This is a genomic window from Streptomyces tyrfis, from assembly GCF_037034285.1.
In the GTDB taxonomy this organism is placed as follows: Bacteria; Actinomycetota; Actinomycetes; order Streptomycetales; family Streptomycetaceae; genus Streptomyces.
Window position 1 is genome coordinate 1 of record NZ_JBAGJZ010000015.1, and the last position, 115,343, is coordinate 115,343.

Below are 115,343 nucleotides of genomic sequence, written 5' to 3' on the forward strand. Positions count from 1 at the left end.
CGACCCCGCTCCTTCTCCCGCACGCATTTATCAGACACCCCCTGGCTTCCCGGCCGACCCGTTGCCGCAGGTCCCTGGGGCGAGCGTCGCTGCCGGTCCAGGTGTGGCGCGTTTTCGCCGGTCCTGGTGTCGGGGCGTCGAGAGGGGGTCGCTAGGGTGACCGGCCATGACCAGACTTGATCAGGCTCCGGCCTCGTTTGTCGTACACATTCCGGACGCCGAACTCGAACCCGAGCCGCTCGACCCCGCGCAGATCGTCTCGGGCGACCCCGTCGTGACGGGCAAGGTGCTGTGGGAGTCGCCCGACGGCAAGCAGCTGCGTGGCATCTGGCAGATCACGCCCGGCGTGGTCACCGACACGGAGGCCAATGAACTCTTCGTGGTCGTCAGCGGCCGGGCCACCGTGACGGTCGAGGGCGGGGAGACGCTGGAGATCGGTCCGGGCGACGCCTGCGTGCTGCGTGAGGGCGACCGTACGACGTGGACCGTGCACGAGACGCTGCGCAAGGCGTACCACATCAGCCTCTGAGATCAGCCCCTGAGAACGGGGCGTCCGGCCCTCCGGAGCATCGGGCTCTCCGGGGCGTCGGGCCCTCCGGGGCATCGGGCCCTCCGGGGCGTCGGGCCTTCCGGGGCGTCGGGCCTTCCGGGGCGTCGGGCCTTCCGGAGCGTCGGCTCGCCGGGGCCGTCGGGAGCCCCGCGAGGTCACCGAGGCATCGATCGGCGTCTCCAGGGCCCGCATGTCTCCCCGGGGCCCAGGGCCCGGCTCTCCTCGCCGAGGCCCGAATGCCCGGGGCCGGCAACAGGGCCAGGGCCGGGGGCCGGGGCCAGAACCGGGGCCAGGAACAGGACCGGGGCCGGGGCCGGGGCCCGGGCCTTCCGCGCGGAGGCGATCAGCGGTCCGACGCGGGCGCGGCGGACCGGGCGAGGGACCGGCGCAGCGCCAGCGCCGCCAGCGGGAGCAGCAGGCAGGCCCCCGCCGCGTTCAGCCAGCCGTAACCGGCCCGGGCGACGATCAGCCCGGCGACGGCGCCGCCGACACCCGCCGCCGTGTTCATGGTCAGGTCCGAGAGGCCCTGCACGGCGGCGCGAGCGGCCTGCGGCACGGAATCGGTGAGCAGCGCCGAGCCGGCGACCAGCCCGGCCGACCAGCCCAGGCCCAGCAGGAAGAGGCCCGCCGCCGTCTGGCCGTGGCCGGCGCCCGAGGTGCCGGCCAGCAGGGCGGCGCAGGAGAGCAGCCCGATCGCCAGACCGATCACGGTCAGCCGGCCGAACCGGTCGGACAGCCAGCCCATCACCGGCGAGAGCGCGTACATCCCCGCGATGTGACCGCTGATCACCAGGCCGATCAGTTGGAGTCCGGCGCCGTGCTGCCCCAGATGGACCGGCGTCATCACCATGATCGACACCATCGCGGTGTGCGAGACCGCCACCGTCACCAGCGCCAGCCGCGCCCGCGCCGACGCCCGGACCGCCGCGAACCCCGCGCGCAGCGAACGGCCCGCGGCGGCCGCGCCGTCCTGCGGCGCCAGGGCCCGCGCGGTCAGCAGCGGGTCCGGGCGCAGCAGCAGGCCGACCACCAGAGCGGCGAGCAGGAAGATCACGGCCGCGAAGAAGAACGGGCCCGCCTGCTCGGATATCGCCGTGCCGCGGAAGACCCGTCCCACCGGCGCCGCGATGTTCGGTCCGAGAACCGAGCCGATCGTCGTGGCCCAGACGACGGTGGAGATCGCCCGCCCCCGGCGGTCCGGCTCGACCAGATCCGCGGCGGCGAACCGGGCCTGGAGATTGGCCGAGGAACCCGCGCCGAACGCCGCCATACCGAGCAGCAGCAGCGGAAAGCTCCCCACGACGGTGGCCAGCACCACGAGCCCCGCGCCCAGCGCGCCGATCAGATAGGCCAGCACGAGGCCGGGGCGTCGGCCGCGCGCGGTCATCAGCGCCGCCAGCGGCAGCGAGAGCAGCGCGGTCCCCGCCACCGACGCCGTCGGCGCCAGCCCCGACAGCGCCTCCGAGCCGCTCACCTCTGTGGCCAGGACCGGAGCCAGGGCGATGCCGATGGGCACGCCGAGGCCGCCGAGTATCTGGCTGGCTATGAGCACGGCGGACGTCCTGCGCCGCAGCGCGGGAAGACCGGCCGCCGTGATCCGCTCGGCCGGCCGTCGACCGGTCCCGGTGGTGGTGTCAGGAGCGTCGAGGGGTTTGGTCACTGACGCAGTGTGCCAGCTCGTACGCAGGTGCGAAATGCCGGTGTGAGGGGGTGGCGCGAAAGCCGACGGCGTGGGACGCGGCGGGGGAGTGCGCACGGCCGGCGACGTCCCGGCCCGGTCCGGTGCGACGGAGGCCGGGGGGGCGGGGAGCACCGGCGTCAGAACAGCGGCTCCGGCAGCACGCCCTCCAGGGCCAGCAGCTTCCGCTTGGTGTCGAGCCCGCCGCCGAACCCGCCCAGCCCGCCGTCCCTCTCCACCACCCGGTGGCACGGCACCACCACCGGCAGCGGATTGGACCCCATGGCCGCCCCCACCGCCTGCGCCGCCCCCGGCTGCCCCACGCGCGCGGCGAGGTCCCCGTAGCCGACGACCGTCCCGTACGGCACGCCCGTCGCCAGCTCGCGCAGTACCTGACGGTTGAAACCGGAGGTCAGCGACCAGTCGAGGGCCAGCGAGAACTCCCGGGAGGAGCCCGCGAAATACTCCGCGAGCCGGCGTGTCGGCTCGGCGAGCCGCGCGGAACCGGGATTCTCCACCGGCTCCGCGCCGAGTCGCGTCCGCAACTCCCCGAGCGCCCTCTCCCGCACCGCGGGCCCGGCGTGGAACACCACGTTCACCAGTCCCGTGCCGGTCGCGGCGAGCAGCAGCGGGCCGATGTCGCTCCCGACGACGGCCCACTCGACGACCCCGTTGCTGTTCATGGTCACCACCGTACGGCCGACCACCGACAGCGGCCCCGGGGCGGTGACGAACGGCGGGAGCGGACAAAGGACGGCCCCGGGGAACGCCGCTGCCGGGACCGGGTCACAGGCCGGTCTCCATGTCGATAAAATGCAGCTCTTCTGTTTGTTTGCCGGGCCTCGCGGCTTAGGGTCACCCCCGGACCCGGGCTTCCGCGAAGGGCGTACGAGCATGCAGGGCACGATCGACGGTTTCAGCCACGGAGCGGTGACGCCCGTCGTGGCCTTCCTGATGGCCTGCCTGGGCGCGGCCCTCGGACTGCGCTGCACGGTCCGCTCGATGCGCACCGAGCGCTCCTTCAAGGCCGGCTGGCTGGCCCTCGGCGCGACCTCCATCGGTTCCGGCATATGGACGATGCACTTCGTCGCGATGATGGGCTTCACCATCGAAGGGGTGACCATCGGCTACGACAAACCGACCACCTTCGCCGGACTCGCCGTCGCCATCGGCATGGTCGCCGTCGGCATCTTCGTCATCGGATACCGGGGCGCGACGCGCATGGCGCTGGTCACCGGCGGCACCATCACCGGCCTCGGCATGGCCACCATGCACTACCTGGGCATGGCCGGAATACGGCTGGAGGGGCAGTTCGACTACGACACGCTCCTCGTGGCCCTCTCCGTCGTCATCGCCGTGGTGGCCGCGACGACGGCGCTCTGGGCGGCCGTCTCCCTCCGCGGCTTCCTGGCCAGCCTCGGCGCCAGCGTCCTGATGGGCGTCGCCGTGAGCGGCATGCACTACACCGGCATGGCCGCGCTCAGCGTCCGCCTCCGCCCCGCGGCCCTCGCCGGCGAGGCCGCGGCGGACGCGTCGTCCACCGTTCCCCTCCTGTCGCTGCTGGTCGGCCCCGGCTGCTTCCTGGTGCTCGCCGCGGTGGTCGTGCTGTTCGACCCCCTGACGGTGATGGACGCGCCCGGCCGGACCGGCCCCACCGCCGTGAACGGAAGCGGCCGGCTCCCCGGCATACCGGCCTCGCGCCAGACCTCGGGCATCGGGACGCGCCCCGACCTCGCGCCGTTCCGCACCGGCGGGCACGCCTCCGCACCGCCCGGGGAGAGGTGACCCGGTCCCGTCGCGAGGACCGGCCCCCCGGCCCGAGGACGCCGGTGCGAGGGCCGGGCGCGGGGCCCGACCGGCCCCGGTTGTCAGTGGCGGGTCGTACGGTGGATTCATGCGGCCCGTTTCGAAGATCGAACGTTCGGTGGCGCCTTTCGAGGTCGTCAGCCCCTACCAGCCCAGCGGCGACCAGCCCGCGGCCATCGCGGAGCTGGAGCGACGCATTCGCGCGGGCGAGAAGGACGTCGTCCTGCTCGGCGCGACCGGCACCGGCAAGTCGGCGACCACCGCGTGGATGATCGAGAAACTCCAGCGCCCCACCCTCGTGATGGCGCCCAACAAGACGCTCGCGGCCCAGCTGGCGAACGAGTTCCGCGAGCTCCTGCCCAACAACGCCGTCGAGTACTTCGTCTCGTACTACGACTACTACCAGCCCGAGGCGTACGTCCCCCAGTCGGACACCTACATCGAGAAGGACTCCTCGATCAACGAGGAGGTCGAACGGCTGCGCCACTCCGCGACGAACTCGCTGCTCACCCGGCGTGACGTCGTGGTCGTCGCCTCCGTCTCCTGCATCTACGGCCTGGGCACGCCCCAGGAGTACGTGGACCGGATGGTCCCGCTCAAGGTCGGGGACGAGATCGACCGCGACGAGCTGCTGCGCCGCTTCGTCGAGATCCAGTACAACCGCAACGACCTCGCGTTCACCCGCGGCACGTTCCGGGTCCGCGGCGACACCATCGAGATCTTCCCGGTCTACGAGGAGCTCGCGGTCCGCATCGAGATGTTCGGCGACGAGATCGAGGCCCTCTCCACCCTCCACCCGCTCACCGGCGAGGTGATCAGCGAGGACCAGTCCCTCTACGTCTTCCCCGCCAGCCACTACGTCGCCGGTCCCGAGCGCATGGAGAAGGCGGTCGACGGCATCGAGCGGGAGCTGGAGGAGCGCCTCGCCGAGCTGGAGAAGCAGGGCAAGATGCTGGAGGCCCAGCGGCTGCGGATGCGCACCACCTACGACATCGAGATGCTCCGGCAGATCGGCACCTGCTCGGGCGTCGAGAACTACTCGATGCACTTCGACGGCCGCTCGCCCGGAACCGCCCCCAACACCCTCCTCGACTACTTCCCCGAGGACTTCCTCCTCGTCCTCGACGAGTCGCACGTCACCGTGCCGCAGATCGGCGCCATGTACGAGGGCGACGCCTCCCGGAAGCGCACCCTCGTCGATCACGGCTTCCGGCTGCCCTCCGCGCTCGACAACCGCCCGCTGAAGTGGGAGGAGTTCCTGGGCCGGATCGACCAGACCGTCTACCTCTCCGCCACCCCCGGACAGTACGAGCTGTCCCGCGGCGACGGCTTCGTGGAGCAGATCATCCGCCCCACCGGCCTCGTCGACCCCGAGGTCGTCGTCAAGCCCACGGAGGGACAGATCGACGACCTGGTGCACGAGATCCGCAAGCGCACCGAGAAGGACGAACGCGTCCTGGTCACCACTCTCACCAAGAAGATGGCCGAGGACCTCACCGACTACTTCCTGGAGCTCGGCGTCCAGGTCCGCTACCTGCACAGCGACGTCGACACCCTGCGCCGCATCGAGCTGCTGCGCGAGCTGCGCTCCGGCGAGTTCGACGTCCTGGTCGGCATCAACCTCCTGCGCGAGGGCCTCGACCTCCCCGAGGTGTCGCTGGTCGCCATCCTCGACGCGGACAAGCAGGGCTTCCTGCGCTCCGGCACGTCCCTCATCCAGACCATCGGACGCGCCGCGCGCAACGTGTCCGGACAGGTCCACATGTACGCGGACACGATCACGCCCGCGATGGCGCAGGCCATCGACGAGACCAACCGCCGCCGCGAGAAGCAGATCGCCTACAACACCGAGCGCGGCATCGACCCCCAGCCGCTGCGCAAGAAGATCAACGACATCGTCGCGACGATCGCCCGCGAGGAGGTCGACACCGAGCGGCTGCTCGGCACCGGCTACCGGCAGGAGAAGGGCGCCAAGGCGCCCGTCCCGGCGCTGGGAGGCAAGGCGGCCGGGTCCGGGAAGAAGGGCGGCCGCGCCGCGGTCACCGACCGGCCCGCCGCCGAACTCGCCGGAATCATCGAGGAGATGACGGAACGCATGCGTGCCGCCGCCGCGGACCTCCAGTTCGAGGTGGCCGCCCGGTTGCGCGACGAGGTCGGCGAGCTGAAGAAGGAGCTGCGCCAGATGAGGGAGGCGGGCCTCGCCTGACCTTTCGGGGAGCCCGGTGTGTTGCAGGACCGACACAAAAACACTCCGGGCGGCCCTCACACCCCTCGCGACTGCGTAGGGTGCTGGGAAAACACCGCGCACGGATGGTTGCGGGGAAAGCGGAGAGGGGACAACGCGTGACGGTCAATATGACCAAGGGCCAGGCCATCAGCCTGCAGAAGAGCGATGGGGGGACCCTGACCGCGGTACGGATGGGGCTCGGCTGGCAGGCGGCGCCGCGCCGCGGTCTGTTCGGGTCGCGCACGCGGGAGATCGACCTCGACGCGTCGGCGGTGCTGTTCGCCGACAAGCAGCCGGTGGACGTGGTCTTCTTCCGTCACCTCGTCAGTGACGACGGCTCGGTTCAGCACACCGGCGACAACCTGGTCGGCGGCGCCGGCTCGGGCGGCGACGACGAGGCGATCCTCGTCGACCTCCAGCGGGTGCCGGTCCACATCGACCAGATCGTCTTCACGGTGAACTCCTTCACCGGCCAGACGTTCCAGGAGGTGCAGAACGCCTTCTGTCGTCTCGTCGACGAGACCAACGGCCAGGAGCTCGCCCGCTACACGCTGGACGGCGGCGGGCAGTACACCGCTCAGATCATGGCGAAGGTGCACCGTTCGGGGAACGGGTGGCAGATGACCGCCCTCGGCAACCCGGCCAACGGCCGTACCTTCCAGGACCTGATGCCGGCGATCCTGCCGCATCTGTAACGACCCGGGGCGAGGGGGCGCTCTGCTCCCCGCCGCCCCAAGTCGTGAGCACGGCCGGACCAGTCGGCCGGCGGAGGTACGCGGCTCCCGGCGGCAACGGCCGCCGGGAGCCGCACCGCATGGTGCCGCCCGGCGCCGATCACGGCGGCGACGGCGTCCCATCGCACCTCGCGTCTCGTGCCTCGCACCTCGCGCCTCATGGACGCCGTCGAGGCCCGGCGCCGGTCACGACGGCACCGCACGGCACGCACGCACCGCACAACGGCACGACACCGCATCGCACAGCAGCAACTCGTCGAGGGGACAGGGCAATGACGGCCGAGCTGGTCCGGGGGCAGAACCACACCTTGCCCCAGACCCGACTGGAGATCCGCGTGTCGGCCGGCACCCCCGTCGTGGCCGGTGCCACGCTCGGTGACGAGAACGGCACCGTGCTCGGCGCCGAATGGGTCGCCCACCCGGGCGCGACCAGACTGCCCGGGCTCGAGGTCTCGGGCCAGGCCGCCGCCGACCACCGGCTCGCCGCCGACCTCGACGCCGTCCCCGCCCGGGTGCACCGGATCACCGTGCTCCTGGCCCTGCCCACGGGCATCGGCGGCCCGGTCCGCTTCGGGGCGGTCGCCGCACCCCACGTCGCCGTCACCGGACTCGACGGGACCGCGATCGCCGGCTTCACCCTCACCGGACTGGACGCCGAATCGGCCGTCGCGGCCCTGGAGCTCTACCGCCGCCAGGGAGCCTGGAAGGTCCGCGCCGTCGGCCAGGGCTACGCGGGCGGCCTCGCCGCCATGTTCACCGACCAGGGCCTGGCCGGGGCCGCCGAACTGGCCGCGTCGATCCAGGACGCGGTCACCCGGGCGACGGCCCGCTCCGTCGCACCGCCCCCGCCCCGCACCCCGGACGGCGACCGGGTCGGCCGCGGCCCGCGCCCCGTCCCGGCCCCGGACGACGCCGTGCCCCCGGCCTCCGCCCGGCCCAACGACCCCCTCGCCCGGCCCACCGCCCCGCAGACCCCGGGCGGCGCCATCGACTACACGCACCCGCGCCGTCAGACCTCCGCGCCCCCGCCGCCGCCTCCCACCGCGCCGCCCGCCGAGCCCGGCCGGCCGGCCCGGCCCGTCGCCGGGGACGCCACCGGCTGGTCCATGGAGGAGCGCCTCTACAACCAGATCTGGGGCATGTTCGAAGACCTGGCCCGCACCACCGCCGCGTACCGCAGTGCCGTCGAGTTCGCCGAGTCCCGCATGGAGCAGGAGCTCGACCGGACCCTCTCCGATCCGCGCAACCGGATCGGCGGCGCCGGGGACCGGGCCCGCGAGCAGGCCCGCGCCAAGCACGACGAACTCACCTCCCGGGCACGCGAGGCCCTCGACCGCGACCTCGCCCAGCTCACCGCCGAGTCCGCCGTCGTGGAACCCGCGCTCCCCGCCGCGTACGCGGGGTGGGACAACCCCGTCTGGCACGGCTACCGCGTCCCGATGGAGAACCCCATGGCGCTGCGGATCGGAGACCTCCATCTGCCCGAGGCCACCGGTCTGCGCATCCCGCTGCTGGTCAGACTCCCGCTGGAGCGCGGCATCTGGATCGACAGCGGCCGTACGGCGTCCGGAGCGGCGGCCCTGGGCGACGCCGGGCAGCTGCACCGGCTGGCCATGGAGAGCGCGGTCGCGCACGCGGCCCGGCTGCTGGCCGTGTACCCGGCCGACGAGTTCTCCGTGCACGTGATCGACCCCGCGGGCTCGGCGTCCGGAGCGCTCGCCCCCCTGGTCCGCTCCGGGGCGCTCGCCCAGCCGCCCGCCGCGGGCGCCGAAGGGGTCGCCTCCGTCCTCGCCCGGCTCACCCGGCGCGTCGACCTGGTGCAGATGGCGATCCGGGCGGGCGCCGCCGACTCCCTGCCGCCGGACGTGGACACCGGCCAGCACCTCCTGATCGTCAACGACTTCCCGCACGGCTTCGACGACCGGGCCGTCACCCAGCTGCGCTACCTGGCCGACGAGGGCCCCTCGGTCGGCGTCCACCTGCTGATGGTCGCCGACCGCGAGGACGCCGCCGCCTACGGGCCGGTGCTCGACCCGCTGTGGCGCTCGCTGCTCCGGATCACCCCGGTCCCCGACGACCACCTGGCCGACCCCTGGGTGGGACACGCCTGGACGTACGAGCCGCTCAGGGTGCCGCCCGGCAGCCGGGTCCTCGACGACGTGCTCGCCAAGGTGGCCACGGCCCGTCGCACCTGGCGTCGGTGAACGGGGCGCGCAGGCCTCCACCGCCGCACGGCGCGCCCTCTCCACAGCCCTCCGCGCACGGCGACGGCGGGCCTTCTCCAGGCCGTTCACGCCGTGACCGCGGGCCTTTCCAGGCTCTTCGCACCGTGACCGACAGCGCACGTCCCCCAGGCCGCATGGCGCGTCCGTTCTCCCCGGCGCCGTGCGGCCTGCCTCCTTCCACCGCCTCCGAACCGGTGCCTTGGTGATTCTTTACCCAGCGCTTTACCTTCTCTTGGTATTTCCTGTACTGTTTCTTGGGCGGAGGGGAGTACTCCCACCTCGCGGCGTTCCCGTCAGTACGGACCATGACCGGTCCCGGGGCGTCGGCCCGTGCGCGCGGTGCGCGTGCGCGGGTGGAGGAGACCTCCGGCAGCGACGACGCATCACCAGCCGTAGCGAACTGCCGGAGGCGCAGTGGACGTTTCATGGACCCTTTGGGCGCTGACCATTCTCGGTCTGTCGGCCCTCATCGCCGTCGACTTCTTCATCGGGCGCAGGCCCCATGACGTGTCGACCAAGGAAGCCGGGATCTGGACGGCCGTCTGGATCGCGCTGGCCGTGCTCTTCGGGCTCGGACTGCTGGTCTTCGGCGACAGCCGGGCCTCGGGCGAGTTCTTCGCGGGCTTCATCACGGAGAAGTCGCTCAGCGTCGACAACCTCTTCGTCTTCATCCTGATCATGGCGAAGTTCGCGGTGCCCTCCCACCTCCAGCAGCGGGTGCTGCTCGTCGGCGTGCTGATCGCGCTGGTGCTGCGGGCGGTCTTCATCGCGGCGGGCGCCGCCGTCATCGCCAACTTCTCGTGGGTCTTCTACCTCTTCGGCGCGTTCCTGATCTACACCGCCTGGAAGCTCGTCCAGGAGGCGCGGTCCGGCGGCGAGGAGGAGGAGTTCGAGGAGAACCGCCTGCTCAAGTCCATCGAGCGCCGCTTCGGCGTCGCGGACCGCTACCACGGCACCAGGCTCTTCATCCGCGCGCACGGCAAGCGTGTCCTGACGCCCCTGATGGTGGTCATGCTCGCCATCGGCACCACCGATGTGCTGTTCGCCCTGGACTCCATCCCCGCGATCTTCGGTCTGACCCAGGACCCGTACATCGTGTTCACCGCCAACGCCTTCGCCCTGATGGGGCTGCGGCAGCTGTACTTCCTGATCGGCGGCCTGCTGAAGAAGCTGGTCCACCTCAGCTACGGGCTCTCGGTCATCCTCGGCTTCATCGGTGTGAAGCTGGTGCTGCACGCGCTGCACGAGTCCGGGGCGCACGTCCCCGAGATCTCCATACCGGTCTCGCTCGGCGTGATCTGCGGAGTCCTGGTGATCACCACGATCACCAGCCTGATCGCCGACCGGAAGCGGAAGCGGGCCGAGGCGGCCGCGGAGACGGACCGGGGCGCGGACGTGGGCGCGGGCCTCGACGCGTGACCGACGGCGGACCGCCCGCCTCCCTGGCCGGACGCGGCGGAACCGTCGCGTCCGGGCCGTCGTTCACCAGCCGCGGGCGCGCCACTCCGGCAGCTGCGGGCGCTCGGCGCCGAGCGTGGTGTCGTGACCGTGGCCCGGGTAGACCCAGGTCTCGTCGGGCAGCCGGTCGAAGAGCTTGGTCTCCACGTCGTGCAGCAGGCTCGCGAACGCCTCCGGGTCCTTGCGGGTGTTGCCGACCCCGCCGGGGAACGCGCCATCGCCTGGCTCGTCCACCACGGCGATAGCAAACTCCGCTACCGCAGCACCATCGCCAACGACACCTCGCTCCACACCCGAGCCGCCGCCCTTAACCTCCGCCGACTGATCAATCTCGGACTCAGCCACACCGGCAGCACCTGGACGATCACCCCGGCCACCGCATAGACCGACGGGCCACCCGATCTGCGGCCGGACAGCCCCTCAACAAGATCTTCATGCGTCTTCTAGTCGTCGTTACGTCCAGAGCATCGGCGTGTGACCCGTGCATGGGGTCCTCTCGCCGTCGCAGGCGCGAAGCTGCAGCGTTTCAGGGGGCGACGCATCCCAGGCACTCCTGGAGCGGCTCAGAGCATGACGACGTTGCGCGCACCCTCCCCGCCCCGCATCCGCTCGAAGGCGGCGTTGACCTCGTCGAGCTTGATCCGCTCGGTGATCAGCCGGTCCACCGGCAGCTGTCCGGACAGGTACAGGGCCGCGTACCGGGGGAAGTCGCGGGCCGGAACGCAGCCGCCGTAGTTGGAGGCGATCAAGGTCTGGCCGCCGTAGCACAGGTTCAGGACGTCGAAGCCGACCTGGACACCCTCCGGCGGCATGCCGACGAAGACGCCGGTTCCGGCCGTGCCAAGGTAGGAGGGAACCTGCGCGATGGTACGGGGATTGCCGATGGCCTCGAAGCAGTAGTCGGCACCGCCGCCGGTCAGTTCGGTGACGCGTTGGACGCTGTCGTCACCGGCCAGGACGGTGTGCGTCGCGCCGAGCTTACGGGCCAGGTCGAGCTTCTCCTCGGAGACGTCGACGGCGATGATCTTTTCCGCGCCGGCCAGACGCAGCCCCATCACGACCGAGAGTCCGACTCCGCCGCAGCCGATCACCACGGCCGAGTCGCCCGGGGCGACCCGGGCGTTGTTCAGGACGGCGCCCACGCCGGTGCTGACCGAGCAGCCGATGAGAGCACCGACCTCGAAAGGCAGTTCCTCGGGCACCTTGATCGCGGCCGAGGCCGGCACGACTGCGTATTCGCTGAGTGATCCGACCGCGATGTAGGCGAACAGCTCAGTGCCGTCCTGGTGCAGCCGGGTGGTGCCGTCGGGCATCAGGCAGTCGTTGGAGCGCAGGTGACGACACGCCCACGGCCGGCCGGACAGGCAGTCGGAGCAGAGCTCACAGCCTTGGTTCCAGACCAGGACGACGTGATCGCCGGGGGCCAGATGGGTGACACCCGGGCCGACCGCTTCGACGACTCCGGCACCCTCGTGACCCATCACCGTGGGGGACGGGACATGCCATTCGCCGTCCAGGACGTGGCGGTCCGAGCCACAGATGCCGGATGCGTGCACCCGGACACGGACCTCTCCGGCACGCGGGTCGCCGACCTCGATGGTCTCGACAGTGACAGTGGTGCCTTCGCGGTACACCGCGGCGCTGGCCTGCAGCGACATGGGTCCTCCAGCAGGTTTGGGGGTGGCGGAGCGGCGAGTCTAGCCACCCGATGCGATTCCGGCGATCGGATGATGTGCGGTCGGCGACTGTGAGTCGCTGTTTCGTTCAGAAAGTCGTCGCCACTCACCCGAAAGTGCTCTACTTCGGGATCTCGCTACCGATCTGTTCGCCGCTCGTTCTGAAAGTCATCCTTGCGCGACGGGCCATTCGTAGCGTTCCTTGCGGACGTCGAGGTGGATCCAGGACTCGATCGAGCGGATCCCGGTGGCGCTCCGGAGTTCGTCGAGACGCGTCTGCAGCAGACGCGCCGAGTCGCCGCGGATGGTGCCGACCACGTCGAACCTGCCGAGCGTGGCCACCGCGAAATGGGTGCCGGGCAGGCCGGCGAGCCGGTCGACCACCTCCTCCGGGTCGGCATCGCTGAGTCGCAGTCCGACGCCGGCCACCCGGCCGGAACTGTCCGCAGTCCCGGCGATCGCCTCGATACGGATGGCCCCACAATCGAGGAGGGCCCGGACACGGGAGCGGACGGCCCCCGCGGACCGCCCCACCTCCTCCGCGAGTTCGCGGTACGAGCGACGGCCGCTGCGGCGCAGCAGTTCGATGAGGGCCAGGTCGAGCTCGTCGACGGCGGGAGGCGGCCCTACCAGGCTCCTGTGGCGGTAACCGCGTGAGACGCCGAGATACAGGAGCGCCTCCACGGCGCGCACTCCCGGCTTCGCCCGGATGCGGCGAACCGTCTCGGCGAGGTGCTGTGGCGATGGCACCCGGACCTCGACGACGGCGTCGAAGCGGCCGGCGACCGCTGAAGCCAGTACCACCTCGGGGGCCGGGCTCAGCGTGTCGAGAAACGGAACTACCGCCACGTCGAGGGCGAGGGAGAGGTGGGCGATGGTGCGCACCCCGAGGATCGCCGGGTCGACTGAGGTGACGATCTGCAGGTCCCCGGTGGCGAGCAGTGTGCGTACCCGGTCGGCAACGCGCGCCCTCGGTACCCCGATGAGTTCTGCCAGGTAGGTGTACCCGGCCCTGCCGTCTTCGCGGAGCAGGCCGAAGAGGCGGGTGTCCAGCTCGGCGTCCGACAGCATCGGCGCGTCCTTCCGTCGGGGGCCCAGCAGATTTTTCGCTTCAGTCATTGTACGGAAAGTTCCTCAAAGTCCGCTCGTATCGCCGATACGTTCCGCTTTTGCGGATGAGGCGTACAAGAACATGGAATCCGGCATTGAGGGCGAACATATCGCTATTGTCGCGTGCTGTGGTCGGGGCTACCTTGAGGCGAATCTCCCGGACCAGAAAAGTTTGATGCCATGCTGCGAGAGCCAACCGAGCGGACGACTGCGTCCGTCTCTCCCGAGCCTGCCACCCCCGTCACGCTGGCCGTTGAGTCGCACGGCATCGACACCATCCCCGACGACGAGCGCTGGTCGAAGCCGAAGGACATCTTCTGGGTTGTCTTCGGAGGCGCGAACAGCATCTCGACCGCCCTGCTCGGCGCCTTTCCCATCATGTTCGGCCTGAGCTTCACGGACGGGCTTCTGGCCGTGTGTATCGGGGTGGTGCTCGGCTCCCTCGTACTCGCGCCGATGGCGCTGTTCGGCCGCCAGACCGGTACGAACAACGCTGTCACGTCGTCGGCGCACTTCGGTGTCCACGGCCGGATCATCGGATCGTTCCTGGCGCTGCTGACCGCCTTCACCTTCCTGGCGCTCAGCGTGTGGACCGCGGGCGACGCCCTGGCCGGCACCATCTCCCGGCTGACCGGTGAGAAGCCGCCGACCTGGCTGACCGTGGTCGCGTATGCGGTCCTGACGCTGGTGATTGTCGCGATCTGCATCTTCGGCTACCGCCTGCTGGTGGTGCTGAACCGGATCGTCCCCCCGATCGTCGGGGTGCTGTTCGTCCTGGGTGTCCTGGCCTACGCTCCCCAGTTCGACGGCGGCGTCGCGGGCTCCTTCGGAGCGAGCGCGGATCGCTGGTCGGACCCCGTGTTCCTGAGCGCCTTCATCGGTTCTGCGCTGATCGCGATGTCCTGTCCGGTCTCCTTCGGCGCGTTCCTCGGCGACTACTCCCGCTACGTCTCGCAGGACGTGCCCTCGCGCAGGCTGATGGGCGCCGCGTTCGGCGCGGGTGTGGCTCCCCTCGTGACCTTCGGGTTCGGCCTGTTCACGGCGAGTGTGATCGCCACGCACCAGCCGGACATGATCGCTTCGGGTGACTACGTGGGCGGTCTGATCTCCCTGGCCCCGACCTGGTTCTTCCTGCCGTTGGGGATGATCGCCATCGCAGGTGGTTTGTCCACCGGCACCAGCCTGCTGTACGGCACCGGTCTGGACTTCTCCAGCATCGTTCCCCGGCTCAGCCGGGTCGCGTCGACCCTGGTGATCGCCGCCCTGGCCGCCGTGCTGATCTTTGTCGGCAAGTTCGGCTTCGCCATCGTCGGTACCGTCTCCACGCTGTCCACCCTGGTCGTCATCTGCACCGTGCCCTGGATGGGCTTCATGATCGTCGGCTATGTCGCGCGGGGCGGCTGGTACGCCGTCGACGACCTGCATGTCTTCAACCGCCGCCAGCGGGGCGGTCGCTACTGGTACTGGCACGGCTGGAACCTGCCGACGACGGTCTCCTACCTGATCTCCGCGGTGCTGTCGCTGATGTTCGTCAGCCTCCCCGGTCAGTTCGTCGGACCGTTCGCCTCCCTCGTCGGCGGCACCGACATCAGCATCGCGGTGGCACTCGGCTCGTCCTTCCTGCTCGCGGCGATCGTCGCGCGGTTCTTCCCGGAACCGTCCTACGTCGTCAACGGCAGCCAGCCGGGTTGGGTTCCGATCCGCCAGGGCAGCCCGATCCCCATCACCGAACCACTCGACTGACATCCTCCCTTCCCCCACACACATGCACACCCAGGACTGAACCCATGCGCAAGCTGAGCACGTTCCACCCCGACGTCCGCTCGTACGAGCCCGTCATTGTCACCGCCGACCGCATCCACACGATGGAGCCGGTACATCCCGTCGTCGAGGCGCTCGCGGTCGCCGGGCCCGACATCATCGCGGCCGGCACCGTCGAGGAGTGCCGGGCCGCCCTCGCCGAGCTCGGATTCGGCGGTGCACCGCGCACACAGGAGCTGTCCGGAGTCGTCGTCCCCGGCTTCGTCGACGCGCACGCCCATCCGCTGATGCACGGCCAGCTGATGACCTGGGTCGACTGCGGCCCCGACAAGGCCGCCGACATACCCGAGATGGTGAAGCTGCTCCGTGAGGCGGCGGCCCGTACACCGGCCGGCCTGCCGGTGCGCGGCTTCGGCTACGAGCACCGCAATCTGCGCGAGCGGCGGCACCCGACCCGTTTCGAGCTGGACCAGGTCGCCACCGACCGTGAGGTGTACGTCATGAACGCCTCCGGTCACGGCGGGGTGGTGAACAGCTTCACCTTCGCCGCCAACGGCGTGACCCGGGACACCCCGAACCCCGAAGGCGGGGAGTTCTTCCGGGACGCGGACGGCGAGCTGACCGGCGAGCTCTCGGACGCCGCGTGCAACGTGCTCACCGGGGTGGGCGGGGTGAAGATCGGCCATCACGGACCGAACTTCCACCTCGCTGACGCGCCCGCCGAGCACATCCGGCAGCTGATGGCCGCACAGGACGACTTCCTGCGCGGAGGCGTCACCGCGATCGGCGACGCCCAGGTGTCGAGCCGTGAGTTCGACACGTATCTGAGGGCGGCCGAGGCCGGGTCGCTCAAGCTGCGGGTCAACATGTACCTGCTCTCCCACCTCCTCGGGAGCAGCCTGGACCTCGGCCTGCACGGGGCGTTCGGCAACGACCGCCTCGCCACGACCGGCATCAAGCTGTACGCGGACGGCACCCTGGGCGGCTGGACCGCGTACTTCCCCGAGGGCTACGTCGACGACCCGTGCCGCAAGGGGCAGCTCTACCACTCGCCGGAGGAGTACCGCGAACTGCTGCGTACGGCGCACGCAGCCGGCCTGCAGACGGCGACCCACGCGCAGTCCCCGACCGCGATCGGCATGGTGCTCGACGCGGTCGAGGCCGCGCTGGCCGAACGCCCCGACTCCGACGCCCGCCACCGGATCGAGCACTGCGGCCTCCCCGACAACGAGCAGATCGCCCGGATGGCCGAACTCGGCGTCCTTCCTGTCAACCAGCCGCAGCACCACTACAACTGGGGTGAGGGCGTCACGGCGGCGATCGGCACACCTGGCGAACGGTTCAACCCGCTCGGGGAGTTCGTCGCGGCCGGGGTCCCGGTCACCATCAGCTCCGACGCCCCCGTGGCCGAGCCGCGCCCGCTGGAGGCGATCCAGGCTGCCGTCACCCGCGTCACCCGTCGCGGGGTACGGCTCGGACCGGACAAGCTCCTGATCGATGTCCACACCGCACTGCACGCCCACACCGTCAACGCGGCGAGGGCGATTGGCCGCGAGGACGACCTCGGCTCCCTGCGAGCCGGCAAGCGTGCGGACTTCACGCTGCTCGCGGCCGACCCGTACGCAACGCCGCCGGAGGAGATCGCCGCGATCGAGGTTCGTGAAACCTGGATCGGCGGGCAGCGCGAGTACCGGGCCGGTTGAGTCCAGCACGTAATCCCCTGGGAGCAAGGCGTGTGCGGGCTGTTGGCCGCTCCATGGCAGTTCTGCCTGGCCTCGACATCGATGTGCTCGACCCCGCACACGCTTCCGGCACCGGTACCCCCGCGGCCGACGGCCTCCCGCGGATCCTCACCCTCATCGGAGTCCCGAGCCCCAACGGTTAGCTGGTGGCGCCCCTTGCGCACCCTCAGCGGCCGTCGGCGCGACGGGCTCGTTCAACCTCTTCGACCTCTTTGCCCAGGGCAAGCGCATCCTCGGATGCAACTACGGCTCCAGCGCCGGCGCGATCGACATCCCGAAGCCGGCCCGCCTCCATCCGGTCGGACGGCCGCCGCTGGACGAAGTGATCGGCAAGGTCCGCCCGCTCGATGAGGCGTCCGCCGCCTTCGAGGACCTCAAGTCCGCCGTCGGGGCCCGCACCATCCTCGAACCGTAGGACTCCGCGACGCCAACCTCGCGGCACACTGGACGCGAGGCCGGCACGGCCCACTGCCCTTACTTCCCCCGCACTTCCTGGAGACTTGATGTACGCCGTCACCGACCCCGCCACCGGCACGATCGCCCAGACCTACCCGACCGCCACCGACGCCGAGGTGACCGCGGCCGTCGACGCCGCCCACGCGGCCACCGCCTGGGGACGGAGCACCTCTGTGGCCGAGCGCGCCGCGCTCCTGCGCCGCCTGGGGGATCTGCACGCCGAGCACCGTGCCGAACTGGCGGCGAGCATCGTGCGTGAGATGGGCAAGCCGCTCGACGAAGCGGAGGGCGAGATCGACTTCTGCATCGACATCTACCACTACTACGCCGACCACGCCGAGGAGTTCCTCGCCGACGAGGAGCTTCCCGTCACCTCCGGCCCCGGCCGCGCCGTCATCCGGCGCAGCCCGGTGGGTGTTCTGCTCGGCATCATGCCGTGGAACTTCCCCGCCTACCAGGTCGCCCGGTTCGCCGCCCCGAACCTCGCCCTGGGCAACACCATCGTCCTCAAGCACGCCCCGCAGTGCCCGGCCACCGCCGCGTTGCTGGAGCGGCTGGTGGCCGAGGCAGGCTTCCCCGTCGGCGCGTACGTCAACGTGTACGCCACCAATGAGCAGATCGCCGAGGTGATCGCCGACCCGCGGGTCCACGGCGTGTCCCTGACCGGCTCGGAACGGGCCGGTGCCGCCGTCGCCGAGATCGCCGGGCGGCACCTGAAGAAGGTCGTCCTTGAACTCGGCGGCTCCGACCCGTTCATCGTGCTGTCCACCGACGACCTCGACTCCGTCGTGGACGCCGCCGTCTCCGCCCGCCTCGACAACACCGGCCAGGCCTGCAACGCCGCCAAGCGGTTCGTCGTCACCTCCGGTCTCTACGACACGTTCGTGGAGAAGTTCACCGCCCAGCTCCTTGCCCGCCAGTCGGGGGCTCCCCTGTCCTCGGCCGCCGCAGCCGACACCCTCGAGCGCCAGGTGGCCGCCGCCGTCGCGGAAGGCGCGACGCTGCACACCGAGGGCGAACGCAGCGGCGCCCACTTCCCGGCTGGCGTCCTCACCGGGCTCACCACTGAGCACGCCGCGGCGCGCCAAGAGCTCTTCGGCCCGGTCGCCATGGTCTTCCGGGCGGCCGACGAACAGGACGCGCTGCGGATCGCCAACGACACCCCGTACGGCCTCGGCTCGTACGTCTTCACCACGGACCCCGCACAGGCCGCCCGCGTCGCCGACGGCATCGAGGCCGGCATGGTGTTCATCAACGGCGTCGGCGCCGAGGGCGCCGAGCTGCCCTTCGGCGGCATCAAGCGCTCCGGCTTCGGCCGCGAGCTGGGCCGTCCGGGCATCGAGGAGTTCGTCAACAAGAAGCTCATCCGCACCATCGCGTAGGTTCCGACCCGGAGCTCGGCCACTCGCCAGCCAGAAGAGAAGGGGGCCCGCCGACCACCAGGTCGTGCGGGCCCCTCCTGCTGCACCACACATGTGTCAAGTCCGGGGAAACCCGGGAACCCGCACTTCCACGTGCGGATCCAGCCGACGCGGACGTCGCCGTGCCAGTGCTGATCACTCAGACCGAATGGCAGGGGAGCGGCCGGATCATGGCGCCGTGTGCGCGGTGCGGGAACACCGAAGCGGGGCCGGCCCCCTTCAGGGCGGCCCCGTTTGTGCGAGTTCCGGTTTACCAGCCTCGGGCTCTCCACTCCGTTAGGTGCGGGCGTTCCGCACCGAGCGTGGTGTCATGGCCGTGGCCCGGGTAGACCCACGTCTCGTCCGGCAGCGGATCGAAGATCTTGGCCTCGACGTCGTCCATCAAGCTCGTGAAGTCTTCCGGGTTTGTTGTCCGTCCAGGACCGCCCGGGAAGAGGCAGTCCCCGGTGAAGAGATGGGGCGCGCCGTGCGGGTCGTCGTAGACCAGCGCGATGGACCCCGGGGTGTGGCCGACGAGATGACGGGCGGTCAGCTCGATCCGGCCCACCCGGATCGTGTCCCCGTCGTCCACCAGGACGTCGGTGGGGACGGGGATGCCCTCGGCGTCGTGGCGTCCGGCGAAGGTGCGGGCGCCGGTGGCCGCGACCACCTCGCCCAGCGCCTGCCAGTGGTCGGGGTGCCGGTGGGTGGTGACGACGGAGGCGATGCCGTCGTCGCCGATCAGCCGCAGCAGCGTCCCCGCCTCGTCGGCCGCGTCGATCAGCAGCTGCTCGCCGGTGGCCCGGCAGCGCAGCAGATAGGCGTTGTTGTTTCCCGGGCCGACGGCGACCTTGGAGATCATCAGATCCGTCAACTCGTGTACGTCCGCACGACCGCCGACCTTGACCGCTCCGCTGTACGTCATGCGTCTCAGCCTATAGCGGGGGCAGCGCCGGGAGGAGCCCTCCCTCGACGGCCAGCGCCGACCCGTCGCGGCGTCCGCAGAGCCAGCCGAGCAGCTCGGGCGCGGCCCCGCGGACCACGACGGGGGAGCCCTCGGCGCCGCCGCCCGTGGTCCAGGTCCGGCCGTCGTCGGCGGCCACCTTCGTGGACACGACGTCGGGATGTCCGGCGAACCTTTCGGCGAGGAACTCGATCTCCCGGGCGGTGAACTCGTCCGGGAGGTCCTCCAGCTCGTAGCCGAGGTCCAGGTCGACGTGGTGCAGCTCCACCTCGACGCGGCGGCGGAAGGGGACCCGGGAGGCCGAGTCCGTCACGCCGTTGCGCAGCGTGACCGTGCGGGACCAGTCGGCCGGGGCCGAGGCCGCCTCCGCGAAACGGGCCGCGCTGCCGGCGAGGTCGGCCAGCTGCTCGGCCCCGGACCGGGGCGCGTCCCGCTCGATGTCGCGGTCCCTCGTTTCGCTGTCTGCGTACATGGGACGGCCCTGGAGAACATTTACGAGCGCGTCGGCGTTACGAGAGAGATGCGCGAGGACGTGACCGCGGCTCCAGCCCGGCAGGCGCGAGGGCCGGACCAGCTCGGCGTCGTCCAGATTCCCGGTGGCGCTGAGCAGTCGATCGGTCGCCTCACGTACGGCGTGCAGGTCGTGCGCATGATCAATCATGAGGCCGAGCGTAGTCCGGCCACTCATTCGGGTGAAGGAGTTCACGGTCGTCCATAAATCGAATGTGCGTGCTATACGCTCGGAGTCCAAAGCTTCGTACACCGCTGTGGCGCCCCCCATACCCTGGGACAGGGGCTCAGTTCCCCCACTTCTCTCTAGAAAGGTGCGGACCGGCGTGGCCGACCGTCTCATCGTCCGTGGCGCTCGCGAGCACAACCTCAAGAACGTCTCGCTCGACCTTCCCCGCGACTCCCTCATCGTCTTCACCGGGCTCTCCGGGTCGGGCAAGTCGTCGCTCGCGTTCGACACGATCTTCGCCGAGGGCCAGCGACGCTATGTGGAGTCCCTCTCCTCGTACGCCCGGCAGTTCCTCGGCCAGATGGACAAGCCGGACGTCGACTTCATCGAGGGCCTCTCGCCCGCCGTCTCCATCGACCAGAAGTCGACCTCGCGCAACCCGCGCTCGACGGTCGGCACCATCACCGAGGTCTACGACTACCTCCGGCTCCTGTTCGCCCGGATCGGCAAGCCGCACTGCCCGGAGTGCGCCCGTCCCATCTCGCGCCAGTCGCCGCAGGCCATCGTGGACAAGGTGCTGGGGCTGCCCGAGGGCAGCCGCTTCCAGGTGCTCTCGCCGCTGGTGCGCGAGCGCAAGGGCGAGTTCGTCGACCTCTTCGCCGATCTGCAGACCAAGGGGTACAGCAGGGCCCGGGTCGACGGCGAGACCATTCACCTCTCCGAGCCGCCCAAGCTGAAGAAGCAGGAGAAGCACACCATCGAGGTGGTCGTCGACCGCCTCACGGTGAAGAGCGGCGCCAAGCGCCGGCTGACCGACTCGGTCGAGACCGCCCTCGGGCTCTCCGGCGGCATGGTCGTGCTCGACTTCGTCGACCTCCCCGAGGACGACCCCGAGCGCGAGCGGATGTACTCCGAGCACCTCTACTGCCCGTACGACGACCTCTCCTTCGAGGAGCTGGAGCCGCGCTCCTTCTCCTTCAACTCGCCCTTCGGCGCCTGTCCCGAGTGCACGGGCATCGGCACCCGCATGGAGGTCGACCCGGAGCTGGTCGTCCCCGACGAGGAGAGGTCGCTCGACGAGGGCGCGATCCACCCCTGGTCGCACGGCCACACCAAGGAGTACTTCGGCCGCCTGATCGGCGCCCTCGCCAAGGCCCTCGGCTTCCGCACGGACATCCCGTGGGCGGGACTGCCGCAGCGCGCCAAGAAGGCCCTGCTCTACGGCCACAAGATCCAGACCGAGGTCCGCTACCGCAACCGCTACGGACGCGAGCGCGCGTACACCACGCCCGCCTTCGAGGGGGCGGTGCAGTTCGTCAAGCGGCGGCACGCCGACGCCGAGAGCGACTCCAGCCGGGAGCGCTTCGAGGGGTACATGCGCGAGGTGCCCTGCCCGACCTGCGAGGGCACCCGGCTCAAGCCGATCGTCCTCGCGGTGACGGTGATGGAGAAGTCCATCGCCGAGGTCTCCGCGATGTCGATCAGCGAGTGCGCGGACTTCCTCGGCCGGCTGACGCTCGACGCCCGCGACAAGAAGATCGCCGAGCGGGTCCTGAAGGAGGTCAACGAGCGGCTGCGGTTCCTGGTCGACGTCGGCCTGGACTACCTCTCGCTGAACCGTGCGGCGGGCACCCTGTCCGGCGGCGAGGCCCAGCGCATCCGGCTCGCCACCCAGATCGGCTCCGGCCTGGTCGGCGTGCTCTACGTGCTGGACGAGCCGTCCATCGGCCTGCACCAGCGGGACAACCACCGGCTGATCGAGACCCTGGTCCGGCTCCGCGACATGGGCAACACGCTCATCGTCGTCGAGCACGACGAGGACACCATCAAGATCGCGGACTGGGTCGTCGACATCGGCCCCGGCGCCGGCGAGCACGGCGGCAAGGTGGTCCACTCCGGATCGCTGAAGGAGCTGCTGGGCAACGACGAGTCGATCACCGGCCAGTACCTGAACGGCACCAAGGCGATCGCCACCCCCGACGTGCGGCGCCCCGTCGACCCGGCCCGCGCCCTCACGGTGCACGGCGCCCGGGAGAACAACCTCCAGGACATCGATGTCTCCTTCCCGCTCGGCGTGCTCACGGCCGTCACGGGGGTCTCGGGCTCGGGGAAGTCGACGCTGGTCAACGACATCCTCTACACCCACCTGGCGCGCGAGCTGAACGGCGCCAAGTCGGTCCCCGGCCGGCACACCCGGGTCGACGGCGACGACCAGGTGGACAAGGTGGTGCACGTCGACCAGTCGCCCATCGGCCGCACCCCCCGGTCCAACCCGGCCACGTACACCGGCGTCTTCGACCACGTCCGCAAGCTGTTCGCGGAGACGATGGAGGCGAAGGTGCGCGGCTATCTGCCGGGCCGCTTCTCCTTCAACGTCAAGGGCGGCCGCTGCGAGAACTGCTCCGGCGACGGCACGATCAAGATCGAGATGAACTTCCTGCCGGACGTGTACGTCCCGTGCGAGGTCTGCCACGGAGCGCGGTACAACCGGGAGACGCTGGAGGTCCACTACAAGGGCAAGTCCATCGCCGAGGTGCTGGACATGCCGATCGAGGAGGGCCTGGAGTTCTTCGAGGCCGTCCCGACCATCGCCCGGCACCTGCGCACGCTCAACGAGGTCGGCCTGGGGTACGTCCGGCTCGGCCAGTCCGCGCCGACGCTCTCCGGCGGCGAGGCCCAGCGGGTGAAGCTGGCGAGCGAGCTCCAGAAGCGCTCCACCGGCCGCACGGTCTACGTCCTGGACGAGCCGACCACGGGCCTGCACTTCGAGGACATCAGCAAGCTCATCAAGGTGCTGTCCGGACTGGTCGACAAGGGCAACTCGGTGATCGTGATCGAGCACAACCTCGATGTGATCAAGACCGCGGACTGGGTCATCGACATGGGACCCGAGGGCGGCAACGGCGGCGGTCTGGTGGTCGCCGAGGGGACGCCGGAGCAGGTCGCCGGGGTCCCGGCCAGCCACACCGGCAAGTTCCTCCAGGACGTCCTGGACCCGGACCGGGTGAGCGAGGCGTCGGTGCCCGCGGCCCGCAAGCCGGTGCGGAAGGTCGCGGCCAAGAAGGCGGTCGCCGCGAAGGCGGCCCCGGCCAGGAAGACCGCCACGGCCAGGACGGGCACCGGCCAGGCCGCCAAGTCGGCCGCCGCCGGCACGGGCAGAACCGCCGCGGCGAAGAAGCCCGCGGCGAAGAAGACGACCCGCGCGCGCAAGAGCTGAACGCGGCGCACGGACGACGACGGCGGCCCCGGACGACGGACGGGGCCGCCGTCGCCGTCGCGGGGCCCGGCCGCCGTCCGTGGCGCGGTCGTCCGCCGCCGACCGGGGGGAACCGGTCTCCGGCGGCCCGCCCGTCGGCCGTTCGGTCTCCGCCGGTATCGTCGGTTCCGTCACCGATGGCTCCGATGCCCGCGTACTCGCTGGTGCGCCCGCTGTCCCAGCCCTGCGGCGACCCCGTGACCCTGCCTCTCGGACCAGTGGAGACCCGTATGCCCGGCCAGCCCGCCGCCCGCCGTACCGTGCTGAAGGGCGCCGCCCTCGTCGGCGTCGCCGGGCTGGGGGCGGCCGCCTGCTCGACCGACTCGAAGCTCGGCCACGCCGGCACGCCGACGCCCACCGCCCCCGTCCAGCTCGGCGCGCCGGAGGAGATCCCGGTCGGCGGCTCCAAGCTCTACCGCGAGCAGCGGGTCGTCGTCAGCTGCCCGGCCAAGGGCCAGTACAAGGCGTTCAGCGCCCAGTGCACCCACGCGGGCTGTGTGCTGGACAAGGTCGAGGACAACGTGGGGAACTGCCCCTGCCACGGCAGCCACTTCGACGTGACGACCGGCGAGGCGACGCGCGGCCCGGCGACCGCCCCGCTGCCCGCGGTGCCCGTCAGGGTCGAGGGCGGCAGGCTCGTCGCCGGCCCCGAGGCGTAGCCCGCCGCGGGCCGGGCCCGGACGCCTCAAGCCCCCGGCCCCCCGGGGGCGCCCGGCCCCGGTCGGCGGGCAGGCCCGTAGGGGACCGCCCGCCACCGGGCCCGTCCCCGCCGGCCGGGCACGCCACGCCCCCGGCCGTGCGGCCCGGGCGACGGGGACCCGGCCGGAGAGAGGCCGCGCTGTCACTGCCCGCAAGTAGGGTGGGACACATGGCAGACCCCTCCAGCTACCGACCCAAGCCGGGACAGATCCCCGACTCCCCGGGGGTCTACAGATTCCGCGACGAACACCGCCGGGTGATCTACGTCGGCAAGGCGAAGAACCTGCGCCAGCGCCTGGCCAACTACTTCCAGGACCTGGCCGCCCTCCACCCGCGCACGCGCACGATGGTCACCACGGCCGCGTCGGTGGAGTGGACGGTCGTCTCCACGGAGGTCGAGGCGCTCCAGCTGGAGTACTCCTGGATCAAGGAGTTCGACCCCCGGTTCAATGTCAAGTACCGCGACGACAAGAGCTACCCCTACCTCGCGGTCACGCTGAACGAGGAGTTCCCGCGCGTCCAGGTCATGCGCGGGGCCAAGAAGAAGGGCGTGCGCTACTTCGGCCCCTACGGGCACGCCTGGGCGATCCGCGAGACGGTCGACCTGATGCTCCGGGTCTTCCCGGTCCGCACCTGCTCCGCCGGGGTGTTCAGGAACGCGGCCAGGACCGGCCGCCCCTGCCTCCTCGGCTACATCGGCAAGTGCTCGGCCCCCTGCGTCGGCCGGGTCACCCCCGAGGAGCACCGCGAACTGGCGGATGGCTTCTGCGACTTCATGGCCGGCCGCACCGGCGCGTACATCCGCCGCCTGGAGAAGGACATGATGGCGGCGGCCGAGGAGATGGAGTACGAGCGGGCGGCCCGGCTCCGCGACGACGTGGAGGCCCTCAAGCGGGCCATGGAGAAGAGCGCCGTCGTCCTCGCCGACGCCACCGACGCCGACCTGATCGCCGTCGCCGAGGACGAGCTCGAAGCCGCCGTCCAGATCTTCCATGTGCGCGGCGGCCGGGTGCGCGGACAGCGCGGCTGGGTCACCGACAAGGTTGAGAACGTCGACACCCCGGGCCTGGTCGAGCACGCCCTGCAGCAGCTGTACGGCGAGGAGACGGGCGACGCCGTCCCCAAGGAGGTCCTCGTCCCGGCCCTGCCCGAGGACCCGGACGCGGTCTCCCAGTGGCTCGCCGGCCGCCGGGGCTCCCAGGTCAGCCTGCGCATCCCGCAGCGCGGCGACAAGAAGGACCTGATGGCGACGGTCCAGCGGAACGCCCAGCAGGCCCTGGCGCTGCACAAGACCAAGCGCGCCTCCGACCTCACGACCCGCTCCCGCGCCCTGGAGGAGATCGCCGAGGCGCTCGGCCTCGACACGGCCCCGCTCCGTATCGAGTGCTACGACATCTCGCACCTCCAGGGCGACGACGTGGTCGCCTCCATGGTCGTCTTCGAGGACGGACTGGCCCGCAAGAGCGAGTACCGCCGCTTCCAGATCAAGGGCTTCGAGGGCCAGGACGACGTCCGGTCGATGCACGAGGTGATCGGCCGCCGCTTCCGCCGCTACCTCCAGGAGAAGGAACGCACGGGGGAGTGGGAGGAGGCCCCCGCCGCCGCGGGCCCCGCCCCGTCCGCCGACGCCGCCCCCGTGCCCCTCGGCCCGGCCTCCGTGCCCGCCGCCGGGCCGCTCGACCCGCCCCTCGCGCCGGCCCCCGCCGGGCCCCTCCCGGCCGGCGCGGCGGCGGCGGACCCGGTTGCCGACGCCGTGCCCGGGCCGGGGAGCGAGCCCCGGGAGGACGACGGCAGGCCCAGGCGGTTCGCCTATCCGCCCCAGCTCGTCGTGGTCGACGGCGGACAGCCCCAGGTCGCGGCGGCCCGACGGGCCCTCGACGAGCTGGGCATCGACGACATCGCGGTCTGCGGCCTCGCCAAGCGGCTCGAGGAGGTCTGGCTGCCGGACGAGGACGACCCCGTCGTCCTGCCCCGGTCGAGCGAGGGCCTCTACCTCCTCCAGCGGGTGCGCGACGAGGCCCACCGGTTCGCGATCACGTACCAGCGCGCCAAGCGGGCCAAGCGCATGCGCTCCGGCCCCCTGGACGCCGTCGCCGGCCTCGGCGAGACCAGGAAGCAGGCGCTGATCAAGCACTTCGGCTCGGTGAAGAAGCTGAGGCGCGCGACCATCGAAGAGATCTGCGAGGTCCCGGGGATAGGCCGCCGGACGGCGGAGTCGGTGGCCGTCGCCCTCGCCTCGGCGGCCCCGGCCACGCCCGCCGTGAACACGGCGACAGGAGAGATCATGGAAGAGGACGACGGGGGCACCACATGACTGAGCACGAGCACAGGACACAGCACGAGCGCGAAGCCGGCCACCGGCGGGGGACCGGTCACGAGCACACGGCCGGCCGCGACACCACCGACCGAACAGACGGAGCAGGACACGTGAGTACGGGCACCACGACCGACCTCGGCGACGGGAACGCGGCCATTCCCGAGCTGGTGATCATCTCCGGGATGTCGGGCGCGGGCCGCAGCACCGCGGCCAAGTGTCTGGAGGACCTCGGCTGGTTCGTCGTCGACAACCTGCCGCCGGCCCTCATCCCCACCATGGTCGAGCTCGGCGCCCGCTCCCAGGGCAACGTGGCCCGCATCGCCGTCGTCGTCGACGTGCGGGGCCGCCGCTTCTTCGACAACCTCCGCGAGTCCCTCGCCGACCTGGAGGCCAGGCACGTCACCCGGCGGATCGTCTTCCTGGAGTCCTCCGACGACGCCCTGGTCCGCCGCTTCGAATCGGTCCGCAGGCCGCACCCCCTCCAGGGCGACGGCCGGATCGTCGACGGCATCGCCGCCGAACGCGACCTGCTGCGCGAACTGCGCGGCGACGCCGACCTGGTGATCGACACCTCCAGCCTCAACGTGCACGAGCTGCGCGCCAAGATGGACGCCCAGTTCGCCGGCGAGGAGGAGCCGGAGCTGCGCGCCACGGTGATGTCGTTCGGCTTCAAGTACGGCCTGCCGGTCGACGCCGACCTGGTGGTCGACTGCCGCTTCCTGCCCAACCCGCACTGGGTCCCCGAGCTGCGCCCGTTCACCGGGCTCAACGAGGAGGTCTCCGCGTACGTCTTCGACCAGCCCGGCGCCAAGGAGTTCCTCAACCAGTACACGGAGCTGCTCCAGCTCGTCGCCGCGGGCTACCGCCGCGAGGGCAAGCGCTATGTGACCATCGCGGTCGGCTGCACCGGCGGCAAGCACCGCTCGGTCGCCATGTCCGAGAAGCTCGCGGCCAGACTCGCGGCCGAGGGGATCGAGACCGTCCTCGTGCACCGGGACATGGGGCGCGAGTGACCAGCCGCAACCAGCGCCTGCGCCGACTGCGCAGGGCCGCCTCGGCGCTGTCCGGCCGCAGTCGCGGCACCCAGCCCAAGGTCGTCGCCCTGGGCGGCGGCCATGGGCTGTCCGCCTCGCTGGCGGCGCTCCGCCGTATCACCGGCGACCTCACCGCCGTCGTCACCGTCGCCGACGACGGCGGCTCCAGCGGCCGGCTCCGCGAGGAACTCGGCGTGCTGCCCCCCGGCGACCTGCGCAAGGCGCTCGCCGCCCTGTGCGGCGACGACGACTGGGGCCAGACCTGGGCCCAGGTCATCCAGCACCGCTTCCAGTCCAAGGGCGACCTGCACGAGCACGCGGTCGGCAACCTGCTGATCGTGGCCCTGTGGGAGCAGCTCGGCGACCACGTCCAGGCCCTGGACCTGGTCGGCAAGCTCCTCGGGGCGCACGGCCGGGTGCTGCCCATGTCCGCCGTGCCCCTGGAGCTCCAGGCGCTCGTACGCGGACACGACCCGGCCCGCCCGGACGACGTGGACACGGTGCGCGGCCAGGCGACGGTGGCGCTCACCCCGGGCGAGGTGCAGTCCGTGCACGTCGTCCCGCACGACCCGCCGGCCGTCCCGGAGGCGGTCGCCGCCGTCCTGGACGCCGACTGGGTGGTGCTGGGCCCGGGCTCCTGGTTCTCCTCCGTGATCCCGCACCTGCTCGTACCGGAACTGCTCGAAGCGCTGGTCGAGACCAAGGCCCGCAAGGTCCTCTCGCTCAATCTCGCGCCGCAGCCCGGTGAAACTGATGGCTTCTCCCCGCAGCGTCATTTGGAGGTTTTGGGACGACACGCCCCTAAACTCGCCATGGACGTGGTGCTGGCCGACGAAGCCGCCGTGCCCGATCGTGGGTCCCTCGCCGACGCCGCCAAGCGGCTCGGCGCCGCGGTGGAGCTGGCGCCGGTGGCCTCACCCGACGGCGTTCCGATCCATGATCCGGAGCTGTTGGCCGCCGCGTACGACCGTATTTTTCGGATGCATGGAAGGATCGGCCCATGGCGATGACGCCGGCGGTGAAGGACGAAGTCTCCCGGCTTCCCGTGACCCGGACCTGCTGCAGGAAGGCGGAGGTCTCGGCGATTCTTCGGTTCGCGGGCGGGCTGCACCTGGTGAGCGGCCGGATTGTGATCGAGGCGGAGCTGGACACCGCGATGGCGGCGCGCCGCCTGAAGCGGGACATCCTGGAGATCTTCGGCCACGGCTCCGAGCTGATCGTGATGGCCCCGGGCGGGCTGCGGCGCGGCTCCCGCTATGTCGTGCGGGTCGTGGCGGGCGGCGACCAGCTGGCCCGGCAGACCGGACTGGTGGACGGCCGCGGCCGCCCCATCCGGGGTCTGCCCCCGCAGGTCGTCTCGGGGGCCACCTGCGACGCCGAGGCCGCCTGGCGCGGGGCCTTCCTGGCGCACGGCTCGCTCACCGAGCCCGGCCGCTCCTCCTCGCTGGAGGTGACCTGCCCGGGACCGGAGGCGGCCCTCGCCCTGGTCGGCGCGGCCCGCAGGCTGTCCATCGCGGCGAAGGCCCGCGAGGTCCGGGGAGTGGACCGGGTCGTCGTCCGCGACGGCGACGCGATCGGCGCCCTGCTCACCCGGCTCGGCGCCCATGAGTCGGTGCTGGCCTGGGAGGAGCGGCGGATGCGCCGCGAGGTCCGCGCCACCGCCAACCGGCTCGCCAACTTCGACGACGCCAACCTGCGCCGTTCCGCCCGGGCGGCGGTCGCCGCGGGCGCCCGGGTGGGGCGCGCGCTGGAGATCCTGGGCGAGGACGTGCCCGAGCACCTCGCCGCCGCCGGCCGGCTGCGCATGGAGCACAAGCAGGCGTCCCTGGAGGAGCTGGGCGCGCTCGCCGACCCGCCGCTGACCAAGGACGCCGTCGCGGGCCGGATCCGCCGGCTGCTGGCGATGGCCGACAAGCGGGCCCAGGACCTGGGGATTCCCGGCACCGAGTCAACTCTCAGTGACGAGTTGGCCGACGGTCTCGTCGGATGACCTGACCACCGTTTCGTCCGGTCGGACGAAAGGCGGGAAATCGGCCGAACGCGGAACGCGCGGCACTCTTCCGAGTGTTGACGTTCCGTAGTCGTCGCCGGATGGAGGGCCGTCACCTCGGAGGTCCGTACTCCTACCGAGGAGTACGGACCTCCACCGTTTCGTCAGGACCCGTTCGATGTCACCACCCGCCCCTCGGAGAGGTAGGGTCGGAGGCGGTCGGGGACATCCGTATACAACTCGCCGGTTCCTAGGAATCGGCGTACCTGACGAGGAGATCGGTTTCGTGACGATCCGCGTAGGCATCAACGGCTTTGGCCGCATCGGTCGTAACTACTTCCGCGCGCTGCTGGAGCAGGGTGCGGACATCGAGATCGTGGCTGTCAACGACCTGGGTGACACCGCGACCACGGCCCACCTGCTGAAGTACGACACCATCCTGGGACGTCTGGACGCCGAGGTCAGCCACACCGCCGACAGCATCACCGTCGGCGGTCACACCATCAAGGTCCTCTCCGAGCGCAACCCGGCCGACATCCCGTGGGGCGAGCTGGGCGTCGACATCGTCGTCGAATCGACCGGCATCTTCACCAAGAAGGCGGACGCCGAGAAGCACATCGCCGCCGGCGCCAAGAAGGTCCTCATCTCGGCTCCGGCCAAGGGCGAGGACATCACCATCGTGATGGGCGTCAACGAAGACGACTACGACGCGGCCAACCACCACGTCATCTCCAACGCCTCCTGCACCACCAACTGCGTGGCGCCGATGGCGAAGGTCCTGGACGAGAACTTCGGCATCGTCAAGGGCCTGATGACGACGGTCCACGCGTACACGAACGACCAGCGCATCCTGGACTTCCCGCACTCCGACCTGCGCCGCGCCCGCGCCGCCGCGCAGAACATCATCCCGACGACGACCGGCGCCGCCAAGGCGACCGCCCTGGTGCTCCCTCAGCTCAAGGGCAAGCTCGACGGCCTCGCGATGCGAGTCCCCGTCCCGGACGGCTCGGTCACCGACCTCGTGGTCACGCTGGAGCGCGAGGTCACCCGCGACGAGGTCAACGCCGCCTTCCAGAAGGCGTCCGAGGAGGGCTCGCTCAAGGGCAAGCTGTTCTACACCGAGGACCCGATCGTGTCCTCGGACATCGTCTCGACGCCGGCGTCCTGCACCTTCGACTCCCTGCTGACCATGGCGGAGGGCACGCAGGTCAAGGTCATCGGCTGGTACGACAACGAGTGGGGCTACTCCAACCGCCTCGTCGACCTGACCGTCTTCGTCGGCGGCCGGCTCTGACCGTCGAACCGGCAGGCGGCACTCCGATGTGAGCACGGGGCTCGAACAGCGCGACGACGCGCCGTTCGGGCCCCGTGGCATGCTCTCTCGCCCTCCCAAGGAGACCAGCAACATGAAGACGATCGACGAACTCCTCGCCGAAGGGGTCGCCGGCCGGCGCGTGTTCGTGCGCGCCGATCTCAACGTGCCGCTGAGCGGCACCACCATTACCGACGACGGCCGCATCCGCGCCGTCAGGCCGACCGTCGAGAAGCTCGTCGCGGCGGGTGCGCGGGTCGTCGTCGCCTCGCACCTGGGCCGGCCCAAGGGCGCCCCGGACCCCGCGTTCTCCCTGGCGCCGGCCGCCGCCCGGCTCGGTGAGCTCATCGGCGCCGAGGTGGCCTTCGCGACCGACACGGTCGGCGAGTCCGCGCACGCCACGGTCGACGCGCTCGCCGACGGGCAGGTCGCCGTCCTGGAGAACCTCCGCTTCAACCCCGGCGAGACCTCGAAGGACGACGCCGAGCGCGGCGCGTTCGCGGACCGGCTGGCCGAGCTCGCGGACCTGTACGTGGGCGACGGCTTCGGCGCCGTGCACCGCAAGCACGCCTCGGTCTTCGACCTCCCGGCCAGGCTGCCGCACGCCGCCGGCGACCTGATCGCCACCGAGGTCGGCGTCCTGAAGAAGCTCACCGAGGACGTCCGTCGCCCGTACGCCGTCGTGCTCGGCGGCTCCAAGGTCTCCGACAAGCTCGGCGTCATCGACCACCTGCTGGAGCGCGCCGACCGCATCCTCATCGGCGGCGGCATGGCGTACACCTTCCTCAAGGCCAAGGGGCACGAGGTCGGCGGCTCCCTCCTCCAGGAGGAGCAGATCCCGGCGGTGCTGGAGTACCTGAAGCGCGCGGAGGAGCGGGGCGTGGAGTTCGTGCTCCCCGTCGACGTCGTCGTCTCCGAGCGGTTCCCGGACCTCGCGACGAAGGCCCCGACCGAGCACCGCACCGTGGCCGCGGACGCGATCCCGGCCGGGTTCATGGGCCTGGACAACGGTCCGGAGACCAACGCGCTGTACGCGGCGAAGCTCGCCGACGCGGCCACCGTCTTCTGGAACGGTCCCATGGGTGTCTTCGAGCACCCCGACTACGCCGAGGGCACCCGGGCCGTGGCCCAGGCCCTCGTCGACTCCCCGGGCTTCAGCGTGGTGGGCGGCGGCGACTCCGCCGCGGCCGTCCGCACCCTGGGCTTCGACGAAAACGCATTCGGACACATCTCGACCGGTGGCGGCGCCAGCCTCGAATACCTCGAGGGCAAGACGCTTCCCGGCCTCGCCGCACTGGAGGACTGAGCTCTCATGACCGCACCCGCTTCCCCCGGCCGCACCCCGCTGATGGCGGGCAACTGGAAGATGAACCTCAACCACCTGGAGGCCATCGCCCACGTCCAGAAGCTCGCCTTCGCGCTGGCCGACAAGGACTACGACGCCGTCGAGGTCGCCGTGCTGGCGCCCTTCACCGACCTGCGCTCCGTGCAGACCCTGGTCGACGGCGACAAGCTGCGGATCAAGTACGGCGCCCAGGACATCTCGGCGCACGACTCCGGCGCGTACACCGGGGAGATCTCCGGCCCGATGCTCGCCAAGCTGAAGTGCACCTATGTCGCCGTCGGGCACAGCGAGCGCCGCCAGTACCACGGCGAGACCGACGAGCTCTGCAACAGCAAGGTGAAGGCCGCCTACAAGCACGGCCTGACCCCGATCCTCTGCGTCGGCGAGGAGCTGGAGGTCCGCGAGGCGGGCAACCACGTCGCGCACACCCTCGCCCAGGTCGACGGCGGTCTCAAGGACCTGCCCGCCGAGCAGGCCGAGTCGGTCGTGATCGCCTACGAGCCGGTCTGGGCGATCGGCACCGGCAAGGTCTGCGGCGCCGACGACGCCCAGGAGGTGTGCGCGGCGATCCGCGGACGCCTCGCCGAGCTCTACTCCCGGGAGCTGGCCGACAAGGTCCGCATCCAGTACGGCGGCTCCGTGAAGTCCGGGAACGTCGCGGAGATCATGTCGAAGCCCGACGTGGACGGGGCACTGGTCGGCGGCGCCTCGCTCGACGCCGACGAGTTCGTCAAGATCGTCCGCTTCCGCGACCAGTGAGTATGCGGTAGCACGGATCCGTCGTACCCTTGCGGGGGCCGGGAGGGCGCAGCCTTCCGGCCCCCGTTCCTCGCAATACAGTCCAGAGAATTCCGGAAAGTAGGGACCAGCCGTGATTTTGGGGTTCGAGATCGCCCTGATCGTCTTCAGCCTGCTGCTGATGCTGCTGGTGCTGATGCACAAGGGAAAGGGCGGCGGCCTCTCCGACATGTTCGGCGGCGGCATGCAGTCGTCCGTGGGCGGGTCCTCGGTCGCCGAGCGCAACCTCGACCGCATCACGGTGGTCGTGGGGCTGCTCTGGTTCGCGTGCATCGTCGTGCTCGGTCTGCTGATCAAGCTGGACTGACGCGTCGTGAGCGAATCCCGGTGAGGGTGTAACTCCTTTCACTGGACGCGCGTTGGGCCTTACGTAGACTGGGGCATCTTCGAGCACCATCACGCAGGGGAGTTACGACCGTGGCAAGTGGCAACGCGATCCGGGGGAGCCGGGTCGGGGCGGGGCCGATGGGCGAGGCCGAGCGGGGCGAGTCCGCACCGCGTCTCCGCATCTCCTTCTGGTGCTCGAACGGGCACGAGACGCGGCCGAGCTTCGCCAGTGACGCACAGGTACCGGAGACGTGGGACTGCCCCCGCTGCGGTTTCCCGGCCGGCCAGGACCGGGACTGCCCGCCCGACCCGCCGCGCACCGAGCCGTACAAGACGCACCTGGCATACGTCCGCGAACGGCGCAGCGACGCGGACGGCGAGGCCATCCTCGCCGAGGCCCTGGCGAAGCTCCGGGGCGAGATCTAGCCGTTTTCCCCACCCGGCCGAGCGCCGTGGACCGGCCGGGCACCCAGACGGGCCCGGCCGGAGTGCATTCACCGGTGCCGCACCTCTTCGCAGCCTCGCCGTCCCCTCCGATCAATTAGGTTGGAGAGCCGGCGGGGCATCTGCAAGCACGAGAAGAAGTGGGCTGATATCCGGGATGAACACACCACACCGAACCAGGCTCGACCAGACCCCCGAGTGGTCGGCTCTGGGCCGGCACCGCGAGCAGCTCGGGGCGACGCATCTGCGGCAGCTCTTCGCGGACGACCCGCGGCGCGGTACCGGGTACACGCTCCGGGTCGGTGATCTGTACATCGACTACTCCAAGCACCTGGTCACCGACGAGACGCTGCGGCTGCTGCGCGGCCTCGCGGACGCCACCGGGGTGGCGGAGCTGCGGGACGCGATGTTCCGCGGCGAGAAGATCAACACCACCGAGGACCGCGCCGTGCTGCACACGGCCCTGCGCGCCCCGCGCGACGCGGTGATCGAGGTCGACGGCGAGAACGTGGTGCCGGGCGTGCACGCCGTGCTCGACAAGATGGCGGCGTTCTCCGAACGCGTCAGGTCGGGGGAGTGGACCGGCCACACCGGCAGGCGCATCAGGAACGTGGTCAACGTCGGCATCGGCGGCTCCGACCTCGGCCCCGCCATGGCCTACGAGGTGCTGCGCTCCTTCACCGACCGCTCGCTCACCGTCCGCTTCGTGTCCAACGTCGACGGCTCCGACCTCCACGAGGCGGTGCGCGATCTCGACCCCGCCGAGACGCTCTTCGTCATCGCGTCGAAGACCTTCACCACGATCGAGACCGTCACCAACGCCACCTCCGCCCGCGACTGGCTGCTGACGGGCCTGGACGCCGGTCAGGAGGCGGTCGCCAAGCACTTCGTGGCGCTGTCGACCAACGCCGGGAAGGTCGCGGAGTTCGGCATCGACACCGCCAACATGTTCGAGTTCTGGGACTGGGTCGGCGGCCGCTACTCGTACGACTCCGCCATCGGGCTCTCCCTGATGATCGCGATCGGCCCGGACCGGTTCCGCGAGATGCTCGACGGCTTCCACCTCGTCGACGAGCACTTCCGCACCGCCCCCGCCGAGGCCAACGCCCCGCTGCTGCTGGGCCTGCTGGGCGTCTGGTACGGCGCGTTCTTCGACGCACAGTCCCACGCGGTGCTGCCGTACAGCCACTATCTGTCCAAGTTCACCGCGTATCTCCAGCAGCTGGACATGGAGTCCAACGGCAAGTCCGTCGACCGGGACGGCCGCCCCGTCGACTGGCAGACCGGACCGGTCGTCTGGGGCACCCCGGGCACCAACGGGCAGCACGCCTACTACCAGCTGATCCACCAGGGCACCAAGATCATCCCGGCGGACTTCATCGGCTTCGCCGAGCCGGTCGCCGAACTCCCGCCCCGCCTGGCCGCCCAGCACGACCTGCTGATGGCCAACTTCTTCGCCCAGACCCAGGCCCTGGCCTTCGGCAGGACGCCGGACGAGGTCCGCGCCGAGGGCGTCGCGGAGGAGCTGGTGCCGCACAAGACCTTCCGGGGCAACCACCCGACGACGACGATCCTCGCCGACCGGCTGACCCCGTCCGTCCTGGGCCAGCTCATCGCGCTGTACGAGCACAAGGTCTTCGTCCAGGGGGCCGTCTGGAACATCGACTCCTTCGACCAGTGGGGCGTCGAGCTCGGCAAGGTCCTCGCCAGGAGGATCGAGCCGGTGCTCACCGGCGGCGAGGGCGGCGAGCGGCTGGACGGCTCCACCGCGGCGCTCGTCGAGGCGTACCGCGCCCGCAGGGGGCGTTGAGCCGGATGGACAGGGGGGAACGGACGGTGCGGCTGAGACCGCCGAACAACACTCTGGACCCGCGGGCGGTCGGCTGGTGGCGGGCCCAATGGCTGCTGCTGACCGGGGCGCCGGTGGTGGTCCTGGCCGTGCTGGGGGCGCTCATCGAGCCGGCCAGATTCTGGCTGCTGCTGCCCGCGGCGGTCCTCGCGGTCCTCGGCGCAGGCTGCGCCGTCCTCGTCCCCCTCTGGTGGTACCGCACCCACCGCTGGGAGGTCACCGACGAGGCGGTGTACGTCAGGACCGGCCTGCTGCGGCAGGAGTGGCGGATCGCCCCGATGTCCCGCATCCAGACCGTGGACACGGTGCGCGGGCCGCTGGAGCAGCTCTACCGGCTCGCGACCGTCACGGTGACCACCGCCTCGTCCCGGGGCGCGGTACGGATCAGCGGCCTGGGCCACGAGCTCGCGGCCGAGCTGGCGGAACGGCTCACCCGGATCACCCAGGACACCCCCGGGGACGCCACATGACCTCGGAGGCGGGCGTTCCGCCGGTCGCGGCGGGTCACGCGGACGGCCCGGCCGCGGTCGACGGAGCGGTCACGGCGGCCACCGGATGGCGACGGCTCGACCGGCGCACGGTCCTGGTCAGCGCGCTGCTCACGGCCGGTGTGGCGGCCGGCGCGGCCGTGCCCGCCGGGCTCGGCCTGGCCGGGCGGATCGGTCTCCCGGCCGCCGCGGTCTGCGTGCTGGCCGGTGCGCTCGTGCTGATCGGCTGCGCCGCGGCCGGCGACTACGTGCGGTGGCGCCGCACCCGCTACCGGATCGGCGCCGAGCGGGTCGAACTCCACTCGGGGCTGCTCCTGCTCAAGCGGCGCTCGCTGCCCCTGGAGCGGGTCCGCAGCGTCGACCTCACCGCCCATCTGCTGCAACGCGTCCTCGGCCTGGTCACCGTCCGCATCGGCACCGGCGAGCACTCCGGCGAGTCCACCCTGGAGCTGGACCCGGTCTCCAGACAGGAGGGCGAACGGCTCCGCCGCGAGCTGCTGGAACGCGGCGTCGCCGCGGTCCCCGGCCCGCACCGCGAGGGCGAGCTCGCCGTGCTCGACCCGCGCTGGATCCGCTACGCGCCGGTGTCGTTCGTCGCCCCGGCGCTCGGCGGCGCGGCGGGCGGTGCGGTGATGCAGGTCAGCGACTGGTTCGGGGCGCAGGGAAAGGTCATCGACTGGGTCGGCGACCGGTTCCGGGACACCGCGCTGCCCGCCGTGATCGGGATCCTCGCGCTGGCGGTGCTGGCCGCCGGTGTCGTCGGCGCGCTCGGTCTGTGGGTCGAGATGTGGTGGAACTACCGGCTGGAGCGCGAGCCGGGCGGCACCCTGCGGGTCCGGCGCGGCCTGCTGACCTCCCGCTCCGTCTCCATCGAGGAGCGCCGGCTGCGCGGCGTCGACCTCGTCGAGCCCCTCGGCGTGCGGCTGTTCGGCGCCGCCCGGGTCGACGCGATCACCACCGGGCTCGCCAAGGGCGACGACGAGCAGCACGGCGACCACAACACTCTGCTGCCCGTCGCGCCCCGGCCGGTGGCCGACGCGGTGGCCGCCGGCGTCCTGCGCGAGGCCGTCTCCCCGACCGGCGCGCCGTTGACCGGGCATCCCCCGGCGGCCCGGGGACGGCGGCTGCGCCGGGCGCTGTGGGCGGTCGCCGTCCCGGTGCTCGTCCTGGTCGTCCTGGGCGTCCTCCTGACGCCCGTGCTGCTGTGGTGCGCGCTCGCCTGCGCGGTCGTGGGGCTGCCGGTCGGCCTGCTCCTCGCCCGGGGCTCCTACCGGGCCCTGGGGCACGCCCTCAGCGGCGACTACCTGGTGGTCCGCTCCGGCCCGGTCAGACGCTCCACGGCGGCGCTGGAGCGGGCCGGCGTCATCGGCTGGACGGTTCGGCAGACGTACTTCCAGCGGCGGTCCGGGGTGCTCAGCGTCACCGCGACGACGGCCGCCGGGGCGGGCGCGTACACGGCGCACGACACGGACGCGAGCGAGGGCCTCGACTTCGCCGCCCGGGCCGTCCCCGGCCTGCTGGAGCCCTTCCTGGAGCGCACCGGTCAGACCGACTGAGGCGCGGGGAAGCCTCGCGGGGACGCCCCGCGGCGAGGGCCGTGACGGGGGCCCGTGAGGCGTGCGGCGCCGGGCGGAGAGCGACGCGGAGGACCGGACGGGAAACGGGCCGAGGCCCGTGCCCCGGGCGGCCCGTCGGCACGAGCCCGGGCCCGCCATGCCGCCGGCGCCGGCCCGTGACGGCTGCGGGCCCGGCCGCTCCGAGGAGCGAACCGGGCCCGCGGCCGTCGGACCGGCCCGCTCAGGACGAGGCGGGCGGATACAGGGCGCGCGGCAGCCGCGAGGCCGCCGCCGCGTCCAGCAGCCACAGCGTCCGGGCGCGGCCGTACGCGCCGGCCGCCGGGGCCTGGATCTCCCCGGCGCCCGAGAGCGCGATCTCCGCCGCCTCCGCCTTGTCCTCGCCCGCGGCGAGCAGCCACACCTCGCGCGCCGCCCGGATCGCGGGCAGGGTCAGCGAGATCCGGGTGGGCGGCGGCTTGGGCGCGCCGTGCACACCGACGACGGTGCGCTCGGTCTCCCGTACCGCGGGCAGCTCCGGGAAGAGCGACGCGACATGCGTGTCCGGGCCGACGCCCAGCATCAGCACGTCGAACACCGGCACCGGGCCGTGGTCCTCCGGACCGGCGGCCGCGGCCAGCTCGGCCGCGTAGGCGGCCGCCGCCGCGTCGGCGTCATGGCCCCACGGGCCGTCCGACGCGGGCATGGCGTGCACCCGCGCCGGGTCCAGCGGCACCGAGTCCAGCAGCGCCTCGCGGGCCTGCGTGACGTTGCGCTCCGGGTCGCCCTCCGGCAGGAACCGCTCGTCCCCCCACCACAGGTCGAGCCGCGACCAGTCGACCGCGTCCCGGGCGGGCGCCTCGGCGAGGGCGGCCAGCAGGCCGTTGCCGTTGCGCCCGCCGGTGAGCACCACCGAGGCATGACCCCGCGCGGACTGGGCGTCCACCACCTTGGTGATCAGCCGCGCCGCGGCCGCCCGTGCCATCAGCTCCTTGTCGCGGTGCACGACGAGTTGAGGGGCACTCACTTCGACGCCGCCTTCTTGGCCGGCGACTTGACCGCGGCCTTCTTCGCGGGGGCCGGGGCCTCCTGCTTCGGATCGTCCTGCTTCGGGGCCGCCTGCTCCGGGGCGTCCCGCTCGGGCGCCGGCCGCGAGCCGAGCTTCTCGACGCCGAACTTCACCGTCGCCTCGTAGGTGTTGTCCGGGTCCAGCCGCCGCAGCTCCTCGGCGAGCAGCTCGGCGGTGTCCCGGCGCTTGAGCGCCACCGCGCGGTCCGGCTGGCTCTGCATCGAGAGCGTGGCCAGCGAACCGTCCGGCCGGTCCAGGACGATGACGCCGCCCTTGGTCTCCATCCGCACGGCCGTCAGCCCCGGCCCGTCGGACAGGGTGCGCTCGACCGGGACCTTCAGCCGGTCCGCCAGCCACATGGCCAGCAGTTCGCAGCTCGGGTTCTCCGACTCGCCCTCGACCGTCGCCGAGACGACCTCGACGTGCTGCTGGTCGAGCGCGGCCGCCAGCATCGAACGCCAGGGCGTCACGCGGGTCCAGGACAGGTCGGTGTCGCCGGGGGCGTACGACCGGGCGCGCAGCGAGAGCTCGTCGCAGGGATGCTCGGCCGCGTAGGCGTCCGTGATCCGGCGCTGCGCCAGCGCGCCCAGCGGGTCCTTCGACGGCTCGGCGGGCGCGTCCTGCGGCCACCAGACCACGACCGGGGCGTCCGGCAGCAGCAGCGGCAGGACCACCGACTGGGCGTGGTTGGCCAGTTCGCCGTGGAGGCGCAGCACGACCGTCTCGCCGGTGCCCGCGTCGGAGCCGACCCGCACCTCGGCGTCGAGCCGGGCGTCCCGGCGGCTGCGCGGCGAACGGCTGAGCCGCTTGATCACCGCGATGATCCGCGAGGGGTGCTCGCGCGAGGCGTCCCCGGCCGACTTGAGGGCGTCGTACGCGTTCTCCTCGTCGGTGACGATGACCATGGTGAGCACCATGCCGATCGCCGGGGTGCCGATGGCGCGCCGCGCCGAGACCAGCGCCTGGTTGATCTGGCTGGAAGTGGTTTCGGTGAGGTCGATCTTCATGGCCGGCGCCAGCTCCGTCCGTCTCGTGCGAGCATCTCGTCCGCCTCGGCCGGGCCCCAGGTGCCCGCCTGGTACTGCGCGGGCCTGCCGTGCTCGTCCCAGTACCGCTCGATCGGGTCGAGGATGGTCCAGGAGAGTTCGACCTCCTGGTGCCGGGGGAAGAGGTTGGCGTCGCCCAGCAGCACATCGAGGATGAGCCGCTCGTACGCCTCCGGGCTGGACTCGGTGAAGGACTCGCCGTACGCGAAGTCCATCGTCACGTCCCGGACCTCCATCGAGGTGCCGGGCACCTTGGAGCCGAACCGGACCGTCACGCCCTCGTCCGGCTGGACCCGGATCACCAGGGCGTTGCCGCCCAGCTCCTCGGTCGCCCCGGACTCGAAGGGCAGATAGGGGGCGCGCTTGAAGACCACCGCGATCTCCGTGACCCGGCGGCCCAGCCGCTTCCCGGTGCGGAGGTAGAACGGCACGCCCGCCCAGCGGCGGTTGTTGATGGTCAGCTTGATCGCGGCGAAGGTGTCGGTCGTCGACCCGGGGTCGATGCCGTCCTCCTCCAGATAGCCGCGGACCTCCTCGCCGCCCTGCCAGGCGTGCGCGTACTGGCCGCGCACCGTGTGCTTGCCCAGGTCCTCCGGCAGCTCCACCGCCGCGAGCACCTTGAGCTTCTCGGCGACCAGGGCCTTCGGGTGGAAGGAGCCGGGCTCCTCCATCGCGGTCAGCGCCAGCAGCTGGAGCAGGTGGTTCTGGATGACGTCACGGGCGGCGCCGATGCCGTCGTAGTACCCGGCCCGGCCGCCGATGCCGATGTCCTCGGCCATCGTGATCTGGACGTGGTCGACGTACGACCTGTTCCAGACCGGCTCGAACATGGTGTTGGCGAACCGCAGCGCCAGGATGTTCTGGACCGTCTCCTTGCCCAGGTAGTGGTCGATCCGGAAGACCTCGTTGGGCGGGAAGACCTCGTGGACGATCCGGTTGAGCTCCTGGGCGCTCGTGAGGTCGTGTCCGAAGGGCTTCTCGATGACGGCGCGCCGCCAGGAGCCCTCCTTCTGGTCGGCCAGGCCGTGCTTCTTCAGCTGCTGCACGACCTTGGGGAAGAACCTCGGCGGCACGGACAGGTAGAAGGCGAAGTTGCCCCCCGTGCCCTGTGCCTTGTCGAGGTCCTGGATCGTGGCCTTCAGCGTCTCGAACGCCTCGTCGTCGTCGAAGTCGCCCGGGACGAAGCGCATGCCCTGGTTGAGCTGCTGCCAGACCTCTTCGCGGAACGGCGTGCGGGCATGCTGTTTGACGGCGTCGTGCACCTCCTGCGCGAAGTCCTCGTCCTGCCATTCGCGGCGGGCGAAACCGATGAGGGAGAAGCCCGGCGGCAGCAGGCCGCGATTGGCCAGGTCATAGACGGCGGGCATCAGCTTTTTACGGGACAAATCGCCCGTGACGCCGAAGATCACCAGGCCCGACGGCCCCGCGATGCGCGGGAGCCGGCGGTCCTGGGGGTCACGAAGCGGGTTGGCTCCGGGAACACCAGACAAGGTGGTCAGTCCTCCGAAGGGGCGAGGCGCTTGAGCTCCGCCTCGGTCGAGTTGAGCAGGTCGATCCAGGACGTCTCGAACTTCTCGACGCCCTCGTCCTCCAGCAGCTGGACGACGTCGTCGTAGGAGATCCCCAGCTTCGCCACGGCGTCGAGCTCGGCACGGGCCTGCTCGTAGGCGCCGGTGATGGTGTCGCCGGTGATCCGCCCGTGGTCGGCGGTGGCGTCCAGGGTGGCCTCGGGCATGGTGTTCACCGTGCCGGGGGCGACCAGGTCGTCGACGTACAGGGTGTCCTTGTACGCGGGGTTCTTGACGCCGGTCGACGCCCACAGCGGACGCTGCTTGTTGGCGTGCGCCTTGTCCAGCGCGGCCCAGCGCTCCGAGCCGAAGACCTCCTCGTACGCCTGGTAGGCGAGCCGGGCGTTGGCGAGCGCCGCCTTGCCCTTGAGGGCCTCGGCCTCGTCGGTGCCGATCTCGTCGAGGCGCCGGTCGATCTCGGTGTCCACCCGGGACACGAAGAACGAGGCCACCGAGTGGATCCTGGACAGGTCCAGGCCCGCGGCCTTCGCCTTCTCCAGCCCCGCCAGGTAGGCGTCCATGACCTCGCGGTAGCGCTCCAGCGAGAAGATCAGCGTGACGTTGACGCTGATGCCCTTCCCGATGACCTCGGTGATCGCCGGAAGACCGGCCCTGGTCGCAGGGATCTTGATGAGTGTGTTGGGCCGGTCCACCAGCCAGGCCAGCTGCTTGGCCTCGGCGACGGTGGCGGCGGTGCGGTGGGCCAGACGCGGGTCGACCTCGATGGAGACCCGGCCGTCCTGACCGTCCGTGGCGTCGAAGACCGGGCGCAGGATGTCCGCGGCGTCCCGCACGTCGGCCGTCGTGATCATCCGGATGGCCTCGTCGACGGTGACCTTGCGGGAGGCGAGGTCGGCCAGCTGCTGCTCGTAGCCGTCGCCCTGCGAGATCGCCTTCTGGAAGATCGACGGGTTGGTCGTGACGCCCACCACGTGCTGCTCGTCGATCAGCTCGGCCAGGTTGCCCGAGGTGATCCGCTTGCGTGAGAGGTCGTCGAGCCAGATCGCCACGCCCTCGTCGGAGAGGCGCTTGAGTGCGTCTGTCATGAGAATTGCATCTCCTACTTGTCGTATAACGGCGTCAGCGCGTGGCGGCGGCGAGAGATTCCCGCGCGGCGGCGGCGACGTGCCCGCCGGTGAAGCCGAACTCCCGGAAGAGGACCTTGGCGTCGGCCGAGGCCCCGAAGTGCTCCAGCGAGACGATCCGGCCGGCGTCCCCGACGTACCGGTGCCAGGTCAGGCCGATGCCGGCCTCGACCGCGACCCGGGCCTTCACGGACGGCGGCAGGACACTGTCCCGGTACGCCTGATCCTGCTCCTCGAACCACTCGACGGACGGCATCGACACCACCCGGGTGGGGACGCCGGCCGCCTGGAGCTCCTCGCGCGCCTCGACGGCGAGCTGCACCTCGGAGCCCGTGCCGATCAGCAGCACCTGGGGCGACGTGCTCCGCCCCTCGGGCCCTTCGGCGTCGAACAGCACGTAGCCGCCCCGGGCCGCGTCCTCGTTCGGCTCGTACGTCGGCACGCCCTGCCGGGTCAGCGCCAGGCCGTGCGGGGCCCCCTTGCCGAACTCCTTGGTGTGGCGGCGCAGGATCTCCCGCCAGGCGACGGCCGTCTCGTTGGCGTCGGCCGGGCGCACGACGTTCAGGCCCGGGATGGCGCGCAGCGAGGCCAGGTGCTCGACCGGCTGGTGGGTCGGGCCGTCCTCGCCCAGGCCGATCGAGTCGTGGGTCCACACGTACGTCACCGGCAGGTGCATCAGCGCGGACAGCCGCACGGCGTTGCGCATGTAGTCGGAGAAGACCAGGAACGTGCCGCCGTAGATCCGGGTGTTGCCGTGCAGCGCGATGCCGTTCATGGCCGCGGCCATGGCGTGCTCGCGGATGCCGAAGTGGATCGTGCGGCCGTACGGGTCGGCGCCGGGCAGCGGGTTGCCCGCCGGGAGGAACGACGAGGTCTTGTCGATCGTGGTGTTGTTCGAGCCCGCCAGGTCGGCGGAGCCGCCCCACAGCTCCGGGACGATCTCGCCCAGCGACTGGAGGACCTTGCCGGAGGCGGCGCGGGTGGCCACGCTCTTGCCCGGCTCGAAGACCGGGAGCCGGTCCTCCCAGCCCGCGGGCAGCTCGCCGGCGGAGATCCGGTCGAACTCGGCGGCGCGCTCCGGGTTGGCGGTGCGCCACGCGGCGAGCGACTTCTCCCACTCGGCCCGGGCCTCGCGGCCCCGGTCCAGCGCCTCGCGGGTGTGCGCGATGACCTCGTCGGAGACCTCGAAGGTCTTCTCCGGGTCGAAGCCGAGGACCTTCTTCGTGGCGGCGACCTCCTCCTCGCCCAGCGCCGAGCCGTGCGACGCCTCGGTGTTCTGGGCGTGCGGGGCGGGCCAGGCGATGATCGAGCGGGCGGCGATGAAGGACGGGCGCCCGGTCTCGGCCCTGGCGGCCTGGAGCGCCCGGTACAGGCCCGCCGGGTCCAGGTCGCCGTTGGGCAGCTGCTCGACGCGCTGCACATGCCAGCCGTACGCCTCGTACCGCTTGACGGTGTCCTCGGAGACCGCGGTCTCGGTGTCGCCCTCGATGGAGATGTGGTTGTCGTCCCACAGCACGACCAGGTTGCCGAGCTTCTGGTGCCCGGCCAGCGAGGACGCCTCGGCGGCGATGCCCTCCTGCAGGCAGCCGTCGCCCGCCACGACCCAGACCATGTGGTCGAACGGGGAGGCCCCGGGGGCCGCCTCCGGGTCGAACAGACCGCGCTCGTAGCGGGCGGCCATCGCCATGCCCACGGCGTTGGCGACGCCCTGGCCCAGCGGGCCGGTGGTCGTCTCCACGCCGGCGGTGTGGCCGTACTCCGGGTGGCCCGGGGTCCTGGAGCCCCAGGTGCGGAAGGACTTGAGGTCGTCGAGCTCCAGGCCGTAGCCGGCCAGGTAGAGCTGGATGTAGAGGGTCAGGCTGCTGTGGCCGGCCGAGAGCACGAACCGGTCGCGGCCGGTCCACTCCGGGTCGGCGGGGTCGTGCCGCATCACCTTCTGGAAGAGGGTGTACGCGGCGGGAGCCAGGCTCATCGCCGTGCCCGGGTGGCCGTTTCCGACCTTCTGCACGGCGTCGGCGGCGAGGACGCGGGCGGTGTCCACGGCCCGCTGGTCCACTTCGGTCCACTGGAGATCTGCGGTGGTCGGCTTGGTGCTCACCCTGAGTCAGGGCTCCTCTCCACTGTCGTAAACCGGTGACTGAGAGCGCACCGGGCGTTGTCGAGCCTACCCTTGCCGGAACGCGTGTTTTCCGCTGCTTTCCAGGGTGCGGGCGGTCCGTGGACTTCGCCTCCCGGATGAGCGCGGGGGCTCACTTCTGCGCTGCTCCGGTGAGCGCAGACCCGCGCTCACGTGCGCTCCGCCGAGCGGGATCCGGCACGTTCGCGCGGATGCCGGAGGGCGGTGTTCCGCGGGTGCGGCGCCGGGCCGGGCGAACGCCCCGGCCGACGTCGCCCGAGGACCCCCGGCGGGTGTGTCACCGGGCCCCGGGCGCCGCCGCGATGGTCGCGCTCCGTCACCGCGAAGGGCGCCGCCCGCCCTCTCGTGCCGCCGTCGCCGGCCGTGATTCGCCGCCGGGGCGTCACCTCAACACGAGCCCACCCCCGCGAAGGGCGGCCTGTGCCCAACGTCTACAGTGGTCTGGTTCGCGCAAGTCTTTACCGGGTTCTCACGCCGGGAGCTTGCTGGGATTTCTCTGTCAGGGGTGTGCGTGACGGCCGTCGAGTCCCGACCCGCAGGGGTCGCCTTGACTCCCAGCCCAGGGGGCCATCGCCCGTTCGGGGCCCGTGTCAAGGCATTCGTGGCGCTGACCAAGCCTCGGATCATCGAGCTGCTGCTGATCACCACCGTGCCGGTGATGTTCCTGGCGGCCCAGGGCGTACCCGATCTGTGGCTGGTGCTCACCACCACCATCGGCGGATACCTCTCCGCGGGCGGCGCCAACGCGCTGAACATGTACATCGACCGCGACATCGACGCCCTGATGGACCGTACGTCGCAGCGCCCGCTGGTCACCGGCATGGTGAGCCCGCGCGAGTGCCTGGCCTTCGGCTTCGCCCTCGCGATCGTCTCCACGGTCTGGTTCGGCCTGCTGGTCAACTGGCTGTCGGCGGCGCTGGCCCTGGGCGCGCTGCTGTTCTACGTCGTGGGCTACACGCTGATACTGAAGCGCCGCACCGCGCAGAACATCGTCTGGGGCGGCATCGCGGGCTGCATGCCGGTCCTCATCGGCTGGTCCTCGGTGACCAACTCCATGTCGTGGGCCGCCGTCATCCTCTTCGCGGTGATGTTCTTCTGGACCCCGCCGCACTACTGGCCGCTCTCGATGAAGGTCAAGGACGACTACGCCCGCGTCGGCGTCCCGATGCTGCCGGTCGTCGCCTCGAACCGGGTGGTGGCCCGCCAGATCGTCGTCTACAGCTGGGTGATGGTGGTCGTTTCGCTGCTGCTGACCCCGCTCGGCTACACCGGCTGGTTCTACACCGCGGTGGCGCTGCTGACCGGCGGCTTCTGGCTCTGGGAGGCGCACGCGCTGCTCAACCGGGCCAAGGCCGGGGTGACCGGCGCGAAGCTCAAGGAGATGCGGCTGTTCCACTGGTCGATCACCTACGTCTCGCTGCTCTTCGTCGCCGTCGCGGTGGACCCCTTCGTGAGGTAGTCCGGGACGATCCGGCCCGCCGACGGGCGGGGTGCGTGGCCCAGGCCACGTGCCCCGCCCGTCGCGCGTGGGACTACCCGTCGGTAGCATCCTGACCATGGCAGAGACGGCTGAGACCCAGGTGGAGAGCGGCAAGCGGGCGGCCCGCGCGGAGCGCACGGCGGCGAGGCTCGCCAAGCAGATCGGCGCCTTCTCCAAGGCGCACGGCGGCGCGGAGGGACAGGTCGCCCACCTCGGGCAGATGGGCGCCCGGATCGTCCTGGTGGGCGAGGACGGCCGCTGGGGCGACCTGGTCGCCCCCTCGTACGCGGTCGCCGAGAGCGCCGTCCGGAAGGCGGGCATCACCCTGCACGAGTCCTTCGACGGCGACCTCGCGGCGAAGGTCCGCACCGGGCCGTACGAGTGGACGCGGATGGCCGGCATCCAGGTCGGCGGCCCGTCCGGCCGGGCCTGAGCGGACGGCCGCGGCCGCTTCCGGCCGCCGATACGCCAGTGCCGGACGATCCTCCACAGGACCGTCCGGCACCGGCGTTCTCGATGCGCGCGAGGCCCCGCACGGGCCTCTTCCGGGCCACCCGGTCTTCCGGGCCTTCCGGCCTCCGGCTCAGCCGGCGGCGGCCGGCTCCGGCCGCCCGGCGGCGGGGCGGGGCGCCGCGGGCGCGTCCGCCGGGCGCTCGCGCAGCGACAGCAGCACCCGCACCACCGCGATCCACACCAGGCACGAGCCGAACATGTGCAGGCCGACCAGGATCTCCGGGGTGTCCGTGAAGTACTGGACGTAACCGATCACGCCCTGCGCCAGCAGCACCAGGAAGAGGTCGCGGGCCCGCCGCCGCGGGCCGGCCGGCGCGTCCACCGCCTTCAGCGCGAACCAGAGGGCGACGGTCAGGGCCACCACCACCCAGGCCAGGTCGGCGTGGAGCTGCGTGATCATCTTCCAGTCGATCGGGATGCGGTGCACGTCGCTGGAGTCGCCCGCGTGCCGCCCGGCGCCCGTGACGACCGTGCCGACCGCGATCAGCAGCCCGGCCGCCGCCGTGAGCAGCCAGGTCAGCTGGGACACCGCCCTGCCCACCAGCGGCCGGGGCTCCCCGTCGCCCTCGCCGACCCGCTGCCAGGTCAGCATCGCGACCGTGAGCAGTGCCGTGGAGAGCAGGAAGTGGGCCGCGACCGTGTACGGGTTGAGGCCGACCAGCACCACGATGCCGCCCAGCACCGCGTTGCCCATGACCACCCAGAACTGGGCCCAGCCGAGCCGGGTGAGGCTGCGCCGCCAGGGCTTCGCGGAGCGCGCCGCGATGATCGCCCAGCCGACGGCCGCGCACAGGACGTAGGTCAGCATCCGGTTGCCGAACTCGACGACGCCGTGGAAGCCCATCTCGCTCGTGGCGGTGAGGCTGTCCTCGGTGCACTTGGGCCAGGTCGGGCAGCCGAGGCCGGAGCCGGTCAGCCGGACCGCGCCACCGGTCACGACGATGACCACGGACATGATGACGGCCGACAGGGCGGCACGGCGCACCGTGCGCTCCGTCGGCGTCCACCGGTCGGCGATGTAGAGGAGCGGGTTCCGCGCGGCTTGAGCGACTTCGGCTCGGGTCAGCTTGGGCACGCGCACCATCGTAGGCGGCGGCTTGTGCAAGCTTTCACGAGGGGGACGAGTAGGGCGGAACGGTGACCGGACGGCGCCGGGAGGTCACCTCGGGCACCCGCTCCGGCCGCGCTCCGGGGCACGCGGCAGCCGGCGCCCGGCTCCGCTCCCGGCGGCCGTCCCGGCTCGCTCCCGGCCCCCGGGCCGGCTCACTCCCAGCGGAAGAACCTCGCCGCCGCGCCGAGCCCGAGCACCGCCCACACCGCCAGCACGCCGAGGTCGCCCCAGGGCATCGAGGCGCCGTGCTGGAGGACCTCGCGCAGCCCGTCGGACAGGGCCGCGATCGGCAGCAGCCCCAGCGCCGACTGCACCGCGTCCGGGAACTTCTCCAGCGGCACGATCACCCCGCCGCCGACCAGCAGCAGCAGGAAGACCAGGTTGGCCGCGGCCAGCGTGGCCTCCGCCTTCAGCGTCCCCGCCATCAGCAGCCCCAGCCCGGAGAACGCGGCGGTGCCGAGCACCAGCAGCAGCGCCACGGAGAGCGGACCGCCGTGCGGCGACCAGCCCAGGGCGAACGCGATCGCCGTCAGGAGCACCACCTGGAGCACCTCGGTGACCAGCACCGAGAGGGTCTTGGCGGTCATCAGCGCCCAGCGGGGCAGCGGGGAGGCGCCGAGCCGCTTGAGCACCCCGTAACGCCGCTCGAAACCGGTGGCGATGGCCTGGCCGGTGAAGGCCGTGGACATCACGGCGAGCGCCAGGACGCCGGGCGCCAGGAAGTCCACGGACCTGCCCGCGCCGGTGTCCACCACGTCGACCGCGCTGAACAGCACCAGCAGCAGCGCCGGGATGATCACGGTCAGCAGCAGCTGCTCGCCGTTGCGCAGCAGCATCCGCGTCTCCAGCGCGGTCTGCGCGGCGATCATGCGGAGGAGCGGGGCGGCACCCGGCCGCGGGGCGTACGTACCGGCGCTCATGCGCGCAGCTCCTTGCCGGTCAGTTCCAGGAAGACGTCCTCCAGGGTGTGCCGCCGCACGGAGATGCCGTCCGGCATCACCCCGTGCCGCGCGCACCAGGAGGTGACGGCGGCCAGCAGCTGCGGGTCGACGTCGGCGGTGATGCGGTACGTGCCGGGGGAGGGCTCGGCCGCCTCCGCGCCGTCGGGCAGCTCCTTCAGCAGCGAGTCCAGATCGAGTCCGGGGCGGCCGGTGAACCGCAGGGTGTTCTCGGCGCCGCCGCGGCAGAGCGTCTCGGGGCTGCCCTGGGCGATGACCTTCCCGGCGTCGATGACGGCGACGTCGTCGGCGAGCTCCTCCGCCTCGTCCATGAAGTGCGTGGTGAGGACCACCGACACCCCGTCGGCGCGCAGCTCGCGCACCAGCTCCCAGGTCGCGCGGCGGGCCTGCGGGTCCAGCCCGGCGGTCGGCTCGTCCAGGAAGACCAGCTCGGGGCGGCCCACGACGGCCATCGCCAGAGAGAGGCGCTGTTGCTGGCCGCCGGAGAGCCGGCGGTAGGCGGTGCGGCCGCAGCCGCCGAGCCCCAGCCGTTCGATCAGGGCGTCGACGTCCAGCGGTTCCGCGTGGAGCTTCGCCATGTGGCGGAGCATCTCCTCGGCGCGCGCCCCGGAGTAGACGCCGCCGGACTGGAGCATCACGCCGATCCGGGGGCGCAGCCGCGCCGCGTCCGCCACCGGGTCCAGGCCGAGGACCCGCACCGTCCCCTCGTCCGGGCGGCGGTATCCCTCGCAGGTCTCCACGGTGGTGGTCTTGCCGGCGCCGTTGGGGCCGAGGACGGCGGTGACCGTGCCGGCGCGGACGCTCAGGTCGAGACCGTCCACCGCGGTCCTGCGGCCGTACCGCTTCACCAGCCCTTGGATCCGGACGACCGGCTCGCTCTTCATGGCCGGTAAGTCTACGGCCCGCCCCGCCGCCGCCCGCCGGTGCGGGGGCCCTGGCCGGGGGCCCGGCCGGGCGGGCGCGGAGAGCCGGATCCGGGCGGTTCCGAAAGGGCCGGACCGCTCGAATTTAGGTGACCCTAAGTGATGAAGCGCACCGTAGATCGTTCCGGACCGTGGTTGTCAGGGCCGGATGAATTACGCAACAATGGCGTTGTGAAAAACGGCGAGACCAAGCGGGGCACCCCCCAGGAGGAACTGGCGACCGGTGAGCGTTCGACGCGCAACCGGGTCGCGCGGTCCATCCTGGACCACGGCCCGTCCACGGTCGCCGAGCTGGCCGGACGCCTCGGCCTCACCCAGGCCGCGGTCCGCCGCCATCTCGACGCGCTCGCGGCGGACGGCGTCGTGGAGGCCCGTGAGCAGCGGGTCTACGGGGCGCGGACGCGCGGCCGCCCGGCCAAGGCGTTCGCCCTGACCGACTGCGGCCGGGACGCGTTCGACCAGTCCTACGACAAGCTCGCCGCGGACGCCCTGGGCTGGATCGCCGAGACCTCGGGCGAGGAGGCGGTCGCCGCCTTCGCCCGGGCCAGGATCGCGGCCCAGGCCGAGGCGTACCGCGCGGCGATCGACGCGGCGGAGCCCGGCGCGCGCACCAAGGCGTTGGCGAAGGCTCTGACCGCCGACGGGTACGCTGCTACGGCGCGTAGCGCGCCCGGCCCGCGGCGGGGCGAGCAGTTGTGCCAGCACCACTGCCCGGTCGCCCATGTCGCCGAGCAGTATCCGCAGCTGTGCGAGGCGGAGACGGAGTTCTTCTCCAGCCTCCTCGGCACGCATGTGCAGCGTCTGGCCACCATCGCCCACGGCGACGAGGTGTGCACGACGTACATCCCGCGCAGCGGCCGCACGGCGCCGCGGACCACCCCATCAGCATCCGCAAGCAAGGCCGGGAGGAACCCCGCATGACGCTCCCCACGGAGACCGCCCACCCTGAGCTCGAAGGTCTGGGCACGTACGAATTCGGCTGGGCCGACTCCGACGAGGCAGGCGCCGCGGCCAAGCGCGGGCTCTCCGAGGCCGTCGTCCGCGACATCTCGGCGAAGAAGCACGAGCCCGAGTGGATGCTGAAGCTGCGCCTGAAGGGCCTCAGGCTCTTCGACAAGAAGCCCATGCCCACCTGGGGCTCCGACCTGTCGGGCATCGACTTCGACAACATCAAGTACTTCGTGCGGTCCACGGAGAAGCAGGCGGAGTCCTGGGAGGACCTGCCCGAGGACATCAAGAACACCTACGACAAGCTCGGCATCCCGGAGGCGGAGAAGCAGCGCCTGGTCGCCGGCGTCGCCGCGCAGTACGAGTCCGAGGTCGTCTACCACCAGATCCGCGAGGACCTGGAGCAGCAGGGCGTCATCTTCCTCGACACCGACACCGCGCTGAAGGAGCACCCGGAGCTCTTCAAGGAGCACTTCGGCACCGTCATCCCGGTCGGCGACAACAAGTTCGCCTCGCTGAACACGGCCGTGTGGTCCGGCGGCTCGTTCATCTACGTGCCCAAGGGCGTCCACGTCGACATCCCGCTCCAGGCCTACTTCCGCATCAACACGGAGAACATGGGCCAGTTCGAGCGGACGCTGATCATCGTCGACGAGGACGCGTACGTCCACTACGTCGAGGGCTGCACCGCCCCGATCTACTCCTCCGACTCGCTGCACTCCGCGGTCGTCGAGATCATCGTGAAGAAGGGCGGCCGCTGCCGCTACACGACGATCCAGAACTGGTCGAACAACGTCTACAACCTGGTCACCAAGCGCGCCGTGGCCTACGAGGGCGCGACCATGGAGTGGGTCGACGGCAACATCGGCTCCAAGGTCACCATGAAGTACCCGGCGGTCTACCTGATGGGCGAGCACGCCAAGGGCGAGACCCTGTCCATCGCCTTCGCGGGCACCGGCCAGCACCAGGACGCCGGCGCGAAGATGGTGCACATGGCGCCGAACACCTCCTCCAACATCGTCTCCAAGTCGGTGGCCCGGGGCGGCGGCCGCACCTCCTACCGCGGTCTGATCGAGATCGGCGAGGGCGCGCCGGGCGCGAAGTCCAACGTGCTGTGCGACGCGCTGCTGGTCGACACGGTCTCGCGCTCCGACACCTACCCGTACGTCGACGTCCGCGAGGACGACGTGTCGATGGGGCACGAGGCGACGGTCTCCAAGGTCTCCGAGGACCAGCTCTTCTACCTGATGAGCCGCGGCATGACGGAGTTCGAGGCGATGGCGATGATCGTGCGCGGCTTCGTCGAGCCGATCGCCAAGGAACTGCCGATGGAGTACGCGCTCGAACTCAACCGGCTGATCGAGCTGCAGATGGAGGGTTCGGTCGGCTGACCCGGCCCGACGACCGAATCCCCGGACACTTCGGAACTGAGAAAGCGAGCACCACGACAGCCATGGCTGAGGCTCAGAACGCCCCCAAGGACCTCCGACGGGCTCCGGTCCAGGGGGGACCCGCCCCGGCGGGATCCACCACGACCGGCGCCATCGCGGTGGCCGCCGAGTCGACCGTCGCCACGCGCATGAGCGCGCCCCCGTCCTTCGACGTCGCGGACTTCCCGGTCCCGCACGGCCGCGAGGAGGAGTGGCGGTTCACGCCGCTGGACCGGCTGCGCGGACTGCACGACGGCACGGCCGTCGCCACCGGCGGCGGTGTGAAGGTGGCCGTCGAGGCGCCCGAGGGCGTCACCGTCGAGACCGTCGGCCGCGACGACGCCCGGCTCGGCCGGGCCGGCGTCCCGGTGGACCGCGTCGCCGCCCAGGCGTACTCCTCCTTCGAGCAGGCGTCCGTGGTCACGGTCCCCGAAGAGGCAGTGCTCACCGAGCCGATCCGCATCGCCGTGCACGGCGAGGGCGGCGTCGCCTTCGGCCACCAGGTCGTGGAGCTGGGCGCCTTCGCCGAGGCGGTCGTCGTCATCGACCACACCGGTGACGCGGTGCTCGCCGCCAACGTGGACTACGTCCTCGGCGACGGCGCGAAGCTGACCGTCGTCTCCGTGCAGGACTGGGACGAGACCGCGGTCCACGCCGGCCAGCACAACGCCCTGGTCGGCCGGGACGCCTCGTTCAAGTCGATCGTCGTCACCTTCGGCGGCGACCTGGTCCGCCTCCACCCGCGCGTCAGTTACGCGGGCACCGGCGGCGAGGCCGAGCTGTTCGGCCTGTACTTCACCGACGAGGGCCAGCACCAGGAGCACCGCCTGCTGGTCGACCACAACACCCCGCACTGCAAGTCCAACGCCGCCTACAAGGGCGCGCTCCAGGGCGACGACGCGCACGCGGTGTGGATCGGGGACGTCCTGATCCGGGCCGCCGCCGAGGGCACCGACACCTACGAGATGAACCGCAACCTCGTCCTCACGGACGGCGCGCGCGTCGACTCCGTGCCGAACCTGGAGATCGAGACCGGCGAGATCGTCGGCGCCGGCCACGCCTCCGCGACCGGCCGCTTCGACGACGAGCAGCTCTTCTACCTGATGGCGCGCGGCATCCCCGCCGACGAGGCCCGCCGGCTGGTCGTGCGCGGCTTCTTCGCGGAGCTCGTCCAGCAGATCGGCCTGCCGGACGTCGAGGCCCGGCTGATCGACCGGATCGAGACCGAGCTGAAGGCGTCCGTCTGATGGCCTTCGTCAGAGTGTGCGCGCTGAGCGAGCTGGAGGAGGACACCCCGAAGCGGGTGGAGCTCGACGGCGTCCCGGTGTCCGTCGTCCGTACCGAGGGCGAGGTGTTCGCGATCAACGACATCTGCTCGCACGCGAACGTCTCGCTGTCCGAGGGAGAGGTGGAGGACTGCATGATCGAGTGCTGGCTGCACGGCTCCAGCTTCGACCTCCGCACCGGCAAGCCGTCCGGCCTTCCCGCGACGCGCCCCGTCCCCGTATACCCCGTCAAGATCGAAGGGGACGATGTGCTCGTCTCCGTCACCCAGGAGTCCTGAGTCACCCATGGCAACGCTTGAAATCCGCGACCTGCACGTCACCGTCGAGGCCGACAACGCCACGAAGGAGATCCTCAAGGGCGTCGACCTGACCGTGAAGCAGGGCGAGACCCACGCCATCATGGGCCCCAACGGGTCCGGCAAGTCCACCCTCGCGTACTCGCTCGCGGGTCACCCCAAGTACACCGTCACCGGCGGTTCGGTGACCCTGGACGGCGAGGACGTCCTGGCGATGACCGTCGACGAGCGCGCCCGCGCCGGCGTGTTCCTCGCGATGCAGTACCCCGTCGAGGTCCCCGGCGTCTCCGTCTCCAACTTCCTGCGTACCTCCGCCACCGCCGTCCGCGGCGAGGCGCCCAAGTTGCGCACCTGGGTGAAGGAGGTCAAGGGGGCCATGGAGCGGCTCCAGATGGACCCGGCGTTCGCCGAGCGCAACGTCAACGAGGGCTTCTCCGGCGGTGAGAAGAAGCGCCACGAGATCCTTCAGCTGGAGCTGCTCAAGCCGAAGGTCGCGATCCTCGACGAGACCGACTCCGGTCTCGACGTCGACGCCCTGCGGATCGTCTCCGAGGGCGTCAACCGGGTCCGTGAGAGCGGCGAGGTCGGCACCCTGCTGATCACGCACTACACGCGGATCCTCCGTTACATCAAGCCCGACTTCGTGCACGTCTTCGCCAACGGCCGCATTGCCGAGTCCGGCGGCGCCGAGCTCGCCGACAAGCTGGAGAACGAGGGCTACGAGGCATACGTGAAGGGTGGCGCTTCCGCGTGACACAGCTGCCGGGCCTCCTCGACACCGAGGCGATCCGCAAGGACTTCCCCCTGCTGGATCGCACGGTCCACGACGGGAAGAAGGTCGTCTACCTGGACAGCGCGGCGACCTCGCAGAAGCCGCGCCAGGTCCTCGACGCCCTCAACGAGTACTACGAGCGTCACAACGCCAATGTGCACCGCGGCGTGTACACGATCGCGGAAGAGGCCACGGCGCTGTACGAGGGCGCCCGCGACAAGGTCGCCGCGTTCATCAACGCGCCCAGCCGCGACGAGGTGATCTTCACCAAGAACGCCTCCGAGTCGCTGAACCTCGTGGCCAACATGCTCGGCTGGGCCGACGAGCCCTACCGGGTGGACCGCGAGACCGAGATCGTCACCACGGAGATGGAGCACCACTCCAACATCGTGCCCTGGCAGCTGCTCGCGCAGCGCACCGGCGCGAAGCTGAAGTGGTTCGGCATCACCGACGACGGCCGTCTCGACCTGTCGAACATCGACGAGATCATCACCGAGAAGACGAAGATCGTCACCTTCACGCTGGTCTCGAACATCCTGGGCACGGTCAACCCGGTCGAGAAGATCGTCCGCCGGGCCCAGCAGGTCGGCGCGCTGGTCTGCATCGACGCCTCGCAGGCCGCCCCGCACATGGTGCTGGACGTGCAGGCGCTCCAGGCCGACTTCGTGGCCTTCACCGGGCACAAGATGGTCGGTCCGACCGGCATCGGCGTGCTCTGGGGACGCCAGGAGCTCCTGGAGGACCTGCCGCCGTTCCTCGGCGGCGGCGAGATGATCGAGACCGTCTCGATGCACTCGTCGACGTACGCCCCCGCGCCGCACAAGTTCGAGGCCGGTACGCCCCCGATCGCCCAGGCCGTCGGCCTCGGCGCGGCCGTGGACTACCTCTCGGCGATCGGCATGGAGAAGATCCACCGCCATGAGCAGGCGATCACCGAGTACGCGGTGAAGCGGCTGCTGGAGGTCCCCGATCTCCGGATCATCGGCCCGGCGACGGCCGAGGACCGCGGCGCCACGATCTCCTTCACGCTCGGCGACATCCACCCGCACGACGTGGGCCAGGTGCTCGACGAACAGGGCATCGCGGTCCGGGTCGGCCACCACTGCGCGCGGCCGGTCTGCCTGAGGTACGGAATTCCCGCGACGACGCGAGCGTCGTTCTATCTGTACTCCACGCCCGCCGAGGTCGACGCCCTGGTGGACGGACTGGAGCACGTACGGAACTTTTTCGGATAATGGGCGAGCGGCTGAGGGTTGACTGGTGAAGCTTGATTCCATGTACCAGGAAGTGATCCTGGACCACTACAAGCACCCCCACGGGCGTGGCCTGCGGGACGGCGACGCCGAGGTGCACCACGTCAACCCGACGTGCGGCGACGAGATCACTCTCCGGGTGAAGTACGACGGCGAGACCATCGCCGACGTGTCGTACGAGGGTCAGGGCTGCTCCATCAGCCAGGCCAGCGCCTCCGTGCTGAACGACCTGCTGGTCGGCAAGGAGCTGGGCCAGGCGCAGAAGATCCAGGAGGCCTTCCTGGAGCTGATGCAGTCGAAGGGCCAGCTGGAGCCGGACGACGCGATGGAGGAGGTGCTGGAGGACGCGGTCGCGTTCGCCGGCGTCTCCAAGTACCCCGCCCGGGTGAAATGCGCGCTGCTGAGCTGGATGGCGTGGAAGGACGCGACGGCGAAGGCGCTGTCCGAAGGGAAGACGGCATGAGCGAGAACACGGTGACATCCGAAGAGACCGCGACGGTCAAGCCGGCCTCCGAGGAGGAGGTCCGCGAGGCGCTGTACGACGTCGTCGACCCCGAGCTGGGCATCGACGTCGTCAACCTCGGGCTGATCTACGGCATCCACATCGACGACTCCAACATCGCCACCCTCGACATGACGCTGACGTCCGCGGCCTGTCCGCTGACCGACGTCATCGAGGACCAGGCGAAGTCGGCGACCGACGGCATCGTCAACGAACTGCGGATCAACTGGGTCTGGATGCCGCCGTGGGGTCCGGACAAGATCACGGACGACGGGCGCGAGCAGCTGCGCGCGCTGGGCTTCAACGTCTGATCCCACCGCGTCGTCCGGTCCCACCGCGTCACGACACCCGCACGGCACGGCCGACGGGGTGCGGCACCGCGCCCCGTCGGCCGTCGTGCGGGTGATGAACGGCCCCCGGTTCCCGCCGGGGGCCGTTCGCCGTTCGCGGCCCTCTCTTCACCCGCTCGCCGTTCGCGGCCCTCTCTTCACCCGCCGTACGTGCGGCGTGCGCCCGGTGTGCGCCCGGCGTTGTCACGGGTATCGGAACCTTCCCGCGACATCACACCGACGAGAGGCATGCCGTGCTGCACACGTCTTCGTTACGGAACCGCCGGACGGCCGCCGCCGCGGGCGCCGTTCTCGCGCTGACCGCCGTCGGGCTGAACGCCCCAGCCGAGGCCGCGAGTTACGGAACGCCGACGATCCGGCTCTCGGCCTCCTACCTCTCCGGGGCCGTCGGCGCGAGCGGCGACCCCGCGGTGACCGTCACCGTCGCGCAGAGCGGCGCCGACGCCGGGGCGCTCACGGTGGCGGCGTCCGCCAGCTCCACGTCGTCCGTCGCCCGCACCGGCGACGTCACCGTGACCGGCGCCGGCGCCACCCGGGAACTGACCGTCGCCGCCCGCGGCCGCGGCCGCACCGACCTCACCGTCAAGGTCACCGGGCTCGGCGGCAGGACCGCCACCGCCACACTGCACTACGCCGCGTCGGCCGCCGTGCGCGACGCCACCGTCACCCGCTACCTCACCGGTTCCGCGGACGCCTCGGCCGCCGTGGACGTCGGCGGGGGGTACGCGGTCGTCGCCGACGACGAGACCAACTCCCTGCGTCTGTACGACCGTCACGCCTCCGGTGGGCCGGTCAGGAGCTGGGACGTCGGCCCGGCGCTCGGGGTGTCCAAGGAGATCGACATCGAGGCCGCGGCCCGGGTCGGGAACACCGTCTACTGGACCGGTTCGCTCGGCAACAACAAGGACGGCCGGTACAAGGCCGACCGCAACACGGTGTTCACCACGACGGTGACCGGTTCCGGCGCCGATACCCGGCTGACGGTGGGCGGCTCGTACAAGAGGCTCCGGGACGACCTCGTGGCCTGGGACAAGGCGCACGGCAACCGGTTCGGCTTCGCGGCGGGGACGGCGGAGGGCCAGGTCCCCAAGCAGATCGACGGCTTCAACATCGAGGGCCTGGAGTTCGCGCCCGGCTCGACGAGCACCGCGTACCTCGGCTTCCGGGCCCCGCTGGCGCCGCCGAAGGCGGGCGGCAGGGCCCTGATCGTGCCCGTCACCAACTTCGACGAGGTGGCCGGCAGCGGGGCGAAGGCGGTCATCGGCACGCCGATCGAGCTGGACCTCGGCGGGCTCAGCATCCGTGACATCCGGAAGAACGCCGCCGACCAGTACCTCATCGTGGCCGGCTCCTGGGCGGCCGACGACAACTCCGCCCCGTACGCCCTCTACAGCTGGGACGGCGTCGCCGCGCACGCGCCGGTGAAGCGGCTCGACCTGCCCACCGGCGACCCGGGCGGCTGGGAGGCGGTCGTCGACGTCCCGGACCTCGGCGCGCCGGGCGCCCGCGCCCAGCTGATCACCGACTGCGGATCGGCCGATCTGTACGGGGACGGGACGGAGGCGAAGGACCTCGACCACGACGAGTGGAAGAAGTCCCGGGCCGTCTGGTTCACCGTCGGCGGCTGACGGAACGGCGGGTACGGAAGGGACGGCGGGGCCTTCGGACCGGGGCCTTGCCGCCCCTGTCCGTACCCGCCGCCGTCGCTTTCCTTCCCGCCGTCCCCGTCCGTTCCGGCCCGGGCGCGGTCCAGGGGGTGTCTGATAAATGCGTGCCGGACCCCGCGACGCCGCAGGTATTTGGCCGCAGGTATTTGTCAGACACCTAGTGACCCTGCGGGCCGTACGGCGGCGACACGGCCGCCGCCTCGGCCAGGGCCGGCCCCAGGTTCTCCGCGCGCATGCGCCGGTCGACGTAGAGGAGGCCGAGCACCAGCTGCGGGAACGTCGCGGAGACGAGCTGGCCGACCAGCTGCCCCAGGCTCAGCGCCAGCACATAGCCGCTCATGGCGAGGACGACCGCCGCGGGGCTCGGGTCGTCGGAGAGGGTGCTGCCGCCGATGGCGCCGGAGAAGACGCCGAGGAAGGAGAACGGCATCTGGACCATGTAGCTCACCACCGCGGCCATCGCGAAGCCCAGCAGGCCGATGCCGAAGACCCGCCACCAGTCGCCGCGCACCAGCCGCGACGAACGGCGCAGCGCCGCCACCGGGCGCTGCCCCTCGAAGACCACGGCCGAGGGGGCCAGGCTGAACTTCACCATGAGCCAGGCGGCCAGGGGAGCGGTGGCCAGAGCGCCCAGCAGACCGAGCGCGGCCCACAGCGGGGCGCTGGACCCGTCCGTCACGGCGAGGCCGATCATGAGGGCGAAGAAGCCGACCACCGCGAGCGCGAGCGGGACCGTCGCGATCAGGCAGGTGAGGAGCACCGTCCCGATCAGCGCCGGCACCCGGGACCAGGCCCGGCGCCAGACGGCGGAGAAGGTCGTCGGCCTGCCCAGCACCGCCTCCTGGAGGACCACCGGCACCGCCGCGTATACCAGGGTCGTGGTGACCACGAACGCGGCCATTCCGACCAGCCAGACGACGCCCAGTCCGGACAGCACCGGCACCAGGTCGCCCGTCGCCGGGTCCTCGTCGGCGCCGAGGGCGAGCAGCCGGCGCAGATGGTCGCCGACCGCCGAGTAGGCGACCATGGCCGCCAGCGCCACCGCGACCAGCGTGCCGCCGTACGCGCTCGCGCCGACCCCGAGCAGCTGCTTCCAGTAGCGTCCCAGCGTGCTGAAGGCGCCCCCGAGTATGTCTCCCAGCCTCAGAGGCGCCAGGGGTATCACTCCGGGCTTCGGCGGCGGCATCCAGCCACCCCAGCCCGGCGGCCCCCCGTACGGCGTCCCGTACGCGGCTCCGCCGCCCCACCCCGCATCCTGTGTCACCGCAGCTCCGTGATGTCTCGTATCCGTCATCGGCGTCCACGCCGGTCGGGACACCGTAGCGTCCCCTTTGGCGCGAAGTCGTCGTGCCGTCGGAGGAACGGCGATGCGTACACTCGTACACATGGGTTACGGACTGCTTGCCGCGGCGATCGCGGCGGAGGTCGCCGGCACGACGGCCATGAAGTACAGCGAGGGCTTCACCCGCCTCTGGCCCTCACTGATCACCGTCGTGGGTTATCTCGTCGCCTTCACGCTGCTCGCCCAGACGCTGAAGAGCCTCTCGGTGGGGACCGCCTACGCGATCTGGGCCGGCATCGGCACCGCCGCGGTCGCCGCCATCGGCATCCTCTTCATGGGCGAGTCCGGCAGTCCGGTCAAGCTCGCGGGCATAGCGCTGGTCATCGCCGGAGTGGTGGTGCTGAATCTGGGCGGGGCCCACTGATGACGCGCCGGTACGACCCCGAGCGGCGCGACCGCATCATCGACGCCGCGATCCGGGTCGTCGGCGCCAGGGGCATCGCGGGCCTCAGTCACCGTTCCGTGGCGGCCGAGGCCGACGTGCCGCTGGGCTCGACGACCTATCACTTCGCCTCGCTGGACGAGCTGCTGATCGCCGCGCTGCGCCGGTCGAACGAGAGCTTCGCCCAGCTCATCCGGGAGAGCCGGGTGCTCGCGGACCCCGAAGCCGACCTCGCCGGGGAACTCGCCCGGCTGCTGGGGGAGTACTTCTCCGGGGGGCGGGGGCGGGCCGAGCTGGAGTACGAGCTGTACCTCGCCGCGCTCCGCAGGCCCGCGCTGCGGCCCGTCGCCGCCGAATGGACCGACGCCGCGGCCGAGCTGCTCTCCCGGCGCACCGACCCGGCGACGGCGCGGGCGTTGGTCGCGCTCATGGACGGGATCTGCCTCCAGGCGCTGCTCACCGGCGGCGCGTACGACGAGGCGTACGCACGGGAGATGCTGGGGCGGGTCGTCGGCTGAGCGGGCGCGCCGGGCGAACGGGGGCGTCGCCCGGGAGCGGCGCCTACGGAGCGCGCCGGGAGCCGCCGGCGCGCCGAAGGGCCGCCGGGGGCCGTCGGCGCGCCGCCCCGAAGCCCCGGCGTCCGCCGCCAGGCACCCGGCGCCAGGCGTCCGTCGTCGGGCGCCCGGCCTCAGGCATCCGTGCCGTCCGCATGGCGGACCGCGGCCAGCGCCGCCCGCACGCTCGCCTCGACGTCCGGGATCGGATACAGCGCCGCACGGATCGTCCGCTCCCGGTCCACCACCAGGGTCAGCCGCTTCAGCCGGCTGGTCCCCGCCGCCCGGAAGGTCGGCAGCCGCAGGGCCGCCGCCAGCTCCAGTCCGGCGTCGGACAGCAGCGGGAAGCGCAGCCGTTCCGCCTCCGCGAACGCCCGCTGTTCGTCGGGCCGTTGGGTGGACACCCCGTGCACGGTCGCGCCCGCCGCCGTGAACTCGGCCAACTGGTCGCGGTAGGCGCAGGACTCCAGGGTGCAGCCGGTCGCGCCCGGGATCCCGGCCCAGCCCGGCGGATAGGCGTCCCGGCGGGCGTAGGCGCCGGGGAAGCAGTACAGGACGGTGTACGGGGTCCCGGCGACCGGGTCGCGCGGCTCGCCGTCCCGGTCCACCAGGCGCAGCTCGGGCACGCGCGTTCCCACCAGCGCGTGCACCCGGGCGGCCTCCTTCGAGTTCTCCTCGGCCGTCGCCGTCACGTCGCCCTCTCCCATCACCCAGGTGTCGCCCCAGTCCTGGAGCGCGATCAGCACGGGCAGCAGCGCGTGTCCGCGCCGGGTGAGCCGGTACTCGTGCCGGGGCGGCCGGTCCTGGTACGGCTCGCGGGACAGCACGCCCGCGTCGACCAGCAGCCGCAGTCGCTCGGCCAGCACCTTGCGGGACACGCCCAGCTCCGCCTGGAGCGCGTCGAAGCGGTGCACCCCGCGCGCCGTGTCACGCACGATCAGCAGGGTCCACCAGTCGCCGACCACGTCGAGCGCCTGGGCGATCGCGCAGTCGGCGTCGGCCAGGCTGGTGCGCTGGGGCATGAACTTCTCCGTCGGTCCGCCGGAGCCGGGGGCCTCCTGTCCGGCCGGCCCGGCCCGTTTCCCGTACCCTGCCACAGTCCGTTCCCCATGGGAACCCGTGGGGTCGCCGCAGGCGCGTCCGGCGGGGACGGGCGCCGCGCCGTGCCCGGCGGGGCGGGCGGCCGGACGGGCGCGGCCCGGGCGGGGCACGCCCGCGACCACCCGGCGAGACCGGTTGGCTCCGATCGCGTGTGCCCGGTTAGGTTTCGTGCATGAGCGATACCTCTTCTCCCCGCACCACCGGCGCCGTCGCCGCCGGCCTCGCCACCGTCGCCGGTGACGGCTCCGTCCTCGACACCTGGTTCCCCGCCCCCGAGCTCACCGCCGAGCCGGGCCCGGCCGGAACCGAGCGGCTCACCCCCGACCAGGCCGTCGGCCTCCTCGGCGAGGGCGCCGCCAGGGCCATCGGCGTGGACGCCCGCCGCGGTGTCGAGATCGTCGCCGTGCGCACGGTCATCGCCTCGCTCGACGACAAGCCGCTCGACGCCCACGACGCGTACCTGCGCCTGCACCTGCTCTCGCACCGCCTGGTCCGGCCGCACGGCCAGAACCTGGACGGCCTCTTCGGTCTCCTCTCCAACGTCGCCTGGACCTCGCTCGGCCCGGTCGCCGTGGACGACGTGGAGAAGGTGCGGCTGAACGCCCGCGCCGAGGGCCTGCACCTCCAGGTCACCTCCGTCGACAAGTTCCCCCGGATGACGGACTACGTCGCCCCGAAGGGCGTCCGGATCGCGGACGCGGACCGGGTCAGGCTGGGCGCGCACCTGGCCCCCGGCACCACCGTGATGCACGAGGGCTTCGTCAACTTCAACGCGGGCACCCTGGGCACCTCTATGGTCGAGGGCCGGATCTCCGCGGGCGTCGTGGTCGGCGACGGCTCCGACATCGGCGGCGGCGCCTCCACCATGGGGACCCTCTCCGGCGGTGGCAAGGAGCGCATCGTCATCGGCGAGCGCTGCCTGATCGGCGCCGAGGCCGGGGTCGGGATCGCGCTCGGCGACGAGTGCGTCGTCGAGGCCGGGCTCTATGTCACGGCGGGCACCCGGATCACGATGCCGGACGGCCAGATCGTCAAGGCCCGCGAGCTGTCCGGCGCCTCGAACATCCTCTTCCGCCGCAACTCGGTCACCGGCGCCGTCGAGGCCCGCCCGAACAACGCGGTCTGGGACGGCCTCAACGACATCCTGCACAGCCACAACTGAGCCGCGCCCCGGGCGTCACGGGCCGGGGGCGGGACTTTCGGCGCCTCCGAAGACGCCCCGGCCCGGCCCTGAGCCCGGACCCTGCTCACGGCCCGGACCCTGCTCACGGCCCTGAGCCCGGCCCGGAGGCCGGTTCCGGCCCGGACCTGGAGCCCGGTCGCGGCCCCGGCGGGGGTGTTCTCACCCGCGCCGGTCCGCGGCGGCGAGCAGCTCCTCGTACGCCTTCCGCAGCCCGTCGGCCGCCGCGCGCCCGGCGGGCTGCAGCGGCTCCCGGACCGGCCCGGCGTCGAGCAGCGCCTTCGCCGTGACCGTGCCGGGGAGCCCGGACGCCATCATCAGCTCGATCAGCGGGAGCGTCAGCCCGTTGAGCCGGGCGGCCCCGGCGGTGTCCCCGGCGTCGAACGCGTCCAGGACCGCCCGCAGCTGACGGGGCGCCACATTGGCGACCGTGCTGACGTACCCGGCCGCGCCGATCGCGTACAGCGGCAGGTTCAGCTCCTCGCTGCCCGAGTAGTACGCCAGCGAGGTCGCGCCGATCACCTTCGTCGCGCCGAGCAGGTCGTAGGAACAGTCCTTCACGGCGACCACGCGCGGGTGCTCCGCGAGGCGCAGCATGGTCTCCGGCTCGACGCGGGTGCCGGTGCGGCCGGGGATGTCGTACAGCATCACCGGCAGGCCGGTCGCGTCGGCGACCCGCCGGAAGTGCGCCTCGACGGCGGCCTGCGGCGGCTTGCTGTAGTACGGCGTCACCACCAGCAGGCCGTCCGCGCCGGCCTCCTCGGCCTGCCGGGCGAGGGCGACGGTGTGCCGGGTGTCCGGGCCGCCGACCCCGGCGACGACCGGCACCGCGTCCCCGACCGCCGCCCTGACGGCCCGCACCAGCGCGGCCTTCTCGGCGTCGGTGGTGGTCGGGGACTCGCCGGTGGTGCCGCTGAGCACCAGGCCGTCGCAGCCGGCCGCGACCAGGGAGGCGGCGTGCCGCCCGGCGGCCTCCGGGTCCAGCGTGCCGGACGCGGTGAACGGGGTGATCATGGCGCAGAGCGCCCGGCCGAAGGGGGCGGGGCGGGCGGCGGGGTTCGGGGGCGCCGTCGGGGAGGTGGGGTCTGTCATGCCCGCAGTGTCGGCGAACGGGACCGTGAAGGTCCACTTAGTTCTTCTTGGGGTGAAGGGTAAGAAACGCTCAACCATGGGAGCGATGCGGCCGCGCTCTGACCTGATCGAACGCCTGTCCGACGGGCCGAGGCGGGGTGGGTGCGTGAGCATGCGGGGGCGGGCACGGGCGGGGACCGGGCCGCGCCGGGGCGGGCGCGCGGTCACGGCCGCGCGCCGGAGTGCGGGCGGGCGCGCGCCGGGTCGCGCCGGGTCGCGCCGGGGCGTCAGCGGCGGGACATGTAGAGCGTGAAGGCCCGGTGCAGCAGCCTGTTGAGCGGGTAGTCCCATTCGCCGACGTACTCGGCGGCCCGGCCCCCGGTGCCGGCCTTGAAGCGCAGCAGCCCCAGCAGATGGTCGCCCTCGTCCAGGGTGTCGGTGATGCCGCGCAGATCGTAGACGGCCGCCCCCCGCTCATGGGCGTCGCTCATCATGCGCCACTGGATCGCGTTGCCGGGCTGGACCTCGCGCCTGCGGCCGGTCGAGGCCCCGTAGGAGTACCAGACGTGGTCGCCCACGGTCAGCATCGTCGCGGCGGCCAGCGTCTCGCCCTCGTGATGGGCGAGATAGAGCCGCATCCGGTCGGGGTCCTCGGCGCGCAGCGCGGTCCACATGCGCTGGAAGTAGCCGAGCGGACGGGGGACGAAGCGGTCGCGCCCGGCGGTCTCCCGGTACAGCTCGTGGAAGACCGGCAGGTCCTCGTAGCCGCCCTCGACAATCTTGACGCCCGCCTTCTCCGCCTTCCTGATGTTGCGCCGCCACTGCTGGTTCAGGCCGTCCCGGATCTCCTCCAGCGACCGCCCGGCGAACGGCACCTGGAAGACGTAACGGGGCTGCCCGGCGCTGAAACCGTCCTCGCCGCCGTCCTCGCCCCGCCGCCAGCCCAGCGCGAGCAGCCGGTCGACGAGCGCGGCCGCCCGCGGATCGTCCGCGTCCGCCGGCACGTCGCGCAGCCGCCGGGCCACCGGGTCGGCGATGGCCTCCTTGACCGTCCCGGCGTCCCAGCACCGGGCGACCACCGGCGGGCCCATGCGCACCGTGAACGCGCCCCGCGCCTTGAGATGCGCCAGCATCGGCCTCAGCCACCGCCCCAGGTCCGGATCGTGCCAGTCGATGACGGGCCCCTCCGGCAGATAGGCCAGGGTGCGCCGGGTCCGGGGGATCGGCCGGTGGAGCACGAGCGCCGCCCCGGCGAGCTGCTCCCGCCCGGTGGAGTCCGGCTCGAACCAGCCGAGGCTCTCCGCACGCCAGCCGGGCTTCACATCGCCCCACGACGGAACCTGCATGGGGCTCACGGCGGGGCGGCTCGCGACGAACGCCAGATGCTCCTCGCGGGTGATCGCCCTGAGATGCGGATGCATGCCGTACTCCGATCGTCTTCCGGCGGGCGCGCCGGACGGTTCCGCGGTTCCACGGGTCTGCCCGGCGCCGGCTCCACGCGTCCGCCGGTCCCGGCTCGACGGGGGCCGCCGGTCCCGGCGGCGGAGCGCCGTTGACCTCAAGCGCGCTTGACGTAGCAGTGTGGCCGTCGGCGGCGCGCCGCGCGGGCGCGCCGGGTCAGGAGGACCCGTCATGAGTGTGCGATTCGAATCCCGTCCCGATCCTGCCCGCAACGACGTCGGACTGGTCAAGGCGAGCACCTGGGACGTCGGCACTCCCGAGCGCCAACGGCGGACCGTCGAGGCGATCCGCCAGGCGTGGGACAGCCGCGACTGGCCGCACCCGGGGCTGCTCTCGTACACCGTCCATACCGGTGAGGACGGAAAGACCTTGTTCCACTACAGCCAGTGGAGTGGTGAACAGGCGTACCAGGACTTCTTCCGGCACGGCCGGGACGAGCGCAACGCGGACGTCGACGCCGCCGTGCCGGGCATCCGGCGGCTCGGACTGGACACCTTCGAGGTGTACCGGTCCCTGATGCCGGCGGACGGCGACGAGCGGGCGCCGGGCTGCGTGGTGATCGTCGACGTCCGGTTCGAGGGGGCGGACAAGGCCCGGCAGCGGGACTGGGTGGACACCGTGCTGGAGGCGCTGGCGACCGACCCGGCGCTCGCCCCCGGCGGCATCTCCGCCCACTTCCACGTGAGCGTCGACGGCACCCGGGTGCTCAACTACGCCGAATGGGAGAGCGCCCGGGCCCACGCCGACGCCCTGGCCGGACCCGGTGGGGGCGTCGGGTCCCGGACGCCGCAGTGGGAGCGCGTACGGACCTACCCGGGGGTCGCCGCCGGCGCCGTGCACCGGTACGCGCCCGCGCTCGGCGTCGGCCCGGTGACGGGCGCGTGACGGCGGCGGGGACGGGTGCGGACGCGGTGGAGCGGGCGCGTGACGGCGACGGCGGATCCGGACGCGGAACGGGCGCCCGGCGCGGGGCAATCCCCGGCGTACGACGGGCAGTTGTCAAGGGCTTGACCCGCTGTGGACGGTGTTCGCCGACGGAACCGGGCGGCATCGGGCGAAATGCGTCTACGCTTGGGCCGCCCGACCCGGTACGCACCGTACGCCCGAGGAGAGTCACCAGATGTCCGCAGAGCGCCCCACCCTGCCGCCCGTACGGCTGCCCATCGAAGCCGAGCTGGCCCGGGACGCGCTCGCCGCGCCGCTGCTCGCCCGCGCCGTCCGGCTCGCGCGCTGGGCCGGCCCGGAGACCCGGGTCGGCGCCGGCGGCGAGCTCGTCGAGGCGCAGCTGCCCGCGGCGGCCGAGCACCTCGGCCTCCCGGCGGACGACGAGGGCGCGGCGGAGGCGAGCGAGGCGTGGCGGCTCGCCGTCGACACGGGTCTCGTCGACGTCGAGGACCCGGACGAGGACGCCGGACCGGAAGCGGAGGGGACCGCCGCCGCCGGTGAGAACCTGGCGCTGATCACCGGGGGCTCGCCGCAGGACGTCCTGGAGATCTGGCTCGACGGGCTGGAGGCCGTGCACGCGGACGCCACCGCCCCCGTCTTCGACGATTTCGCCGACCTCGTCTCCGAGGACGGCACGGTCGACTTCGACGCCCTGGACTGGGACCCGGAGGCCGAGGCGGAGTTCCTCGACGGGGTCCTCGGCAACCTGTACCTGCTCACCGCCGCCGACGGCGACGCGGAGACGGCCCCGCTGCCGCTGCCCGTGCTCGCCGCCTCGGTGATCGTGCCGGAAGACATGGGCGAACCCACCGACGACATCCTGGAGCAGGTGTCCGAGGCGATGATGCGTCTCGACGACCAGTTCCGGATCCTGGAGCCCATCGGGATCGTGGAGTACCAGCCGGTGGACGAGGCGCTGCTGGTCGAGGAGGGCGAAGACGCCGACCCCCGGGCCGACGAGGAGGACGTCACCCGGTACGGCATGGTGAGGCTGACCCCGCTGGGCCTGTACGGCATCCGGGCCCGGATGCTGGACGCCGGGGTGGACGCCCCGGCGATCGGCGACCTGGCGGACAAGGGGGCCGACGCGCTCCTCGGCGGCATCGCCCGCTACCCGGAGGCCGCCGCCCGCGCGGAGGCCGAACTGTGGCTGGCCCGCCGCGGCACGGACGGAGCCGCGGCCGAGCTCCTCGCGGCCGCGCGGGGCGCGGACCGGGAGGCGCCGCTGCGCCGGCTCCACTGCCAGCAGGCGCTCTCGCTGCTGGGCGCGGAGGCGGAGCCCGCGGTGCGCGCGGTGCTGGACGACCCCGAGCTGGGCGGCCTCGCCCGGGTCTGGCTGGTGGAGCTGGGCGCGGCGGACGTGCCCGCGCCGCCGGAGTCGATGGTCTTCTGGCTCGCCGTCGACACCATCGCGGCCCAACTGGAGACGGATGGCGAACTGGACGAGCTCCAGGGCCTCATCGAGGGCCTGGCGAGCCGTCACAACGGTTTCTTCGACGAGGTCTGGCGGGTGGAGCACCCCGCGACGGCGGACGTCCTCGAAACGATGGGGCAGCTGCACAGCGACAAGAAGAAGGCCAAGGAGGCCCGCAAGGCGGCGTTCAAGGCGCGCTCGCGGGCCGGTTCCTGATGTTGTGTCAGTAATGTGCCGTCAGTGATGCGCGAGGCGTGCGCGGTGGCTGCGGCCCGCCCGGCGCGTGCGGACCCTTCGGTCCGTGCGGGCCGTCCGTGTTCGCACGCCCCTTCACGCGCACGCCCCTTCACGTGTGCGTCCGTTCGCGCGGACGTGTGCGCGTAAACCCTCGCGGCCGCCGTGAGTTCTTTCCGAGAGTCCTGTCCGTGCCCAGGTGCGCGGGCGGGACCCGTTTCTCCAGGTTGAAGAAGGCCGCGGGAACCGACCCCCGCCACCGGATTCCGTTCCGGTGTGGTGCCGTCGTCGGTTCCGCCGAACTGGATCGCTGGGCGTCACCACCGCATCGGCGATGACCGCACGCAGCTCCCGCGGCGGGGGCCGTACCGGGACCGTGCCCGGCCCCGGGACCGTGGCGTACGGGGGCGTCACGGGCCGGGCCCGGGCGGCTTCGGGCTGGTGCGTCCGGCCGCGGAGCGCGGGGGCCCCGGCGCCCGGCATGGGACCGGGGACCGGGGCGCGCCGGGAACGGGCTACAGCGCCTGGGCGGCGGGCTTCACCATGCCGCGGACGGTCCGTGACTTCACGAACTCGCCCAGGGCCGTCATCTCCCATTCGCCGGAGAACTGCTTGATCAGCTTCGCCATCATCACGCCGGTCTGCGGTTCCGCGCCGGTCAGGTCGAAGCGGACCAGCTCCTCGCCCGTGGCGCCGTCGACCAGGCGGCAGTACGCCTTGGCGACTTGGGTGAACTTCTGGCCCGTGAACGAGTTGACTGTGAAGACCAGGCCGGTCGCCTCCGCCGGGAGCCGGCCCAGGTCGACGACGATCACCTCGTCGTCCCCGGCGCCCTCGCCCGTGAGGTTGTCGCCGGAGTGCTTGATCGCGCCGTTCAGAATGGAGAGCTTGCCGAAGTAGCAGCTGTCCAGGTGGTCGCGGTTGGGACCGTAGGCGATCACCGAGGCGTCCAGGTCGATGTCCTTGCCGCGGTACGCGGGCTCCCAGCCGAGCCCCATCTTGACCTGAGAGAGCAGCGGTCGGCCGCCCTTGACCAGGGACACCGTCTCGTTCTTCCGGAGGCTGACCCGGCCCTTGTCCAGATTGATCCGGCCGGGGGCGGCGGGCGCGGCCGGCGGGGCGGCGGGAGCCGGCGGAGCCGCGATCCGCGGATCCACGGGAGGCGCGGGGGGCGTCGGGGGCGCGACGGGGGCGGGCGCGGTGACCGGCGCGGGCGGCGCCACGGGCGCGGGTTCGTCCTCGACGGAGACGCCGAAGTCCGTCGCGATGCCGGCCAGGCCGTTCGCGTAGCCCTGGCCGACCGCGCGGACCTTCCAGGCCCCGTTGCGGAGGTAGACCTCCATGACCACCAGCGCGGTCTCGGTCGTCAGACGGGGCGGGGTGAACGTGGCCAGCACGCTGCCGCCGTCGGCGTCGCGCACGGTCGCCGTGGGCTCGATGCCCTGGAAGGTCTGCCCCGCCGCGTCCGGGCTCGCCGTGACGACGATCTTCTCGATGCCGGGCGGGATCGCGGCGGTGTCCACCACGATCGCGTCCGGTGACGTGCCGCCGCCCGAGTGATACGTCACGCCGGGGCCGGCGGGCTGGTTGTAGAAGATGAAGTCGTCGTCGGAGCGCACCTTGCCGGAGGCGGTGAGCAGCAGGCCCGAAACGTCGAGCCGCACCGGTGCGGAGACGTCCACCGCCACACGGGCGGCGGAGAGGGGGATGTTCGAGCCGGGGGTCATAGCGGTCATGCAGGAGGTAACGAACGACCCGGCTTTGCCGTTCCCTTACCTTCGGCCGCCTTGACGTACCCCTGATGCGCCCTCACACGGACGGAGTCTCCGCCCGCCTGCCCGTCACTGTTCGGCTGGTGAGGAGGGCGGCGAGAAGGGCGGTGCGGGGAGCGGGGCGGCGGGGCCGTCGGCGGGCCGTCCGCGCCGCCCGGCGAGCAGCAGGACCGGGGCCGGCAGCCCCGCCGCGCCGGTCAGCGGCAGCAGCACCTGGACGTCCACCAGCGCGACCAGGCCCGCGCCCAGCGCCAGCGCCACCGCGTTCGGCACCATCATCAGCGTGTTGGCGGCCGCGGCGGTGCGGCCCAGCACCGCGTCCGGGGTCTCCCGCTGCACCGCCGTCATCGCGGCGATCAGGACGCACGGCAGCCCGAGCCCGATGGCCGCGCTCGCCACCAGCGCCACCGAGTCGTACGGCAGCCCCCGCACCCCCGAGGCCACCGCGAACAGCGCGATCCCGGCCGCCGTGAAGACCCGCTCCGGCAGCCGCCTCAGCAACGGGCCGGCCAGCAGCCCGATGGCGACGGACCCGGCCCCCTGCGCCGCGTAGAGCACCCCGGCGTAGGCGGGGGAGCGCCCGAGGACGTCGTCGACGAGGGCGTAGACCGCCGCCCCGTTGAGCCCCGCGCACAGCATGGTCGCGGCCCCCGTCGGCACCAGCGGCCGCGGCACCGGGGAGTTCCACAGCGTCCGCGTCCCGCCGCCCCGCCGGTCCCGCCCCCGGGCCGCCGCTCGTCGGCGGGCTCGCGTACCGGCAGCAGTGCGCAGACCCCGGCCGCCAGCGCGAACGACGCCGTGTCCAGCAGTGCCACGGCGGCGCCCCCGAACTGGGCGTACAGCCCCGCGCCGGCCAGCGGCGCCAGCAGCTTCATGCCCTCGTTCGCCGTCATCCGCAGTCCGTTGAAATCGCCCAGCAGGCGGGCGTCGACGCCCCCGGCGACCAGCGCGGACTCGGCCGCGTCCGTCAGCGCCGAGGCCGTGCCGTACAGGACGAGCACGACGAAGAGGATCCAGACCCGCTCCGCCGAGTCGACCAGGAGGAGCGTGGCCAGCAGCGCCGCCATCGCCGCGCTCACCCCGACCAGCAGCGGTTTACGGGGAAGCCGGTCGACGATCGCCCCGAGCGGGGGGCCGGCCAGCACCGGCAGCCACATCGCGAAGACCGCGAGCGCCGCCAGGCCGTCGGAACCGGTGAGCGACTTCACCCAGACCCCGGCCGCGAGCCACATGGCGGACGTCCAGAACCCGGAGACGACGACCACCGTCAGGAACAGCCCCGCCGTACGGTCCCGCAGCACCCGCACCGTCGCGGACCCCGGCCTCTTCCGCGCCCCCCGGCCCCGGCTCCGTCCCCGCGTCCGCCCCCGACCCCGGACCTGATCCCGCTCCCGCTCCCGATTTCGAACCCGGCATCGCACCCACCACAACCCTCCGGAACCGCACCTGCGCTGACGGGTCCAGGCCGGCGAGTGAGGAGGTCGTGGCGAGTGAGGAGGTCGCGAGGCATCGGGAAGACGCCCGGTTCCGTGCCGCCCGCGCCCGCCTCTCCGGCACCGCCTCTACGGCGGATGCCGTAGAGGCGGTCCGAAAACGGGAGGAACCGGCTCCGGCGCACGGGACACCAGAACACCGGAACACCGGGGCGCCGAAACGGCGGGCGGGACACCGGCGCGGAGGGACGCGGAGGACGGCGCACGGAGGCGCACGGGGGGACGGCGCACGGGGGGGGGCAGGGGCCGGCCGGGGCCGAAACGCCCTGCGGCCCGCCGCGCGTCAGCGTGCCAGCGCCGCCTTCATCATCTTCTGGGCGATGGGCGCGGCCAGGCCGTTGCCGCTGACCTCCGAGCGGGCCGCGCCGGAGTCCTCGACCACCACCGCCACCGCGACCTCCTTGCCGCTCGTCCGGTCCTTCGCGTACGCGGTGAACCAGGCGTACGGGGTCTTGCTGTTGCCCACGCCGTTCTGCGCGGTTCCCGTCTTGCCGCCGACCTCGGCCCCGGCGATCCGGGCGTTGGTGCCGGTGCCCTCCTCGACGACCGTCACCATCGCGCTGCGCAACTGCTCGGCGGTGGACTTCGAGACCACCCGTTTCGTGTCCCCGTCGGCGTACTCCTGCAAGGTGTCGCCCTCGGCGTCCGTCACCTTCGACACCATGTGCGGCGCGGCCAGTTCACCGCCGTTGGCGAGAGCGGCCGACACCATCGCCATCTGCAGCGGCGTCGCGGTCACCTCGAACTGCCCGATGCCCGACAGCGCCGTCTGCGCCTTGTCCATGCCGGACGGGTAGACGCTCTTGTACGCGCGCACCGGCACATCGAGCTTGTCGGCGTTGAAGCCGAACTTCTCCGCCATCGCCCGGACCTTGTCCTGGCCGAGATCGACGGCGATCTTCCCGAAGACGTTGTTGCAGGAGTACCGGAGCGCGGTGCGCAGGCTGGCGTTCGCGCAGGGGGCGGTAGCGCTCTCGTTCTCCAGGTCCTTGCTGCTGCCGGGCAGACGGTACGGGTTCGGGCTGTCCGTGGGCTCGTCGACGGAGCGGTACAGCCCGTCCTCCAGCGCCGCGGCCGCCACCACCAGCTTGAACGTCGAACCGGGCGCGAGCGGCTGCCGCAGCGCCCGGTTGACCATGGGCTTGTCCTTGTCGTCGAGCAGCTTCCGCCAGGCGTCGCCGTCCGTGGTCCCGCTGATCGTCGACGGATCGTAGGACGGGGTGGAGACCACGCCCAGGATCTGCCCGGTCCTCGGATCGATCGCCACCGCCGCGCCCTTGTCATGGCCCAGCGCCCGGTACGCGGCCTTCTGCACATCGGGGTCGATCGTGGTCAGGACGTCACCCGGGGCCGCCTGCTCGCCGGTCAACGCGTTCAGCGGGTTCTTCAGCCGGTCGTCGGTGCCGTCGAGCACGGAACCGTAGATCCCCTCCAGCTGCGTGGCGCCGTACGCCTGCGAGCTGTAGCCCGTGACGGCCGAGTAGAGCGCGCCCTGCGGATAGGTGCGCTGGTACGCGAGGTCGCCGCTCACCGTCCTCTTCGATCCGGTGACCGGCTTCCCGGCCACGATGATGTCACCGAGCGGCTGCGCGTACCGCGCCATGGTCTTCCGTCGGTTGTGGTCGTCGTCTGCGAGCGCCCGTGCCTGGTAGGCCTGCACCCAGGTCGCTCGCACCAGCAGGGCGAGGACCAGCAGCAGGCAGAAGACCGAGGTCCGCCTGATCGTCTTGTTCATCCCGGAGAAGGACGAGCGGGGCGCGACGCACCGTTCCCGGCCGTCCCGATTCTCACCGATTCCTCATGGTCGCCCCGGCCCCCCGCCGCCGTCGGCCGCCGCCGGGCCGTACCACCGGCACACGCTCCGGCAGCGCGCCGTCCATGAGGCCCGGCCCTTCTCGTCAACCGTGATCCGCAGCGCCACCGCGATCCGCAGCTCTGCCGGCGAGCCGTGCCCGCCGCCCCTTCCAGCCCGCCGGCCACGACTCCTTGCCAACCCCGAACGCCCGCACATACAGTCGCGCCACACTCGTGATCGGGAACCTTGTTCGGAATGCCGGACATGCCCCCGAGGCACGGCGGCGGAACGGAAGGAGCCATGGTGGCGGCACCCGTCCTGAGCCTCGACCCCCGCACCGGCGAACCGCGCGAGCGGGTCGCGGCGGAAGCCACCCCCGAGGAGGTCGACCGCGCCGTCCGCGCCGCCCACGCGGCACGCGCGCCTCCTCGCCGAGGACGGGCCGCACGACGCGCTCCTGGAGGAGTGCTTCGGCCCGTTCACGGTCGTCGCCCGCCACACCTCCGGCGACGAGATCGACGCCGTCCTCTCCCGCCTCCCCGGCAACCTCACCGCCACGCTCCACATCGCCGCCGACGGCCCGGACCCCGACGCCCCCGGCCTGCTCGCCGCCCTCACCCCGCTCGCCGGACGGATCCTCGTCAACGGCTGGCCGACCGGCGTCGCCGTCGCCCCGGCCCAGCACCACGGCGGCCCCTACCCGGCCACCACCTCCCCCTCGACCTCGGTCGGCGCCACCGCGATCGAACGCTGGCTGCGCCCCCTCGCGTACCAGTCGGTCCCCGACGCCCTCCTTCCGCCGGAACTCCGCGAGGCCAACCCACTGGCCCTGCCCCGCCGCGTGGACGGCCGCCGCGCGTGACGCCGGTCGGGCGCCCGCCGCGTGGCGCGCGAAGCGCGCCCGGGCAGCGGGGCGGGGGCGAGGCCGCGGAGGCCGGTATCCCCGGGGACACGCCGCGGGTCGGCCGGCGCACGGGGCACCGAGGCGACAGCCCTCAGCCGACTCGCACCTCGTCGAGGACCGCCCCGACCACCGAGGCGAAGGCGTCGAGGTCCACGTCCGCCGGACGCACTCGTGCCGCCATGGTCTTCGCGATCAGAAGTCCCATCGATCACGCAGGCCATCACGGTGGACGGTCCCGGGCGTCGAACGGCCGTTGCCGCGGCGTGACTTGGGTTTCCCCGGACCGCCCCCGCCCCGTCGGCCCGCGAGAACGCGATCCGCGTCCGGACGGGCGCCGGGCGGATCGCCGGCGGCGCGTCGTGCCCGCCTCGGGCGCGGTCACGCGTTCGCGCCGGGAATGGGGGAGTGCGGCGCGGTGTTCGTTCCGGTGCGCGGGGGAGTGCCCCGCGCCGTCCGGCCCGGGTCCCGAGGCCCGGGTCCGGATCGCGGAACCGTCGGACACCGGCCACCGGACCCCTGATCCCGGAGAGAAGAAGAGACATGCGCGTCGAGATCTGGAGCGACATCGCCTGCCCGTGGTGCTACATAGGAAAGGCACGCTTCGAGAAGGGCCTGGCGGCCTTCGGCCACCGTGACGAGGTGGAGGTCGTGCACCGGTCCTTCGAGCTCGATCCCGGGCACGCCAAGGGCGACACCGTGCAGGTGGTCGACATGCTGGCGAGGAAGTACGGACGCACCCCGGAAGAGGTGCGGGCCATGGAGGCGAACGTGGCCGCCAACGCGCGGGCCGAAGGGCTCGGCTACCTCACCGAGGGCCGCGACCACGGCAACACCTTCGACATCCACCGGCTGCTCCACCTGGCCAAGGCGCGTGGCCGGCAGGAGGAGCTGCTGACCGTCGCCTACCGGGCGAACTTCGCCGAGGAGCGTTCCGTCTACGACGGCGACGTGCTGGTCGAGCTGGCCGCCGAGGCCGGACTCGACGCCGAGGAGGCGCGCGCCGTGCTGGCCGACCCGCGGGCGTACGCCGATGAGGTGCGGGCCGACGAGCGGGAGGCGTCCGAGCTGGGCGCCAACGCGGTGCCGTTCTTCGTGATCGACCGGCGGTACGGGATCTCCGGCGGCCAGCCCGCCGAGGTCTTCGCCCAGGCGCTCGAACAGGCCTGGAAGGACCGGCCGTTGACCGCGCTCGGCGGCGACGCCGAGGCGTGCGACGCCGACGGGGCCTGCGCGGTCCCGCGGACCGGCGACGGCGGCGGGGCCTGAGCCACCGCGGTCGGCGGGCGACGGCGGGGCCGGCTCGGGGGCGGGTGACGGCGGGGGCCGGTGATTGACGGGGGAACAGGCGGGCTCCACGCTAGGACGCATGGAGACGACATCGCTCGCCCGTGTGGTGAAGGACCAGTTCGCGCCGGAGACCACGTACCTCGACACCGCCAGTCGCGGGCTGCTGCCCCGCCGCGCGGCGGAGGCCGTGAAGGAACTCGCCGACGAACTCGCCACCGGGAGCAGGGCGGGCTCCGGCGACTTCGAGGCGGTGGAGGCGGCCCGGGCCGGTTTCGCCCGTCTCGCCGGGGTCGACGCCGACCGGGTCGCCGTCGGCGGTTCGGTGGCGGCGCATGTCGGGCTGATCGCGGCCTCGCTGCCGGCGGGCACCGAAGTCGTGTCCCCCGAGGGGGAGTTCAGCTCGGTCGTCAGCCCGTTCGCGGTCCGCGGCGACCTGAAGGTGCGATATGTGCCGCTGGAGGCGCTGGCCGACGCGGTACGGCCCGGGACCGCGCTCGTCGCGTTCTCCTCCGTGCAGTCCTCCGACGGGCGGGTCGCGGACCTCGACGCGGTACGGGAGGCGGCGGCCGCCCACGGAGCCGGGACCCTGCTCGACACCACCCAGTCGGCCGGGTGGCTGGCGGTGGACGCCGGAGCGTTCGACTACACCGTCACCGGCGGCTTCAAGTTCCTGCTCGGCCCACGGGGCACGTCGTTCCTCACCGTCACCGAGGAGGCGCAGCGCACCCTGCCGTCCGTCTTCGCCTCCTGGGCCGCCTCCGACGACCCCTGGGACAGTACGTACGGCCCGGTCGGGCGGCTCTCGGACAGTGCCCGCCGCTACGACGAACCGCTGTCCTTCCTCTCGTACCACGGGGCCCGGCACTCCCTCGCGCTGCTGGGCGAGGTCGGCGCCGACGCCCTCCACGCCCACGCCACCGGGCTCGCGGCCCGCTTCCGGGAGGGGCTCGCCGGGCTGGGGCTCCGGGCGGCGCCGGGGGAGTCGGCCATCGTGGCCGTGCCCGGACTCGGCGTACGGGCGGCGGAGCTGGCGCGGGCCGGGGTGGTGGTCTCGGAGCGGGCGGGGAGCCTGCGCGCGGCCTTCCACCTCTACAACACGGAGGGTGACGTGGACCGGGCCCTGGACGTGCTCGCGCGCTGAGCGGCCGGCGCGGGGCGGGGGTCAGCGGGGGTCGGGACGGCAGTCCCCGGCCTCCCCGCAGAGGTTCTCCTCGACCTTGGCGAGCAGCCGGGCCAGCTCCTCGCGCTCGGCCGGGGCGAGGCCGGTCAGGGTGCGCTCCTCCAGATCCGTCCAGGCCCGCTCGACGGCGGTGTGCAGCGCGCAGCTCGCCTCGGTGGCCTCGACCAGAACGGCCCGGCGGTCGTCCGGGTCGGGGGAGCGGCGGACGTGCCCGGCCTGCTCCAGGCGCTGGAGCATCTTGGTGACGGTGGAGGGGTCCAGGTCCATGACCCTGATCAGCTCCGACTGGCGTGCCGGACCCGCCTCCCACAGGTGCATCATCAGGAACTCCTGGCCGGGGTAGAGCCCGAGCCCCTTCAGCAGCCTGCCCGCGGTGGTCCGGTGCAGCCGGGCGACCCGTGCGAAGGCGTGGCTGACGGGGCCGCCGACGGCGGCGCTCGACGGTTCGGTACAGCCGGGTTCGGCCTTCATCGGGACTCCTCGGGGTGGTGCCGGCCCCGTCCGGCCCGGTGTGCGGACCGGGAGAGGGGATCCGGGCGCTTCCTCCAGCGAACACTACCTTCACCCCGCCTTATGTTGGCCGACCAAGCGTGTGGGGTAGGGTGACGCGGTCAGGGAATAGTTGGCCGACCATATATCCTCTGGGAGTCCTCATGACCACCGCGTTCGACCCGATCGACCTGCCCGGCATCCGGCTCGCCAACCGGATCGCCATGGCCCCGATGACCCGCAGCCGGGCCGGCGAGGGCGGCACCGCCACGGATCTCGCCGTCGAGTACTACGCCCAGCGCGCCTCGGCGGGCCTGATCATCACGGAGGGCGTCCAGCCGTCGGTGGTGGGCCAGGGCTACCCCGACACCCCGGGGCTGCACAGCGCCGAGCAGGTCGCGTCCTGGCGCGAGGTCACCGACGCGGTGCACGCGGCGGGCGGCCGGATCTTCGCCCAGCTCATGCACGCGGGCCGGATCGGTCACCCCGACCTGCTGCCGGACGGCCTCACCCCGGTCAGCGCCTCGGCGGTCAGGCCCGCCGGGCAGCTCTTCGCCGGGACCGGGATGAAGGACTTCACCACCCCGCGCGAGCTGACCGGCGACGAAGTCCGGCAGACCGTCGCGGACTTCGCCTCGGCGGCCCGCAACGCGATCGACGCCGGCTTCGACGGAGTCGAGCTGCACGGCGCCAACGGCTACCTCATCCACCAGTTCCTCGCGCCCAACGCCAACCGGCGCACCGACGAGTGGGGAGGCTCCGACGAGGCCCGCATCCGCTTCGCCGTCGAAGTGGTCGGGGCCGTCGCCGCCGAGATCGGCGCGGAGCGGACCGGGCTGCGCATCTCGCCCGGGAACCCGTACAACGACATCGACGAGCCCGCGCCGGACGCCGCGTACACGGCACTGGTGCGGGAGATCGACCCGCTCGGTCTCGCCTACCTGCACGTCCTGGAAGCGGTGGAGATGCGCGAGCTGACCCTCGCGCTGCGCAAGGAGTTCTCCGGCGTCCTCCTCCTGAGCGCCCACACGGACGGGCCGACCGGCCCGGACGCCCTCACGCTGGTGGACGAGGGAGTGGCCGACGTCCTCGCGTACGGCGCGCTGTTCATCGCCAACCCGGACCTGCCCGCCCGGCTGAGGGCGGGCGGCCCGTTCAACGCCCCCGACCCGTCGACCTTCTTCGGCGGGGGCGCCGAGGGGTACGTCGACTACCCGGCGCTGGGCGACGAACGGTCCTGAGCCCCGGGCGGGAGGGGCGCCGCGGTGCGCGGGGCCGGTGCCCCGGTCCGGCCGCCGGAGCGGACCCCGCTACTCCCGGCCGGACTCCGCCGGCGGCTCGCCGTACCACCGCCAGTCGCCGAGCCGGGGGCGGCCCGGCAGCTCGCCGCGGCCGGTGGCCCAGAGCAGCACGGCCCACCGGTCGGCGTCCTGCGGCGCGTCCGGGAACAGCCGGGCCAGGACCCGGTCGCAGAGATCGGCGGGCGGCGTCCAGGGCACGCCCGTGCCCGCCGTGATGTCGTACACGTGCACCAGCGTCTCCACCACGCCCATGGCGGCGAAGCCCTCCGGATCGGAGTTGCCGCAGGGGTGGTACGCGCGGACGTCGGGGGAGGCCGTCCGCGCCATCGCCGCGAGCAGCGCACCGCTCGCCTCCAGGGTGCTCAGCAGCCCCGCCGGTCCGGCCGCCGCATCGGCGAAGACCGCGTTCGCCGGGCCGCCCTCGCGGTCGGCGGTCCAGCGGTACAGCACGTTCGCGTCCAGGGGCGGCCGCCGCGGGCCCAACTGGACCGCGTAGGCGAAGAGATCGTCGCCCAGGTGCTCCGCGGTCTCCCAGCGGCTCCACTCCAACGACCCGGCCGGCGCCCGCCAGTCGTCGGCGGAAACGTTCCGGAGCGCGTCGACCGCGAGACGGACCGCGGTGGTCACGTCGTCCGCGGTGACCCGTGCCCGGGCGCCGACGGGCGCCGCCCGCTCCGCCGCGCTCCGCTCGACGCACAGCTCGTTGCCCTCGGGGTCTCCCAACACACGGAACTAGACGTTCTGGAGTGTCGGCATGGGAATCCGGCGGTCCGAGTGCCCCGCTCTCTCTCACCAGCTCTGCCCGTGCAGCACGCACCCTCACGGGGTGGCCGCAGTGGTCGTGAGGCAGAGCGCGGGGACCGCACCCGCCCGCACGTATCCGCCCTTGACCAGGGCGCCGAACGGGGGTGGGCGCAGTGCGGTCCCCGTGTCGTCCGGAGTCGTGTACGAGCGCCAGGACGACGACCAAGCCCGCTAACCCAACGGCTAGAGGTGCGCGGTACCGGCCCCCTCGCGGGAGATCCGTACGCAATCCGCAGAGTTCCCCGGTTCGAGTCCGGCGGCGGGCACGCAACGACTACGACCACCAGGGGGTCGCACACGCGCTGTATCGACTGCACGGAGCCCGCGACCCATCGGGGCCGCTGCAAGGCTCATCACGGGGCGTACGAGGGGCGTCCGAACGTCCGGCTCTCGGCGGGCACGGGGACGACGACGGGCGAACCGCCGGGACGCTGCTGCGAGGTTCCGGCGGCGAGTACAGGAACAGGGCTCGGCCTGGTGCGACTGGTGCTTGGGCGACTTCCCCGCGGACGCTTAGCGGGACGTGAACCATGCGGCGAGCACGCTGCCCGCACTCGCGACGACCACCGTGAGGGCCCATCGGGAGACCTTCCATCGGGGAAGGTTTTCAACGGTTAAGTGCAGACCCCTGCAACGGAGTTCAAATGCCGGTGGCGGAGGGTTCTTCTTGTTCGACATAGCTACATCCCATCGGGGTCAGGTGGGTCACAGCACCCATCAAGGGCGTGAAAGTGCGTGAAGCGAGGCCGCAAACGTGAGAAGTCGTGAAAGACCAGCTCAGAGGCAGGTACCGCAACCATCCGGCGACAGAAGTGCACCCAGAGTGATTACACAGAGTGACGTCAATCAACCTTGATTGAAGGGGTTGAAACCTCCCATACGTCCTCGGCTGGTGAGCCGATCACACCACGCGGCCACACACCAAGACCATGGAGCGGATGGAGCGGATGGAGCGGATGGAGCGGTTCTGGAGCGAGGTAGAGCGGCGGACGCACCGCCCTCGGCCTTGGCCACAGATATCCGGGTACACGCTGAGTCGGCGCACAGTCCACCACCGAAGAACGAGGGGCGCTTGGTGTTGTTCGGCATGGCTCGATGAGATCGCACAGGGCGCGGCCTCGTCATTGCTGTGGCGGAACGGACCCCGTCAAACCCGTCAGAGATCCTCTTGGATGCGCGCTGAGGCTCAGCCGGTGCGAGATTCACCGCGACGTGAACCACGCAGCGAGCCCACTACCTGTGGTCGCGGCGAGTGCTGCCACCAGCCATCCGGGGACGCGTTTGACGGTCAAGTGGACTCCACCGCAGCGGATTTCGAACGCGAGGCGCCGTGCATCTGTCTTGTAAGGCATAGAGACATTGAGCCCTATTCGAGGGGTGCCATAGCAAGGGCTGCCCGCGTGGAACCTCATGAAAGCGATGAAAGATCAACCCCCGTACCAGAGGTGACCCCCTGTGCCCCGAAAACCCCGACCCCCGTGCTCTGTCCCCGGGTGCCCCGAACTGACCCCCTCGGGTGGTCGCTGCCCTCAGCGCGCCAGGGAAGCGAACGCCGATCGTGCCTCTCGTGGTGGCGCGGTCTACTCGACCTGGTGGCAACGCGTTCGGCGTGCGTACCTGTACGCGAACCCTTGGTGCGTGCTGTGCGGTCGAGCGGCGAACGTCGCGGACCATTTCCCAGTGTCTCGGCGGGCGTTGGTCGCTCGAGGCGAGTTGAATCCTGATGCTGCGAAGCATCTGCGTCCGCTGTGCGTCGCATGTCACAACCGCGAGACCGCACGGCATCAGCCTGGCGGTTTTGCTGCTGAGGCTCGGTCACGGCGCGAGGCGAACGAGCGCCCGCCGTTCTGACCAGGGGGGTACTCCCCTCTCCTCCCGAGATTGAGCGGGCGGGAGGCTAAAAACTCGCCTGGCTCATTGTGGCATTTTCGCGGAGGAGACTGCGACCCGACCTAACAGAAACACTCACCCCGTGCGCATCGTTCGCTAATGAATGATGGGTGCGGGGGCTCTCTTGCTTTACGCTCAGACCGCAACCGATGGCGGGGTGACGAGGCGTGCGCGCTCGTAGAGACTCCCGGCAGCCTGATTCTTGAGATAGGGCCGAATCCGGGCCTGCATCGTTGACATGGCCTTATCGCACTGTCCCGATTGAACGTCGGGGTAAATTTCCACGACCTTGGCCCATGTGGCACACGCGCTTTCGAGGTGGCCGACTTCTAGCTGACGTTCAGCAAGCATGGATAGGTAACGAATCCGGTTCCTCTTGAACGAGCTATGCCGCAGCTTGTCGGATTCCTCTAGGTCTTTGATTGATCCCCGAATGTCACCCAGTTCGTACCGAACCTGCCCGGCGTGATAGGTGAGAGAAGACGGGTTGTACGAGCCGCACGTCTTGGTTTGGGATTCGGCCTTTTCCATTGCCACTTCGGCCTCTCGCAGATACATAAGCGCCTTTGTGCGCTCGCCAAGCTGCGCGGAGGCGTGCGCTTGCTGCCCCGCCAGAAAGGCGCGCATTCGAGGACCAGCCTGCGGAGATGCAGACGCGGCTGCGTCAGCAAGACGCATCGCAGTCTTCCCGTGGCGTAGATCAACTGCCTGAACGCTCATTCCTCGTAGAGTTGTGCAATACGTGAGATGGTCTTCCGAGGCACCTGCTAGCTCTAGCGCTTTCAGGTAATACTGTTGCGCCAGGCCATGGATCCCCTCGTCCACCGCCATATATCCGGTGAGATAGCAGAGATCGGAAGCCGCTGACATCATCGCCTTGCGGACTTCTTCTGTTGCGTCGGCTCGAAGGTAGGGGGCTACCGTATTCACGAGGAATGCCGCCGCCATCGGGCGGGCGTGTCGACCTCCGAATTGGTCGTCCAAGTCAGAAACGCGCTCTGTCATGGCGATGACCATGTTTACGTCGGCCATCCCTATGCGTTGGGTTTTTCCCGATTGAACCGCTTCCATGCGCCCCACGACATCCGGCCACCCAGGGACGGTAAGGGCCACGGAGAATAGCCCCGCACTCAGGACGCTACGACGTGAGGGGTCCATGTCTTGCCTCCCGAGGTCTACCAGCCCTTCAGCGGTAGTCGGGTGACTATTGGACTCTTCCGGGGGTGACGGGAATCCTGCATCGGCGTGCGTGATGGGACGGAGCAGTCTCCGGGCGAGTGCTTCCAGAATCAGCGGCCGAACAGTTTCTCTCGGTAGGTGACCGCTCAACCACTGGTGAACTGACGGCTGTTGATACTTGAGAGGGGTTCCGCGTTCGGTCCCGATGCGGTTGACCTCTTGGGCGAACTGCCGCAGGGTCCACCCGCTCTCGCGGTACAGCCGCTCAAGTCCGGCGTTCGGCTTTCGTATCGTCACTGGCCTCAACTCCCGCGCTCTCACCGCTTAACGCTCTTAACTCCTGCCCTCTTCCCAACGGTACCGCTGTGCGTGGTCGAGCGGTTGCCTAGTGCGAGCACCACCACCGCGAGGGATAGCACCGCAAGGAGGGTCCGGGCATGGAGAAGCACGCACAGACGGTCATGGGGAACCCCGTAAACCTCCCGCTGAGGCTGGAGGGAGACCCGCGGCCGGTACCGGGATGCGCGCACTGCGACAAGGTCGCCATGGACCGCGACCACGCCAAGGCCAACGGTGACGGCAGCCGTGTGAGTGACTGCAACGTGCGGCTGAGCCGGCATCTCGCGGAAGCTCACCAGTGACCGCCACTCCGACGCGGGGGTCGCAGTACGGCGGAGCGGTCAGCGGTTCCGGCGTGATCCACCTGCCTGGCCCGACGCACCCGCCGAACCAGCGTCACGACGACTGCCCCAACTGCGTGCCGCTGAGGGAAGCCGAGTGAGGTGCGTACGCCGGTTTGGATGGTTCCGTGTTCGTCTTCATCGTCGCCGCTCTGACAACTGCGATTCCCACGCTGGCCGCTACTGGCCGCCTTTGAACTCCCGCCCCTGCCGAACGCATCCGAATTCGTTCCCCCACGCATTCGAAATCTCGGCAGGGGCGGGGCACCACAAACCAACGGTCGCAAGGAGATGCAATGAGCACTGCCGGAAACCGTCTCTTATTCGCTTGGCTTGAGATCACGGGACTCTGCAACGAGTTCTGTGATCACTGCTATGCGGACAGTGGGCCCAAGGGCACACACGGCACCATGACCGTGCAGGGCTGGTTGAACGTAATTGACCAGCTTGCCGACATGGGCACCCTGGACGTTCAGTTCATCGGGGGTGAGCCGACGCTCTATCCGAGCCTGCCCGCGCTGATCAAGCACGCCCACGGGCGGGGCCTCGGGATCGAAGTGTTCTCGAACATGACCCACATCCGTCCGGAACTGTGGGACACGTTCGCGGAGTACGGCGTGAAGCTGGCTACGTCGTACTACTCGGACACGGCCGAGGAACACGACCAGGTGACGCAGCTGCGCGGATCGCACAGGAAGACTCGCGCCAATGTCCAGACGGCGCTGGAACTCGGCATCCCGCTGCGCGGCGGAGTCGTCGCCGTGCAGGCCGGTCAGCGGGTACAGGAAGCCGCACAGGACCTTACGGCGCTCGGTGTCGGAACGGTTGGCGGTGACCGGACGCGTGCGTTCGGCCGTGCGAGCAATGGCGCAGCGCCGACCATCGCTGATCTGTGCGGGCACTGCGCCCACGAGAAGTGTGCCATCGGCCCGACCGGCGACGTGTGGCCGTGCGTCCTCGGTCGATTCCTGACCCTCGGCAATGTGCTGGAAAAGCCGATTTCCGATATCTGGGGCGGCGCGCAGATGACCGAGGTTGCGGCCGAGATCGCAGCGGTTCACGGGGATGGTGTCCAGTCGTGCACTCCTCCGCAGTTCCTACCCATGTGCGGTCCCTGTGGTCCGTGCGTTCCCTCGGTCGGGCACTGCGACCCCAAGGAAGCGGGCACCGCCGCTACGATCGCCGCCTAAGGGCTGTCCCGTAATCCATGGCGGGCGTGCGACGACAGCTGCGGCGCCTCGCGGCGTTGTCGGAACGCCCGCATACGTCCCGTATGCGGGCGCCCCTCCACCTTGCGGTGCACCACATCCGACGCCGCACGCTGATCCACCACGGGTTACGGGACAGCCCTTAGCCCGCTGAATGCAAGGGAGCACACAGATGGACGATCACGGGGACGACTTCGGTCCATGGGGGTGGGAGGAGGACGGCAACGCCATCCAGCGGACCGAGGACGAATGGCTCACCATCGCTCGATACGTCCGGCACGCGGCCAACAAGCTCGGGCCGGAACTCCCGCTGTGTCTCCCTGGTGAACCGCAGGAATGCGGGCGGACGGCTCAACAGCACGTGATTGCTTGGGCCGCTCACCTCAAGGCGGTCTCCCATCACCTGGTCGAACAGGCAACGCCGAGCGAGGCCAGGGGCGCACACGCCGTCGGGCCGATGTATCAGCGACGTCTCGCTGATCTGCGCGCGTCCACTTCTGCGCCACACTGACCGACCGCACAGCCATACCGGCCCCGTCCGCGTGCTGCCCCGTGGCGCACGCGGGCGGGGCTACTGCGCGTCCTGGTGCTCGCCCTCGCGCACTGCTGTGGATGTTGCGGATACTCCTTCCCGCCCGAGGAAGACGCCGAGCCGTCCCCGTGCATGCCACCGAGCCGACGAACCCGCCCCGCGTCATCTGCGGCCCCACCACACCGATTCCCGTGCACGTCCCCGCCCGGTCGATCCCGTCCCCGTGGTTCCACCGCGTAGGCCCGTGGCTCCTTGCGCGGGAAGCGGAGCGCAAGGCCGAACGGACACTAGAGCTACTGGCCATACCGGAGCGGTGGCGCGCGGTAGAAGCTGCGGCGGACGGACGGGACTACCCCTACGCCTACGAGGGAGCACCTTTCCCCACGTCCGCGTTCGCTGCGGTGGGGGTGTCGGCATGACCGCCGAGGAACTGTTCCCGGAAGTTCCCACCGGACACGTCGCCCTCTGCGTCGGCTGCCACACGGTGACCCGCGCCCCGATCCCCGTGCGTTGGATTCAGAGCACCAGCGGCCCCGGGACGATGCTCTACGCGTGCCCCGATCACGCCGTTGCACTTGGCGCGGGCCCGACCCCCGAGGACGCACTACACGCCCCGTAGACGGGCACAGACAGCAAAACGCCCCGTTCGGCAACTGCCGTGCGGTGCTCTGTCGTTGGGCTTGACCTGCGGGTGCTCTTAGAACTGGTAGTCAGAGGTGTTGGGGTCGGCGAGGGTCGCCCAGCCGGTGCCGTCCGGCCCGCGGTGGTCGGCGACGAGGCGGGCGCCCAGTCCGAGCAGCCGCTCCACCTCCTGGTCGCGGGTGCGGTCCCGCGGCTGGAGGTCCAGATGCAGCCGGTTCTTGACGCGCTTCGGCTCGGGCACCCGGATGAACAGCAGCGAGGCCCCCGGCGTGGCGACGAGCACCTCGGGATCGCCGGGGGCGTCGTCGCCGGGCAGCGGGGCGTCGAGCACCGCGGACCAGAAGCGGGCCAGTCCGTAGGCGTCGGCGCAGTCGATCGTGATGTGACGCACGAGTGAGGTCATGGACCCACTCTCACCGCCGACGCCCTTCGCGGTCCACCGAGTCGGGACGCGGTCCGGAGCGACGGACGCGGGCCGCGGACGCCGTGCGCGGGCCCGCCCCGCGTCCGTCAGAGGTTGTCCCCCCAGCCGCTCTGGATCATGGTCTGGAACGCCCACTCCCCGTTCCGCCGGATCAGGACGTCGGCGTAGCGCAGGCGTCGGGTCCGGCCCTGCGCCGTCATGGCCGAGTCCGAGAAGACCACTGCCAGGGAGGGGGAGACGAAGACGGGGGTCCGGACGGACTCGAAGGCGATGTCCTCGTCCCCCGCGCCCATCACCGCCGTCATCGTCCCGACGAACCGCTCACGGGTCCACTGCGCCGAACGGCCGTCGCCCGCCGCGTCGTCGCTCACGAGGTTGAGCGGGAACACGGCCAGATCCGCCATGCGCTCGATGTCGCGCCGGGCGCTGCGCGCGTCGTACTCGGCGAACCAGGCGTCCAGGCTCGCGCGGTCCTCGGCCGTGGGGACGTATCCGGTGTCGGGCAGCTGGATCACAAGAACTCCTCGCGTTCTCAGGTCGGGCTCATCAATTCATCAAATTTGACTACCGGGGAAGATATGCCTCCGGGAGTGAGTAGTCAAACTTGATGAGCTGGGGTGCCCCGGAACGCGTGAGGCCGGGAACGCGGACACGGGGCGGGGCCGGCGGGCGAGGCGGACATCCGCCCCGCCCCGTCGGCCCCGCCCCCCGCCGGGTGTCAGCGCACCGGGGTGAAGTCCCGGGCGCCGATGAACTCCGGACGCCGCGCCGGCGCCGCGAACGGCTCCTCGGCGGCGTTCTCCACGCTGTTGAAGACGATGAAGACATTGCTGCGCGGATACGGGGTGATGTTGTCGCCCGAGCCGTGCATGCAGTTGCAGTCGAACCAGGTCGCGGAACCCGCCGGGCCCGTGAAGAGCCTGATGCCGTGCCGGTCGGCCAGCCTCGTCAGCGCCTCGTCGGACGGGGTGCCGGCCTCCTGCATCCGCAGCGACCGCTTGTAGTTGTCCTCCGGGGTCGCGCCGGCGCAGCCGAGGAACGACGTGTGCGAACCGGGCATGATCATCAGCCCGCCGTTGGTGTCGTGGTTCTCGGTCAGCGCGATCGACACGGACACCGCCCGCATGCGCGGCATCCCGTCCTCGGCGTGCCACGTCTCGAAGTCCGAGTGCCAGTAGAAGCCCGAGGCGCCGAAGCCCGGCTTCACGTTGATCCGGGACTGGTGGACGTACACGTCCGAGCCCAGGATCTGGCGGGCCCGGCCCACCACGCGTTCGTCGGTCACCAGCCGGGCGAAGACCTCGCTGATCCGGTGGACCTCGAAGACCGACCGGACCTTCCGCGACTTCGGCTCGACGATCGAGCGCTCGTCGTCCTGGACCGCCGGGTCGTCGACCAGCCGGTCCAGCTCGGCCCGGTACGCCGCGACCTCGTCCGGGGTGATCAGCTGGTCCACGGTGAGGAAGCCGTCGCGTTCGAAGCCCCGCAGGTCCTGCGCCGCGACCGGTCCGGGGGCGCCGGGCGCGGACCAGACGACCGGGTCCTGGCGCGGGGTGACCGTCTCGGCGGCGCCGCGCGTGGGGTACGGGTCGACGCGCGCGCCGGCGGCGTCCGTACGGGTGTCGGTGGTCATGGGTTCAGCCCTCCTCCGTCAGCAGCGGGTAGACGCCGTTCTCGTCGTGCTCCTCCCGTCCGGTGACCGGCGGGTTGAAGACGCAGACGCAGCGGAAGTCGGTCTTCGGGCGCATGGTGTGGCGCTCGTGCCCGTCCAGCAGGTACATCGTGCCGGGGGTGATCCAGTGCTTCTCGCCGGTCTCGTCGTTGGTGAGCTCGGCCTCGCCCTCGACGCACAGCACGGCCTCGATGTGGTTCGCGTACCACATGGACGTCTCGGTGCCCGCGTACATCGTGGTCTCGTGGAGCGAGAAGCCGACCTTCTCCCGCGCCAGTACGATGCGCTTGCTCTCCCAGGTGCCGGAAGCGGCCCTCACATGCCGGTCGGTGTTCTCTATGTCGCTGAAGGATCGGACGATCACGGTGGTTCGGTCGCCTTTCTCTGTGCGTTGTTCTTCTTCGGGGGACGGACTGGACGGATGGACGGATGGACTGGGGGACCGTCGGCCGGTGGGCAGGGACGGAAAGGGGCGGAAAGGGACGGAAAGGGTGGGCTGACCGGCCCGGGGGTCAGGCCGTCTCGCGGATCGCGCGGGCCAGCGTGCGCAGGCCCTCGTCCAGTTCCTCGGGGGTGACGGTCAGCGGCGGCAGCAGCTTCACCACCTCGCTCCGCGGACCGGAGGTCTCCACCAGGAGGCCCAGTTCGAAGGCGCGGGCGCAGACGGCGGTGGCGCGCGCCGGGTCGGCGAACTCCACCCCCCAGACCAGGCCGCGGCCCCGGAACCGGGCCCCGAGCCGGGCGTGTTCGTCGCAGATCGCCAGGAGCGCCTGTTCGACCTGCTCGCCCCGGGCCAGGGTCTGCTTCTCCGTCTGGCCGTCCGCCCAGTAGGCGTCCAGCGCGGCGGCGGCCGTGACGAAGGCCGGGTTGTTGCCGCGGAAGGTGCCGTTGTGCTCGCCCGGTCCCCAGATGTCCAGCTCCGGACGGAACAGGCAGAGCGACATGGGCAGTCCGTAGCCGCTGATGGACTTCGACAGGGTGACGATGTCGGGCGTGATGCCGGCCTCCTCGAACGAGAAGAACGCGCCCGTGCGCCCGCACCCCATCTGGATGTCGTCGACGATCAGCAGCATGTCGCGGCGGCGGCACAGGTCGGCGAGGGCCCGCAGCCACTCGGGGCGCGCCACGTTGATGCCGCCCTCGCCCTGCACCGTCTCGACGATCACGGCGGCGGGCTGGTTGAGCCCCGACCCCTGGTCCTCCAGGAGCCGCTCGAACCAGAGGAAGTCGGGCACCCGGCCGTCGAGGTAGTTGTCGAACGGCATCGGGGTCCCGTGCACCAGCGGGATGCCGGCCCCGGCCCGCTTGAACGCGTTGCCGGTGACGGCCAGCGACCCCAGCGACATGCCGTGGAAGGCGTTGGTGAACGAGACGACCGACTCGCGCCCCTTCACCTTGCGGGCCAGCTTCAGCGCCGCCTCGACCGCGTTGGTGCCGGTCGGGCCGGGGAACATCACCTTGTACGGGAGGTCGCGCGGGCGCAGCACGTTGTTCTGGAAGGACTCCAGGAAGGCGCGTTTCGCGGTGGTCGCCATGTCGAGGCCGTGGGTGATCCCGTCGCGCTCGATGTAGTCGATCAACGCCCGTTTCAGCACCGGGTTGTTGTGGCCGTAGTTGAGGGATCCCGCACCGGCGAAGAAGTCGAGGTACTCGTGGCCGTCCTCGTCGGTCAGACGGCAGCCCTGCGCGCGGTCGAAGACCGCGGGCCAGCCGCGGCAGTAGCTCCGTACCTCCGACTCCAGGGTCTCGAAGACACTCAGTGCGGGCGGGGTGATGGTCACAGGGGGTCTCCTGCTCAAGGGGGTGACGGATGACGTCGGGTGAGGTGTCGGGCGGGCCGCCGGGCCCGGCGCCGGGCGGCGCGGCCGGGGCGGGCCGAGGGGCGCACGCCGGGCGGGGCGGACGGGCGCGGCCGTGGGGCGCGCGGGTCAGGCGGGGAACGGGCCCATGCGGTACAGGACTTCGGGCGCGTGCGCCCCCTCGGGGAACAGCTCGCCCTCGAAGAGCACCTCGCGCTCCAGGGCGACCGCGTGGCGCCGGGCGTAGGAGGCGAACAGCCGGTCCGACGCGGTGTTGTCCGGGGTGACGGTCGTCTCGACCGAGGACAGCCCCCGTGCGCCGGCGACCCGCGAGGTCAGCGCGTCCAGCAGCCGCCCCGCCAGTCCGGAGCCGCGGTGGTCGCGGCCGACGGCCACCTGCCAGACCACGAGGGTCCCGGGCCGGTCCTGGCGTAGATAGCCCGTCACGAAGGCGACGGGTTCCCCGGTCTCGTCACGGGCGACCACGGAGGTGGCGGCGAAGTCACGGCACCACAGCAGGTAGCTGTACGAGGAGTTGAGGTCCAGGACCTCGGAGTCGCGGGCGATGCGCCAGATCGCGGCCCCGTCCTCCACTCGTGGGGTGTCGATGATGAATTCGCTTCGGGCACGTGCAAAATCTGCTGGTGCGGCGGTCATGCGAATTGAATTTACCCAGCAAATTCCCGGATTGCATCGACGCAAGGGGTTGGGTGGAGAGATCCGTTGTGTTATCACGCGGGCGCGCGCACTGGCGCGACCGGGCGGCGATTTCCCCCGTTTTGGGGGTCTTTTATCCGGCATAACGGTCGCGATGTGGAGTCGGTCACAAGGTCGTAACTCTCGGATCGCGCAACGGAATTGTGTGGATCGCGGACCGGACGGCTTCTTCGGAACCCGGGTGTTTAGGCTTGGGGAAAGCGGGCAGAAGAATGCGGGGAGCTGCCTTGGACAAAGCAGCTCCCCGCATTTATGGAATTTTGTGGGACCGGTGCGGATTTATGCGTTCGGCCAGGTTTCCGAGACGGCCTTGCGGGCAGTTTCGAAGTCGACCTGCCGGCCCGTGTCGGCCAACGCCGCCCCCAGGGCCGCGAGCGAGGACTGCACCGCGCCCCGCGTCGCGTCCACACCGTAGTGATTGACCCGGATCATCTCCTTGGACAGCGCGCCCCCGCCCGCGATCAGCGGCAGCGAGGGGTCGGCCGCGAGCGCCCGCGCGACCAGATCCGTCGCGTCCGTCCCCTCGGGGACGCGCAGGGTGGTCGCGACCGGCGCCGCGTCCTTCGCCTCGTGGACGTACGGCGACAGCCCGCCGCCGAGCGCAACCGCGCCCGCCCGGGTGGCCGCGGCGGCCGAGGCGTGCCGCGCCATCAGCGCGTCCAGGCCCTCGCTCTCGATCCGGTCCACGCACGCCTCCAGGGCCAGCATCTCCAGCTGGGCGGGGGCGTGCAGCAGCGCCTTGCGGCCGCCGTCGATCCAGCGCTCCTTCCAGTCCAGGAGCGAGAGGTACGAGTGGCGCGGGGCCCGCGGGTTGGCGGCGATCCGCTCCCAGGCGCGTGCGCTCACGGAGACCGCCGACACCCCGGCGGGGCCGCCCATCGCCTTCTGCGCGCCGATCACGCAGAGGTCGACGCCCCACGCGTCCGGCAGCAGCGGCTCCGCGCCCACCGAGGCGACGGCGTCCAGCATGAACAGCGCCCCGTGCGCGCGGACCGCCTCGCCGATCTCGGCGACCGGATTGGTGTTGCCCGTCGCCGCCTCCGCGTGCACCAGGGAGACGAAGTCGATCTCCGGGTGCTCCTCCAGCGCCCGCGCGACCTGCTCGGCGGTGACCGCGGTGTGGAACGGGACCGCCAGGTCCACGACGTCGGCGCCGCAGTCCCGCAGCCAGTTCCCGAAGGTCTGCCCGTACGGGCCGGTGACGACGTTCAGCGCCGTCGAGCCGGGCCGGGCGGCGCCCCGGATGCAGCCTTCGAGCGGGAGCAGCGCCTCGCCCTGCGTGATGACGACGTCCTGCTCGGTGGCGAGGAGATCGGCCACGCGCCGCTCGATGGCCGCGAAGCGCGCGGCGGTCAGCGGGGCGAGGTCGAGGAACGGGTGCGTCACGGTGCTGCTCTCTTCGGGTCGGGGGCCGTGCGCGGCGGTGCCGTGGACGGACGGGGCTTCCCCCGAAGCGTACCGAGGGCGCCGGAAGGGGCCTCGTACAGTGCTGCCATGAGTGAGCGCAGAGCACCGCGGGTGCTGCATGTGAAGGGGCGGGTGCTCGTCGGACCCGACGAGGTCCGGGACGAACTCTGGGCCGTCGACGGGCGGATCGTCCACGAGCGGCCGGCCGGCGCCGACGAGGCGGTGACCGTCGCCGGCTGGGCGCTGCCCGGACTGGTCGACGCGCACTGCCACGTCGGGCTCGACCTCCACGGCGCGGTGGACGCCGCGACCAGCGAGAAGCAGGCCGTCGACGACCGGGAGGCGGGGGCGCTGCTGCTGCGGGACGCGGGCTCGCCCGCCGACACCCGGTGGATCGACGGCCGCGAGGACCTGCCGAAGATCATCCGGGCCGGGCGGCACATCGCCAGGCCGCGCAGGTACACCCGGAACTACGCCCACGAGATCGAGCCGGAGGACCTCGTCGCCTACGTCGCCCAGGAGGCGCGCCGGGGCGACGGCTGGGTCAAGCTAGTCGGCGACTGGATCGACCGGGAGGTGGGCGACCTGACCGCCTGCTGGCCCCGGGGGGCGGTCGAGGCGGCCATCGCCGAGGCGCACCGGCTGGGCGCCCGGGTCACCGCGCACTGCTTCGCGGAGGAGTCGCTGCGCGATCTCGTCGAGGCCGGGATCGACTGTGTCGAGCACGCCACCGGGCTCACCGAGGACACCATCCCGCTCTTCGCGGAGCGCGGGGTCGCGATCGTCCCCACTCTGGTGAACATCGCCACCTTCCCCTCGCTCGCGGCGGGCGGCGAGGCCAAGTTCCCGCGCTGGTCCGCCCACATGCGGCGGCTGCACGAGCGCCGGTACGACACCGTGCGCGCCGCGTACGACGCCGGGATCCCGGTCTTCACCGGCACCGACGCGGGCGGGGTGCTCGCCCACGGGCTGGTGGCGGACGAGGTCGCCGAACTGGTGAAGGCCGGCATCCCGCCGCTGGCCGCGCTCTCCGCGAGCACCTGGGGCGCGCGCGAGTGGCTCGGCCGGCCGGGGCTGGAGGAGGGCGCCCCGGCGGACCTGGTGGTGTACGACGAGGACCCGCGGGCGGACGTGCGGGTGCTGGCCGCGCCGCGGCGGGTCGTGCTGAACGGGCGCGTGATCGGCTGAGACCGGGCCGACGGGCGGATCCCGGGGCCGTCCGCCCACGCGGTGCGCGGTGTTGACGGGCAGTTACCGGGTTCCCGTCGTCTCGTTGGAACATTTCTGTGCGTGGCTCGGCGCGGTCGGCCCGCGCGCCGTCCGCGCTCGGCGGATCGGGTGACTCCGAGGAACGCGCGTACCGAGATAATCGAATACAGGCGCGAAAACCCCCCTTTGGGGTGAACTGGCCTCAGATGTCTGCCAGTTCACCCTCCGTGCGTAAAGCTGTCGGGGTCGAGGCCGCCGGTGCCCGCGATGTCCCCCATTGGGCGGTGCCGGCGGCTCCAAGTCTCTTGTGGGGGTTCCACCATCTTGAACAGCAACACCTTCCGCCTGGCCGCCCTGGCGGTCGCCGCCGCTCCGGTCGCCCTGCTGGCCGCGACCCCGGCGCAGGCCGCACCCGCGACCATCGCGCCCACCGGCGACGGGAAGGCGGGCGCGGTCGTGCTCCGCACCGCGCTCGACGTCTCACTTCTGAACAAGGCGATCGACGTGCCGCTCAAGGCCACGCTCAACGAGGTGCAGGCGCCGGCCGACGCCAAGCAGACCGCGCTCAGCGTGCGGCTGGACGGGGTGGACGGCGGCCGGCCGGTCAGCGTGCTCAGCGCCGACGTGGCCACCTCGGACGCGACCGTCGACAAGAACCGCGCCGAGGGCTACAGCAACCTGGCGAAGGCCCGGGTCCATGTGCCGGGACTGCCCGCGCTGCCGCTGATCGAGGTCGAGAAGGTCACGTCCAAGGCGGTCTGCGAGGTCGGCAGGAAGCCGGTCGCGGAGTCGAACGTGCTGGGCCATGTGACGATCCTGGGCAAGCGGATCGACCTCAGCGCGGGCGGGAGCACGCGCATCGAGGTGCCCGCGGTGGGCGAGGTGAGCCTCGACCTGTCGAAGACCCACACCACCACGCGCACCGCCGCGGCGACCGCGCTGCGGCTGAAGGTCTCCGTCAACCCGCTCAAGCTGAACGTCGCCGAGGTGGAGGGCGAGGTCACCCTCGTCGAGGCGACCTGCGAGACCCCGAAGGGCGGCGGGGACGACGGCGGTGCCGGGAACGGCGGTTCGAGCGGCGGCGGGTCCAACGGCGGCTCCGGGAACGGTGGGTCGACCGGCGGCTCAGGCACCGGCGGCTCGGACAACGGCGGTTCGACCGGCTCCTCCGGGAACGGCGGCTCCGGCGACGGCGGCGCGAGCCACGGCGGCTCCACCGGGAACGGGGGCGCCACCGGCGGCGACGTGAAGCCCCAGACCGGCACCGGCCACGCCCCGGACGGCTCGAACCTCGCGGAGACCGGCGGCAGTTCCGCCACGCCGTACCTCGCGGGCGGCGCCGTGGTGCTGCTGGGCGCGGGCGCCGGGGCGACGGTCCTGGCCAGGCGCCGCGCCCGGAGCTGACCCCGCCCCGAAGCGGTCCCGGGGCCGGTGGTCCACCGGCCCCGGGGTCCCGGCGGGGAAGGCGGCTTCGCCCATGCGGCCGGGGCTCAGAGGGGCCGACACCACGGGCGCCCGGCTCGCGACTCCCCTCGCGCCGGCCCCTCTCAGCGCGCGACGGTCGACAGCGACTGCAACGCCTGGTCGAGCGACTGGAGGAAGCAGTTGGTCGTCGCCCGGCCGCGCACGGCCAGCCGCAGCCACTCCGGCCCCAGCCCCGGGAACGTGTCCCCGCGCCGCACCGCGAATCCCAGCAGCCGCAACCGTTCCCGGACCTCCGCGGCCCGTTCCAGGCGCATCAGCACGAACGGGCCCTCGGCCGGCTCCGCCACCGTGATCTCCGTGAACTCCCGCAGCCCGGCCACCAGATGGGCCCGGTCCACCGCGATCCGCTCCGCCGCCTCGGCCGCCTCGGCCAGGGCCCGCGGCTCCACGCACGCCTCGGCCGCCGCCAGCGCCGGCGAGGACACCGGCCACAACGGCTGCGCCTCCTCCAGCACGCGGACCGTCTCCGGGTCGGACAGCGCATAGCCGATCCGCAGCCCCGCGAGTCCCCAGGTCTTGGTGAGACTGCGCAGCACCACCAGCCCGGGCACGTCCGTCCGCCCGCACAGCGCCTCGCGTTCGCCCGGCACCGCGTCCATGAACGCCTCGTCGACCACCAGCGTCCGCCCGGGACGCGCCAGTCGCTCCAGCACGGACGCCGGGTGCAGGACCGAGGTGGGGTTGGTCGGATTGCCGACCACCACCAGATCCGAGTCCTTTGGCACCGCCGCCGGGTCCAGCCGGAAACCCTCCCCGGCCCGCAGCAGCACCCGCCGCACCTCGTGCCCGGCCGCGCGCAACGCCGCCTCCGGCTCGGTGAACTGCGGATGGACCACGACCGGGCGGCGGGCCGGCAACGCCCGCGCGATCAGCACGAACGCCTCCGCCGCGCCCGCCGTCAGCAGGACCCGTTCGGGCGGCAGCCCGTGCCGGGCCGCGACCGCCGCCCGCGCCGGACGACCGTCCGGGTAGGCGGCGAGCGAGCCCAGCGACGCGGTGATCCGCTCCCGCAGCCAGGCCGGGGGAGTGTCCGCCCGTACGTTGACGGCGAGATCGGTCAGATCCCGGCCCCGTCCCCGTACCTCCGCGTCACCGTGGTGCCGCAGATCGTGCGTGCCCGCGCCTGTCGCGTCGGGACTTTCAGTGGGAGTGTGCATGACCGCCATGGTGGTGATGGTGGTGGCCGTCGTCATCGGGGTGGAAGTGCGGCTGCTGTGGCAGCCCCACCTTGTCCTCGAAGCCCGGCAGCGCGATCCGGTACACGCAGGAGTCGCAGTTCATCCGCAGATCGCCCTCGACCGCCTCCCCGTAACGCTCCATCACCAGGTCGTACAGTTCCTCGGCCGCACCGATGACCTCGGCGGAACGGACGTCCGGCTCCGGGTGGGCGGCGGCCCACTCCTCGGTCTGCCGCCGGACCCGGTCCGGCAGCACCCCGGTGAAGAGGAAGTACGGCAGAACGACTATGCGCCGGGCACCCAGCTTCACGCAACGGTCGAGACCGGACGGCACGTCCGGCGCCGCGAGCGAGACGAACGCCGTCTCCACCCCCGCGTAGCCCCGGCCCTCCCAGAACAGCCGGGCCGCCTTGAACACCTCGGCGTTGGCGTCCGGGTCGGTGGAACCGCGCCCCACCAGCAGCACCGTCACCTCCGAGCGGTCGACGCCGTCCAGCACCTCGTCCACCCGGCGCTCCAGCACCTTCAGCAGCTCCGGGTGCGGGCCCAGCGGACGTCCGTAGGTGTACGAGATGCCCGGGTGGCGCTCCTTCTCACGGGCCAGCGCCGCCGGGATGTCCCCCTTGGCGTGACCGGCCGAGACCAGCATCAGCGGCACCGCGGCGAACCGCCGGACACCGCTGTCCACCAGCTCCGTCACGGCGTCGCCCAGCGGCGGCGGGGACAGCTCGATGAAGCCGCCGGCCACCGGCAGCCCGGGGTGACGGCGGCCCAGCTCGGTCACGAAGTCGCGGAACGCGGCGGCTCCGCCGTCGTCCCTGGTGCCGTGGCCGGCGACGAGCAGAGCGGGCCGGGAGGCCGGGGTGGCGGGGGTGGTCACGAGTTCTCCTCAGGGGTCGTGGGGGATTGCGCGAGGGTTCTCACGGCAGGGGGAGCGGGGGTTCCCGCAGCGGGGAACGGGTGGTACAGCAGGGCGTTGAGCGCGGCGGCCGCGACGGCCGAACCGCCCTTCTCGGACACGTTGCTCACGGCGGGCAGACCGCTCTCGCGCAGCGCCGCCTTGGACTCGGTCGCGCCGACGAACCCGACCGGCAGCCCGATGACGAGCGCGGGCGCGGCGTCCAGGACGAGCAGCTCCTCCAGCGCGGTGGGCGCGTTGCCGATCACCCAGATCGCGCCGGGACCGACCTGCTCGTACGCGAGCCGGACCGCGTGCGCCGAACGCGTCAGCCCGGGGGCGGACCTGGCCTCCCGCAGCCGGCACACGGTCTCGCGCCGGGTGATGCCCGCCGCGACCATCTCCACGTCGGTCACGACCGGCGCCCCGGTGTGCAGCGCCGCGTGGGCCGCGGTCAGCTCCGCCTCGTCGCAGACCAGGTCCGTCGCGTACGCCAGGTCCGCCGCGGAGTGGATCACCCGCTCCACGACCGCCCGGGTCAGCGGCGGGAAGCGCGAGGTGTCCAGGCGGGCCCGGAGCCGCCGGTAGGACTCCCGCTCGATGGGGTGGACGGTCCGCTCCCAGGGGCGGTCCGGCGCGCCGGGGCCGCCGGTTTCGTGCGCGGGCCGCTGTGGGCCGGCGCCGGGGCGCGGCCGGGGCGTCGTTCCCTCGGGGCGGTTCACTCCGCGCCTCCCCGGGGCCCGGCGGACGACTGCCAGCGGTAGCCGCGGGGCGTCACCATGCGGCCGGCGACCTCCCGGGTGGCCGTGTTGCCGACCGTCACCACCGTCATCATGTCCACGGTCGCCGGGTCCAGGGCGGCCAGCGAGGTCACCCGGGCGCTCTCGTCCGGGCGGGAGGCGTTGCGCACGATCCCGACCGGGGTGGCCGGATCCCGGTGCTCCGCCAGGATCGCCAGGGCCTTCGGCAGCTGCCAGTCGCGGCCCCGGCTGCGCGGGTTGTAGAACGTCACGACGAGGTCGGCCCCGGCCGCGGCCCGCACCCGGCGCTCGATGACCTCCCACGGCGTGTGCAGGTCCGAGAGGCTGATCGAGACATGGTCGTGGCCCAGCGGGGCGCCCAGGATCGCGGCGGCGGCCAACGCCGCCGTCACCCCCGGCACCCCGACCACGTCGATGTCGTCGCCGGCCTCGGCGAGCGCGGGCGACGCCATCGCGTACACGCCCGCGTCACCGCTGCCGATCAGCGCCACCGCGTGCCCCTCGCGTGCCCGGGCGACCGCGGTGCGGGCCCGCTCCTCCTCGGCGCCGAGCCCCGACTCCAGGATCGTGGCGCCCGGCCGCAGCAGGTCCCTGATCTGGTCGACGTACTGGTCGAGCCCGACCAGCACCGAGGCCCGCCGCAGCTCCTCCCGGGCCCGGGGCGTCAGCAGATCGCGCGCGCCCGGCCCGAGGCCGACCACCGCCAGCCGCCCGCGCGGGGCCCGGCGCACCACCGCGCACGTCGCCATCGCCGCCCGCCCCTCGGGCGCCGACTTCCGCTTCGGCACGAGGAGTTCGCCGCCCGAGGCGAGCGCGGCGGCCTCCGCGACGGACGGCGTCCCGACGGCGGCCAGCGGCGCCCCGGACGGGTTGGGCACCTCGACCCGGGCCAGCGCCTCGGCCGGATACGTCCGCAGCGGGACGCCGAGCCGCGCGGCGGCGGCGACGATCCCCGGCTCGTCCGCCTTCGCGTCCACCGTCGCCAGCGCGGCGACGCCGAGCGGCGAGAGCCCGGCCTCGCGCAGGGCGTCGTGGACCAGCCCCGTGATCTCGTCCTCCGACGCACCCCTGGACGCGCCGACCCCGACCACGAGCGACGCGGGCCGCACCGCGGCCCGGCCCGGCCCGAGCTCCACGACCCGGTCGGTGACGTGCAGCACCGCCGCGCCCGCCGGGTCCTCCCCGTCCGGCGCGCCGGGGGCCACGTTCGGCGGCAGCGCGGGCAGCGGCCACACCGCGTCGGCCCGCAGCTCCACCGGCGCCCCGTCGAGCATCGCCCGGGACACGCTGGCCACATCGCCCTCCACCGGAAGGCCCAGCATGTCCAGGCCCGGCAGCCCGGCCGCGTCCGTCGCGGTCGTCACGACCGGGGCCGCGCCCAGCACCTCCCCGACCGCCTCGGCCAGCGCGTTCGCCCCGCCGGCGTGCCCGCCGAGCAGGGCCACCGCGTGACGCCCCGCCTCGTCGACGCAGACGACGCCCGGGTCCGCGGACTTGTCCGACAGCAGCGGCGCCAGCAGCCGCACCACGGCCCCCGTCGCCAGGAAGCACACCAACTGCTCGCACTCGGCGAACGCCCGGGGCACGGCCTCGCGCACCGGGCCCTCGTAGACCACGGTCCGGCCGGGCCAGGCCGCGGCCAGCCGGTCGCGGGCGGCGGCACCCGCCGCCGTCGCGGAAATCAGGCCGATCACTGGGTCGCTCCTTCACTTGCGCCGACACGTGCGGCAGCCATGTCCGCACGCGCGCCTGCCTGGGCCGCGGGGCGGACGCCCCACAGCAGAAAGACCGGGTTGGCCGCGGCGAGCCGGGTCACGTCACCGGGCAGCGGGGCCAGCCGCGAGGACTGCAGCAGCACCCCCTCGGGCTCCAGCCCGGCGGCGGCCAGCGCCGCGCGCACCGGCGGCACCCGGTCCAGGGCCGCCAGCGCCACCACCACCGTGCGCCGCGCACGCCGGGCGCACTCCGTGACGACGGCGGGCAGTTCGCGCCCGCCGCCGCCGACGAACACCGCGTCCGGATCGGCCAGCCCGTCGAGCGCGGCCGGGGCCGAGCCGTGCACCACGTCGACGTACACCCCGTGCGCGGACGCGTTCGCCCGGATCCGCCCGACCCCGTCCGGGGTCTTCTCCACGGCGACGGCGGCGGCGCCGAGCCGGGCGCACTCCACCGCCACCGAGCCGGAACCGGCTCCGACGTCCCACACCAGGTCGCCGGTGCGCGGCCCCAGCCGGGCCAGCGCCAGGGCCCGCACCTCGAACTTGGTGATCATCGAGTCGCGGTGCTCGAACTCCGCCTCCGCCAGCGCCCAGCGGCCCGGCGGGGCCGGCGGTCCGGCCACGGTCCGCGCCGGGGACAGCACCCGGGACTCGTCCAGGCACAGCACCACGCTCACCGGGTCCGGCCAGGCGCGGGCCGCCGCCTCGGCGGGGGAGAGCCGCTCGACGCGCTCCCGCAGCGGGTCGCCCAGCGCCGTCGCGACGACCAGGGTGCGCCCGCCGGCGCCCCGGACCAGCCCGGCCGCCAGCTGACCGGGCCCGGCGCCGGGCCCGGTCAGCACGGCCACCTTCGGATGCGCCAGACAGGCGTTCACCGCGGTCCGCGGATCGCGGCCGTGCGCGCTGACCACGACCGCGTCGTCCCAGGTCAGCCCGAGCCGGGCGAACGCGACCGCGACGGACGGGGCGCCCGGGCGCACATCGAGCGCCTCCGGCCCGAACCGCTCCGCCAGCGCCCGGACGATCCCGAAGAACCCCGGATCGCCGGAGGCCAGCACGACCACCCGCGCCCCGCCCCGGGCCAGATGCTCCGCGATCCGGTCCAGCGCGGGCGCCAGCGGCCCGAGCACGATCCGCTCGGGCCCCCCGGCCCGCCCGGCCCGCGCGGCGTCTCCGACGCCCCCGGCCCGTCCGGCGGCCTCGGCGGCCCCGGACCGTGCGGCGTCCCCGGCGTTCTCGTCGGATCCGGCCGGGTACGCGGCCTCCAGATGGCGGCGGGCGCCGACCACCAGCGTGGCCGAGGCCAGCGCCTCCCGGGCCTCGGGGCCGAGCGGCGCGCCCGTGCCCGTGCCGAAGACCCGGACCGGCGCGGTCGTCCGCGTGCCCGGAGCGGGGACCGGAGCGCCGGCCCCCGTACCGCGAGCGCCGCTCACGCCTCGGACCGCCGGGCGCGCAGCTCGGCCCGCGCCGCCCTGTCGGCCTTGCGGAAGCCGTGGAAGTGCCCCGGGTGGTAGAGGTGCGAACGCGTGCCCGAGGCCGACAGCGCCGGGCCGACGAGGAAGAGGGTGTGCTTCCAGAGCTTGTGCTCCTTGACGGTCTCCTCCAGGGTCCCGACCGTGCAGCGCAGGACCAGTTCCTCCGGCCAGGTCGCCTGGTACGCGATCACCACCGGCGTGGACGTCGGGTAGCCGCCCTCCAGCAGTTCCTGGGCGAGCTGACCGGACCGGGCCGCCGACAGGAACACCGCCATGGTGGTGCCGTGCCGGGCGAACTCCCGCACCTCCTCGCCCGGCGGCATCGGCGTCTTGCCGCCGCCCAGCCGGGTCAGGATCACGGACTGCGCGATCTCCGGGATCGTCAGCTCCCGCCGCGCGATCGCCGCGACCGCCGAGAACGACGACACCCCGGGCACGATCTCGACCGCCACGCCCAGCTCGGCGCACCGGTCGATCTGCTCCTGCGTGCCGCCCCACAGCGACGGGTCCCCGGAGTGGACGCGGGCCACTCTCAGCCCCTCGGCGGCGGCGCGTGCGTACACGGCGACGACCTGCTCCAGCGACATCTGCGCCGAGTCCAGGATCTCCGCGCCCTCCCGGGCGTGGTCCAGGACCTCCTCCTGCACCAGGCTCGCCGCCCAGATGACGACGTCGGCCTCCGCGATGGCCCGCGCCGCCCGGAACGTCAGCAGGTCGGCGGCGCCGGGGCCGGCCCCGACGAACGTCACTCGGCCTCGGGCGGGGGCGGCGGCCGGGCCGGCCGTGTCGGCTGCTTCGGACATGGGAGGGGGTCCTTTCGGGAAACGCGGCGTGCGGGGGTGTGTGGGGGAGAACGATCGACGAGCCGGCGGGGAACGGGAGACGGGACGGCGGGGAACGGGACGGGACGGCGACGGGTCCGGCCCGCCGGGGGAGCCGGGCGGCCGGGCACGGCGGGCGGACGGCCCGCCGAGATGCGCGCCCGTGGATCAGTCGGCTAGCAAGAGCGCATGGCGGTGTTCGTGGCGCTGGGCGCGTTCCTGATGACCCTGACGGGCGGCTGGGTCGCCCGTCGCGTCACCGACCGCCGCCACCTGGTGCTCGGCTTCGCCGGCGGGCTGATGCTCGGCGTGGTCGGCCTGGACCTGCTGCCGGAGGCCGTCGAGGCCGCGGGCACACCGGTCTTCGGCGTCCCCGTGGCCCTGCTGCTGTTCGTGGGCGGCTTCCTCGTCGCCCACCTGGGGGAGCGTCTGCTCGCGGTGCGCCGGGCGGCCCACGGCGCGGACGAGGGACGGGTGCCGGAGTTCGGGCTCACCGCGGCGGCGGCGATGGTCGGCCACAGCCTGATGGACGGCGTCGCGCTGGGCGCGGCGTTCCAGGTCGGCGCGGGCATGGGGGCGGCCGTCGCCCTCGCCGTGATCAGCCACGACTTCGCCGACGGCTTCAACACCTACACGATCACCCGCCTGTACGGGAACGCCCGCCGCCGAGCCGTGCTCATGCTGGTCGCGGACGCCGTGGCGCCGCTCGTCGGCGCGGCCACGACCCTGGTGTTCACCCTTCCGGAGGAACCGCTCGGCGGGTACCTCGGCTTCTTCGGCGGCGCGCTGCTCTACCTGGCGGCGGCCGAGATCCTGCCCGAGGCGCACCACGCGCACCCGGCCCGCTCCACCCTGCTGTGCACGGTGGCCGGGGTGGGCTTCATCTGGCTGGTGGTAGCCGTCGCGGGCTGACCACCGCACCGGACCCGGCCGCCTCACAGCTTCCCGCCGCGCCCGCCGTCGCGCCGCGCGGGCGCGATCAGCGTCGACAGATACGGCAACGGCCCCTCGTCCAGCTCCGCCGCCGGCCGGATCGACTCCTCGGGCAGCCCCAGCGCCGAACCCCACACCGCGTCCTCGATCCGCCCGGTCTCCCGCAGCGCCGCGGCCACCTCCCCGGCCAGCCGGCCGAACTTGTACGCGACGACCGTCCCCGGGCCCTCCAGGGCCCGCTTCAGCACCGCCGCGCCCGCCGTCACCGGCACCAGCGTCAGCGGCTCGGTGCCCTCCGTCAGCACCGCCCCGCCACGGGCGGCCAGGTCCTGCATGGCGGTGATCCCCGGCACCGTCTCCACGACCGTCCCCGGCAGCAGCGCGCCGATCGTCTGGGCGAGATAGGTGAACGTCGAGTACACGTTGGGGTCGCCGATCGTCGCGAACGCCACGGAGCCGTGCGCGCGCAGCAGCTCCGCGACGCGCCCGCCCGCCGCGTCCCACGCCGCCTCCCGGCGCGCCCGGTCGCTCCGCTCGTTGAGCGCGAACACCACGCGCACGACCTTCTCCGCCGGCACGTAGTGCAGCACGGTGGCCTCGGCCCGTCCCCGCTCGCCGGTGTCCATCACCGGCACCACGACGACCGCCGCGTCCCGCAGCGCGTTCACGCCCTTGACGGTCACCAGCTCCGGATCGCCGGGGCCCACCCCGACGCCGGTCAGCCTGCTCGTCCCGTGACCCTGGTTCATCCCTCGCACCTCTCAACGAATCGTCGGGCCGCAGTGGGCACGGAAGCCCAGTGCGTATGCAGATAGCTCGCGTGCACACCCCGCCGCACGAACCCCTCCACCCGCCGCTCCGGCTGGTGCAGCCCCCACGCCGGGGCGGGCCCGGCGGCCGGTTCCAGCACCGTCCGGTGGAACTCGTGCCCCCGCACCCGGGTCCCGGGCGCGGCGAGCACGCCGTCGGAGACCGCCACCGCCTCCCGGTAGCCCAGCGTCAGCCGTTCGGTCATCCGCGCCTCGGCGTCCAGCAGCCCGCACATCGGCAGGCCGTCGAGCGAACGCGCCAGATACAGCAGCCCCGCGCACTCGGCGGCCACCGGAGCCCCGGACTCCGCCAGCGCGGCGACGGCCCCGCGCAGCGCCGCGTTGGCGGACAGCTCCGCGGCGTACACCTCCGGGAAGCCCCCGCCGATCACCAGCCCCCGGACGCCCTCGGGCAGCGCCTCGTCCCGCAGCGGGTCGAACGGCGCCACCCGCGCCCCGGCCGCGGCGAGCAGCTCGGCGTGCTCGGCGTACGAGAACGTGAACGCGGCCCCGGCCGCCACGGCGACCCGCGGCGAACCCGCGACGGGCCCGCCGCAGGCGTCCACCGCCGCCGCCGGGTCCCACGCCTCGCCCGGCACCGCCGGCGCGGACCGGGCCAGTGCCAGCAGCGCGTCCAGGTCGCAGCCCGCGCGCACCCGGTCCGCCATCGCCGCGACCGCGTCCAGCGCGTCGCGCCGCCGCTCGGCCACCGGCACCAGGCCCAGATGCCGCGACGGCACCGCCACCGGCTCCGCGCGCCGCAGCACGCCCAGCACCGGCACGCCCGACTCGTCCAGCGCCTCCCGCAGCAGCGCCTCGTGCCGCCGCGAGCCGACCTTGTTGAGGATCACCCCGCCGATCCGGGTCCCCGGATCCCAGGACGCGAAGCCGTGCACCAGCGCCGCCACCGACCGCGACTGCGACGAGGCGTCGACGACCAGCACCACCGGCGCCCGCAGCAGCTTCGCCACGTGCGCGGTCGACGCCAGCTCGCCGCTCCCGGCGGCCCCGTCGTACAGGCCCATCACGCCCTCGACGACCGCCAGGTCGCAGCCGCGCGCCCCGTGCGCGAACAGCGGCGCCACCAGCTCCGGACCGCACAGGTACGCGTCGAGGTTGCGGCCCGGCCGGCCCGCGGCCAGGGAGTGGTAGCCGGGGTCGATGTAGTCGGGCCCCACCTTGTGCGGGGACACCGCCAGACCCCGGCCCGCGAAGGCCGCCATCAGCCCCGTGGCCACGGTCGTCTTGCCGCTGCCCGACGCGGGCGCGGCGATCACCAGACGCGGAACGTTCACCGGAGCCCGCTCATCGTTCGCTCACCGCACTCACCACTCGATGCCCCGCTGGCCCTTCTGACCCGCGTCCATCGGGTGCTTGACCTTCGACATGTCGGTCACCAGATCGGCGGCGTCCACCAGCTCCGGCGGCGCGTTGCGGCCGGTGACGACGACGTGCTGGGCGCCGGGACGGCTCCGCAGCACCTCGACCACCTCGGCGGTGTCGACCCAGCCCCAGTGCATCGGATACGCGAACTCGTCGAGCACGTACAGCCGGTACGTCTCGGCCGCCAGATCGCGCTTGACCTGCTCCCAGCCCTCGCGGGCCGCCTCCTCGTTGTTCAGCTGCCGGTCGCGCTGCACCCACGACCAGCCCTCGCCCATCTTGTGCCAGGCGACGGAGCCGCCCTCGCCGCTGGCGCCGAGGACCCTCAGCGCGTTCTCCTCGCCGACCTTCCATTTCGCCGACTTGACGAACTGGAAGACCCCGATCGGCCAGCCCTGATTCCAGGCGCGCAGCGCCAGGCCGAAGGCCGCCGTCGACTTCCCCTTCCCGATGCCGGTGTGCACCACCAGCAGCGGACGGTTGCGGCGCTGACGGGTGGTGAGCCCGTCGTCCGGCACGCTCACCGGCTGTCCCTTCGGCATCACGCCGCCCTCCTGTCGGTTCCCCGGACGTCCTTGACCAGACCCGCGATCGAGTCGGCCCGCAGCTCGTCGAGCGTGACGGCGACCGAGCCCAGATCACGGGCGAGACCCGCCGCGAGCCCCAGCCGCACCGGCCCCGACTCGCAGTCCACCACGACGGAGGCGGTGCCCTCCGCCGCGTGCAGCCGGGCCGCCCGCGACGCCAGCGCCACCGGCTCCGGCCCGCCCGTCGCCCGGCCGTCGGTCACCACGACCAGCAGCGGACGCCGCGACGGATCGCGCAGCCGCTCCACCCGCAGCACCTCATGGGCCTTCAGCAGCCCGGCCGCGACCGGGGTGCGCCCGCCGGTCGGCAGGGCCTCCAGCCGCGCCGCCGCCGCGTCCACCGACGAGGTCGGCGGCAGCGCCACCTCGGCGTCCCGCCCCCGGAAGGTGACCAGCCCGACCTTGTCCCGCCGCTGGTACGCGTCCAGCAGCAGCGACAGCACCGCGCCCTTCACCGCGCCCATCCGCTGCCGGGCGGCCATCGACCCCGAGGCGTCCACCACGAACAGCACCAGGTTGCCCTCGCGCCCCTCCCGGGTCGCCTGCCGCAGATCGTCCCGCCGCACCACCAGCCCCGGCCCCGACCGGCCGCGCGCCCGCTGGTGCGGGGCCGCGGCCCGCACGGTCGCCGCCAGATGCAGCTTGGTCAGCGCGCCCCGCGGACGCCGCGCGCCGGTGGTGCGCCCGTGCTCGGTGCGCGCCCGGGAGCGCCGCCCCGCCGCGCCCTCGCCCAGCCCGGGCACGCTCAGCGTCTTCGTGCGGAACGGCTCGGCGGCCCGGGCCGGCTGCCGCTCACCGCCGCCGGACGACCGCCCCGGCTCCTGCTCGCCGCCCTGCTCGGGAACGGCGGGGGCGGGCGTGTCACCGGCCTCCCCGTCGGAGCGCGGCGGAGTGTCCGGGCCGTCGCCCCGCGGGGGCCGGCCGCCGCCGTCGGGGCCGTCCGGGTCCGGGTCGTCGTCCTCGCCGCCGTGCTGCTCCAGCGCCTCGTCGAGCTTGTCCTCGTCCAGGCCCGGCGCGTCGAACGGGTTGCGCCTGCGGCGGTGCGGGAGCGCGAGCAGGGCGGCCTGCCGCACGTCCTCGGCCAGCACGTCCGTGCGCCCCGCCCAGGCGGCCAGCGCGGTCGCGGTCCGCGCCATCACGATGTCCGCGCGCATCCCGTCCACCTCGAACGCGGCGCAGGTCGCGGCGATCTGCCGCAGCGCCCCGTCACCCAGACGGACCTCGGGCAGCAGCGCCCGCGCGGCGGCGATCCGCGCCCGCAGCGCGGCTTCCTCGCCGGCCCACTCGGCGGCGAAGGCGGCCGGATCCGCGTCGTACGCGAGACGCCGGCGCACCACCTCGACCCGCTGGTCGGTGTCCCGGGACGCGGCGACCTCGACGGTCAGCCCGAACCGGTCCAGCAACTGCGGCCGCAGCTCGCCCTCCTCGGGGTTCATCGTGCCGACGAGCAGGAACCGGGCGGCGTGCCGGACCGAGACGCCCTCGCGCTCCACGTACGAGGCGCCCATGGCCGCCGCGTCCAGCAGCAGGTCCACGAGGTGGTCGTGGAGCAGGTTGACCTCGTCGACGTACAGGATTCCGCGATGGGCGTCGGCCAGCAGCCCCGGCTCGAACGCCTTCACGCCCTCGGACAGCGCCCGCTCGATGTCGAGCGCGCCGACCAGCCGGTCCTCGGACGCGCCGACCGGCAGCTCCACCGTCCGGGCGGCGCGCGACGCACCGGAACCGGCCTCGTGCGGGCCGTCCGGGCACGACGGGTCGGGCGCCGCGGGGTCGCAGGAGAACCGGCAGCCGGAAACCACCCGGACCTCGGGCATCAGCGCGGCGAGCGCCCGCACGGCGGTGGACTTGGCGGTGCCCTTCTCGCCGCGCACCAGCACACCGCCGACCGCGGGCGAGACCGCGTTCAGCAGCAGACCGAGCCGCAGATCGTCCTGCCCGACGAGGGCGGTGAAGGGGTACGGCGTGTTCACGATGCCTCCTTGGGTGAACGGGATGACGTCACTGCCCCCGGCAGCGGGGGGACGAGCCCTCGGGCGTTCACTCGTCGCCCTCCAGATCGCCTTCGAGCTCCAGATACGTGGCCCGCAGCCGCTCCAGCGTCGCCGCGTCCGGCTCCGCCCACAGCCCGCGCTCGGCCGCCTCCAGCAGCCGCTCCGAGATCCCGCGCAGCGCCCAGGGGTTGGACTTCTTCATGAAGTCGCGGTTGGTCTCGTCGAAGACGTACTCGGCCGACAGCTTCTCGTACATCCAGTCGTCGACGACCCCGGCCGTGGCGTCGTACCCGAAGAGGTAGTCCACGGTCGCGGCCATCTCGAAGGCGCCCTTGTAGCCGTGGCGCCGCATCGCCGCCATCCAGCGCGGGTTCACCACCCGCGCCCGGAACACCCGGTGCGTCTCCTCGCCCAGCGTCCGCGTCCGCACCTGGTCCGGGGTGGCGCTGTCGCCGACGTACGCCTCGGGCGACTCACCGGTCAGATGCCGCACCATCGCGACCATGCCGCCGTGGTACTGGAAGTAGTCGTCGGCGTCGACCAGGTCGTGCTCGCGGGTGTCGACGTTCTTCGCCGCCACCGCGATCCGCCGGAACGCCGTCTCCATGTCGCCGCGCGCCGCCCGGCCGTCGAGGCCGCGCCCGTACGCGTAGCCGCCCCACACCGCGTACACCTCGGCCAGGTCGGCGTCCGAGCGCCAGTTCCGGGCGTCGATCAGCGGCAGCAGGCCCGCCCCGTACGCCCCCGGCTTCGAGCCGAAGACCCGGGCCGTGGCACGGCGCCGGTCGCCGTGGACCGCGGTGTCCTCGTCGGCGTGCGCCCGCACGTAGTTGGACTCGGCCGGCTCGTCCAGCTCCGCCACCGCCCGCACTGCGTCGTCGATCAGCCCCACCACGTGCGGGAACGCGTCCCGGAAGAACCCGGAGATCCGCACCGTCACGTCGACGCGCGGACGCCCCAGTTCGGCGAGCGGCACCACCTCGAAGCCGGTGACCCGGCGCGAGGCGTCGTCCCACACCGGGCGGCAGCCCAGCAGCGCCAGGATCTCCGCGATGTCGTCGCCCTGGGTCCGCATCGCGGAGGTGCCCCACACGGTCAGGCCCACCGACTTCGGGTAGCCGCCCGTGTCCGCGAGATAGCGGGCGATCAGCGAGTCCGCCAGCGACTGCCCGACCTCCCAGCTCAGCCGGGACGGAATCGCCTTCGGGTCCACCGAGTAGAAGTTGCGGCCGGTCGGCAGCACGTTGACCAGACCGCGCGTCGGCGAGCCGGACGGGCCCGCCGGGACGAAACCGCCGTCCAGCGCCCGCAGGATGTGACCGATCTCGTCCGTGGTCCGGGCCAGCCGGGGCACGACCTCCTCGCAGGCGAAGCCCAGCACGGCGACCGCGTCCGGGAGTTCGCGGCCCAGCACCTCCCGCACCAGGCCGGCCGCGCCCGTCACGTCCCAGCCGCGCTCCTCCATGCCCTCCGCGAGGCGGCGGCACAGCAGCTCCAGCAGGTCGATCGCGTCCGCGCCGGTGCGCGCCGGGCCGTCGACCAGGTCGGTCAGCTCCGCCGGCACCTTCACCGGGGCGCCCGGCTCGGCCAGCAGCTCCTTCTCGCTCAGCCCGAAGTGGGCGGCGATCGAGGCCCGCAGCCCCGGCAGCGCGTTCGCCGTGCCGCCCCACACCTGCGAGGCGCGCAGCACCGCCAGCACCAGGTTGACCCGCGGCTCGCCGACCGGGCCGCCGCCCAGGACGTGCAGGCCGTCGCGGATCTGCACGTCCTTGATCTCGCAGAGATAGCCGTCGATGTGCATGACGAACTCGTCGAACGCGTCGTCGTCCGGCTGCTCGTCCACATGCAGGTCGTGGTGGAGCTCGGCGGCCTTCACCAGCGTCCAGATCTGCGCCCGCACGGCCGGGGCCTTCGCCGGGTCCAGATCGCTGACCAGCGCGTACTCGTCGAGCAGCTGCTCCAGCTTGGCCAGGTCGCCGTAGGTGTCGGCGCGCGCCATCGGCGGCACCAGATGGTCCACCACCGTGGCGTGCCCGCGCCGCTTGGCCTGGGTGCCCTCACCGGGGTCGTTGACGATGAACGGGTACACCAGCGGGAGCTCGCCCAGCACCGCGTCCGGGCCGCAGCCCGCGGACAGGCCCAGGCCCTTGCCCGGCAGCCACTCCATCGTGCCGTGCTTGCCCATGTGCACGACGGCGTCCGCGCCGAACGAGTTCTCCAGCCAGCGGTACGTCGCCATGTAGTGGTGCGACGGCGGCATGTCCGGGTCGTGGTAGATCGCGATCGGGTTCTCCCCGAAGCCGCGCGGCGGCTGGATCAGCACCACCACGTTCCCGAACCGCAGCGAGGCGAGGACGATCTCGTCGCCGTCCACGTACAGCGAGCCCGGCGGCTCGCCCCAGTGCTCCAGCATCGAGTCCCGCAGCCCCGGGTCCAGCTTCTCGAACCAGGCCCGGTAGTCGGCCAGCGGCACCCGGGCGGGGGCGGCGGCGAGCTGCTCCTCGGTCAGCCACTCCACGTCGTGACCGCCGGCCTCGATGAGGCGGTGGATCAGCTCGTCGCCGTTGTCCGGGTAGCCGTCGACCGCGTAACCGGCCTCCCGCAGGGCGTCCAGGACCCGCACCGCCGACGCGGGCGTGTCCAGGCCGACCGCGTTGCCGACCCGGGAGTGCTTGGTGGGGTAGGCGGTGAAGACCAGCGCGAGCTTCTTCTCGGCGTTCGCCCTGTGCCGCAGCACGGCGTGCCGCACCGCGATCCCGGCGACGCGCGCGGCGCGCTCCGGGTCGGCCCGGTACACCGGCACGTCGTCCGGGCCCTGCTCCTTGAAGGAGAACGGCACCGTGATCAGCCGGCCGTCGAACTCGGGGATCGCCACCTGCATCGCCGCGTCCATCGGGGACAGCGCGGCGTCCGACGCCTCCCACGCCGCGCGCGACGAGGTCAGGCACAGGCCCTGGAGCACCGGAATGTTCAGCTCCGCCAGCGCGCCGATGTCCCACGCCTCGTCGTCCCCACCCGCCGAGGCGTCCGAGGCGCGCGTGCCGCCCGCCGCCAGGACCGTGGCGACCAGGGCGTCCGCCCGGCCCAGCAGCTCGTACAGACCGGCGTCCGCGCCGCGCAGCGAACCGCAGTACACCGGCAGGGCGTTGGCGCCGCGCGCCTCGATCGCGTCGCACAGCACGTCCACGAACGAGGTGTTCCCGGACAGCTCGTGCGCCCGGTAGAACAGCACCCCCACGGTCGGGCGGCCCTCGGCGAACTCCCGGTCGCCGCGCACCCCCCACTCCGGCATCCGCTGCGGCTCCGCGAAACCGTGACCGGTCAGCAGCACCGTGTCGGAGAGGAAGCGGGACAGCTCCACGAGGTTCCCCGGACCGCCCTCCACCAGGTAGCGCAGCGCCTCCGCGACGACCCCGGCGGGCGCCGAGGACTCCGCCATCAGCTCCGCGTCCGGCACGCTCTCGCCGCCCAGCAGCACGGTCGGAATGCCGGACGCCCTGAGCACGGCCAGGCCGTCCTCCCAGGCGCGCTTGCCGCCGAGCAGCCGTACGACGGCGACGGAGGAGCCCTCGATCAGCGCGGGCAGCTCCTCGTGGACGTCGACGCGGGTGGGGTTCCCGATCCGGTACGGCGCGCCGGAGGCGCGGGCGGCGAGGAGGTCCGTGTCGGCGGTCGACAGCAACAGCACGGTGCTCGTGGGGACGGTCATGCGCGTGCTCCAGGTGCTCCGGGGGCGATGAAGGGAAGTCCGGACGGCGCGCCCGACTCGATGAGCCGGAGCAGCGCGTCGGTGTCCGCGTGTTCTTCGATGAGGTCGCCGAGCCGGTCGAGCTGCTCCTCGCGCAGCCCGGCGAAACAGGTGTCGGGGGCGGGGACGAAGCGGCGTCCGGCGGCCCGGGCGACCTCGGCCAGGAAGCGGCGGCGGAACGCGTCGCTCTCCAGCGAGCCGTGCCAGTGGGTGCCCCACACGGAGCCGGTCCGGCAGCCGTCCAGGGCGCGCCCCCGGCCGTCGGTGAAGAACGGCTCGCCGCCGCGCACATCCGCGACGCCGTGGTGGATCTCGTACCCCTCGACCGGCGCGCCCAGCGCCTCCCCGACGGGCCGGGCCAGGGTCTTCTCGCGTTCGAACCGGACGCGCACCGGCAGCAGCCCGAGCCCGTCGACCCGTCCGGCGCGCGACTCGACCTCGTCCTCGACGCGCTCGCCGAGGACCTGGTAGCCGCCGCAGATCCCGAGGACCGGCCGGCCCTCGGCGGCGCGCCGGGCCAGGGCGTCGGCGAGCCCGCGCTCGCGCAGCCAGGCGAGCGCCCCGACCGTGCCCCGGGTGCCCGGCACCACGACCAGGTCGGCGTCGGTCAGCTCCTCGGCGCGGTCCACGAACCGGACGACCACGCCCGGTTCGGCGGCCAGCGCGTCCACGTCGGTGAAGTTCGACATCAACGGCACGGCGCACACCGCGACCCGCAGCACGTCCTCGCCGTGCGGCGGCGCCACCGCCGACTCGCGCACGGCGCCGCGCAGCGAGACCCTCAGCCCGTCCTCCTCGTCGATGCCGAGGCCGTGCGCGAAGGGCAGCACCCCGTACGTGGGGCGGCCGGTGACCTCGCGCAGCATGTCGAGCCCCGGCTCCAGCAGCGACACGTCGCCGCGGAACTTGTTCACCAGATAGCCCGCGACCAGCGCCTGGTCCTCGGCGGAGAGCAGGGCCGTGGTGCCGAAGAACGACGCGAACACGCCGCCCCGGTCGATGTCCCCGACCACCACCACCGGGAAGCGTGCCGCCCGCGCGACGCCCATGTTCACGATGTCCGTGCGCCGCAGATTGATCTCGGCCGGGCTCCCCGCCCCCTCGCAGATCACCGCGTCGTACGTGCTCCGGAGCCGCTCCAGGCAGTCCACGACCGTGCCGAACAGGGCCTCCTGACGGCCGCCGTGGTAGCCGCGCGCGCTCATCTCGCCCACCGGCCTGCCCATCAGGACGACCTGGCTGGAACGGTCCCCGCCGGGCTTGAGCAGCACCGGGTTCATCAGCGCCGACGGCTCCACCCGGGCCGCCGCCGCCTGCATGGCCTGGGCGCGGCCGATCTCGGCGCCGTCCCGGGTGACATAGGAGTTCAGCGACATGTTCTGCGCCTTGAAGGGCGCCGCCTTCACGCCCCGGCGCACGAGCCAGCGGCAGATGCCGGCCGTGACGACGCTCTTGCCCGCGTCCGAGGTGGTCCCGGCGACCAGCAGTCCGCCGCTCATGTCCGTCTCCGTCCCACGATCAGCCGCGCCGCGAACGGGAGCCCCGCGGCCCGCGCGGCGTCGCCCGTGCTTCCGGCCCGCACGCCGGCGACGCGTGCGCCCGCGCCCGGGGTTCGTACGCCGGCGCCCGTCGCGCCCGCGAGCACGCCCCGCGTGCCCGCGCCCGGCACGCCCCCGCCTCGTCCGTCCGCGAACCGCCGGACCGCGAGGGAGGCGCCCAGCCGTCCGGCCACGCACACGCCGAGGGCCAGCACGCCGACCCGGCGCGACAGCCGCACCGCGCGCTCGACGTCCCCGGTCTCCACGGCCCGGCCCGCCGCCCCGTTGAGGACGGGACGGTGCTCGACCCGGCCGCCGTACGCCAGCGTCCCGCCGAGACGCACCCCCAGCGCGCCCGCGAACGCCGCCTCCACCGGGCCCGCGTTGGGGCTCGGATGCTTCGCCGCGTCGGCCCGCCAGGCCCGTACCGCCGCGCGCGGACGGCCGCCCGCCGCCGCGGCGAGCAGAGCGGTCAGCCGCGCGCCCGGCCCGCCCGCGACGTCGTCGAGGCGGGCCGAGGCCCAGCCGTAGCGGAGGTGGCGGGGCGACTTGTGGCCGACCATCGCGTCCAGGGTGTTCACGGCCCGGAAGCCGACCAGCCCGGGCACCCCGGCCAGCGCCCCCCACACCAGGGCGCCGACCACGGCGTCCGAGGTGTTCTCGGCGACGGACTCCACCACCGCGCGGGCGATGCCCGGCCCGTCGAGGGCCTGCGGGTCGCGCCCGCACAGATGCGGCAGCCGCTCCCGGGCGAGTTCGACGTCCCCGGCGGCCAGGGCGCCGCCGATGGCGCGCGCCTCCCGCCCCAGCGAGGCGCCGCCGAGCACGGTCCAGGTGGCGGCCGCGGTCAGCGCGACGGAGGCGGCGGGGCTGCGGCGGACGGCATGGGAGAGCAGCGCGGCACCGCCCGCGGCGCCGCCGGCGCAGACGAGGGTGTGCAGCGCGCCCCACCCGCGGTGGTCGCGCCACAGACGGCGCTCGACGCCCGCCGCGGCCCGCCCGAAGGCGGCCACCGGGTGCCCCCTGCGGGGGTCACCGAGCAGCAGGTCGCCGATCAGTCCGGCCGTGGCGCCGTACGCGAAGATGCGATCGGCCCGCATGGCTCAGCCGGCCGTCGCGCCTCGGAGGACGTTCGTACGGGCGGCTCTCGGCGAGAGCCCCCCGGCAAGGGACGCACGGCTGCCAGGCATGGCGACATGTCCTCACTCAGGGTCCGCGCCCTGGTTCGACGTGACCGGCGACGAGAGTCTCCTGGCTCCCGGATCCGCGGTGACCCCCGGCCTTCCAGCCCGCTCGCGCGTGCCGTGACTTCCCGGTGTGGGGGACCGCTCCCCGGTGACAGTGGCGGGACCGCGCCGGATTCGCACCGGCTTCCTCTGCTGTCGCCGTAAATGGCTCCGGCAGTCCACCACGCTCCGAGAAGCCCCGTCAACTTGCCGTTGACCTGCGGCGGCGCAGTGTGCTGAGACCCACACCGGCTCCGGGGCACGCCGAAGGGCCGGACGCACGAGGCGCGTCCGGCCCGTGACGGGGGCGCGGGGACGGGAGCGCGGGAGGGGCCCGAACGTCGAGCGGGGAGGGGCCCGGAGGGGGAGCGGTGGCGCGCCCGGAGGGGCGGCGGGGAGGGGCTCAGGCGACGATCAGATAGATCCCGTACGCGACCGCCGCCGCGCACAGCGCGAAACAGGCGTACGCGCCCGCGCGAGCCAGCGCCCGGGAACCGCCGGAGCCGCCCTGGGCCGCCGGTTCCGACTGCCTGGCCAGCCCCACCACGCCCAGGCTGAAGAAGCCCACCAGTGCGACGGTGACGACGAGGGACACACCGAAGACGGACCCGAGGGCCGCCCAGTCGATCTTCATGCTGATTCCTTAAACGGTCTGCGAGGTCCGGGACGGTCCGCGCGATCCGGGACGGTCCGCGCGGACCGGGCGAGGGAGGGCCGGGGGCGGCCCGGCGCGAACGGCCCGGGCCGCGTCCTCACACCGGCTGGACGGGGGCGGGGCGCGCCGGGTCCTGGGCGGGGACCGTCGGGACCGGGGCCGGAAGGGTGGTCATGAGGTCCTGCGCGGCGGCGGTCACGGGGGTCACGGCGGTGACGGCGGTCGCGGTGGCCGCGACGGTGGGCGGCGGGCTGACGGCGGCGATGGCCGTGGTGACGACCCCGGCGGGTTCGGCGGCGCCCTCCACCGGCGCGGCGGCCGGCGCGACGTCGCCGTGGCCGACCGGCTTGCGGCGCGACACCACCCAGATCGCTCCGGAGCCCGCGACCAGCAGCGCCGCGACGACCACGACGCCCCAGGTGCCCTGCTTGGTGAGGAACTCCGCGCCCGCGCCGACCAGACCCGCGGCCGGCAGGGTCAGACCCCAGGCGACGAACATCCGGGTGGCGGTGGACCAGCGGACCACGCCGCCCTGGCGGCCCAGGCCCGCGCCCATCACCGCGCCGGAGCAGGACTGGGTGGTGGAGAGGGAGAAACCGAGGTGCGAGGAGGCCAGGATGACCGTGGCCGCGCTGGTCTGGGCGGCGAAGCCCTGCGGCGGCCTGAGGTCGGTGAGCCCGCTGCCCATGGTGCGGATGATGCGCCAGCCGCCCAGGTAGGTGCCGAGCGCGATGGCCGTGCCGGCGGAGACGATGACCCAGACCGGCGGGTTGGCGCCGGGGTGCAGCACCCCGCCGGTGACCAGGGCCAGGGTGATGATGCCCATGGTCTTCTGCGCGTCGTTGGTGCCGTGGGCCAGCGAGACCAGCCCGGCCGAGGCGATCTGACCGGCGCGGTAGCCCTTGGCGGCGGCCTTCTCCTGGGCCTCGTCGCGGATGCCCCCGCCGATCCGGTAGGTCAGCCGGGTGGCCAGCAGCGCCGCCAGACCGGCGACGACCGGGGCGGCGACCGCGGGGATCAGCACCTTGGTGACGACCGTGCCGCCGTTGACCGAGGACCAGCCGACCGACATGACCGCGGCGCCGATCAGGCCGCCGAACAGGGCGTGCGAGGAGCTGGACGGCAGTCCGACCAGCCAGGTCAGCAGATTCCACAGGATGGCGCCGACGAGTGCCGCGAAGATGACCTCCGTCCGCAGCCCGTCCTCGTCGACGATCCCGCCGGAGATCGTCTTGGCGACCTCCACGGACAGGAACGCCCCGACGAGGTTGAGAACGGCGGACATGGCCACCGCGGTCTTCGGTCTGAGAGCGCCGGTGGAGATGGTGGTCGCCATCGCGTTGGCGGTGTCATGGAAACCGTTCGTGAAATCGAACACTAGGGCTGTCACGATCACAATCGCGAGGAGCAGCGTGATGTGTTCCATTTACCCAGGCAATCGTTCGGCGTCAGTGGCAGGTGGACGGTAGGCAACCTGAGTGAACGGGAGATGAACTGGACGGGGCGTCACGGTGTCCCCGTGCGGCGTCCCCGGGCGTGTCCCGGCCGCCCCGCGCACCCCCGGCCCTTCGGCGTCACTCCTCGTGTTTCCCTCGGCCGGATATGTGTACGCGCGCCCGGCGGGCTGACAGGATCGCCGCATGAGCGATCAGCAACGGGACGCGATCGAACGGGCCTGGGGAGCCGTCGTCGCCACCGCCCGTAGAACGGCCGCCGACGGCCTCGTCGTCGGAACCTCGGGGAACGTGTCGGCCCGGCTCGGCGACACGGTCCTGGTCACCCCGAGCGGCGTG

93 protein-coding genes, 5 pseudogenes and 1 riboswitch (1 of these 99 running past the window's edge) are annotated in these 115,343 nt (G+C 72.5%); of the genes and pseudogenes, 51 read left to right on the forward strand and 47 right to left on the reverse strand.

The genetic code is table 11. From position 1 onward, the window contains the following. Window positions 1-166 precede the first annotated feature (166 nt). Window positions 167-529 carry a cupin domain-containing protein gene (locus tag WA762_RS13865; protein WP_335935928.1) on the forward strand — a complete coding sequence of 121 codons (363 nt, stop codon included), beginning with the start codon at window positions 167-169 and terminating at the stop codon, window positions 527-529. A 364-nt stretch (window positions 530-893) separates the two neighbouring features. On the opposite strand, the gene WA762_RS13870 is transcribed toward WA762_RS13865, so the two are convergent. After that, window positions 894-2,210, reverse strand: a complete 1,317-nt coding sequence (locus WA762_RS13870; protein WP_443080583.1) for an MFS transporter — start codon at window positions 2,208-2,210, stop codon at window positions 894-896. A gap of 158 nt (window positions 2,211-2,368) precedes the next feature. Further along, a complete protein-coding gene (locus tag WA762_RS13875; RefSeq protein ID WP_335935930.1) occupies window positions 2,369-2,911 on the reverse strand; it encodes a methylated-DNA--[protein]-cysteine S-methyltransferase in 543 nt (180 codons plus the stop codon). A 211-nt stretch (window positions 2,912-3,122) separates the two neighbouring features. Between WA762_RS13875 and WA762_RS13880 the strand changes: the two genes are divergently transcribed. From WA762_RS13880 to WA762_RS13900, 5 genes are all read left to right on the forward strand, one after another. Beyond that, complete coding sequence (locus tag WA762_RS13880; protein ID WP_335935931.1) at window positions 3,123-4,013, forward strand: MHYT domain-containing protein; 891 nt, start codon at window positions 3,123-3,125, stop codon at window positions 4,011-4,013. A gap of 109 nt (window positions 4,014-4,122) precedes the next feature. Further along, complete coding sequence (uvrB, locus tag WA762_RS13885) at window positions 4,123-6,240, forward strand: excinuclease ABC subunit UvrB (protein ID WP_335935933.1); 2,118 nt, start codon at window positions 4,123-4,125, stop codon at window positions 6,238-6,240. Window positions 6,241-6,377: 137 nt separating this feature from the next. Beyond that, entirely contained in the window at window positions 6,378-6,956 is a 579-nt protein-coding gene (locus WA762_RS13890; RefSeq protein ID WP_335935934.1) for a TerD family protein, read from the forward strand. 311 nt (window positions 6,957-7,267) lie between these two features. Continuing rightward, on the forward strand, window positions 7,268-9,199 hold the full coding sequence (locus WA762_RS13895; RefSeq protein ID WP_335935935.1) for a TerD family protein: 1,932 nt from the start codon (window positions 7,268-7,270) through the stop codon (window positions 9,197-9,199). A gap of 435 nt (window positions 9,200-9,634) precedes the next feature. Beyond that, entirely contained in the window at window positions 9,635-10,639 is a 1,005-nt protein-coding gene (locus WA762_RS13900; RefSeq protein WP_335935937.1) for a TerC family protein, read from the forward strand. A gap of 63 nt (window positions 10,640-10,702) precedes the next feature. Here WA762_RS13900 and WA762_RS13905 read toward each other — a convergent pair. The 3 genes and pseudogenes from WA762_RS13905 to WA762_RS13920 all read right to left on the reverse strand — a co-directional run. Further along, a pseudogene (locus tag WA762_RS13905) lies at window positions 10,703-10,900 on the reverse strand (MBL fold metallo-hydrolase); the annotation flags it as partial. A 341-nt stretch (window positions 10,901-11,241) separates the two neighbouring features. Continuing rightward, complete coding sequence (locus WA762_RS13915; protein WP_335935939.1) at window positions 11,242-12,336, reverse strand: Zn-dependent alcohol dehydrogenase; 1,095 nt, start codon at window positions 12,334-12,336, stop codon at window positions 11,242-11,244. A gap of 186 nt (window positions 12,337-12,522) precedes the next feature. Beyond that, window positions 12,523-13,473 (reverse strand): Lrp/AsnC family transcriptional regulator, encoded by a 951-nt coding sequence (locus tag WA762_RS13920; RefSeq protein ID WP_335935941.1) that lies wholly within the window; start codon window positions 13,471-13,473, stop codon window positions 12,523-12,525. 171 nt (window positions 13,474-13,644) lie between these two features. Between WA762_RS13920 and WA762_RS13925 the strand changes: the two genes are divergently transcribed. The 4 genes from WA762_RS13925 to WA762_RS13935 all read left to right on the forward strand — a co-directional run bounded on the left by WA762_RS13925 (window position 13,645) and on the right by WA762_RS13935 (window position 18,805). Further along, a complete protein-coding gene (locus WA762_RS13925; RefSeq protein WP_335935943.1) occupies window positions 13,645-15,207 on the forward strand; it encodes a purine-cytosine permease family protein in 1,563 nt (520 codons plus the stop codon). A 44-nt stretch (window positions 15,208-15,251) separates the two neighbouring features. After that, window positions 15,252-16,928, forward strand: coding sequence for an amidohydrolase (locus WA762_RS13930; RefSeq protein WP_335935944.1), 1,677 nt, complete (start codon window positions 15,252-15,254; stop codon window positions 16,926-16,928). 53 nt (window positions 16,929-16,981) lie between these two features. Further along, window positions 16,982-17,110: an arginase family protein gene (locus WA762_RS35690; protein WP_443080584.1), complete on the forward strand. Its 129-nt coding sequence runs from the start codon at window positions 16,982-16,984 to the stop codon at window positions 17,108-17,110. 360 nt (window positions 17,111-17,470) lie between these two features. Continuing rightward, on the forward strand, window positions 17,471-18,805 hold the full coding sequence (locus WA762_RS13935) for an NAD-dependent succinate-semialdehyde dehydrogenase (RefSeq protein ID WP_335935946.1): 1,335 nt from the start codon (window positions 17,471-17,473) through the stop codon (window positions 18,803-18,805). A gap of 289 nt (window positions 18,806-19,094) precedes the next feature. Here the strand turns inward: WA762_RS13935 and WA762_RS13940 are convergent, their stop codons facing one another. Both WA762_RS13940 and WA762_RS13945 read right to left on the reverse strand, forming a co-directional pair. Then, window positions 19,095-19,748 (reverse strand): MBL fold metallo-hydrolase, encoded by a 654-nt coding sequence (locus WA762_RS13940; protein ID WP_335935948.1) that lies wholly within the window; start codon window positions 19,746-19,748, stop codon window positions 19,095-19,097. Window positions 19,749-19,758: 10 nt separating this feature from the next. Then, window positions 19,759-20,448: a maleylpyruvate isomerase family mycothiol-dependent enzyme gene (locus WA762_RS13945; protein ID WP_335935950.1), complete on the reverse strand. Its 690-nt coding sequence runs from the start codon at window positions 20,446-20,448 to the stop codon at window positions 19,759-19,761. 175 nt (window positions 20,449-20,623) lie between these two features. Between WA762_RS13945 and uvrA the strand changes: the two genes are divergently transcribed. The 14 genes from uvrA to WA762_RS14015 all read left to right on the forward strand — a co-directional run bounded on the left by uvrA (window position 20,624) and on the right by WA762_RS14015 (window position 37,881). Beyond that, complete coding sequence (uvrA, locus tag WA762_RS13950) at window positions 20,624-23,683, forward strand: excinuclease ABC subunit UvrA (protein WP_335935951.1); 3,060 nt, start codon at window positions 20,624-20,626, stop codon at window positions 23,681-23,683. Window positions 23,684-23,952: 269 nt separating this feature from the next. Then, the gene (locus tag WA762_RS13955; protein WP_335936075.1) at window positions 23,953-24,381 is read left to right on the forward strand and encodes a Rieske (2Fe-2S) protein; all 429 of its coding nucleotides are present in this window, start codon (window positions 23,953-23,955) and stop codon (window positions 24,379-24,381) included. A gap of 209 nt (window positions 24,382-24,590) precedes the next feature. Next, window positions 24,591-26,735 (forward strand): excinuclease ABC subunit UvrC, encoded by a 2,145-nt coding sequence (gene uvrC / locus WA762_RS13960; protein WP_335935952.1) that lies wholly within the window; start codon window positions 24,591-24,593, stop codon window positions 26,733-26,735. After that, window positions 26,732-27,751, forward strand: a complete 1,020-nt coding sequence (gene rapZ / locus WA762_RS13965) for an RNase adapter RapZ (RefSeq protein ID WP_335935953.1) — start codon at window positions 26,732-26,734, stop codon at window positions 27,749-27,751. The genes uvrC and rapZ overlap by 4 nt, the downstream gene beginning before the upstream one ends. Further along, entirely contained in the window at window positions 27,748-28,782 is a 1,035-nt protein-coding gene (locus WA762_RS13970) for a gluconeogenesis factor YvcK family protein (protein ID WP_335935954.1), read from the forward strand. Before rapZ ends, WA762_RS13970 begins: the two co-directional genes overlap by 4 nt. After that, window positions 28,773-29,762 carry a DNA-binding protein WhiA gene (gene whiA, locus WA762_RS13975; RefSeq protein ID WP_335935956.1) on the forward strand — a complete coding sequence of 330 codons (990 nt, stop codon included), beginning with the start codon at window positions 28,773-28,775 and terminating at the stop codon, window positions 29,760-29,762. The genes WA762_RS13970 and whiA overlap by 10 nt, the downstream gene beginning before the upstream one ends. Window positions 29,763-30,048: 286 nt before the next feature. After that, a complete protein-coding gene (gene gap / locus WA762_RS13980; RefSeq protein WP_335935957.1) occupies window positions 30,049-31,056 on the forward strand; it encodes a type I glyceraldehyde-3-phosphate dehydrogenase in 1,008 nt (335 codons plus the stop codon). A gap of 112 nt (window positions 31,057-31,168) precedes the next feature. Then, window positions 31,169-32,380 (forward strand): phosphoglycerate kinase, encoded by a 1,212-nt coding sequence (locus WA762_RS13985; protein WP_335935958.1) that lies wholly within the window; start codon window positions 31,169-31,171, stop codon window positions 32,378-32,380. Window positions 32,381-32,422: 42 nt separating this feature from the next. Beyond that, entirely contained in the window at window positions 32,423-33,178 is a 756-nt protein-coding gene (gene tpiA, locus WA762_RS13990; protein WP_335936076.1) for a triose-phosphate isomerase, read from the forward strand. A gap of 112 nt (window positions 33,179-33,290) precedes the next feature. Then, complete coding sequence (gene secG, locus WA762_RS13995; protein ID WP_335935959.1) at window positions 33,291-33,524, forward strand: preprotein translocase subunit SecG; 234 nt, start codon at window positions 33,291-33,293, stop codon at window positions 33,522-33,524. 110 nt (window positions 33,525-33,634) lie between these two features. Beyond that, window positions 33,635-33,970 (forward strand): RNA polymerase-binding protein RbpA, encoded by a 336-nt coding sequence (locus WA762_RS14000; RefSeq protein WP_443080585.1) that lies wholly within the window; start codon window positions 33,635-33,637, stop codon window positions 33,968-33,970. A 175-nt stretch (window positions 33,971-34,145) separates the two neighbouring features. Next, a complete protein-coding gene (pgi, locus tag WA762_RS14005; RefSeq protein WP_335935960.1) occupies window positions 34,146-35,798 on the forward strand; it encodes a glucose-6-phosphate isomerase in 1,653 nt (550 codons plus the stop codon). Window positions 35,799-35,803: 5 nt separating this feature from the next. Further along, window positions 35,804-36,307, forward strand: coding sequence for a PH domain-containing protein (locus WA762_RS14010; protein WP_335935961.1), 504 nt, complete (start codon window positions 35,804-35,806; stop codon window positions 36,305-36,307). Further along, the gene (locus WA762_RS14015) at window positions 36,304-37,881 is read left to right on the forward strand and encodes a PH domain-containing protein (protein WP_335935962.1); all 1,578 of its coding nucleotides are present in this window, start codon (window positions 36,304-36,306) and stop codon (window positions 37,879-37,881) included. Before WA762_RS14010 ends, WA762_RS14015 begins: the two co-directional genes overlap by 4 nt. A 241-nt stretch (window positions 37,882-38,122) precedes the next feature. Here the strand turns inward: WA762_RS14015 and pgl are convergent, their stop codons facing one another. Genes pgl through tkt form a run of 5 tightly spaced genes read right to left on the reverse strand, consistent with a single transcriptional unit; the run spans window position 38,123 to window position 44,744 of the window. Further along, window positions 38,123-38,905, reverse strand: a complete 783-nt coding sequence (pgl, locus tag WA762_RS14020) for a 6-phosphogluconolactonase (RefSeq protein ID WP_335935963.1) — start codon at window positions 38,903-38,905, stop codon at window positions 38,123-38,125. Continuing rightward, window positions 38,902-39,954 (reverse strand): glucose-6-phosphate dehydrogenase assembly protein OpcA, encoded by a 1,053-nt coding sequence (opcA, locus tag WA762_RS14025; protein WP_335935964.1) that lies wholly within the window; start codon window positions 39,952-39,954, stop codon window positions 38,902-38,904. The genes pgl and opcA overlap by 4 nt, the downstream gene beginning before the upstream one ends. Then, entirely contained in the window at window positions 39,951-41,483 is a 1,533-nt protein-coding gene (gene zwf / locus WA762_RS14030; RefSeq protein WP_335935965.1) for a glucose-6-phosphate dehydrogenase, read from the reverse strand. Before zwf ends, opcA begins: the two co-directional genes overlap by 4 nt. Window positions 41,484-41,488: 5 nt before the next feature. After that, a complete protein-coding gene (tal, locus tag WA762_RS14035; RefSeq protein ID WP_335935966.1) occupies window positions 41,489-42,607 on the reverse strand; it encodes a transaldolase in 1,119 nt (372 codons plus the stop codon). Between the two features lie 34 nt (window positions 42,608-42,641). Then, window positions 42,642-44,744, reverse strand: a complete 2,103-nt coding sequence (gene tkt, locus WA762_RS14040; protein WP_335935967.1) for a transketolase — start codon at window positions 44,742-44,744, stop codon at window positions 42,642-42,644. Between the two features lie 544 nt (window positions 44,745-45,288). Between tkt and WA762_RS14045 the strand changes: the two genes are divergently transcribed. Together WA762_RS14045 and WA762_RS14050 are read left to right on the forward strand one after the other, a co-directional pair. Beyond that, the gene (locus WA762_RS14045) at window positions 45,289-46,242 is read left to right on the forward strand and encodes a heme o synthase (RefSeq protein ID WP_335935968.1); all 954 of its coding nucleotides are present in this window, start codon (window positions 45,289-45,291) and stop codon (window positions 46,240-46,242) included. Between the two features lie 97 nt (window positions 46,243-46,339). Beyond that, window positions 46,340-46,696, forward strand: coding sequence for a hypothetical protein (locus tag WA762_RS14050; RefSeq protein WP_335935969.1), 357 nt, complete (start codon window positions 46,340-46,342; stop codon window positions 46,694-46,696). Between the two features lie 150 nt (window positions 46,697-46,846). Here WA762_RS14050 and WA762_RS14055 read toward each other — a convergent pair whose 3' ends face one another. From WA762_RS14055 to WA762_RS14065, 3 genes are all read right to left on the reverse strand, one after another. Further along, window positions 46,847-47,860 carry a COX15/CtaA family protein gene (locus tag WA762_RS14055; RefSeq protein WP_335935970.1) on the reverse strand — a complete coding sequence of 338 codons (1,014 nt, stop codon included), beginning with the start codon at window positions 47,858-47,860 and terminating at the stop codon, window positions 46,847-46,849. Between the two features lie 179 nt (window positions 47,861-48,039). Next, window positions 48,040-48,807, reverse strand: a complete 768-nt coding sequence (locus WA762_RS14060; protein WP_335935971.1) for an ABC transporter permease — start codon at window positions 48,805-48,807, stop codon at window positions 48,040-48,042. Beyond that, a complete protein-coding gene (locus tag WA762_RS14065) occupies window positions 48,804-49,730 on the reverse strand; it encodes an ABC transporter ATP-binding protein (RefSeq protein WP_335935972.1) in 927 nt (308 codons plus the stop codon). The genes WA762_RS14060 and WA762_RS14065 overlap by 4 nt, the downstream gene beginning before the upstream one ends. 174 nt (window positions 49,731-49,904) lie before the next feature. On the opposite strand from WA762_RS14065, the gene WA762_RS14070 reads away from it, so the two are divergent. The 9 genes from WA762_RS14070 (at window position 49,905) to WA762_RS14110 (ending at window position 58,234) form a co-directional block, all read left to right on the forward strand. Beyond that, window positions 49,905-50,690, forward strand: a complete 786-nt coding sequence (locus tag WA762_RS14070) for a helix-turn-helix transcriptional regulator (protein WP_335936079.1) — start codon at window positions 49,905-49,907, stop codon at window positions 50,688-50,690. Then, the gene (gene sufB / locus WA762_RS14075; protein WP_335935973.1) at window positions 50,687-52,108 is read left to right on the forward strand and encodes a Fe-S cluster assembly protein SufB; all 1,422 of its coding nucleotides are present in this window, start codon (window positions 50,687-50,689) and stop codon (window positions 52,106-52,108) included. The genes WA762_RS14070 and sufB overlap by 4 nt, the downstream gene beginning before the upstream one ends. A gap of 62 nt (window positions 52,109-52,170) precedes the next feature. Then, a complete protein-coding gene (sufD, locus tag WA762_RS14080) occupies window positions 52,171-53,394 on the forward strand; it encodes a Fe-S cluster assembly protein SufD (protein ID WP_443080586.1) in 1,224 nt (407 codons plus the stop codon). Next, a complete protein-coding gene (locus WA762_RS14085; protein WP_335935974.1) occupies window positions 53,394-53,711 on the forward strand; it encodes a bifunctional 3-phenylpropionate/cinnamic acid dioxygenase ferredoxin subunit in 318 nt (105 codons plus the stop codon). Before sufD ends, WA762_RS14085 begins: the two co-directional genes overlap by 1 nt. 7 nt (window positions 53,712-53,718) lie before the next feature. Continuing rightward, window positions 53,719-54,483, forward strand: coding sequence for a Fe-S cluster assembly ATPase SufC (gene sufC, locus WA762_RS14090; protein WP_335935975.1), 765 nt, complete (start codon window positions 53,719-53,721; stop codon window positions 54,481-54,483). Continuing rightward, entirely contained in the window at window positions 54,480-55,736 is a 1,257-nt protein-coding gene (locus WA762_RS14095) for a cysteine desulfurase (RefSeq protein ID WP_335935976.1), read from the forward strand. The genes sufC and WA762_RS14095 overlap by 4 nt, the downstream gene beginning before the upstream one ends. 25 nt (window positions 55,737-55,761) lie before the next feature. Then, window positions 55,762-56,217 carry a Fe-S cluster assembly sulfur transfer protein SufU gene (sufU, locus tag WA762_RS14100; RefSeq protein WP_335935977.1) on the forward strand — a complete coding sequence of 152 codons (456 nt, stop codon included), beginning with the start codon at window positions 55,762-55,764 and terminating at the stop codon, window positions 56,215-56,217. Beyond that, window positions 56,214-56,567: a metal-sulfur cluster assembly factor gene (locus WA762_RS14105; protein WP_335935978.1), complete on the forward strand. Its 354-nt coding sequence runs from the start codon at window positions 56,214-56,216 to the stop codon at window positions 56,565-56,567. Before sufU ends, WA762_RS14105 begins: the two co-directional genes overlap by 4 nt. A 272-nt stretch (window positions 56,568-56,839) precedes the next feature. After that, window positions 56,840-58,234 carry a DUF3616 domain-containing protein gene (locus WA762_RS14110; protein WP_335935979.1) on the forward strand — a complete coding sequence of 465 codons (1,395 nt, stop codon included), beginning with the start codon at window positions 56,840-56,842 and terminating at the stop codon, window positions 58,232-58,234. A gap of 196 nt (window positions 58,235-58,430) precedes the next feature. Here the strand turns inward: WA762_RS14110 and WA762_RS14115 are convergent, their stop codons facing one another. Further along, complete coding sequence (locus WA762_RS14115) at window positions 58,431-59,537, reverse strand: DUF7847 domain-containing protein (RefSeq protein WP_335935980.1); 1,107 nt, start codon at window positions 59,535-59,537, stop codon at window positions 58,431-58,433. A 121-nt stretch (window positions 59,538-59,658) separates the two neighbouring features. Here WA762_RS14115 and WA762_RS14120 point away from each other — a divergent pair, with 121 nt between their 5' ends. Together WA762_RS14120 and WA762_RS14125 are read left to right on the forward strand one after the other, a co-directional pair. Beyond that, window positions 59,659-59,979 (forward strand): DMT family transporter, encoded by a 321-nt coding sequence (locus tag WA762_RS14120; RefSeq protein WP_335936081.1) that lies wholly within the window; start codon window positions 59,659-59,661, stop codon window positions 59,977-59,979. Continuing rightward, entirely contained in the window at window positions 59,979-60,515 is a 537-nt protein-coding gene (locus tag WA762_RS14125) for a TetR/AcrR family transcriptional regulator (protein WP_335935981.1), read from the forward strand. The genes WA762_RS14120 and WA762_RS14125 overlap by 1 nt, the downstream gene beginning before the upstream one ends. A gap of 170 nt (window positions 60,516-60,685) precedes the next feature. Here WA762_RS14125 and WA762_RS14130 read toward each other — a convergent pair whose 3' ends face one another. After that, complete coding sequence (locus WA762_RS14130) at window positions 60,686-61,573, reverse strand: winged helix-turn-helix transcriptional regulator (protein ID WP_335935982.1); 888 nt, start codon at window positions 61,571-61,573, stop codon at window positions 60,686-60,688. Between the two features lie 251 nt (window positions 61,574-61,824). On the opposite strand from WA762_RS14130, the gene dapD reads away from it, so the two are divergent. Continuing rightward, a complete protein-coding gene (dapD, locus tag WA762_RS14135; RefSeq protein ID WP_335935983.1) occupies window positions 61,825-62,814 on the forward strand; it encodes a 2,3,4,5-tetrahydropyridine-2,6-dicarboxylate N-succinyltransferase in 990 nt (329 codons plus the stop codon). Window positions 62,815-62,994: 180 nt separating this feature from the next. Here dapD and dapA read toward each other — a convergent pair whose 3' ends face one another. Both dapA and WA762_RS14145 read right to left on the reverse strand, forming a co-directional pair. Continuing rightward, window positions 62,995-63,924, reverse strand: coding sequence for a 4-hydroxy-tetrahydrodipicolinate synthase (gene dapA, locus WA762_RS14140; RefSeq protein WP_335935984.1), 930 nt, complete (start codon window positions 63,922-63,924; stop codon window positions 62,995-62,997). A gap of 266 nt (window positions 63,925-64,190) precedes the next feature. Continuing rightward, window positions 64,191-65,324 carry a lipid II:glycine glycyltransferase FemX gene (locus tag WA762_RS14145; RefSeq protein WP_335935985.1) on the reverse strand — a complete coding sequence of 378 codons (1,134 nt, stop codon included), beginning with the start codon at window positions 65,322-65,324 and terminating at the stop codon, window positions 64,191-64,193. Between the two features lie 211 nt (window positions 65,325-65,535). Here WA762_RS14145 and WA762_RS14150 point away from each other — a divergent pair, with 211 nt between their 5' ends. Together WA762_RS14150 and WA762_RS14155 are read left to right on the forward strand one after the other, a co-directional pair. Next, window positions 65,536-66,249 carry an antibiotic biosynthesis monooxygenase gene (locus WA762_RS14150; protein WP_335935986.1) on the forward strand — a complete coding sequence of 238 codons (714 nt, stop codon included), beginning with the start codon at window positions 65,536-65,538 and terminating at the stop codon, window positions 66,247-66,249. Between the two features lie 235 nt (window positions 66,250-66,484). Beyond that, window positions 66,485-67,939 (forward strand): hypothetical protein, encoded by a 1,455-nt coding sequence (locus WA762_RS14155; RefSeq protein WP_335935987.1) that lies wholly within the window; start codon window positions 66,485-66,487, stop codon window positions 67,937-67,939. Window positions 67,940-68,472: 533 nt separating this feature from the next. Here the strand turns inward: WA762_RS14155 and WA762_RS14160 are convergent. The 3 genes and pseudogenes from WA762_RS14160 to WA762_RS14170 all read right to left on the reverse strand — a co-directional run bounded on the left by WA762_RS14160 (window position 68,473) and on the right by WA762_RS14170 (window position 72,957). Beyond that, a complete protein-coding gene (locus tag WA762_RS14160) occupies window positions 68,473-69,693 on the reverse strand; it encodes a TerD family protein (protein WP_335935988.1) in 1,221 nt (406 codons plus the stop codon). Window positions 69,694-69,798: 105 nt separating this feature from the next. Further along, window positions 69,799-71,030 (reverse strand): annotated as a pseudogene (locus WA762_RS14165) (MFS transporter). Between the two features lie 475 nt (window positions 71,031-71,505). Then, a complete protein-coding gene (locus WA762_RS14170) occupies window positions 71,506-72,957 on the reverse strand; it encodes a peptidoglycan D,D-transpeptidase FtsI family protein (RefSeq protein WP_335935989.1) in 1,452 nt (483 codons plus the stop codon). A gap of 478 nt (window positions 72,958-73,435) precedes the next feature. Between WA762_RS14170 and WA762_RS14175 the strand changes: the two are divergent. The 3 genes and pseudogenes from WA762_RS14175 to WA762_RS14185 all read left to right on the forward strand — a co-directional run. Further along, window positions 73,436-73,879, forward strand: a pseudogene (locus WA762_RS14175) (aldehyde dehydrogenase (NADP(+))); the annotation flags it as partial. A gap of 582 nt (window positions 73,880-74,461) precedes the next feature. Then, window positions 74,462-75,187, forward strand: coding sequence for a DsbA family oxidoreductase (locus WA762_RS14180; protein ID WP_335935990.1), 726 nt, complete (start codon window positions 74,462-74,464; stop codon window positions 75,185-75,187). Window positions 75,188-75,287: 100 nt separating this feature from the next. Continuing rightward, window positions 75,288-76,349, forward strand: coding sequence for an aminotransferase class V-fold PLP-dependent enzyme (locus WA762_RS14185; protein ID WP_335935991.1), 1,062 nt, complete (start codon window positions 75,288-75,290; stop codon window positions 76,347-76,349). Between the two features lie 21 nt (window positions 76,350-76,370). On the opposite strand, the gene WA762_RS14190 is transcribed toward WA762_RS14185, so the two are convergent. After that, window positions 76,371-76,859 carry a MarR family winged helix-turn-helix transcriptional regulator gene (locus WA762_RS14190; protein ID WP_335935992.1) on the reverse strand — a complete coding sequence of 163 codons (489 nt, stop codon included), beginning with the start codon at window positions 76,857-76,859 and terminating at the stop codon, window positions 76,371-76,373. A gap of 182 nt (window positions 76,860-77,041) precedes the next feature. Here WA762_RS14190 and WA762_RS14195 point away from each other — a divergent pair, with 182 nt between their 5' ends. Continuing rightward, entirely contained in the window at window positions 77,042-78,118 is a 1,077-nt protein-coding gene (locus WA762_RS14195; protein WP_335935993.1) for an alkene reductase, read from the forward strand. A gap of 69 nt (window positions 78,119-78,187) precedes the next feature. On the opposite strand, the pseudogene WA762_RS14200 reads toward WA762_RS14195, so the two are convergent. Together WA762_RS14200 and WA762_RS14205 are read right to left on the reverse strand one after the other, a co-directional pair. Further along, window positions 78,188-78,901: pseudogene (locus tag WA762_RS14200) on the reverse strand (VOC family protein); the annotation flags it as partial. Between the two features lie 2,106 nt (window positions 78,902-81,007). Further along, on the reverse strand, window positions 81,008-82,348 hold the full coding sequence (locus WA762_RS14205; protein ID WP_335935994.1) for a tetratricopeptide repeat protein: 1,341 nt from the start codon (window positions 82,346-82,348) through the stop codon (window positions 81,008-81,010). A gap of 140 nt (window positions 82,349-82,488) precedes the next feature. Between WA762_RS14205 and WA762_RS14210 the strand changes: the two genes are divergently transcribed. From WA762_RS14210 to WA762_RS14220, 3 genes are all read left to right on the forward strand, one after another. Further along, window positions 82,489-82,692: a hypothetical protein gene (locus tag WA762_RS14210; protein ID WP_335935995.1), complete on the forward strand. Its 204-nt coding sequence runs from the start codon at window positions 82,489-82,491 to the stop codon at window positions 82,690-82,692. A gap of 335 nt (window positions 82,693-83,027) precedes the next feature. Beyond that, complete coding sequence (locus WA762_RS14215) at window positions 83,028-83,921, forward strand: radical SAM/SPASM domain-containing protein (protein ID WP_335935996.1); 894 nt, start codon at window positions 83,028-83,030, stop codon at window positions 83,919-83,921. Window positions 83,922-84,111: 190 nt separating this feature from the next. Continuing rightward, the gene (locus tag WA762_RS14220) at window positions 84,112-84,450 is read left to right on the forward strand and encodes a hypothetical protein (protein WP_335935997.1); all 339 of its coding nucleotides are present in this window, start codon (window positions 84,112-84,114) and stop codon (window positions 84,448-84,450) included. A gap of 727 nt (window positions 84,451-85,177) precedes the next feature. Here the strand turns inward: WA762_RS14220 and WA762_RS14225 are convergent. The 7 genes and pseudogenes from WA762_RS14225 to WA762_RS14255 form a co-directional block, all read right to left on the reverse strand. After that, a pseudogene (locus tag WA762_RS14225) lies at window positions 85,178-85,516 on the reverse strand (VOC family protein); the annotation flags it as partial. 107 nt (window positions 85,517-85,623) lie between these two features. Beyond that, entirely contained in the window at window positions 85,624-86,052 is a 429-nt protein-coding gene (locus tag WA762_RS14230) for a nuclear transport factor 2 family protein (protein ID WP_335935998.1), read from the reverse strand. 203 nt (window positions 86,053-86,255) lie between these two features. Next, window positions 86,256-87,170: an ectoine hydroxylase gene (gene thpD / locus WA762_RS14235; RefSeq protein ID WP_335935999.1), complete on the reverse strand. Its 915-nt coding sequence runs from the start codon at window positions 87,168-87,170 to the stop codon at window positions 86,256-86,258. A 4-nt stretch (window positions 87,171-87,174) separates the two neighbouring features. Next, the gene (locus WA762_RS14240; RefSeq protein WP_335936000.1) at window positions 87,175-87,573 is read right to left on the reverse strand and encodes an ectoine synthase; all 399 of its coding nucleotides are present in this window, start codon (window positions 87,571-87,573) and stop codon (window positions 87,175-87,177) included. Window positions 87,574-87,721: 148 nt separating this feature from the next. Then, window positions 87,722-88,990 carry a diaminobutyrate--2-oxoglutarate transaminase gene (gene ectB / locus WA762_RS14245; protein ID WP_335936001.1) on the reverse strand — a complete coding sequence of 423 codons (1,269 nt, stop codon included), beginning with the start codon at window positions 88,988-88,990 and terminating at the stop codon, window positions 87,722-87,724. A 147-nt stretch (window positions 88,991-89,137) separates the two neighbouring features. After that, the gene (gene ectA / locus WA762_RS14250) at window positions 89,138-89,665 is read right to left on the reverse strand and encodes a diaminobutyrate acetyltransferase (RefSeq protein WP_335936002.1); all 528 of its coding nucleotides are present in this window, start codon (window positions 89,663-89,665) and stop codon (window positions 89,138-89,140) included. Window positions 89,666-90,004: 339 nt separating this feature from the next. Beyond that, the gene (locus WA762_RS14255) at window positions 90,005-91,111 is read right to left on the reverse strand and encodes a pyridoxal-phosphate-dependent aminotransferase family protein (RefSeq protein WP_335936003.1); all 1,107 of its coding nucleotides are present in this window, start codon (window positions 91,109-91,111) and stop codon (window positions 90,005-90,007) included. Between the two features lie 108 nt (window positions 91,112-91,219). Here WA762_RS14255 and WA762_RS14260 point away from each other — a divergent pair, with 108 nt between their 5' ends. Together WA762_RS14260 and WA762_RS14265 are read left to right on the forward strand one after the other, a co-directional pair. Continuing rightward, window positions 91,220-92,320, forward strand: a complete 1,101-nt coding sequence (locus WA762_RS14260; protein ID WP_335936004.1) for an amidohydrolase family protein — start codon at window positions 91,220-91,222, stop codon at window positions 92,318-92,320. Between the two features lie 345 nt (window positions 92,321-92,665). Further along, on the forward strand, window positions 92,666-93,745 hold the full coding sequence (locus WA762_RS14265) for an SCO1860 family LAETG-anchored protein (protein WP_335936005.1): 1,080 nt from the start codon (window positions 92,666-92,668) through the stop codon (window positions 93,743-93,745). Between the two features lie 143 nt (window positions 93,746-93,888). Here the strand turns inward: WA762_RS14265 and cobC are convergent, their stop codons facing one another. The 6 genes from cobC to cobM all read right to left on the reverse strand — a co-directional run bounded on the left by cobC (window position 93,889) and on the right by cobM (window position 100,659). Further along, complete coding sequence (cobC, locus tag WA762_RS14270; RefSeq protein ID WP_335936006.1) at window positions 93,889-94,983, reverse strand: Rv2231c family pyridoxal phosphate-dependent protein CobC; 1,095 nt, start codon at window positions 94,981-94,983, stop codon at window positions 93,889-93,891. Then, entirely contained in the window at window positions 94,967-95,884 is a 918-nt protein-coding gene (locus WA762_RS14275) for a sirohydrochlorin chelatase (RefSeq protein ID WP_335936007.1), read from the reverse strand. Before WA762_RS14275 ends, cobC begins: the two co-directional genes overlap by 17 nt. Further along, window positions 95,881-96,504 (reverse strand): precorrin-8X methylmutase, encoded by a 624-nt coding sequence (locus WA762_RS14280; RefSeq protein WP_335936082.1) that lies wholly within the window; start codon window positions 96,502-96,504, stop codon window positions 95,881-95,883. The genes WA762_RS14275 and WA762_RS14280 overlap by 4 nt, the downstream gene beginning before the upstream one ends. 116 nt (window positions 96,505-96,620) lie before the next feature. Further along, on the reverse strand, window positions 96,621-98,357 hold the full coding sequence (gene cobJ / locus WA762_RS14285; protein WP_335936008.1) for a precorrin-3B C(17)-methyltransferase: 1,737 nt from the start codon (window positions 98,355-98,357) through the stop codon (window positions 96,621-96,623). After that, window positions 98,354-99,688 carry a precorrin-6y C5,15-methyltransferase (decarboxylating) subunit CbiE gene (gene cbiE, locus WA762_RS14290; protein ID WP_443080588.1) on the reverse strand — a complete coding sequence of 445 codons (1,335 nt, stop codon included), beginning with the start codon at window positions 99,686-99,688 and terminating at the stop codon, window positions 98,354-98,356. The genes cobJ and cbiE overlap by 4 nt, the downstream gene beginning before the upstream one ends. 122 nt (window positions 99,689-99,810) lie before the next feature. After that, entirely contained in the window at window positions 99,811-100,659 is an 849-nt protein-coding gene (cobM, locus tag WA762_RS14295; protein ID WP_335936010.1) for a precorrin-4 C(11)-methyltransferase, read from the reverse strand. A 207-nt stretch (window positions 100,660-100,866) separates the two neighbouring features. Between cobM and WA762_RS14300 the strand changes: the two genes are divergently transcribed. Then, the gene (locus tag WA762_RS14300) at window positions 100,867-101,589 is read left to right on the forward strand and encodes a ZIP family metal transporter (RefSeq protein ID WP_335936011.1); all 723 of its coding nucleotides are present in this window, start codon (window positions 100,867-100,869) and stop codon (window positions 101,587-101,589) included. Between the two features lie 23 nt (window positions 101,590-101,612). On the opposite strand, the gene cobI is transcribed toward WA762_RS14300, so the two are convergent. The 9 genes from cobI to WA762_RS14345 all read right to left on the reverse strand — a co-directional run bounded on the left by cobI (window position 101,613) and on the right by WA762_RS14345 (window position 114,976). Continuing rightward, on the reverse strand, window positions 101,613-102,359 hold the full coding sequence (gene cobI / locus WA762_RS14305) for a precorrin-2 C(20)-methyltransferase (protein ID WP_335936012.1): 747 nt from the start codon (window positions 102,357-102,359) through the stop codon (window positions 101,613-101,615). Further along, window positions 102,356-103,714 carry a cobyrinate a,c-diamide synthase gene (locus WA762_RS14310; RefSeq protein ID WP_335936013.1) on the reverse strand — a complete coding sequence of 453 codons (1,359 nt, stop codon included), beginning with the start codon at window positions 103,712-103,714 and terminating at the stop codon, window positions 102,356-102,358. The genes cobI and WA762_RS14310 overlap by 4 nt, the downstream gene beginning before the upstream one ends. Window positions 103,715-103,744: 30 nt before the next feature. Continuing rightward, window positions 103,745-104,344 (reverse strand): cob(I)yrinic acid a,c-diamide adenosyltransferase, encoded by a 600-nt coding sequence (gene cobO, locus WA762_RS14315; protein ID WP_335936014.1) that lies wholly within the window; start codon window positions 104,342-104,344, stop codon window positions 103,745-103,747. Next, window positions 104,344-106,362, reverse strand: coding sequence for a putative cobaltochelatase (locus WA762_RS14320; protein ID WP_335936016.1), 2,019 nt, complete (start codon window positions 106,360-106,362; stop codon window positions 104,344-104,346). Before WA762_RS14320 ends, cobO begins: the two co-directional genes overlap by 1 nt. A gap of 67 nt (window positions 106,363-106,429) precedes the next feature. Next, window positions 106,430-110,092 (reverse strand): cobaltochelatase subunit CobN, encoded by a 3,663-nt coding sequence (cobN, locus tag WA762_RS14325; RefSeq protein WP_335936017.1) that lies wholly within the window; start codon window positions 110,090-110,092, stop codon window positions 106,430-106,432. Then, the gene (locus WA762_RS14330) at window positions 110,089-111,630 is read right to left on the reverse strand and encodes a cobyric acid synthase (protein WP_335936018.1); all 1,542 of its coding nucleotides are present in this window, start codon (window positions 111,628-111,630) and stop codon (window positions 110,089-110,091) included. Before WA762_RS14330 ends, cobN begins: the two co-directional genes overlap by 4 nt. Next, window positions 111,627-112,769, reverse strand: a complete 1,143-nt coding sequence (locus WA762_RS14335) for a cobalamin biosynthesis protein (protein ID WP_335936019.1) — start codon at window positions 112,767-112,769, stop codon at window positions 111,627-111,629. Before WA762_RS14335 ends, WA762_RS14330 begins: the two co-directional genes overlap by 4 nt. 145 nt (window positions 112,770-112,914) lie before the next feature. Then, window positions 112,915-113,045, reverse strand: a riboswitch (cobalamin riboswitch). 253 nt (window positions 113,046-113,298) lie between these two features. After that, window positions 113,299-113,529: a hypothetical protein gene (locus tag WA762_RS14340; RefSeq protein WP_335936020.1), complete on the reverse strand. Its 231-nt coding sequence runs from the start codon at window positions 113,527-113,529 to the stop codon at window positions 113,299-113,301. 118 nt (window positions 113,530-113,647) lie between these two features. After that, the gene (locus tag WA762_RS14345; protein ID WP_335936021.1) at window positions 113,648-114,976 is read right to left on the reverse strand and encodes an inorganic phosphate transporter; all 1,329 of its coding nucleotides are present in this window, start codon (window positions 114,974-114,976) and stop codon (window positions 113,648-113,650) included. A 214-nt stretch (window positions 114,977-115,190) separates the two neighbouring features. On the opposite strand from WA762_RS14345, the gene WA762_RS14350 reads away from it, so the two are divergent. Then, window positions 115,191-115,343, forward strand: the 5' end (the start) of a protein-coding gene (locus WA762_RS14350; RefSeq protein WP_335936022.1) for a class II aldolase/adducin family protein. The gene runs 507 nt beyond the window's last position; 153 of the gene's 660 nt are visible here — the first part of the coding sequence; the start codon lies at window positions 115,191-115,193; its stop codon lies beyond the right edge, outside the window.

Excerpts from the sequence above, each read along its gene's own strand:
- WA762_RS13865 (WP_335935928.1), top strand. The coding sequence starts at position 167 with ATGACCAGACTTGATCAGGCTCCGGCCTCGTTTGTCGTACACATTCCG.
- WA762_RS13875 (WP_335935930.1), bottom strand. The coding sequence starts at position 2,911 with ATGAACAGCAACGGGGTCGTCGAGTGGGCCGTCGTCGGGAGCGACATC.
- WA762_RS13880 (WP_335935931.1), top strand. The coding sequence starts at position 3,123 with ATGCAGGGCACGATCGACGGTTTCAGCCACGGAGCGGTGACGCCCGTC.
- uvrB (WP_335935933.1), top strand. The coding sequence starts at position 4,123 with ATGCGGCCCGTTTCGAAGATCGAACGTTCGGTGGCGCCTTTCGAGGTC.
- WA762_RS13895 (WP_335935935.1), top strand. The coding sequence starts at position 7,268 with ATGACGGCCGAGCTGGTCCGGGGGCAGAACCACACCTTGCCCCAGACC.
- WA762_RS13915 (WP_335935939.1), bottom strand. The coding sequence starts at position 12,336 with ATGTCGCTGCAGGCCAGCGCCGCGGTGTACCGCGAAGGCACCACTGTC.
- WA762_RS13920 (WP_335935941.1), bottom strand. The coding sequence starts at position 13,473 with ATGACTGAAGCGAAAAATCTGCTGGGCCCCCGACGGAAGGACGCGCCG.
- WA762_RS13925 (WP_335935943.1), top strand. The coding sequence starts at position 13,645 with ATGCTGCGAGAGCCAACCGAGCGGACGACTGCGTCCGTCTCTCCCGAG.
- WA762_RS13930 (WP_335935944.1), top strand. The coding sequence starts at position 15,252 with ATGCGCAAGCTGAGCACGTTCCACCCCGACGTCCGCTCGTACGAGCCC.
- WA762_RS35690 (WP_443080584.1), top strand. The coding sequence starts at position 16,982 with ATGGCAGTTCTGCCTGGCCTCGACATCGATGTGCTCGACCCCGCACAC.
- WA762_RS13935 (WP_335935946.1), top strand. The coding sequence starts at position 17,471 with ATGTACGCCGTCACCGACCCCGCCACCGGCACGATCGCCCAGACCTAC.
- WA762_RS13940 (WP_335935948.1), bottom strand. The coding sequence starts at position 19,748 with ATGACGTACAGCGGAGCGGTCAAGGTCGGCGGTCGTGCGGACGTACAC.
- WA762_RS13945 (WP_335935950.1), bottom strand. The coding sequence starts at position 20,448 with ATGATTGATCATGCGCACGACCTGCACGCCGTACGTGAGGCGACCGAT.
- WA762_RS13955 (WP_335936075.1), top strand. The coding sequence starts at position 23,953 with ATGCCCGGCCAGCCCGCCGCCCGCCGTACCGTGCTGAAGGGCGCCGCC.
- uvrC (WP_335935952.1), top strand. The coding sequence starts at position 24,591 with ATGGCAGACCCCTCCAGCTACCGACCCAAGCCGGGACAGATCCCCGAC.
- rapZ (WP_335935953.1), top strand. The coding sequence starts at position 26,732 with ATGACTGAGCACGAGCACAGGACACAGCACGAGCGCGAAGCCGGCCAC.
- whiA (WP_335935956.1), top strand. The coding sequence starts at position 28,773 with ATGGCGATGACGCCGGCGGTGAAGGACGAAGTCTCCCGGCTTCCCGTG.
- WA762_RS13985 (WP_335935958.1), top strand. The coding sequence starts at position 31,169 with ATGAAGACGATCGACGAACTCCTCGCCGAAGGGGTCGCCGGCCGGCGC.
- tpiA (WP_335936076.1), top strand. The coding sequence starts at position 32,423 with ATGGCGGGCAACTGGAAGATGAACCTCAACCACCTGGAGGCCATCGCC.
- pgi (WP_335935960.1), top strand. The coding sequence starts at position 34,146 with ATGAACACACCACACCGAACCAGGCTCGACCAGACCCCCGAGTGGTCG.
- WA762_RS14010 (WP_335935961.1), top strand. The coding sequence starts at position 35,804 with ATGGACAGGGGGGAACGGACGGTGCGGCTGAGACCGCCGAACAACACT.
- WA762_RS14015 (WP_335935962.1), top strand. The coding sequence starts at position 36,304 with ATGACCTCGGAGGCGGGCGTTCCGCCGGTCGCGGCGGGTCACGCGGAC.
- opcA (WP_335935964.1), bottom strand. The coding sequence starts at position 39,954 with ATGAAGATCGACCTCACCGAAACCACTTCCAGCCAGATCAACCAGGCG.
- tal (WP_335935966.1), bottom strand. The coding sequence starts at position 42,607 with ATGACAGACGCACTCAAGCGCCTCTCCGACGAGGGCGTGGCGATCTGG.
- WA762_RS14050 (WP_335935969.1), top strand. The coding sequence starts at position 46,340 with ATGGCAGAGACGGCTGAGACCCAGGTGGAGAGCGGCAAGCGGGCGGCC.
- WA762_RS14055 (WP_335935970.1), bottom strand. The coding sequence starts at position 47,860 with ATGGTGCGCGTGCCCAAGCTGACCCGAGCCGAAGTCGCTCAAGCCGCG.
- WA762_RS14060 (WP_335935971.1), bottom strand. The coding sequence starts at position 48,807 with ATGAGCGCCGGTACGTACGCCCCGCGGCCGGGTGCCGCCCCGCTCCTC.
- WA762_RS14065 (WP_335935972.1), bottom strand. The coding sequence starts at position 49,730 with ATGAAGAGCGAGCCGGTCGTCCGGATCCAAGGGCTGGTGAAGCGGTAC.
- sufB (WP_335935973.1), top strand. The coding sequence starts at position 50,687 with ATGACGCTCCCCACGGAGACCGCCCACCCTGAGCTCGAAGGTCTGGGC.
- sufD (WP_443080586.1), top strand. The coding sequence starts at position 52,171 with ATGGCTGAGGCTCAGAACGCCCCCAAGGACCTCCGACGGGCTCCGGTC.
- WA762_RS14085 (WP_335935974.1), top strand. The coding sequence starts at position 53,394 with ATGGCCTTCGTCAGAGTGTGCGCGCTGAGCGAGCTGGAGGAGGACACC.
- sufC (WP_335935975.1), top strand. The coding sequence starts at position 53,719 with ATGGCAACGCTTGAAATCCGCGACCTGCACGTCACCGTCGAGGCCGAC.
- WA762_RS14105 (WP_335935978.1), top strand. The coding sequence starts at position 56,214 with ATGAGCGAGAACACGGTGACATCCGAAGAGACCGCGACGGTCAAGCCG.
- WA762_RS14120 (WP_335936081.1), top strand. The coding sequence starts at position 59,659 with ATGGGTTACGGACTGCTTGCCGCGGCGATCGCGGCGGAGGTCGCCGGC.
- WA762_RS14125 (WP_335935981.1), top strand. The coding sequence starts at position 59,979 with ATGACGCGCCGGTACGACCCCGAGCGGCGCGACCGCATCATCGACGCC.
- WA762_RS14130 (WP_335935982.1), bottom strand. The coding sequence starts at position 61,573 with ATGCCCCAGCGCACCAGCCTGGCCGACGCCGACTGCGCGATCGCCCAG.
- dapD (WP_335935983.1), top strand. The coding sequence starts at position 61,825 with ATGAGCGATACCTCTTCTCCCCGCACCACCGGCGCCGTCGCCGCCGGC.
- dapA (WP_335935984.1), bottom strand. The coding sequence starts at position 63,924 with ATGACAGACCCCACCTCCCCGACGGCGCCCCCGAACCCCGCCGCCCGC.
- WA762_RS14145 (WP_335935985.1), bottom strand. The coding sequence starts at position 65,324 with ATGCATCCGCATCTCAGGGCGATCACCCGCGAGGAGCATCTGGCGTTC.
- WA762_RS14150 (WP_335935986.1), top strand. The coding sequence starts at position 65,536 with ATGAGTGTGCGATTCGAATCCCGTCCCGATCCTGCCCGCAACGACGTC.
- WA762_RS14155 (WP_335935987.1), top strand. The coding sequence starts at position 66,485 with ATGTCCGCAGAGCGCCCCACCCTGCCGCCCGTACGGCTGCCCATCGAA.
- WA762_RS14160 (WP_335935988.1), bottom strand. The coding sequence starts at position 69,693 with ATGACCGCTATGACCCCCGGCTCGAACATCCCCCTCTCCGCCGCCCGT.
- WA762_RS14170 (WP_335935989.1), bottom strand. The coding sequence starts at position 72,957 with ATGAACAAGACGATCAGGCGGACCTCGGTCTTCTGCCTGCTGCTGGTC.
- WA762_RS14180 (WP_335935990.1), top strand. The coding sequence starts at position 74,462 with ATGCGCGTCGAGATCTGGAGCGACATCGCCTGCCCGTGGTGCTACATA.
- WA762_RS14185 (WP_335935991.1), top strand. The coding sequence starts at position 75,288 with ATGGAGACGACATCGCTCGCCCGTGTGGTGAAGGACCAGTTCGCGCCG.
- WA762_RS14190 (WP_335935992.1), bottom strand. The coding sequence starts at position 76,859 with ATGAAGGCCGAACCCGGCTGTACCGAACCGTCGAGCGCCGCCGTCGGC.
- WA762_RS14195 (WP_335935993.1), top strand. The coding sequence starts at position 77,042 with ATGACCACCGCGTTCGACCCGATCGACCTGCCCGGCATCCGGCTCGCC.
- WA762_RS14210 (WP_335935995.1), top strand. The coding sequence starts at position 82,489 with ATGGAGAAGCACGCACAGACGGTCATGGGGAACCCCGTAAACCTCCCG.
- WA762_RS14215 (WP_335935996.1), top strand. The coding sequence starts at position 83,028 with ATGAGCACTGCCGGAAACCGTCTCTTATTCGCTTGGCTTGAGATCACG.
- WA762_RS14220 (WP_335935997.1), top strand. The coding sequence starts at position 84,112 with ATGGACGATCACGGGGACGACTTCGGTCCATGGGGGTGGGAGGAGGAC.
- thpD (WP_335935999.1), bottom strand. The coding sequence starts at position 87,170 with ATGACCACCGACACCCGTACGGACGCCGCCGGCGCGCGCGTCGACCCG.
- ectA (WP_335936002.1), bottom strand. The coding sequence starts at position 89,665 with ATGACCGCCGCACCAGCAGATTTTGCACGTGCCCGAAGCGAATTCATC.
- WA762_RS14260 (WP_335936004.1), top strand. The coding sequence starts at position 91,220 with ATGAGTGAGCGCAGAGCACCGCGGGTGCTGCATGTGAAGGGGCGGGTG.
- cobC (WP_335936006.1), bottom strand. The coding sequence starts at position 94,983 with ATGCACACTCCCACTGAAAGTCCCGACGCGACAGGCGCGGGCACGCAC.
- cobM (WP_335936010.1), bottom strand. The coding sequence starts at position 100,659 with ATGTCCGAAGCAGCCGACACGGCCGGCCCGGCCGCCGCCCCCGCCCGA.
- WA762_RS14300 (WP_335936011.1), top strand. The coding sequence starts at position 100,867 with ATGGCGGTGTTCGTGGCGCTGGGCGCGTTCCTGATGACCCTGACGGGC.
- cobI (WP_335936012.1), bottom strand. The coding sequence starts at position 102,359 with ATGAACCAGGGTCACGGGACGAGCAGGCTGACCGGCGTCGGGGTGGGC.
- cobO (WP_335936014.1), bottom strand. The coding sequence starts at position 104,344 with ATGCCGAAGGGACAGCCGGTGAGCGTGCCGGACGACGGGCTCACCACC.
- cobN (WP_335936017.1), bottom strand. The coding sequence starts at position 110,092 with ATGACCGTCCCCACGAGCACCGTGCTGTTGCTGTCGACCGCCGACACG.
- WA762_RS14330 (WP_335936018.1), bottom strand. The coding sequence starts at position 111,630 with ATGAGCGGCGGACTGCTGGTCGCCGGGACCACCTCGGACGCGGGCAAG.
- WA762_RS14335 (WP_335936019.1), bottom strand. The coding sequence starts at position 112,769 with ATGCGGGCCGATCGCATCTTCGCGTACGGCGCCACGGCCGGACTGATC.
- WA762_RS14340 (WP_335936020.1), bottom strand. The coding sequence starts at position 113,529 with ATGAAGATCGACTGGGCGGCCCTCGGGTCCGTCTTCGGTGTGTCCCTC.
- WA762_RS14345 (WP_335936021.1), bottom strand. The coding sequence starts at position 114,976 with ATGGAACACATCACGCTGCTCCTCGCGATTGTGATCGTGACAGCCCTA.